94 protein-coding genes, 1 pseudogene and 1 riboswitch are annotated in these 113412 nt (G+C 70.8%); of the genes and pseudogenes, 22 read left to right on the top strand and 73 right to left on the bottom strand.

The features are described from left to right. Nucleotides 1–140 precede the first annotated feature (140 nt). The 7 genes from ACWGJY_RS16845 to ACWGJY_RS16815 form a co-directional block, all read right to left on the bottom strand. Entirely contained in the window at nucleotides 141–986 is an 846-nt protein-coding gene (locus ACWGJY_RS16845) for a fumarylacetoacetate hydrolase family protein (RefSeq protein WP_453261555.1), read from the bottom strand. A 52-nt stretch (nucleotides 987–1038) separates the two neighbouring features. Next, nucleotides 1039–2205 carry an enolase C-terminal domain-like protein gene (locus tag ACWGJY_RS16840; protein ID WP_453261554.1) on the bottom strand — a complete coding sequence of 389 codons (1167 nt, stop codon included), beginning with the start codon at nucleotides 2203–2205 and terminating at the stop codon, nucleotides 1039–1041. Next, nucleotides 2202–3149, bottom strand: coding sequence for an alpha/beta hydrolase (locus ACWGJY_RS16835; RefSeq protein ID WP_453261553.1), 948 nt, complete (start codon nucleotides 3147–3149; stop codon nucleotides 2202–2204). Before ACWGJY_RS16835 ends, ACWGJY_RS16840 begins: the two co-directional genes overlap by 4 nt. 30 nt (nucleotides 3150–3179) lie before the next feature. Beyond that, the gene (locus tag ACWGJY_RS16830; protein WP_453261552.1) at nucleotides 3180–4880 is read right to left on the bottom strand and encodes a GH3 auxin-responsive promoter family protein; all 1701 of its coding nucleotides are present in this window, start codon (nucleotides 4878–4880) and stop codon (nucleotides 3180–3182) included. Between the two features lie 149 nt (nucleotides 4881–5029). Beyond that, complete coding sequence (locus ACWGJY_RS16825) at nucleotides 5030–5974, bottom strand: NAD(P)-dependent oxidoreductase (protein WP_453261551.1); 945 nt, start codon at nucleotides 5972–5974, stop codon at nucleotides 5030–5032. 42 nt (nucleotides 5975–6016) lie between these two features. Further along, nucleotides 6017–6784 (bottom strand): class I SAM-dependent methyltransferase, encoded by a 768-nt coding sequence (locus ACWGJY_RS16820; RefSeq protein WP_453261550.1) that lies wholly within the window; start codon nucleotides 6782–6784, stop codon nucleotides 6017–6019. Nucleotides 6785–7186: 402 nt separating this feature from the next. Continuing rightward, nucleotides 7187–8041, bottom strand: a complete 855-nt coding sequence (locus ACWGJY_RS16815) for a helix-turn-helix transcriptional regulator (protein ID WP_453261549.1) — start codon at nucleotides 8039–8041, stop codon at nucleotides 7187–7189. Nucleotides 8042–8204: 163 nt separating this feature from the next. Between ACWGJY_RS16815 and ACWGJY_RS16810 the strand changes: the two genes are divergently transcribed. Then, nucleotides 8205–9668 carry an MFS transporter gene (locus ACWGJY_RS16810; protein ID WP_453261548.1) on the top strand — a complete coding sequence of 488 codons (1464 nt, stop codon included), beginning with the start codon at nucleotides 8205–8207 and terminating at the stop codon, nucleotides 9666–9668. A gap of 228 nt (nucleotides 9669–9896) precedes the next feature. On the opposite strand, the gene ACWGJY_RS16805 is transcribed toward ACWGJY_RS16810, so the two are convergent. The 3 genes and pseudogenes from ACWGJY_RS16805 to ACWGJY_RS16795 form a co-directional block, all read right to left on the bottom strand. Next, on the bottom strand, nucleotides 9897–9974 hold the full coding sequence (locus ACWGJY_RS16805) for a hypothetical protein (RefSeq protein ID WP_453261561.1): 78 nt from the start codon (nucleotides 9972–9974) through the stop codon (nucleotides 9897–9899). Nucleotides 9975–10101: 127 nt separating this feature from the next. Continuing rightward, nucleotides 10102–10146: pseudogene (locus ACWGJY_RS16800) on the bottom strand (hypothetical protein); the annotation flags it as partial. Nucleotides 10147–10366: 220 nt separating this feature from the next. Continuing rightward, a complete protein-coding gene (locus ACWGJY_RS16795; protein WP_453261547.1) occupies nucleotides 10367–10510 on the bottom strand; it encodes a hypothetical protein in 144 nt (47 codons plus the stop codon). Between the two features lie 581 nt (nucleotides 10511–11091). Between ACWGJY_RS16795 and ACWGJY_RS16790 the strand changes: the two genes are divergently transcribed. Then, complete coding sequence (locus ACWGJY_RS16790) at nucleotides 11092–12771, top strand: ISAzo13 family transposase (RefSeq protein ID WP_453261546.1); 1680 nt, start codon at nucleotides 11092–11094, stop codon at nucleotides 12769–12771. Nucleotides 12772–13183: 412 nt separating this feature from the next. After that, nucleotides 13184–13726 carry a restriction endonuclease gene (locus tag ACWGJY_RS16785; RefSeq protein ID WP_453261545.1) on the top strand — a complete coding sequence of 181 codons (543 nt, stop codon included), beginning with the start codon at nucleotides 13184–13186 and terminating at the stop codon, nucleotides 13724–13726. A gap of 335 nt (nucleotides 13727–14061) precedes the next feature. On the opposite strand, the gene ACWGJY_RS16780 is transcribed toward ACWGJY_RS16785, so the two are convergent. The 4 genes from ACWGJY_RS16780 to ACWGJY_RS16765 are packed head-to-tail and all read right to left on the bottom strand — an operon-like array spanning nucleotide 14062 to nucleotide 23773. Continuing rightward, nucleotides 14062–17172 carry a pPIWI_RE module domain-containing protein gene (locus ACWGJY_RS16780; protein WP_453261544.1) on the bottom strand — a complete coding sequence of 1037 codons (3111 nt, stop codon included), beginning with the start codon at nucleotides 17170–17172 and terminating at the stop codon, nucleotides 14062–14064. Nucleotides 17173–17203: 31 nt separating this feature from the next. After that, complete coding sequence (locus ACWGJY_RS16775; RefSeq protein ID WP_453261543.1) at nucleotides 17204–20872, bottom strand: pPIWI_RE_Z domain-containing protein; 3669 nt, start codon at nucleotides 20870–20872, stop codon at nucleotides 17204–17206. Further along, nucleotides 20865–22055, bottom strand: a complete 1191-nt coding sequence (locus ACWGJY_RS16770; protein WP_453261542.1) for a pPIWI_RE_Y domain-containing protein — start codon at nucleotides 22053–22055, stop codon at nucleotides 20865–20867. The genes ACWGJY_RS16775 and ACWGJY_RS16770 overlap by 8 nt, the downstream gene beginning before the upstream one ends. Next, the gene (locus tag ACWGJY_RS16765) at nucleotides 22052–23773 is read right to left on the bottom strand and encodes a PD-(D/E)XK nuclease family protein (protein WP_453261541.1); all 1722 of its coding nucleotides are present in this window, start codon (nucleotides 23771–23773) and stop codon (nucleotides 22052–22054) included. The genes ACWGJY_RS16770 and ACWGJY_RS16765 overlap by 4 nt, the downstream gene beginning before the upstream one ends. Before the next feature lie 241 nt (nucleotides 23774–24014). Here ACWGJY_RS16765 and ACWGJY_RS16760 point away from each other — a divergent pair, with 241 nt between their 5' ends. Next, entirely contained in the window at nucleotides 24015–25460 is a 1446-nt protein-coding gene (locus tag ACWGJY_RS16760) for a serine/threonine protein kinase (protein ID WP_453261540.1), read from the top strand. A gap of 60 nt (nucleotides 25461–25520) precedes the next feature. Here the strand turns inward: ACWGJY_RS16760 and ACWGJY_RS16755 are convergent, their stop codons facing one another. Beyond that, nucleotides 25521–27611, bottom strand: a complete 2091-nt coding sequence (locus ACWGJY_RS16755; protein WP_453261539.1) for an N-6 DNA methylase — start codon at nucleotides 27609–27611, stop codon at nucleotides 25521–25523. Between the two features lie 343 nt (nucleotides 27612–27954). On the opposite strand from ACWGJY_RS16755, the gene ACWGJY_RS16750 reads away from it, so the two are divergent. Both ACWGJY_RS16750 and ACWGJY_RS16745 read left to right on the top strand, forming a co-directional pair. Then, the gene (locus ACWGJY_RS16750) at nucleotides 27955–28236 is read left to right on the top strand and encodes a hypothetical protein (protein WP_453261538.1); all 282 of its coding nucleotides are present in this window, start codon (nucleotides 27955–27957) and stop codon (nucleotides 28234–28236) included. Nucleotides 28237–28762: 526 nt separating this feature from the next. Next, nucleotides 28763–29749, top strand: a complete 987-nt coding sequence (locus tag ACWGJY_RS16745) for a tyrosine-type recombinase/integrase (RefSeq protein ID WP_453261537.1) — start codon at nucleotides 28763–28765, stop codon at nucleotides 29747–29749. A 4-nt stretch (nucleotides 29750–29753) separates the two neighbouring features. Here ACWGJY_RS16745 and ACWGJY_RS16740 read toward each other — a convergent pair whose 3' ends face one another. Beyond that, nucleotides 29754–31151, bottom strand: coding sequence for a peptidase C39 family protein (locus ACWGJY_RS16740; protein WP_453261536.1), 1398 nt, complete (start codon nucleotides 31149–31151; stop codon nucleotides 29754–29756). Between the two features lie 204 nt (nucleotides 31152–31355). Between ACWGJY_RS16740 and ACWGJY_RS16735 the strand changes: the two genes are divergently transcribed. Together ACWGJY_RS16735 and ACWGJY_RS16730 are read left to right on the top strand one after the other, a co-directional pair. After that, a complete protein-coding gene (locus tag ACWGJY_RS16735; protein ID WP_453261535.1) occupies nucleotides 31356–31940 on the top strand; it encodes a uridine kinase family protein in 585 nt (194 codons plus the stop codon). 477 nt (nucleotides 31941–32417) lie between these two features. Then, nucleotides 32418–34313, top strand: coding sequence for an AAA family ATPase (locus ACWGJY_RS16730; protein WP_453261534.1), 1896 nt, complete (start codon nucleotides 32418–32420; stop codon nucleotides 34311–34313). A gap of 519 nt (nucleotides 34314–34832) precedes the next feature. Here the strand turns inward: ACWGJY_RS16730 and ACWGJY_RS16725 are convergent. The 10 genes from ACWGJY_RS16725 to ribD all read right to left on the bottom strand — a co-directional run bounded on the left by ACWGJY_RS16725 (nucleotide 34833) and on the right by ribD (nucleotide 43647). After that, on the bottom strand, nucleotides 34833–35960 hold the full coding sequence (locus ACWGJY_RS16725) for a hemolysin family protein (RefSeq protein ID WP_453261533.1): 1128 nt from the start codon (nucleotides 35958–35960) through the stop codon (nucleotides 34833–34835). Then, nucleotides 35957–37330 carry a hemolysin family protein gene (locus ACWGJY_RS16720; protein ID WP_453261532.1) on the bottom strand — a complete coding sequence of 458 codons (1374 nt, stop codon included), beginning with the start codon at nucleotides 37328–37330 and terminating at the stop codon, nucleotides 35957–35959. The genes ACWGJY_RS16725 and ACWGJY_RS16720 overlap by 4 nt, the downstream gene beginning before the upstream one ends. Nucleotides 37331–37504: 174 nt before the next feature. Continuing rightward, nucleotides 37505–37957, bottom strand: coding sequence for a PH domain-containing protein (locus ACWGJY_RS16715; RefSeq protein ID WP_453261531.1), 453 nt, complete (start codon nucleotides 37955–37957; stop codon nucleotides 37505–37507). 57 nt (nucleotides 37958–38014) lie between these two features. Next, complete coding sequence (gene hisG / locus ACWGJY_RS16710) at nucleotides 38015–38863, bottom strand: ATP phosphoribosyltransferase (RefSeq protein ID WP_453261530.1); 849 nt, start codon at nucleotides 38861–38863, stop codon at nucleotides 38015–38017. A gap of 53 nt (nucleotides 38864–38916) precedes the next feature. After that, a complete protein-coding gene (locus ACWGJY_RS16705) occupies nucleotides 38917–39189 on the bottom strand; it encodes a phosphoribosyl-ATP diphosphatase (RefSeq protein ID WP_086720687.1) in 273 nt (90 codons plus the stop codon). A gap of 82 nt (nucleotides 39190–39271) precedes the next feature. Then, complete coding sequence (gene ribH, locus ACWGJY_RS16700; RefSeq protein ID WP_086720683.1) at nucleotides 39272–39757, bottom strand: 6,7-dimethyl-8-ribityllumazine synthase; 486 nt, start codon at nucleotides 39755–39757, stop codon at nucleotides 39272–39274. Between the two features lie 54 nt (nucleotides 39758–39811). After that, nucleotides 39812–41233 carry a bifunctional 3,4-dihydroxy-2-butanone-4-phosphate synthase/GTP cyclohydrolase II gene (locus ACWGJY_RS16695; RefSeq protein WP_453261529.1) on the bottom strand — a complete coding sequence of 474 codons (1422 nt, stop codon included), beginning with the start codon at nucleotides 41231–41233 and terminating at the stop codon, nucleotides 39812–39814. Beyond that, nucleotides 41230–41883 carry a nicotinamide mononucleotide transporter family protein gene (locus tag ACWGJY_RS16690; protein WP_453261528.1) on the bottom strand — a complete coding sequence of 218 codons (654 nt, stop codon included), beginning with the start codon at nucleotides 41881–41883 and terminating at the stop codon, nucleotides 41230–41232. The genes ACWGJY_RS16695 and ACWGJY_RS16690 overlap by 4 nt, the downstream gene beginning before the upstream one ends. After that, a complete protein-coding gene (locus ACWGJY_RS16685; protein ID WP_453261527.1) occupies nucleotides 41880–42551 on the bottom strand; it encodes a riboflavin synthase in 672 nt (223 codons plus the stop codon). The genes ACWGJY_RS16690 and ACWGJY_RS16685 overlap by 4 nt, the downstream gene beginning before the upstream one ends. A gap of 1 nt (nucleotide 42552) precedes the next feature. Then, nucleotides 42553–43647: a bifunctional diaminohydroxyphosphoribosylaminopyrimidine deaminase/5-amino-6-(5-phosphoribosylamino)uracil reductase RibD gene (ribD, locus tag ACWGJY_RS16680; protein ID WP_453261560.1), complete on the bottom strand. Its 1095-nt coding sequence runs from the start codon at nucleotides 43645–43647 to the stop codon at nucleotides 42553–42555. A 183-nt stretch (nucleotides 43648–43830) separates the two neighbouring features. After that, nucleotides 43831–43961, bottom strand: a riboswitch (FMN riboswitch). A gap of 175 nt (nucleotides 43962–44136) precedes the next feature. On the opposite strand from ribD, the gene ACWGJY_RS16675 reads away from it, so the two are divergent. Further along, nucleotides 44137–44916 (top strand): SDR family oxidoreductase, encoded by a 780-nt coding sequence (locus ACWGJY_RS16675; RefSeq protein ID WP_453261526.1) that lies wholly within the window; start codon nucleotides 44137–44139, stop codon nucleotides 44914–44916. 64 nt (nucleotides 44917–44980) lie between these two features. Here the strand turns inward: ACWGJY_RS16675 and ACWGJY_RS16670 are convergent, their stop codons facing one another. Beyond that, the gene (locus ACWGJY_RS16670) at nucleotides 44981–46243 is read right to left on the bottom strand and encodes an ROK family transcriptional regulator (RefSeq protein WP_453261525.1); all 1263 of its coding nucleotides are present in this window, start codon (nucleotides 46241–46243) and stop codon (nucleotides 44981–44983) included. A 69-nt stretch (nucleotides 46244–46312) separates the two neighbouring features. Here ACWGJY_RS16670 and ACWGJY_RS16665 point away from each other — a divergent pair, with 69 nt between their 5' ends. Beyond that, nucleotides 46313–47542, top strand: a complete 1230-nt coding sequence (locus ACWGJY_RS16665) for an MFS transporter (RefSeq protein WP_453261524.1) — start codon at nucleotides 46313–46315, stop codon at nucleotides 47540–47542. Between the two features lie 27 nt (nucleotides 47543–47569). Here the strand turns inward: ACWGJY_RS16665 and ACWGJY_RS16660 are convergent, their stop codons facing one another. After that, nucleotides 47570–48058 carry an acyl-CoA thioesterase gene (locus ACWGJY_RS16660; RefSeq protein WP_453261523.1) on the bottom strand — a complete coding sequence of 163 codons (489 nt, stop codon included), beginning with the start codon at nucleotides 48056–48058 and terminating at the stop codon, nucleotides 47570–47572. Between the two features lie 412 nt (nucleotides 48059–48470). Here ACWGJY_RS16660 and ACWGJY_RS16655 point away from each other — a divergent pair, with 412 nt between their 5' ends. From ACWGJY_RS16655 to ACWGJY_RS16640, 4 genes are all read left to right on the top strand, one after another. After that, nucleotides 48471–49040: a 2Fe-2S iron-sulfur cluster-binding protein gene (locus ACWGJY_RS16655; protein ID WP_453261522.1), complete on the top strand. Its 570-nt coding sequence runs from the start codon at nucleotides 48471–48473 to the stop codon at nucleotides 49038–49040. Beyond that, complete coding sequence (locus ACWGJY_RS16650) at nucleotides 49037–50020, top strand: FAD binding domain-containing protein (RefSeq protein ID WP_453261521.1); 984 nt, start codon at nucleotides 49037–49039, stop codon at nucleotides 50018–50020. Before ACWGJY_RS16655 ends, ACWGJY_RS16650 begins: the two co-directional genes overlap by 4 nt. 9 nt (nucleotides 50021–50029) lie before the next feature. Next, nucleotides 50030–52258 carry a molybdopterin cofactor-binding domain-containing protein gene (locus ACWGJY_RS16645; RefSeq protein WP_453261520.1) on the top strand — a complete coding sequence of 743 codons (2229 nt, stop codon included), beginning with the start codon at nucleotides 50030–50032 and terminating at the stop codon, nucleotides 52256–52258. Between the two features lie 267 nt (nucleotides 52259–52525). Then, nucleotides 52526–53596 carry an alpha/beta fold hydrolase gene (locus ACWGJY_RS16640; RefSeq protein ID WP_453261519.1) on the top strand — a complete coding sequence of 357 codons (1071 nt, stop codon included), beginning with the start codon at nucleotides 52526–52528 and terminating at the stop codon, nucleotides 53594–53596. A gap of 77 nt (nucleotides 53597–53673) precedes the next feature. Here the strand turns inward: ACWGJY_RS16640 and ACWGJY_RS16635 are convergent, their stop codons facing one another. Then, on the bottom strand, nucleotides 53674–55086 hold the full coding sequence (locus tag ACWGJY_RS16635) for a uracil-xanthine permease family protein (RefSeq protein ID WP_453261518.1): 1413 nt from the start codon (nucleotides 55084–55086) through the stop codon (nucleotides 53674–53676). Between the two features lie 375 nt (nucleotides 55087–55461). Here ACWGJY_RS16635 and ACWGJY_RS16630 point away from each other — a divergent pair, with 375 nt between their 5' ends. After that, nucleotides 55462–56220: a DUF5995 family protein gene (locus ACWGJY_RS16630; RefSeq protein WP_453261517.1), complete on the top strand. Its 759-nt coding sequence runs from the start codon at nucleotides 55462–55464 to the stop codon at nucleotides 56218–56220. Nucleotides 56221–56317: 97 nt separating this feature from the next. Beyond that, nucleotides 56318–57247 (top strand): TIGR03619 family F420-dependent LLM class oxidoreductase, encoded by a 930-nt coding sequence (locus ACWGJY_RS16625; RefSeq protein ID WP_453261516.1) that lies wholly within the window; start codon nucleotides 56318–56320, stop codon nucleotides 57245–57247. A gap of 165 nt (nucleotides 57248–57412) precedes the next feature. Here the strand turns inward: ACWGJY_RS16625 and ACWGJY_RS16620 are convergent, their stop codons facing one another. The 11 genes from ACWGJY_RS16620 to fmt form a co-directional block, all read right to left on the bottom strand. After that, nucleotides 57413–59113 carry a flavin monoamine oxidase family protein gene (locus ACWGJY_RS16620; protein ID WP_453261515.1) on the bottom strand — a complete coding sequence of 567 codons (1701 nt, stop codon included), beginning with the start codon at nucleotides 59111–59113 and terminating at the stop codon, nucleotides 57413–57415. 111 nt (nucleotides 59114–59224) lie between these two features. Continuing rightward, nucleotides 59225–60040 carry a carbon-nitrogen hydrolase family protein gene (locus ACWGJY_RS16615; RefSeq protein WP_453261514.1) on the bottom strand — a complete coding sequence of 272 codons (816 nt, stop codon included), beginning with the start codon at nucleotides 60038–60040 and terminating at the stop codon, nucleotides 59225–59227. A gap of 240 nt (nucleotides 60041–60280) precedes the next feature. Continuing rightward, nucleotides 60281–60736 carry an Lrp/AsnC family transcriptional regulator gene (locus ACWGJY_RS16610; protein WP_129297390.1) on the bottom strand — a complete coding sequence of 152 codons (456 nt, stop codon included), beginning with the start codon at nucleotides 60734–60736 and terminating at the stop codon, nucleotides 60281–60283. Between the two features lie 10 nt (nucleotides 60737–60746). Then, complete coding sequence (locus ACWGJY_RS16605) at nucleotides 60747–62210, bottom strand: amino acid permease (protein WP_453261513.1); 1464 nt, start codon at nucleotides 62208–62210, stop codon at nucleotides 60747–60749. Between the two features lie 379 nt (nucleotides 62211–62589). Beyond that, entirely contained in the window at nucleotides 62590–64053 is a 1464-nt protein-coding gene (locus ACWGJY_RS16600) for a GuaB1 family IMP dehydrogenase-related protein (protein WP_453261512.1), read from the bottom strand. A 177-nt stretch (nucleotides 64054–64230) separates the two neighbouring features. Further along, entirely contained in the window at nucleotides 64231–64674 is a 444-nt protein-coding gene (locus ACWGJY_RS16595) for a barstar family protein (protein WP_453261511.1), read from the bottom strand. Next, the gene (locus tag ACWGJY_RS16590) at nucleotides 64671–65138 is read right to left on the bottom strand and encodes a ribonuclease domain-containing protein (RefSeq protein WP_453261510.1); all 468 of its coding nucleotides are present in this window, start codon (nucleotides 65136–65138) and stop codon (nucleotides 64671–64673) included. The genes ACWGJY_RS16595 and ACWGJY_RS16590 overlap by 4 nt, the downstream gene beginning before the upstream one ends. A 121-nt stretch (nucleotides 65139–65259) precedes the next feature. Next, nucleotides 65260–66276, bottom strand: a complete 1017-nt coding sequence (locus ACWGJY_RS16585) for a sugar-binding transcriptional regulator (protein WP_453261559.1) — start codon at nucleotides 66274–66276, stop codon at nucleotides 65260–65262. 219 nt (nucleotides 66277–66495) lie between these two features. After that, nucleotides 66496–67179: a ribulose-phosphate 3-epimerase gene (gene rpe / locus ACWGJY_RS16580; protein ID WP_453261509.1), complete on the bottom strand. Its 684-nt coding sequence runs from the start codon at nucleotides 67177–67179 to the stop codon at nucleotides 66496–66498. A 236-nt stretch (nucleotides 67180–67415) separates the two neighbouring features. After that, nucleotides 67416–68849 carry an RsmB/NOP family class I SAM-dependent RNA methyltransferase gene (locus tag ACWGJY_RS16575; RefSeq protein ID WP_453261508.1) on the bottom strand — a complete coding sequence of 478 codons (1434 nt, stop codon included), beginning with the start codon at nucleotides 68847–68849 and terminating at the stop codon, nucleotides 67416–67418. 153 nt (nucleotides 68850–69002) lie between these two features. Next, complete coding sequence (gene fmt, locus ACWGJY_RS16570) at nucleotides 69003–69941, bottom strand: methionyl-tRNA formyltransferase (RefSeq protein ID WP_453261507.1); 939 nt, start codon at nucleotides 69939–69941, stop codon at nucleotides 69003–69005. 250 nt (nucleotides 69942–70191) lie between these two features. Between fmt and ACWGJY_RS16565 the strand changes: the two genes are divergently transcribed. Next, nucleotides 70192–70746, top strand: a complete 555-nt coding sequence (locus ACWGJY_RS16565) for a hypothetical protein (protein WP_453261506.1) — start codon at nucleotides 70192–70194, stop codon at nucleotides 70744–70746. A gap of 477 nt (nucleotides 70747–71223) precedes the next feature. On the opposite strand, the gene ACWGJY_RS16560 is transcribed toward ACWGJY_RS16565, so the two are convergent. From ACWGJY_RS16560 to pyrR, 14 genes are all read right to left on the bottom strand, one after another. Continuing rightward, nucleotides 71224–73362, bottom strand: coding sequence for a primosomal protein N' (locus ACWGJY_RS16560; protein ID WP_453261505.1), 2139 nt, complete (start codon nucleotides 73360–73362; stop codon nucleotides 71224–71226). A gap of 130 nt (nucleotides 73363–73492) precedes the next feature. Continuing rightward, nucleotides 73493–74701, bottom strand: coding sequence for a methionine adenosyltransferase (gene metK, locus ACWGJY_RS16555; RefSeq protein WP_453261504.1), 1209 nt, complete (start codon nucleotides 74699–74701; stop codon nucleotides 73493–73495). 253 nt (nucleotides 74702–74954) lie between these two features. Continuing rightward, nucleotides 74955–76190 (bottom strand): bifunctional phosphopantothenoylcysteine decarboxylase/phosphopantothenate--cysteine ligase CoaBC, encoded by a 1236-nt coding sequence (coaBC, locus tag ACWGJY_RS16550; protein ID WP_453261503.1) that lies wholly within the window; start codon nucleotides 76188–76190, stop codon nucleotides 74955–74957. A gap of 101 nt (nucleotides 76191–76291) precedes the next feature. Beyond that, on the bottom strand, nucleotides 76292–76564 hold the full coding sequence (rpoZ, locus tag ACWGJY_RS16545) for a DNA-directed RNA polymerase subunit omega (protein WP_005319902.1): 273 nt from the start codon (nucleotides 76562–76564) through the stop codon (nucleotides 76292–76294). Between the two features lie 71 nt (nucleotides 76565–76635). After that, entirely contained in the window at nucleotides 76636–77256 is a 621-nt protein-coding gene (gene gmk / locus ACWGJY_RS16540; protein ID WP_453261502.1) for a guanylate kinase, read from the bottom strand. A gap of 38 nt (nucleotides 77257–77294) precedes the next feature. Continuing rightward, nucleotides 77295–77618: an integration host factor gene (locus tag ACWGJY_RS16535; protein ID WP_003977346.1), complete on the bottom strand. Its 324-nt coding sequence runs from the start codon at nucleotides 77616–77618 to the stop codon at nucleotides 77295–77297. 215 nt (nucleotides 77619–77833) lie between these two features. Continuing rightward, nucleotides 77834–78745, bottom strand: a complete 912-nt coding sequence (pyrF, locus tag ACWGJY_RS16530; RefSeq protein WP_453261501.1) for an orotidine-5'-phosphate decarboxylase — start codon at nucleotides 78743–78745, stop codon at nucleotides 77834–77836. Next, nucleotides 78742–79851: a quinone-dependent dihydroorotate dehydrogenase gene (locus ACWGJY_RS16525; protein WP_453261500.1), complete on the bottom strand. Its 1110-nt coding sequence runs from the start codon at nucleotides 79849–79851 to the stop codon at nucleotides 78742–78744. The genes pyrF and ACWGJY_RS16525 overlap by 4 nt, the downstream gene beginning before the upstream one ends. Nucleotides 79852–79951: 100 nt before the next feature. Beyond that, nucleotides 79952–83263: a carbamoyl-phosphate synthase large subunit gene (gene carB / locus ACWGJY_RS16520; protein WP_453261499.1), complete on the bottom strand. Its 3312-nt coding sequence runs from the start codon at nucleotides 83261–83263 to the stop codon at nucleotides 79952–79954. After that, entirely contained in the window at nucleotides 83256–84410 is a 1155-nt protein-coding gene (carA, locus tag ACWGJY_RS16515; protein ID WP_453261498.1) for a glutamine-hydrolyzing carbamoyl-phosphate synthase small subunit, read from the bottom strand. Before carA ends, carB begins: the two co-directional genes overlap by 8 nt. Beyond that, on the bottom strand, nucleotides 84407–85042 hold the full coding sequence (locus tag ACWGJY_RS16510) for a PH-like domain-containing protein (RefSeq protein ID WP_453261558.1): 636 nt from the start codon (nucleotides 85040–85042) through the stop codon (nucleotides 84407–84409). Before ACWGJY_RS16510 ends, carA begins: the two co-directional genes overlap by 4 nt. 11 nt (nucleotides 85043–85053) lie before the next feature. After that, entirely contained in the window at nucleotides 85054–86340 is a 1287-nt protein-coding gene (locus ACWGJY_RS16505) for a dihydroorotase (protein WP_453261497.1), read from the bottom strand. Between the two features lie 2 nt (nucleotides 86341–86342). Further along, nucleotides 86343–87344 (bottom strand): aspartate carbamoyltransferase catalytic subunit, encoded by a 1002-nt coding sequence (locus tag ACWGJY_RS16500; RefSeq protein ID WP_453261496.1) that lies wholly within the window; start codon nucleotides 87342–87344, stop codon nucleotides 86343–86345. Between the two features lie 93 nt (nucleotides 87345–87437). Beyond that, complete coding sequence (gene pyrR, locus ACWGJY_RS16495; protein ID WP_453261495.1) at nucleotides 87438–88028, bottom strand: bifunctional pyr operon transcriptional regulator/uracil phosphoribosyltransferase PyrR; 591 nt, start codon at nucleotides 88026–88028, stop codon at nucleotides 87438–87440. 221 nt (nucleotides 88029–88249) lie between these two features. Here pyrR and bldD point away from each other — a divergent pair, with 221 nt between their 5' ends. After that, nucleotides 88250–88750: a transcriptional regulator BldD gene (bldD, locus tag ACWGJY_RS16490; protein WP_453261494.1), complete on the top strand. Its 501-nt coding sequence runs from the start codon at nucleotides 88250–88252 to the stop codon at nucleotides 88748–88750. Between the two features lie 195 nt (nucleotides 88751–88945). On the opposite strand, the gene nusB is transcribed toward bldD, so the two are convergent. From nusB to ACWGJY_RS16420, 14 genes are all read right to left on the bottom strand, one after another. Further along, the gene (gene nusB / locus ACWGJY_RS16485; protein ID WP_453261493.1) at nucleotides 88946–89380 is read right to left on the bottom strand and encodes a transcription antitermination factor NusB; all 435 of its coding nucleotides are present in this window, start codon (nucleotides 89378–89380) and stop codon (nucleotides 88946–88948) included. Between the two features lie 2 nt (nucleotides 89381–89382). Continuing rightward, nucleotides 89383–89949 carry an elongation factor P gene (gene efp / locus ACWGJY_RS16480; protein ID WP_159479686.1) on the bottom strand — a complete coding sequence of 189 codons (567 nt, stop codon included), beginning with the start codon at nucleotides 89947–89949 and terminating at the stop codon, nucleotides 89383–89385. 66 nt (nucleotides 89950–90015) lie between these two features. Then, on the bottom strand, nucleotides 90016–91122 hold the full coding sequence (locus tag ACWGJY_RS16475; protein ID WP_453261492.1) for an aminopeptidase P family protein: 1107 nt from the start codon (nucleotides 91120–91122) through the stop codon (nucleotides 90016–90018). A gap of 75 nt (nucleotides 91123–91197) precedes the next feature. Continuing rightward, a complete protein-coding gene (locus ACWGJY_RS16470; protein WP_453261491.1) occupies nucleotides 91198–92055 on the bottom strand; it encodes a Pro-rich N-terminal domain-containing protein in 858 nt (285 codons plus the stop codon). Between the two features lie 273 nt (nucleotides 92056–92328). After that, a complete protein-coding gene (gene aroQ / locus ACWGJY_RS16465) occupies nucleotides 92329–92769 on the bottom strand; it encodes a type II 3-dehydroquinate dehydratase (protein WP_453261490.1) in 441 nt (146 codons plus the stop codon). After that, the gene (aroB, locus tag ACWGJY_RS16460; RefSeq protein ID WP_453261489.1) at nucleotides 92766–93905 is read right to left on the bottom strand and encodes a 3-dehydroquinate synthase; all 1140 of its coding nucleotides are present in this window, start codon (nucleotides 93903–93905) and stop codon (nucleotides 92766–92768) included. Before aroB ends, aroQ begins: the two co-directional genes overlap by 4 nt. Next, nucleotides 93902–94459, bottom strand: a complete 558-nt coding sequence (locus ACWGJY_RS16455; RefSeq protein ID WP_453261488.1) for a shikimate kinase — start codon at nucleotides 94457–94459, stop codon at nucleotides 93902–93904. Before ACWGJY_RS16455 ends, aroB begins: the two co-directional genes overlap by 4 nt. Beyond that, nucleotides 94456–95640: a chorismate synthase gene (aroC, locus tag ACWGJY_RS16450; RefSeq protein ID WP_453261487.1), complete on the bottom strand. Its 1185-nt coding sequence runs from the start codon at nucleotides 95638–95640 to the stop codon at nucleotides 94456–94458. The genes ACWGJY_RS16455 and aroC overlap by 4 nt, the downstream gene beginning before the upstream one ends. Before the next feature lie 139 nt (nucleotides 95641–95779). Further along, nucleotides 95780–96607 (bottom strand): shikimate dehydrogenase, encoded by an 828-nt coding sequence (locus ACWGJY_RS16445; RefSeq protein ID WP_453261486.1) that lies wholly within the window; start codon nucleotides 96605–96607, stop codon nucleotides 95780–95782. A 9-nt stretch (nucleotides 96608–96616) separates the two neighbouring features. Continuing rightward, nucleotides 96617–98326 (bottom strand): endolytic transglycosylase MltG, encoded by a 1710-nt coding sequence (gene mltG, locus ACWGJY_RS16440; RefSeq protein ID WP_453261485.1) that lies wholly within the window; start codon nucleotides 98324–98326, stop codon nucleotides 96617–96619. A gap of 127 nt (nucleotides 98327–98453) precedes the next feature. Beyond that, nucleotides 98454–98918, bottom strand: coding sequence for a Holliday junction resolvase RuvX (gene ruvX, locus ACWGJY_RS16435; RefSeq protein ID WP_453261557.1), 465 nt, complete (start codon nucleotides 98916–98918; stop codon nucleotides 98454–98456). Nucleotides 98919–98932: 14 nt separating this feature from the next. Next, nucleotides 98933–101602 (bottom strand): alanine--tRNA ligase, encoded by a 2670-nt coding sequence (gene alaS, locus ACWGJY_RS16430; RefSeq protein ID WP_453261484.1) that lies wholly within the window; start codon nucleotides 101600–101602, stop codon nucleotides 98933–98935. Continuing rightward, a complete protein-coding gene (locus tag ACWGJY_RS16425) occupies nucleotides 101602–101946 on the bottom strand; it encodes a DUF6167 family protein (RefSeq protein ID WP_453261483.1) in 345 nt (114 codons plus the stop codon). The genes alaS and ACWGJY_RS16425 overlap by 1 nt, the downstream gene beginning before the upstream one ends. Nucleotides 101947–101954: 8 nt before the next feature. After that, complete coding sequence (locus ACWGJY_RS16420; protein ID WP_453261482.1) at nucleotides 101955–102389, bottom strand: DUF948 domain-containing protein; 435 nt, start codon at nucleotides 102387–102389, stop codon at nucleotides 101955–101957. Between the two features lie 192 nt (nucleotides 102390–102581). On the opposite strand from ACWGJY_RS16420, the gene ACWGJY_RS16415 reads away from it, so the two are divergent. Next, nucleotides 102582–104858, top strand: coding sequence for an ATP-binding protein (locus ACWGJY_RS16415; protein ID WP_453261481.1), 2277 nt, complete (start codon nucleotides 102582–102584; stop codon nucleotides 104856–104858). A gap of 26 nt (nucleotides 104859–104884) precedes the next feature. Here ACWGJY_RS16415 and rpsD read toward each other — a convergent pair whose 3' ends face one another. Further along, the gene (rpsD, locus tag ACWGJY_RS16410; protein WP_030987289.1) at nucleotides 104885–105496 is read right to left on the bottom strand and encodes a 30S ribosomal protein S4; all 612 of its coding nucleotides are present in this window, start codon (nucleotides 105494–105496) and stop codon (nucleotides 104885–104887) included. Nucleotides 105497–105678: 182 nt separating this feature from the next. Here rpsD and ACWGJY_RS16405 point away from each other — a divergent pair, with 182 nt between their 5' ends. Continuing rightward, nucleotides 105679–106431 carry a DUF2470 domain-containing protein gene (locus ACWGJY_RS16405; protein ID WP_453261556.1) on the top strand — a complete coding sequence of 251 codons (753 nt, stop codon included), beginning with the start codon at nucleotides 105679–105681 and terminating at the stop codon, nucleotides 106429–106431. A 57-nt stretch (nucleotides 106432–106488) separates the two neighbouring features. Here ACWGJY_RS16405 and ACWGJY_RS16400 read toward each other — a convergent pair whose 3' ends face one another. The 4 genes from ACWGJY_RS16400 to ACWGJY_RS16385 all read right to left on the bottom strand — a co-directional run bounded on the left by ACWGJY_RS16400 (nucleotide 106489) and on the right by ACWGJY_RS16385 (nucleotide 110890). Next, nucleotides 106489–107859, bottom strand: a complete 1371-nt coding sequence (locus ACWGJY_RS16400) for a replication-associated recombination protein A (RefSeq protein ID WP_453261480.1) — start codon at nucleotides 107857–107859, stop codon at nucleotides 106489–106491. A gap of 80 nt (nucleotides 107860–107939) precedes the next feature. After that, complete coding sequence (locus ACWGJY_RS16395) at nucleotides 107940–108581, bottom strand: vitamin K epoxide reductase family protein (RefSeq protein ID WP_453261479.1); 642 nt, start codon at nucleotides 108579–108581, stop codon at nucleotides 107940–107942. Between the two features lie 303 nt (nucleotides 108582–108884). Then, the gene (gene hisS, locus ACWGJY_RS16390; protein ID WP_453261478.1) at nucleotides 108885–110147 is read right to left on the bottom strand and encodes a histidine--tRNA ligase; all 1263 of its coding nucleotides are present in this window, start codon (nucleotides 110145–110147) and stop codon (nucleotides 108885–108887) included. Nucleotides 110148–110158: 11 nt separating this feature from the next. Next, entirely contained in the window at nucleotides 110159–110890 is a 732-nt protein-coding gene (locus tag ACWGJY_RS16385) for an MBL fold metallo-hydrolase (RefSeq protein WP_453261477.1), read from the bottom strand. 163 nt (nucleotides 110891–111053) lie between these two features. On the opposite strand from ACWGJY_RS16385, the gene ACWGJY_RS16380 reads away from it, so the two are divergent. Then, complete coding sequence (locus tag ACWGJY_RS16380) at nucleotides 111054–111887, top strand: peptidylprolyl isomerase (RefSeq protein WP_453261476.1); 834 nt, start codon at nucleotides 111054–111056, stop codon at nucleotides 111885–111887. Nucleotides 111888–112138: 251 nt separating this feature from the next. Next, nucleotides 112139–113368 (top strand): DUF349 domain-containing protein, encoded by a 1230-nt coding sequence (locus tag ACWGJY_RS16375; RefSeq protein ID WP_453261475.1) that lies wholly within the window; start codon nucleotides 112139–112141, stop codon nucleotides 113366–113368. Nucleotides 113369–113412: the final 44 nt, after the last annotated feature.

Here is a 113412-nt window from a genome sequence, read left to right as displayed (position 1 = left end):
GGGCGAGGCTTCTTCTTCCCCATGCTCTCCATGATGGACATCCTCCCGGGGCAGAACCCCTGATCTCTGATGTCCGTCAAAGCGGATCAAGCCCACTTGAGGATGTACCGATCGTCGGCGGTACGGCGGGCGTGCCAGCCTCAGCCGTGGCCGGCGGTGCGGGGGGTAGTGGCAGTGACAGGGCTGTGGAGGGCGCCGATGCCGTCGATGTCAACGGTGACAGTGTCGCCGGCGGTGAGGGCGCAGCTGCCCTCGGGGGTGCCGGTCAGCAGGACGTCACCAGGGAGCAGTGTCATCAGATGGCTCACCTCGGAGACCAACGCGGCCACGCTGCGGGTGAGATGAGCGGTGCTTCCCTTCTGACGTACCTCGCCGTTGACGCGCGTGGTGATGCGGGCCGCTGCGGGGTCGAGGCTCGTGCTGACCCAGGGACCGAGGGGGCAGAACGTGTCCATGCCCTTGGCCTTCGTCCACTGACCGCCGTCGACCCCGATGTCCCAGGCGGTCACGTCATTGGCGCAGGTGTAGCCGAGAACGTGGTGCGCAACACTCTCGGGAGCCACCGAGCGACAGGTACGGCCGATAATGACGGCGAGTTCCCCTTCGTACCGCACATCGTGCGAGAGCTCGGGGAGCACGACCGGCTCGCCCGGGCCAACGACGGACGTGGCGGGCTTGAGGTGGATGATCAAGTTTCCGGCGGCGTCAGGTCGGCCGCCGTAGTTGCGGCCGACGACGACGATCTTGCCCGGAACAACCGGCGCCAGCAGCCTGGCCTCCCCTAAAGGAATGCTCTCGTCCACGGGCGCCACGGACCGGCCGGAGGGGTGGGCGCCGACCTCCGAACTATCCAGCCTCGCCAGGTCCGCCAGGTCGGCGAGGCTGTCCGGGCCCGACAGGCCCATCAGGAGCCTGACGGTGCTGCGGTCCTGGTCCACCATTCCGTGCCGTGGGCCTTGGGCCGTCATGAGTCGTGCAAGGTCCATGGAACTCTCCTTATCGCTGTGCTGTCATCTCGGGCCGGGTGTCACAGGCGGTTCAGCCGGTCACGTGGGCGGTCAGAGCGGCGGAGGGCCTCAGGCCGTGGCCGGGACCGGGTGGTGGAGGAGCGATGTGGTGCTCCCGGTCGACGGCGTAGGGCGGGTCGGTGAGCGGAGCGAGGAACCATTCGTCCTGGCGGCCGCATTCGACCGCCACGACATCGGCCAGGCGCGCCGCCAGCGTGCGGCCGATCGACCACAGCGGGCCGATCTCGCCGACCTGGACGCCTACTTGAACGCGCAGGCCGAGTTCGCGGGCGCGTGCAGCCGTCCGCAGCGAGGGCAGCAGCCCGCCGCACTTCGAAATCCGGATGTTGACGAGTGAGGCGGCGCCGGTGGCGGCCGCCCATTCCACGTCCACGGTGTCCATGGCCGACTCGTCGAGCATCACAGGCATGCCGCCTTCCTCGATGCGGCGCAGGGTGGGCCAGTCCCGTGGAACGGTGGGTTCCTCGATCCAGTCGACAGCGGCACGCTCACGCAGCAGCCGTGCGCCCCGCTCGGCGACGTCCGGATCCCACCCGCCGTTGGCGTCCACTGACAGCCACACCGAGGGGCCCAGCACACCGCGCACCTCAACCGCGCGCTCGGCGGTCTCCTCGGGGCTGTGCAGCGCCTTGAGTTTCACGTGCTTGAGGCGTGCGCGTGCGGCGGGCGACAGTGCCTCCAGCTGCGTGGTGGGGGCACGGCTGAGGTCCACCACCTCGCTCACCGCACGGAGACTGCTGTCTGTAGTGAGCACATCCGCCGCCCAGGGGCAGGCGTCCAAGACGGCGGACATGGGCAAGTCATGCCGTCGGCAGAGCGCGTCGAGGAGCGCGGTCTCCAGCGCCGCCGCGGCGGCTGGCATCGGCCTCAGCCCGCCCAGCAGGCGGGGGAGATCGAGCGAGGAAAGGACTTCCACCACTCGGTGGAAGTTCGCTGCCGCGAGGAGCGGGCGGAGCACGGAAAGGTCGAGGGCACGCAGGGCCTTCACGGCGCCGGGGACCGTTTCGCCGGTCACATACGGGCGGGGAGCTCCCTCGCCCCAGCCGGTGACGCCGTCCAGCCGCAAAGTGACCAGCACGGAGCTGGTACGGGCGTGGGCGTGCCGGGCGTGGGCGAATGGCCGGTGCATGGGGACCTGCGCCGTCTGGATAACGACGATGCCGAGCGCATCTTTCACCGCGGGCCTCCCGGGCCGACGACGACCTGTGTGCCGTGGCAGACAGGTGCCGTGGGGTCCGTGGGCGCCACCGCACCTGTACGCGCCGCGACACCAGCGAGCCAGTCCCAGAACTGGCCCCGTACGGGGGAGAACTCCAGGTAATGGCGGTCGGCGTCGAAGTGGGCATCGACGGCGTCCGGACACATCCGCGCGAGCGTCGACCGTGCGGCGTCCAGGTCGATGATGGGGTCCCGTTCGGGCCGTGCGAAGTGCACCGGGACGGGCGCACTGCCGAAGTCCCACCAGGCTCCCTCGGTGTAGAGCAGCTCCAGTTCGGCCATGACGGCACGGAAGCCGTCCGTGACCTGGCGAAGCATGGCGTGGTCGTTCGCCATGAAGGTGAGGTAGCGCTGCTCCCCGGTGTAGTCCTCGTCCTTGAGGGTGACGGGGGAGCCGCGGTGACCGTGCAGTGTGCGCAGATGGCGTACCCCCTCCCGCCCGTGCCGGGCCTGCTGCTGGCCGAGCGCCGGGGCGCACAGGACCACGCCGTTGGGGGCAATGCGGCCGGTGGCGAGCAGGGCGGCCAACAGACTGCCGCCGAAGCTCTGGCCGACCGCGGTGACCGGGAGCCCCGCGGGATGCCTGGCCCGGACGGTCTCGAAGTGCGCCGTGTAGTCGTCCAGCGCTGCGGTGGCGGAGGTCAGGTGGCCGCGCGGGCCGCCGCTGGCTCCGGAGCCTCGCCTGTCCGGTGCGTACACGGCGATCTGACGGCGGGCCAGTTCCGGTCCCGTCTCGAAGAGCCAGCCGGCGTGGCTCTGCAGGCCGTGCACGTAGAACACAGCAGCCTTGGGGTTCTCGGGTATCCACTGGTGCAGGGCGAGCGGAATGCCGTCGGCCGCGGTGACCGTCTCGGCGTAGTACAGCCCTGCCGGGCGTTCTTCGGTGATCACGGTGGCTGTCATCTTTCGGAAGTGACGAAGGAGGAGGGGAGTTCAGGCGGACAACGGCAGGCCAAGGTCGTCGATCACGGTCAGCAGGGTGTCGTCGTTCTGAATCCAGTGGTGCTTGATCTGCATCGCGGCCGCGCCATTGCGGCGCTGCGCCTCGGCAATGGCAAGGAAGCTCTTCGGGGCCAGCCGGAGCAGCCGCAGCGGACACAACCGGTCGCTGCGTCGCTTCTCGGCATACTCCGGATTGCAGCTCTGGAGCGCGGCCTCGGCAGCGGCGGTGAAGCCCTCACGCTCGGCCGTACCCAGCTGCGGGTCCCACTCCATGGCCAGTACGTAGCCGGGCGGGGTGCCCCATGAGGGGATGCAGGTGAACATGGGGAGGGCACCCCAGGTATCGGCGTAGGCAGTCCGCACGGCCTCGTAGACGTGGGCCTCGGTGAGTTTCTCGCCGGTGAAGGAGCTGCCGAAGCCGGCACGCCCCGCGAACTCCAGTCGCGGCAGCGCGCCGACCCGGCCCAGGACGGTGTAGACGTCGCCCACGTCGTAGCGGTACAGCCCGTTGGCCTGGCTCATGACGAGCCGGTAGGAGCGGCCGGTCTCCAGCTCGTGCGGGTCCAGGGTCGCGGCGGCCGGATCCAGTGGCCCACCGTCGTCGTCCTTGCGGCACGGTACGAACTCGAAGACGCCCTGGTCGGCGGCGAGCGGACCGGCGGAGGGGTGCTCGTCCACCGGGATGGTGACGATGCCCTCGGTACCGGTCGTGCTGAATGGGAGCTTGCGGATGCCGGGCGTGACATCGTCCAGCCAGTCGCGGTAGAGGCCGGCAGAGGCGGAGTTCCAGCAGACGATGACGGACAGCCGGGGCCACAGGTCGGTCAGACGCAGCCCGGCAGGGCGGCGCGCGAGCCTGCAGTCCAGCTCCCGGGCGAGGCCGGGAGCAGCGATGGCACCGCCGGACGGGCGCCCGGAGACGGTGCCGCGGCCCACCTCGTCCACCAGCTCGGGACCGCGCAGCGCGAGCTGCTCGGCGAGGCTCACGATTTTCGAGGGGTTGAGGGTGACGATCAGCCGGACATCGGCCCCGGCGAGCAGGCGCAGCTTGCGGTAGAGGCTGTCCGCGTACTCCTCCCTGTCGTCCCCGCGCAGCCAGGGAGCGTCGTACCAGGGCGGCACCCAGTCCTCAGGGCCGACCGCGGCGGGCCGGCGGGAGATGCTGTAGACGGGGAAGCCATACAGGCTCCGGGAGGCGGGGGTCCGCTCCCAGGAGAGATCGAGAATGTGCTCTGCCGTGAGGTGCTCGGTGCCGATCTGCTCGCAGTACAGGCCCCATTGGGCGTACAGGCCCCGGCCCCTGTACCGCTCCCGCCAGTGCCGGGTGGTGGGAACGTACTTGGGGTGCCCGCTGGAGCCCGACGTCTTCAGGAACGCGTACGGCGCGCTACGGGTGAGGACCTGGGGCTCACCCGCCAACTGCCGCTCAATGTACGGCCGTAACTCCTCGTACGAACGGATCGGGACTGCGCGCTTCCATGCGGCGAGCGTGGCGACGGAGCTCAGACCGTGCTCACGCCCGAACGAGGTACTGCGGGCCTGGTCGAGAAGGTCCTGCAGCACCAGGTCGCTCGTCGGGCCGGGGTCGTGGCACAGCTCCCGTTGGCGGGCGAGGGCGCTCAGGGTGCGGCTTGCGAAGTCCCCTCTACGGGCGTTCTGCGGCGATGTGGTCGCGCTGATGGGCAGGATCATCCAGTAAACCCCCTCTTTGTCCGGTGCGGCCGGCCGATCGACCTCCGGCCGCAGCGCAGTAACGGGCGTGTGGTTGAGATGACGTGCGATCGAGCTGCGGCGTGGCGCGTGCCTCGGCTCGTACTCGAGGCTCGCGCGCTGCCGGGACGTCAGACGACTTGTCGGACCGAGACGGTGCCTACATCGCCCGATGTGGCAAAAGCGATGGCCGCGGCGAGGAAGCGCCCGACGGCGTCATCGGTCATCCATGCCATGTGCGGCGTGGCCAGGACGCTCGGGTGGCTGCGCAGCAGGTCCCCCGGGGGCAGCGGCTCGAGGTCGAAGACGTCGAGCGCCACCCCGCCCAGAACGCCGGCTGCCAGGCGCCGGCGCAGCTCGTCCATGTCGATCAGCGACGCGCGGGCGGTGTTGACCAATAGGGTCCTGGAGCCGAGCAGGGCGAGGCGGCGGGCATCGACAATCTCCCTGTACGGCGGTGTGGCCCGCAGGTGCAGGCTCACCGCGTCCGCGCTGCTCAGTAGGGTGTCAATGTCCATGAGGGCGACCCCAGCCGAGCGGGCGGTGTCCTCGTCCAGGGACGGAGACCAGGCCGCAACCTGCATCCCGATGCCCTGCGCCAGGCGGGCCACCCGGGAGCCGATGCGCCCCCATCCGACGATTCCCAGCAGCCGTCCGGACAGCTCACGCCCGGCGGAGGGGTGCCAGCCCGGCGCACTGCCCACGGCCGTCGGCACCCGACGGGCCAGCATCAGCAGCAGGGTCAGGGTGAACTCTGCCACGGAATCGGCCGCCAGGCCGGGTGTGTGGTAGACCGCGATCCCAGCGGTCCGGGCGGCATCGGTGTCGATCACTTGGCCGGCCGGACCGGCCACCACGACCGCCTCTGGCCGTTCCCTCAGCAGGACGCCGGTGTCGAGCGGCCGGCCGTGGAAGAAGTGCAGCACGGTGCGGGCACCGCGGATCCGCTCGGCGAGCTGGGACGGAGTGGTGCACGGGCCTTTGAAGACCTCGATCGCGTCGCCGCCGGGGCAGCGGCGCACGAGCTCCGCCAGGTGCGGATACCCATAGCACTCGGGCATGACGAGGCGTCCCACGTTTGTTCTCCTCCCCCGTACGAGCCGATGTGGTGGGGCCGGTCAGCGCGTGGCGAGGCGGACCCGGCAGGTCCACCACCACGTCGATCGATCGGTCATCCGGCGCTCCGCGACCTCCCGCAGCCGGGTCAGGCCGAGCACGTCCTCGCTGACGCCCTCCTCGAGCAGCGCGATTACCCCGCCCTGGCTCATCGCGAAGTCGACGAAGCGGGTTGCGCCGCAAGTCTCCTTCATGTGCAGGCACACCTCGTTGACGTGCCGGAACAGGCCGCTTCCCCGCAGCCGCTCAAGGTGCTCGCTCTTGGGGGCGAAGCTGGGGCGCAGGCCACGCTCGGCCTCCAGCGCGGTGTGAGCTGTTTCGAACTCCCGGTAGGCGGCGTCGACTTCGGGGTCAACGGCGGGAGGCCAGTCGAAATCGAAGGCGGCCAGCACTGCGCCGGGCCGCATGATGCGGGCGATTTCGGGGAAGGCACGGCCGGCGTCGAACCAGTGCAGAGCGTGGCTCACGGTCACGATATCCGCGCTACCGTCCGGCAGCCCGGTCTCCTCGGCCGTACCGTCGATGACGTGGATGCCGCGCCCGGCCGCGATGGCCCGCATCTCCGCCGAGGGCTCCACCCCGGTCACCTGGGGCCAGATCGTGGACGAGAGGCCGGTGCCACAGCCGATGTCGACCACGGTCGGGTCCGGGGCCCCGGACCACTGCCGCAGCAGGTCCGCCAGTTCCCTGGGAGGCCGGGGGCGAACGCGGTCATAAAATTCTGCAAACTTGCTGAACCGTTCCACGGAGCCAGGAATTAGATTCACCATGACAACGAAGGTAACACAAGTCCCAGGCGCCACTCGAGTGACAAACGACATAGTTAAAACTCCGTCAACTCATAAGCAACACCAGTACATCGATCCGTTTCCGGTTTAAGTAAATTTCTCACAGGTCAGAGGCATGCGAGCCACGGAAAGGGGGTACCTGAAGAGGCATCAAAACATCCCAGCGGGCTCTTTTCAGTGAAGTGTAAGAATTCCAGCACTGCATGCGAGGAGTCACCCCCATGCAGGTAAGTGAATCGCAAAGGAAAATATCCCGGACCGATAATTGAAGAGATGCGGCATTCCGTCAGGCTAAGGGCTTGCAGGGAATTAACTTGTGGTTTTTGGGACTTGACACCCCACGTCCGGGCAACATGAGTGCGCATGTTGTTGTTCTGCGAGCCCTTAGGCGGACAAACGCAGCAGTGCCTCATAGTCGGATGTATCCGGCGGAGCCTGGTAGACGACCAGTCGCTGGCCGTCGCTGCGGGCCACGTCGAAGGCTTCGTACGTCAGCGCCATCCGGCCCGCCGTCGGATGGCGGTACACCTTGCGCCCGTTGGTCCGCACCCGGACGTCATAGCGCTGCCACAGGGCCGCGAACGCCTCGCTCCGCTCCGTGAGTTCGTCGACGACCTCGCAGATGTCCGGCGCGCCCGGGTGCACGACGACCGCGGCGCGCAGGTGGGCCACGACACCGTGGGCCACGTCGTCCCAATTGGCATACAGCTCCCGGGCGCCGGGGTGGATGAAGGCGTAGCGCGCAGTGTTGCGCTCCCGCTCGGACCAGTCCTCAATACCAGGAAAGAGAAGCAGCGCGGCCCGGTTGGCGGCCAGCAGGTCACTGGACCGACTCAACACACAGGCTGGATAGGGGCGCGTGATGTCGAGCATGCGGCGGACCTCGTTCCGCACGGTGCGCGAGGCCCTGCCCGGCCGCCGCCCCTCAGCGGCCGACACAAGTGCCCGGCCTCGCCCCAGCTCCGCGAGATAGCGGTGCTCGTCGTCGGTCAGCTTGAGCACTCTCGCGATCGCCTCCAGGACCGGGGGGCTCGGCCGCTGCTGCTTGCCCTGCTCCAAACGCCGGTAGTACTCGATGCTGACACCGGCAAGGATCGCGACCTCCTCCCGCCGCAGTCCGGCGGTACGCCGACGCCCGGCCGACGGAGGCAGACCCGCCTCGTGCGGTGTGACGCGACTCCGTCGGCTCCGCAGGAAGTCCCCCAGCTCCGTCCTGTTCCCCACCAGTGCATTGGCCACATATGCAGTATGCATCGAACAGGTCGCGTAAGGGGGGCCCTGCCAGGGCCCCCCTTACCCGGGTCTCCCCGTCACCGTGTTCCGCAGGCAGGCTGAGCGCACCGCAGCGATCTGCGCGCCGCGGCCTCAGAATGTGACGGGCGCGGAGGCCCACGTGGAGAGGATGGTGGGCCCAGCTGTGTCCACTCAGGATGAACTCAGCAGCCGGAAGCGTCATCTCGTTCTGGCGGTCTGTTGCACGAGCGTGTTCCTCGGCAACCTAAACAACACGGTGCTCAATGTGGCGCTGCCCGCGATGCAGCGCGATCTGCACAGTGGGCTGTCCGGGCTGCAGTGGACCACCGACGCCTACCTCATCGTGCTGGCCGCCCTGCTGATGCTCGCCGGCTCCGCCGGGGACCGGCTCGGTCGCCGCCGCGTCTTCCAGACCGGCCTGGCCCTCTTCACCTTCGGATCGCTGCTGTGCGGACTGGCGCCCGGTCTGGGCTGGCTCATCGCCTTCCGCATCGTCCAGGCGATCGGCGCCTCGATGCTCAACCCGGTGGCCATGTCGATCATCACCAACACCTTCTCCGCGCCGCGCGAGCGCGCCCGGGCGATCGGCGTATGGGGGGCGGTCATGGGCGTAGCGATGGCGGTGGGCCCGATGGTGGGCGGGATGCTCGTCCAGGGCATCGGCTGGCGGTCGATCTTCTGGCTCAACCTGCCGATCGGGCTGGCCGCCCTCGTCTGCGCCGCGCGCTTCGTACCCGAGTCCCGCGCGCCCCGCCCCCGCCGGCTGGACCCCGTCGGGCAGCTCCTGGTCATCGTGCTGATGGGCTGTCTGACATATGCCATCATCGAGGGCCCCAGCACCGGCTGGACCGCCCCGCGCACCCTTGGCTGCGCGCTGGCTGCGCCCGCTGCGCTCCTCGCCCTGCTCCACTACGAGAGCCGGCGCCCCGAACCTCTCGTGGACCTGCGGGTCTTCCGCAGTGCCGGGTTCAGCGGAGCCGGCGTCATGGCAGTGTGCTCGTTCTTCGTACTCGGCGGCTTCCTCTTCCTCAATACGCTCTACCTGCAGAACGTGCGAGGCCTGTCGGCCCTGACCGCCGGCCTGTACCTGCTGCCCATGGCCGTCATGAACATCCTCACCTCACCGCTCTCCGGGCGGCTGACCGCCACCCGCGGCCCCCGGCTGCCGCTGCTGCTGGCCGGTGCGGCCACCACCGCGGGCGGCGCGCTACTCGCCACCGGTGACGCCCTCGTGACCGATGCACTGCTCTTCACCGCGTACGTCCTGATCGGCATCGGCGTGGGACTGGCCAACACACCCGTCACCAACGCCGCCATGGCCGGCATGCCCAAGGAGCAAGCGGGGGTGGCCGCGGCGATCGTCTCCACCAGCCGCCAGTTCGGCCAGGCACTGGGCGTCGCCGTGCTCGGCGCGGTGCTCACCACCGGGCTGCACTCCGGTACGGGCTTCGCGCAGGCGGTGTACCCAGCGTACTGGATCGTCACCGCCTGTGGTGTGGCCATCGTCCTCCTCACCCTGGCCACCACGCGCAGTCCAACACCGCCCTCCGATATTCCCCTTCCCCCGCAGCAACAGCCGCAAGCCCCCGGCGTACCCGAACCACGGCCTTGACACGGGTCCTGAAACGGCGGCGCGCGCCGCGCCTTGAGGTAGAGGAATTCCATAGCGAGTCCGGCTGGAAGTCTCCTGGAACGGGAGGAACGCGAGGAGGGGCGCGCGCACGGGGGGACGCCGGGTCAGTGCTCGGGCTTGGGAGGCCGCTGCATCAGCGTGACGGCGGCCTCGGCGAGAGTGGCCTTCGAGTACAGCAGATCCGCGATCACCTGTGTGATGGGCATCTCAACCTCGTGGGCGCAGGCGACAGAGACGAGTGCCGAAGGTGCAGTTGCGGGAGAGCGGGAAAGAGCAGGTCGACACCAGGTCGCCCAGGCCCGCCAGGCCCGAGAGTGTGGCTGGGTGCGTGCCCACAGGGCGGTAGCCAGCCGAGTGGTCTCTGCTCCAAGCCCCAGGTAATGAGCATGGCCGCCGTGTTGTGTCCCAGGCCCATACCTGTGGCGATGCCGACCGCGAGAGCTATGACGTACTTCACCGCATCGCCCGCTCTCAGCCGATGACGTCAGTACTGGTGTACGACCGGAAGTGGGAGGTGTGACACGCCACTTGGAAGCGCAGGGCGGCGTCTTGGTCAGGACAGGCGATGGTGGCCGCGGGCTGCCGGCGGCGATCTCGGCGGCCAGGTCGAGCCGGAGAGCACCGCGACCCGGGCTCGGCGGCACGCCGTTCACCTCGGTGATGACGGCGATCGTCCGCTATCCGCTGCCCAGTTCGAGATGCCCTTCATCAGCGACGCGATCACCGGGTCGCTGCCGGTGGTGCGTCACCCACACCGCGAGGTTGGCCTGCAGGGACTGTGCGGGGATGGACACCACGAGGTTGTCCGCGCCGTCTAGCACGGGCGACGTCGTCGGTCGTCGCCGTCAGGGTCGTGGGTAACTCGAAGTCCGTGAGGTAGCCGGGGCGGCGATGGTGCGTGGTGATCGCACCGGCGATCTCGGCTCGTGGGAGTCGCGATGGCGTCGCCGCAGCAGAGATCGCGCTGCCTCCGAGCTGCAAGGCCGCGGACTTCCAGGGTTGCCACCTAATCGCCAGCATCTACAAAGGCGTCAGCTAACGGTTCAACCTGGTCCCCATGCACCAGACGATCAACCTCGGCATCTACCTCAAGCGGGCGGGAACTTCACCGTCGCCAAGTCACGGGTGAGCATCTATCGTCGGATACGCATCCGTCAGTGCCGATTGGAAATCCTTAAGCGACACGTCAAGCAGATTCTGCGCTGCGCTAATATCCCCGATAGTAAAGTACTCCCAGATCCCTTTATTTTGCGTAAGGGCTTGCAGGGAATTAACTTGTGGTTTTTGGGACTTGACACCCCACGTCCGGGCAACATGAGTGCGCATGTTGTTGTTCTGCGAGCCCTTAGGGCTCGTAAAGAATCAACGTGTTGCTTCACGGTCTCTCTTTCGTTGGTCTGGTATGCGCATACCAAGCGAGGTTCGTGGTCAACTTGCCTTGAGATTCGGGGTGTTGTTCCCTCATCTCAATGAGCGGCAGCAGCGGCTGGCGCTGGCTGCCGAGGCCAGGCTGTTGGGGCACGGCGGGGTGAGGGCCGTCGCGCGTGCCGCAGGGGTGAGCGAGACAACGGTGCGCAAGGGCGTCTTCGAGCTGGAGGGCGGCCAGGACCCACTGCCCGATGGCCGGGTCCGCCGGGACGGCGGCGGCCGCAAGAGCGCCGAGGAGCTTGACCCGCTGCTCGTTCCGGCGCTGCTGACCCTGGTCGAGCCGGATGAGCGGGGCGATCCGATGTCGCCGCTGCGGTGGACGACCAAGTCACTGCGGTCTCTGGCCGGGGAGCTGGCACGGCAGGGCCATGCTGCTTCGGCGCCAACCGTGGGCCGGCTGCTGCGGGAGAACGGCTTCAGTCTGCAAGCCAATGCCAAGACCCTCGAGGGTGCTCAACACCCTGACCGCGACGCCCAGTTCTGGTACATCAATGACCAGGCCAAAGGCCATCAGGCGGACGGCGAGCCGGTGGTCAGTGTGGACACGAAAAAGAAGGAGGTCGTCGGGGAGTTCAAGAACGCGGGACGGCAATGGCGGCCGGCCGGCGAACCCGTGCGGGTCGACGTCCATGACTTCCCCGGTGATGCGCTGGGCAAGGCCCTGCCCTACGGCATCTACGACCTGGCGGCGGGCACCGGCTGGGTGAACGTCGGTACGGATCACGACACCGCGGCCTTCGCGGTCGAATCGATCCGCCGCTGGTGGAACGGGCAGGGACGTCTCGACTACCCTGGCGCCACCCGACTGCTGATCACCGCCGACGCGGGCGGCTCCAACGGCTACCGCAGCCGCGCCTGGAAAACTCAACTGGCCGCCTTCGCCGCCGAGACGGGACTGGCCGTCACGGTCTGTCATATGCCTCCGGGTACATCGAAATGGAATCGGATCGAGCACCGGCTGTTCTCCGCGATCACGATGAACTGGCGCGGCCGCCCGCTGACCAGCTACGAGGTCATCGTGCAGAGCATCGCCGCGACCACCACCCGCACCGGGCTCACCGTCCACGCCGAGCTGGACCCCGGCAGCTACCCCACCGGGGTGAAGGTCAGCGATGCCGAGCTGAACGCAGTCCCGCTGACCGGCCATGCCTTCCACGGGGAATGGAACTACACCGTGCACTCCCGACCCGTCGAGCCGGCACACCCGGGGACACCGGCCGCCCGCCTCGACCGCGAGGCCCTGGCGCACCCCGCCCTGACCGGGCTGACCAGCGCTGAACTGACCGGGCTGACCACGGCCCTGGCCGCCCCCTGGCAAGCACTGCACACACCGGACCACACCACCCGACGCGACGGCGGCACCCGACGACGGGCCCCGGGCGGCGGCCGCAAAGCCAAACTCGACCTGACCGACCGCGTCCTGGCCACCGTGCTGCACCAGCGCCTTGGCCTGCCGCCCGCCGTGCTCGCCCGCCTGTTCACCGTCAGCAAGGACACCATCCGCCAGGCCACCGGCGAGATCCGGCAGTTGATGGACCAGCACGGGCACACCCCCGGGCGCGCGGCGGCACACCTGACCACCTTCACCGGTCTGCTCGTCTACGCCACCGCACGCGGCGCCGCACCCACACCACCGGCGAAACCCACACCTTGATTCTTTACGAGCCCTTAGCCGCCATAGCCAGCACCTCAATCCAATCGTCCGGGGCACCCACCGAGTTCATCGCACACGCCTTGATCGGAATCGAGGATTGGATGAAACGAGATGTCCCAGACCCTGCCGAAGGACACCCCCACCGTGCCCGCGAGGACTGCGGCTCGCGTTGAATCCACGGAACCTCCAAGGACGTCAGTATGGGGCGCCGGTATCAAGCCGTACGTCAAGGTGTTCCTCACGACGTCGCGCACGACCACTCACCAGGGGAAGCATGACCGCACCGGCACGACGACGCCGACCCACCCGTACCCGCCGCCCCGCCACGAGGCCACAGCGCCGCACTGTCCGGCGACGTAGGCGTGAGGCCGCAACCAGCCGCCTCGTCGCCGCCGCTATCGTCCTGGCAACTGTGATCGCAGCGATCCGCGAATATCCCGTCACCACCAGCATCCTGGCCGCCCTCGCCCTGGCCGCAGTCGTTCTCCTTCTCCTCGTCCGCACCAGTCGCATCCAGCTGCCCACGCTGCCTACCGCTGCCCGGGCGGACTTCACCCACAGCATCGCCGCCTACCAACACATGACCGGCACCCAGTTCGAGCACGCCATCGCCGACCTCGCCCGCCGCGCCCCCTCCGTCCGCACCGCCACCGTCTCCGGTGGTGCCAACGACCGTGCCCTCGACGTCCTCCTCCAACTCACCGACGGCCGCCGCATCGCCATCCAGTGCAAGCGCTACGCACCATCGAACCGCGTCGGAGCCCCCGTCATCTACGCCGTGAACGGCACTTACCGCGCCTACCACCGCTGCGACCAAGCCCTCATCATCACCACCAGCACCTTCACCCCAGACGCTCAACGCGCCAACGCTGAACTCGACCACCCCCTCCGCCTCATCGACGGCCGTGCCCTCGGCCGCTGGGTCTCCGGCGGCCGTCCACCCTGGGGTCCCTGACCCCCAGCTCCAACTACGCCAACCGCTCATGCAGCCTCGGCCTGGATCAAGGTCTCCACCAAGGTCGGATTCCTGCTCGCCGAGGCCGTCAAAGCCACCATCTTCGACGGGACCATCACCGCCGATGATGCACTGCCGGAAAGGATGAAGACGTGCTGCTCCTTCGGGTTGCACGCAGCACTCCATCGCACCGATCGACGCGAACGCGAGCGGACGGTCCATCGCCGATCGGCGGGAGCACCGGCACGGGCGGCACCCAAAGCTTGTCGGAAGCATTCTGAATCGATGTCGCTGGGCGGAGCGCGGTCCCTCCCGTTCCGGCTCCGCCCGTCTCCTCAGGAGAACAGGGTGAGCTGCTCGTCCTCCGGCGCTTGTGCGAGGCCGGGTTCCTCCGCGCATTCCGGGTCCACGTCTGCCGGTTCGGTGTCCGCGGCCTCCGCGATCACGCCCAGCGCCGCCACTACTCTCTGCCCCTTGGCGCTGCCCTCCACCTCGGCAGTGGCCGACTCCTCCGGGGAGGATTCCTCGGCCTCGCCCGCTCCCTCGGCGACCGTCGGCAGTACGTAGTGCTGGGCAAGGCTCGCCAGGTGCAGGGGCAGCGGCAGCGAGAGTGCGTCCAGGTAGTCAGGGGCCTGGCGAAGCTGGTGCACCGCGAGAGCCAAGGCTTCGGGCGAGTCGCCAGCATCCGGGTGACAGCCCAGGACTGCGATTTCCACCAGCCCGGGGTTCCAGGCGGGGATGTGCGTGTCGATGGTGGGTTTGCCCTTGTTGGGGCCCTGCCGGAGAGGGCGGGGAGCGATCTTGTCGGCCTCGACGGCGGAGTCCCGGAAGGTGCCTGCCTTGGGAGTGGTGCTGTAGAAGATCCGCCCTGAGGTCCGGACTGCACCTTCGTCTTCCACCCACAGCCCCTGGGGCAGGCCGTTGACCTCGCCGGGAGCGGCATTGCCCCACCACTGGGGGGTCTCCCGACCCGCTGCGGTACGTACGCGGATCAACCGGAGATCGGGGTCGAGTCCCACCGGCTGCGCGTGCCCGGTCTTGATCAGGTCTCGTTCGGTTCGGCCGTCCTGGAGCCAGGGCCAGTGCAACCGGCTGTTCTGAGAATGGGACAGCAGGGCGGTGGGCCGGCCGCGGAGAGAGCGGACCATCTTCTGGAGGTAGCGGGCGGTGGCTCTGCGCTGCTCGTCCATGTTCTGTTGCCAGACACGATACTTCGAGCGTTGCCGGGGTACGACAGCGGCGGCTTCGGTGTCCATGACCGTTCCGGTCTCGGTCTCCGTGGGTTCGCTCACCTCCGGAATTTCGGCTGTCTTGACCAGGCCGAGCAGGAATTGGGGGTAGGGGATCCAGCGTCCCGTCCGCTCGTCCCAGCCGGTGACCGCCGCCAGGCCGCTTCCCGGTGCTAGCGGCGTGACCATGACGGCCACTGGGGTGTGGCGGGGAAGCCGTGTGGGGCCGTCTTTGCGTCGCTTGACCATGTACGTGGCGACGTAGCGCAGGTCCTCGGGGATCTCCTCGCCGAGCGTGTGCTCGGGCAGGACGCGAACGCCGTACTGGCGCAGGGCGTCCTCCCATCCCGAACGGACCCGGTGCGAGAGGTTCTTCTCGGTGTTGTGTCCCTTGGCCTTCTTGGGGACGAGCGCGAACTGTGTGAGCACGCCCGAGTCCGCGCAACCCAGCCGGAGCGCGTACTTGGGGTCGTCCAGACGGTGGGCGAAGTCCTGTTGGCGGTCGATCTCCACGAGGGCGAAGCCGGGGTGTAGCGGGTCGGCTCCATCGTCGGCGAGGAATGTCTCAGCTGCCTTCCGGCGGGTGTTGATGCCGGCTTCCAGGGCTTTGCCCCTTGGCCGCGCTTTGGGGTCGATGCCCAGGGTGTCGGTGATTCCGCTGGTGGTGCGCAGGCAGCGTAGGCGGAGGGTGAGTTCCGGGGACTTCCATTCGAGGATGACCGGGCTTCCTGGGGCGGCCAGCTCGTACGCCTCCTCAGCGGTGGCGGGCTCTGGACAGCCGCCGTCGCCGTCCAACCCGAGGACATCGGCGAGGGCCTCGATGGCCGCCTCCCGGAACGAAGGGCTCTGCCATAGCAGTCGCGCTTCGACGAGGCACGCGTCTCCCGTCCCCTCGATCGCCTCGGCGGGGTCCTGTCCCTCGTTGATCCTGGCTGCCACCGCGAGTGCGGTTCGGCGGGCGAGGGCCTCGCGTTCCGCCTCGGCGGCCTTCTCCGCTGCCTTGGGCTTGGGCCGGACGTTGGCGGGGGCACTGCTGCCGACGCTCGCTCGGCTGAGGGAGGGGACCCTGCGCATCTGCTCGGGAAGCGCCTGTTCGGCCCATTCGACGATCTGTGAGCGTTGGTGCGACATGAGGCCGGTACCGATGCCATGAGCACCCATGTGTGTGCTGTGCACGACCGAGGCGCGGGTGCCCTCCCCGTCGCCGATCCACTCCTCGGGTTCAGTGAGCAGGCTGACCGGGTCGGGGAAGGGGCGATTGAGCGTCAGCCTGCCGAGGATCTGGGCGGGTCCGTTGTTCTTCCAGGCGTAGCCCTGAGTGCCGCGGTCCCAGGTCAGGCGCGCCACCGCGTACCGGTTGCTGGTGGGCGTTCCGGGCAGCCAGGGGATGCCGGGCAGTAGATAGACAGAGGTGTCGCGGCCGTACGGGAGCCGCAGCCGCTGCTTTTTCGCGTCGAGGCGAGTCGCCCAGCGGCGTACTCCGGTGTGCAGGTGGAGACGGGGTCGGGGGTCGAAGGGGACTGTGTGCAGCGAAATATTGATCACGATGGAGAACCACCACTCACGCCCCTTGACCACGTGCGAGAGAGGCTGTGAGAGAAGCTCCGCTCCTTGCTGGCGCGGGCCTCGCGGCACGGCGCGGAAGTGCAGGCTGCCGGCGCTGTGTTCGTAGGGGCCGAGAGCGAGGATGCGCCGGGCCAGGGCATCGGTTGCGAGTTGGTACTGCCGGTCGCGCGGGGCCGCAGTTCCGCCGTCGGTGATGGGGCAGCCTAGGAGGTCGACGGTGACGTCCTGCCACTGCGGTGGGCAGGCGCGCAGCTTCGTGTACGTGTCCAGGACTGCGCGGTGATGGTCGGGTTCGGGGCGGAGGTCCTGGAGCCAGGCACCATTGAGCCGGTCAAGGGTGTCACCAGGAAGTGGGTGGGGAACGTCGTACGGGGCGTAGAGCCAGAAGTCCTCGGCCAGCTGCTGCGTGTCGCGGGGGCGGCCTCGGACGATCAGATCGGGAGCGAGGGTCTGCAGGACTCCGTTGAAGCGGGCGACGGGCGCGGTACGGTACGGCTCGGCCTTGGGGGCACGGCCGAGATTGCAGAGTTCCAGGACGCTCTCGTGCCACTGCTCAGGAGAGGGCAGCGCACGGTAACGGGCGGTCCAGGGAGCAGCGTCGGGCTTGAGGAGGTAGGCAGCCCGGCTGGTGTCGCGGTATTTGGCGGCCATGGTCTTCACAGTCTCCTTGCTGTCTCAGCGGTCAGTTTCCGGCGCTCAGGCCGCACAGGGCGTCGTAGAGCGGGTGGTAGAGCGTGCGTACCAGGGCGGGGTCTGCGGGGTCGGGAAACGATTCGGGGGCGGTCTCGTCGTCGAAGTAGGGCGCGAGGACGTCACGAAGCTTGATGAGCAGACCGTCGTCGTTGCGCCGGCGTCCGCTCCGGGTCGCCGCCGCGGGCGGGGCCCCGGCTTCGGCGAGGGCGGGGGCGAAGGCCGCGTCGACGAACACCACACGCGCGGGCACTCCGCCTCGTACGAGACGGCCGATGACCTGCCAGATGGTGACGAGCTGGTCCCAGGCGAAGGACGTCTTCTCCGCGTCGCTGAGCCGCGAGTAGATGTAGCGCCGGGACAGCAGGCGGCGCCATTCCTTCCGGGCTGCGAGGCGGAAGCCGAGCCCGGCGGCGTCCAGGTTGGCCGCGTCGGCCACAAGCTTGCCGAAGGTTCCCGCTTCGGGGTCCGGCTGGTCGCGGACGAACCTGGTGACCCAGTCGTTGACGGCGAAGACGGCAAGCGAGAGGTCGTCGGGACGCGGGTGGGGACGGGCGAGGAAGAGCACGGTCCCGAAGGCTGCCTTGTGGCTCTGGTTGAGGATGTTGTGACCGCGCTCGATCGCCATCAGGGGGGCAACCAGGACTTCAGCGTCCTCGTCCTTGGCGAAGGCAGCCAGGTCACCACGGCGTACGGCGGAGGCGCCGGTGAAGTCGCCGGTGGCCGTGTCGCCAGGCCCGGTGTGGTCGAGCTCTGCCTTGTCAGAGGCCAGAACGCGGACCTTTCCACGCCAGCGCGGCATCCGTTCAAGGAGGTCGGCGGCGAGCCTGGCGTCCTGGTAGCTGCCGACCAGGAGCAGTGCCCGTCGTCGTTCACCGTCCTCGATCCGCCGCAGTTCCCTGTCGAGGAGCGATGTGCTACCCGGCGCCGACTTCCCGAGCTGAGTGACCATTTGAGCCAAGACCCTTTCACGGGTGTCGAGTTTGGCTCCGGAGAGGGTGAGCGGGGCCCCTTCGCCGTCGTAGAGGAACAGCGTGGTGAAGCGGGTCCGCCGGATGGAGTCGACGGCGGCCTGATGGGGTTTGAGAATCGCTTTGACCGGAGCCATGACGTGTGCACGGCTCGAGGTACCAGCCCAGCTGGTGCCAGACATCAGCAGCATGTGCGGTCCGGGCCGGCCCGCAGCGGAGTCGGCTCCCAATGCAGGAAGGTTGAGCAGAAGTTCCCGGCCTACGCCGGCGCACCGGAAGAAGCGGAGGGTGCCGCTGCGCTGTTCGTCGCCGTCCGGGCCTCGCTCCGAGTCTTCGGGAAGATACTGGAACCCGAGGACATTACCCATCGGGGCTTCCGGCACTACCGGTGCGTAGTCCAGGGGAGGTCTGCGGGACAATTCATTATCGGCGGTGTCCAGGTGGAGAGCCGCCTCAGCCTGCGGCCACAGGAAAGTGACGCGTTCCAGGCGCTGATGCAGTGCGGCCAGTACCAGGGTGAACTCAAGGCGTCGTACTTGCCGCTCCAGCCAGGGTTCAGTCCCCCAAGTGTCTACGGGGTCCCGAGCGGGCTTCCCCGGCCCAGGTGCCTCTTGGCGCAGTGAACCGTCCAACAGGGGCGACCCGGTGAGCAGGGTGTCGAGAACGGAGCGGACCCGTTGGCTGGTCGCAGTCTGGTCGAGGTTGTGCAGGAGATCTCCGGCCCTGCGGATCAGAGTGTCGGTGAGGTCGCTGTGCGGGCCGCGATCACCGAGCGGGTCGTCGCGGAAGGCGTCGAGGGCCTCGGTCACTGCGTTGCGGCGGGTATCCCACGGCTCTGTACCCGGGGTGCGCGGCATGGATGCGGGACCGTCGGATTCGTCGTCGGAGTCGTACACCTCGGTGTCGGAGGAGATGCCGTCGGGGAGGGATCCGTCGGCACGCGGCCGGGGGTACCACTGGTTGACGAGCTTCTCCTGGAGCGTCCAGGCGCTGAAGTACTCGATGTCCGCCCACTTACGGAGGTCATCGTCGGTGATCAGCCTGCGATAAAGGCGATTGGCAGCGATGTGGACGATGTCCAGGGAGGCTGACCATCGTTCGACATCGCGGGCCGAGAGGGGCAGGCGGCCCTGCCGGGCCAGTTCATCGATCTTGTGGATGCCGAGTCGGTCGAGCCAGGATTCCGGACCACGCACGATCAGCGTCGCTGACGGGGCGAAGGCGGTGTCGAGCTGCATCTGTACGCGGTCTGCTTCGTCGACGATGACGATGTCGCTGCGTAGGCAGGCGAGTTCGAGGTGCCTGAGACGTTCGGCGTTGAGGTGGTTCGGGACGGCGCTCTGCAACAGGCTGGCGGGGTTGGCCACCCAGATCAGGGCGTCGACCAGCTCTCGGTCGATGGCGTGCCGGGGGCAGACGCTCCACACCGGACAGCCGTGGTCGGACCGGGAAGTCTCAGGCTCCACTCCCCTTGTGACTTCCTCCGTGTGCCCTTCTGACACGTCGTGCCGGTACACGGGCAGCTGGATTTCCCCGACGGCAGTCGGACCGGGCTTCTTGACCGGGCGTAGTTCCGTGCAGGGTGCGTCAACATAGCGCAGGGGTTCGGCCGCTTCCAGTCCGCGCTGCGCGTCGAGGACGCACACCGTGCTCAGGTCGTCGAAGGCCGGATCGTCGTGCTGAAGCAGGGATGCTCGGCCGCGTGCGGCGAGTCGGCGGTGCAGCCGGGATGCGTGCTGCTCGCGGGTGGTGCCGCCGATGACAGGAGCGGCCTTCAGCCCCAGGTCCCGGAACTGGCTGACCAGGGTGAGCTGTTCGGCGACATCGCCGACGACCAGAGTGGTACGCAACCCCTTACGTGCACCCCAGACGGCAATGAGATTCATCAGGGTGCTCTTGCCCGCGCCCACCATGCCGACCAGGTGGAGCAGCTGGTCCAGGCGCAGCACCGTCGTCTTCTCGAAGCGCAGCCCATCGGCGGCCAGGACATCGAGTTGCAGGTCCTCCAGGCGTCGCACCCATTTCCCGGAGGGGAGGCCGGCAGCGGTCTCGGCCTCCTCCATCCAGCGTGCAGTTTCGGCGAGTTCGGCCAGGGGGATGTCCAGGGGCCGGCCCGCGGTTCCCGGGACCCGGCCAAGGTCGTGGCCGGTCGCCGGCGGAAAGCACAACTGCTCGGGGATGGTCACGGAGGCCGGCCGGTGCCGCTCGGTGAACCGGGCCTGGCCCGCCGGGGCAGGCGGCAGCACGCGCTGATCGAAGTCCGGAAGTCGGGACAACGCGCGCTCGAACCTGTCGAAGCGGTCCCCCGCGACGGTCGGCTCGACCCGCCGCGCCGGCCCACCTCCCTCGGGCAGCCGGTATCCGCAGAGCCGTTCGGGCAGCTGGGCATACGTCTCCAGGCACTGGTGCCACATGCGGCGACGACGCAGCTTCCACAGCAGGTGGCGTGCCGCGTCCAGCTGGGCGCTCTGTGCCGGTGTGGTCGCGATGCCCGCGGCCACGGCGAAGGGGTAGCCGCCCAGGAGGGTGTAGACACCATGGGCGTCGCGGGAGGGGTCGAGCTTCTCGATCAGGTAGAGGCCGAGTTCCACCTGGCAGAGCAGGGAGGGGTTTACGTCGTGGTGATCCTGGGGCCAGAACGGTTCCAGGGCTTTGGCCAGTGGCTGGTACCACTCGCTGCTGTTACGCACGGGGGGATCCGTTCGTCGGTGCGGAGTCCGTCAAGTGGGGCCCGCTTGCCCCGCGGAGCCGGGCGGTGGCGAGTGCGACGAGCCGGTCGTCGGTGAGCAGGGGCAGGCCCTCGGCGGAGCCGGGGCGGTTGCGCCGGTACGTGCCGAGGTAGTCGCGGTGAGCTTCGGCCTGTTCACGGGGGACCACCCAGCACGACTCGTCGTAGGGCGGTTCCGGACGGACGGGTTTCGCGGACCGGCCGAGTAGGCCGGGATGCTTCCAGTCCTTGACGTCGATGGCCCAGACGTGTCCGTCGGGGAAGGTCACGCGCAAGTCGTAGGCGTCGAAGCCGGGCCAGAGTTGAACCTCAAGCCCCAGCGCGCTCAGCCGGGCCTCCAGTTCGACCTCGGCGCGTCCCGGGCTGGTGACGAACTGCCTCAGTGGTCGCATCAGTTGCAGCAGTCCGGCCGCGTCAGCCCCGGCCAGGGTCCGTCCGTGCGGCGGCGCTCCCCGGCGCCGGCACCGGTCTCGCTCGCACCACCATGCGCCGCCAGCAACCGGCGTGAGCAAGGTCAGGCAGCGACCGCAGGTGACGTAGGCGCCCTCGAATTCGTAGGAGGCCGGGACCGCCGCGTAGCACTGGTCCAGGAGTTCTTGTACGGGGGCGAGGAACAGGTCGGTATCGGTCTCGAACCGTTCCACTCCGGTGAGCACCGGGCGTTCGACCAGGAGCCTGCGGAAGCCTACGTAGGACTCGGGCGACGACGCCTTGCGGCACAGACGCATCGCCGTGTGGATGACCTCCCGGTCGAATTGCGCGGCGCCGGCGTCCTTGCCTCTGATCCACCACTCGTGGCACAGCTGGGTGGGGACCAGCGCCTCGGGGTCCACCAGGTAGTCATCCGGTCCAAAGGCATCCGGCGGCAGGTCGAGGGGCCAGTCCTCCAAGGGGCGGCTGTGGCACCAGAAGAGCAGTTCCGGCAGGCTGCGGGGGATCTCCTCAACGCCCCTGAGGAGGCAGGCGAGGACGGTCCGATCGAGAGCGCGCTGAGCTTCGGCCGGATAGGGCAGCCTGAAGGAGGAGAGCGACCCGAGGTCGGCGAGCTGGATCACCGCGCCAGCCAGCGTACGGAGCAAGCGTACGTCAGGGAAGTCGAGCCAGTCGCCGCGCTGGGCAGCGTGGGCATCAGAGGCGGTGGTCATCGGTGCTCCTGCTCCGTCGTGGCGAGATGTTCGATGCCCGGCTGGCACCATTCGAGGGCTTCGCAGCTGCCGCAGTGCCGGCCTGGATCGGCCGGGTAGTCCTGATCCCGGGCCCAGGGCTGGGCGAGTTGCGCGATCACTTCTCTCGCTTCGTCGACGGTCCCCGGGCGCGAGGGGTCCAGCTCCTCAAAGGTCACGTCGTCGGTGTGCAGCAGTTCGAGCTCCACCCTCGAGCGCGCCACGGCACCACCCAGGACGCCGGCGGCCAGCATCAGTACGCCGAGCGCCAGCTGAGGGTAGTGCTTCAACAGCGACTCCCCTTCATAGAGGTACCTGCTCGCGGTCTTGGTCTCCCGCCAGATCCAGCCCCCACGACGGGTGTGGAGCAGATCGGGGGTGGCTATCAGGACGAGATCGAGTTCGGGGTCGTAGCAGACCGCCTGGTACTGGACACGCACCTCTTCCTCCGGGGCGAGACCGTCCAACGGGCAGTAGAAGGCGTGCTGTTCGAGCATGGCGGCGCCGTCGAGCGCTTCCTTACCGCTCAGGTGCAGGCCGCCCGCGCCCCAGGACGCAGGGTCCGCCGGGCCCGGGATCTCCTCACAGCTCCGGTAGGGCGTGCTGCCGTGCCGCTGGTTCAGGACATCGTCGACCACACGGCCGCGTCGCACCTCCGGGCTCTCCGGCTTCGAGGAGCGCAGTTTGAGCTGCCGCGTCGCGTGGTATTTCGCGGGGCAGTCCCGGTAGGCGCGCAGATCAGTGGCCGAGACGCTGCGCCGGGGCCGCCGGCGCTCCGGCGGCGTGATCCTCAGCAGTTCCGGGCTGCGCGGAAGGGCCTCGCAGCCAGCCAGCGCCTTGCAGTCGACGCAGCCGGTTCCGGGACGGGTCCCGGTGCCATCGATGGCCTGGCGTAACGCGGGCCACCCCTCCGCCGTGAAATGCTGCCGCGCCTCCTGCCTGTTCCAGTCGAGCAGCTCGCTGTGCTTGCCGTCTCCGCAGCCGAATTCGATGACCCGGACTTGCTCGGGCAGGGCGGTGCGGTACTGCGGGATTTCGTCGAAGGGGATCGGAGTGTGCCGCTTCCGCCACCCTCTGCCCGCTGGCCGCCCTCTTGCCGCGACGTACGCGGCTGCGGCCTTTTCCCCTTCGGGGCGGTCTTCCTTGGCGGCGCCGAAGGTGAGCAGCCACAGTTCCCTGGTGGAGCCGTCGAGGGCCGCGTAGCGGCGTCCCCAGGCGGTCATCTCGTAGGTGTCCGCGCCCCGGGCGTCGACCAGCCCGGGATCCTTGCCGACCACCCATGTGTCACGGACCGGGACGGTGAGCGGGAGGCCGGCGGCCTGGCGGGCGTGCTGGTCCGCCACCCGGGCCGCCAGATAGCGCCGGACCGCCTCGGCCGACCAGGACAGCAGTATGGGGTGCGCTTCACGACGGCGGTAGAGCCCGAAAGTCCCCTCTGTGCGCCTGAGTTCTCCGATCACCCACTCCGGCTCGTTGCGCTCGTGTTCAATGAGGTCGAGCGCGTCCATGAAGACCTTGAGCGTGAAGTCCTGGAATTTTTCGCTGAGTTCCGGAGGTTCGGGATCGGCAATCAGCATCGGGCGGGCGTCGCTGGCGCGTTTCGTGGGGCAGTCCCGGGGGTCGAGTCGCGCCGCACCGAGGTTCGTGCGCACCAGCTTGATGTCACCCCTTGTCCCGGCGGGGCGCGGCCAACTGCTCATAGTTCCTCCAAGCGGTATGGCAAGACCGCCCGTTGCGACACGGCAGAGGACGGCGCACCGGGTGGCGGGCGTCTCCAGCATGACACACGAGAGCTGTGAACTAAGTCCATGCACAAAGCTTCCGTCGATCGCTTTACACTGGACGCCTCCGCCACGCAACGGTCCGGCGGAACCGGAAACCCGCCAGCGTCGCGCCTCTCCTGCGCGTCGGACGCGGGACGCTTCAGAGGCAAGGGGCGGCATGAAGAAGGACGATGTGCTGGGCGGCCGGTACAAACTGCTCAAGCATCTGGGCAGCGGCGGCATGGCCGTGGTCTGGCAGGCGAAAGACCTGCGGGGCGAGAAGCTGGTGGCCGTCAAGTGCCTGCGCACAAAAAGCGATCTCCTGGACTCACTCGACGAAGACGAGGCACACGACGAACTGCGGCGCATGCGTGGCCGCTTCCGGCGTGAGGGCGCGCTTCTCGGACGGCTGTGCAACAGGAGCATTCCCGAGCTGTACGACCAGGGCACCCACGGCTCCGAGCCCTACCTCGTGATGCGCTTCGTCGCCGGCAAGCCCCTCCACCTCTTCCTGGACCAGTACACCCCCACCATCGAGGTCGGCGCGGCCATCGGGGTCCAGATCGCCGAGGCGCTGGCCTGCGCCCACGACCTGCCAGTGGTGCACCGCGACCTCAAGCCGTACAACTTGATCATCGACGAAAACGGCGTGGTCGTCCTCATCGACTTCGGCATCGCCAAGCCACTCTGGCCCGGCGTCACGGACTACACCCAGCACGGTTCCACCGTAGGCAGCAGGGGGTACGAGGCCCCGGAGCAGATCCTGGAACGCCAGATCACCCCGAAGACCGACTTGTACGCACTGGGCTGCGTCCTCTACCACCTACTGACCGGCCACCCGCCGTTCTCCGGGGACGGCCTGAAGGACCAGCATGTGCACGCCGCGCCGATCCCGCCCACCTGTCACATCGGGCACATCCCGGCAGAGCTGGAGGAGCTGGTCCTGAAGTTGCTGGCGAAAGAGCCGGAGGGCCGGCCGGAGGACGCTCGCGCGGTCGCGGAGGTACTGCGGAAGTACGCACCCCGCCCAGGTGACGCCGCCCCGTCCCCTCGGCTGGAGCCGGACCCTACGCGTCCGTTGCGCTTGCCAGACGAGTACGACCTGCCCGCCGCGCCCGCGACACCGGCGGCCGTGGCCAGTCCGAGCAGGAGGCACCGCGGTTCCAGGTTCCTCAGTCGCCGGATGTTTCAGGAGGTCGCCGCCGGGGCCGAGACCGAGATCGATTCCGGTGAACCCGCGAGCGCGGCGGACAAGCTGGTGGAGCTGTTGCCCGCCGCCCGCCGGGACTGGGGCGTCTTCGACCCACGGGTCCGGGCGGCCTTGCGCGTGGCCGCGAACGGCATGCGCGTCGCAGGGCGTTGCAAGGAGGCGATCTTACTCTACGAGGCTCTGGCCCTGCGCGCTGAGGACAGTGCGAGCCCGGACGATCTGGCCGACTACCTGGAAGGCACTCTCGGCGCGGCGGAGTGCCGTATCCCCTTCGGTGACCTGCTCCCCGCCGCAGCAGCGCGGACCATGGTGCTCGACGAGCTGCCCCGCGTCACAGGCCCTCGCGCCCAGGTGCTGGCCGAGCGGTGCCACGAGGTCGGCATCGAGCTCGAGGAGCTGAGCTTCGAGGCGTAGGCGGACAGCCTGGCGCAGGTGCCTCCTCCGCGCTCGCCTCGGTGATGCAGGGCGGCCGACTCATCGGCGCGATCGGTGCAGCCTCCCCGCCGCGAGCCCGTCCCCGAGGCCCCGGACGAGATCCTCACCCACCGCCGCGACCGAGCGGAGTGACTCCTCAAGTGCCAGCAGTTCCCTGAAGGCCGCCGCGTACGGCCGCTGTTCGGCGAGGGAGAGCTGAAGCACCCGCAGTTTGCGTACGTCGATACGGGCCGAGCTGGAGGTGTGCGAACCGGCCTGCCGCGCATTCGCCGGAGCGCGCAGGCAGCCCGCGAGGAACCAGGGGTCGAGGAGTTCGCGGTCCGGGCGCAGCGCGTAGAGCTGAGGTCCGAGCACCAGGGGCCTGTCCTCTTGGACCCAAACGCGATACGCCCGCTCGACACCCGCCACGATGACATCCCCGGGCTCGGCCACGGTGAACGAACCGGTGCTGGCGCCCTTCTCCACCTCGGCCCCGGCGAGCCAGCCCCCCGGCCCCCCTCCCTGGACCAGGTCGGGAACGCTCAGGACCGGTACCCCACCATCCGGAAGTGCGTCAGCGTGCAGCAGCTCGCCGGGAAGCGTCTGCCCCTGCCGCAGCTTGAGCGCGTGGGCACGGTCCAGGTCCGAGACCGTGACCGTGGACGCGGCATCGCCGCTCGCCGACAGGTCGATCGCCGCGAGGGATCGGGAATGGCCGCGTACCTCGTCGAGCAGGCCGTCCAGGCGCCCCCAGGATTCATGTCGCTTGGCCTGGGCCTCCACAGCCGTCTCCGGTACGTGGCGGGCGGGCGTGAGATCCGTCTGTTCATTGAGCAGATCCATCACGGGGACGATGACGCACCCCTCTGGCAGCTTCTTCCTTGCTCTCGTCTTCCGTGCCCCGGACCAGGAATGAGCGTGTACCGCGTCGAGTACGCGGCCACTCAGCCGCACCCAATCGATGCTCTGAGCCCCCCGGGCCGCCCCCTGCGAGGTGGCCGCGTCGAGCAGGAACAGGCGTTCGCCGGGAGCTCCGATGTCGGACGCGGGCATCCGGAGAATCCACAACTGGAGCGAGACGCTGTGCGGTTGCGCGGCCCCGGCCGGCAGTGCGACGACTCCCCGCAGCGCGCCCGCGCGCAGTAGCGCCCCGCGGATGCGCCTGCCCGCACGCCGGGAGGCCACCGCCGGCGGTAGCAGGAGTACGGCCACACCGTCGGGCACCAATCGCGCCAGCGCGTGCTCGATCCAGGCGAGTTCGGGCTCGGTCCTCGGTGGCAGGCCGTAGACCCAGCGGGGATCGGTGGCCAGTTCCTCGTGGCCCCAGTCGCGCGCGTTGAACGGGGGGTTGCAAAGGACGATGTCGGCCCGAACGGCACCGTGCGGGTCTGCGCGGAGCGAGTCTCCTGCCCTGATCTCCGCGTCCACCCCTCCACCGCCTGCGCGGGCGAAGCCCACCCGGGCCGCCGCCAGCGCGGCAAGCGCCGGGTCAAGGTCGGTCCCGAGGAGCGCCGGAGCCGTGGAGTTGGCCTCAGTCCCCCACTCCCCCATGCCCTCACCCGCGGCCAGGAGCAGCCCACCGACGCCACATGCGGGGTCGAGGACGGTCGTCCGTGCATCGCCGCCCCCGGTCCCTCCGGCCCGGACGGCTAGAGCGATGTCCGCCATCAGCCGGGCCAGTGGGGCCGGAGTGGTACTGACCTGCCGTACATGGGCGTCGAGCCAGCGCGAAAGCAGGAAGTCGAAGGTCTCACGGCCTCCTTCATGGCGTGCGGCGTCGACCGTCTCGTCCACCACCTGGGCAGCCTCTTCCGGAAGGAAGGACTGCTCCGGCACGGCCTGGTCCGCGTCTTCCGCAGCGAGAAGGCGGCGGCCGGCTTCCGCAAGCGCCGCGCCCATGACCGCACGCTCTCCCAGCGCCTCGTAGTGCGGCCACAGCCGCTCGCGCAACCCAATCCGCTCAATCTTCCCGTGGGCGTGGAGCCATCGTTCGATGTCGGTGAGGGAGAACTGCGGGCTGGTGTCCGTTCCGCCGACCGGTGTCGGGAACGAGTCGTGGCGGCGCCGCCAGTTGCTTACTGCCGCTCGACCAACACCCGCGATGCGTGCGATTCCCGCCAGGGTGACGGGCACATCGATGGAGTCTGACATGTGATTCTCCGAGCGGGGGATGACTTTCGGACGAGCCTGACACAGACGCCATCAACGTAGCTCAGCCACCTTACACAAACCAATCATTGACTGAGTTCACAGACAGTTGGTCGATCGCGCTCTTCCACCCCTACACGGACGAGCCAGGAGGGCGATCAAGGCAGGCATCGGGCGCGACCCCCGGGCATCGGCGGGCGATATCACCTTGAGGACGCGCTGGATCACGGCCCTCCGCAACGCGATCAGCGGCAAGGTGCTCGACAACCCCGCCGCCGAGACTATGGCGTCCGCCAGTGGGACGCCGCCGCCGGCGAGAAGGGCCAGCAGTGGCACATCATCCCCGTTGGGGGCGAAGCGGGCCTCGTACTTCATCGAGGGCGCCGCCGACGGCGCCGTTCTCGACCTCGCCAACCCCGGCGAGGACGACACCCGGATCTTCCTGGGCGAGCACGACGACAGGGCGACAAGCGGTGCAACTCCGCAGCAGCGCGAGCAGCTCTCCGCGTACGCGGAGCGGGCGTCGACGAGGCCCACCGGTACAAGGGCGTCGGCGCAGCATCTCCGCGCAGGCGGAGATCGCGCCAACAGACCTACCCACCCCGCTCCCAGCGGGGCAGCACCTTGAGCGGCACGCAACTACACATCAGCATGGGTACCCCCATGGAGCGGCTGCTCAGACGCCTCCGATGCCCGCCCACCTCTGGGATTTTTCAGAGACTTTTTCAGCTCTACCCGAGGGGCTTCCGAGGGACTTTCGGCTACCCAAAACGGCAAGCGCGTGAAAGGTCGAAAAGGGCCTCCAACACAGGCCAGAGGCCCTTTCCGAGGCAATGTCCCAGGTAGCGGCGGACGAGTCGACCCGTACGTCGGGTTCTGTGCCCCCGATGCGGAGGGTTGCGCCCCCGATGAGCGGGCTCGTAGCAAAATCTCCCCCGCAGCCCACATTTGGCACGGCCGGAATTTCGAGCTACAACAACACCCTCTGACGGGAAGACCCGCCAGGGACTCTCCGACAGATTGGTGTGGATGTGGCTACGGTCCTAGACAAGGGCGCTGGTGCACCTGGAAAGCGCTGGGCTGTCCGCTACCGGGAGCCCGGCGGGCGCAGCGCCCGGCAGCGCCAGAAGGCATTCGACCGCAAGAAGGACGCGGTGGACTTCGCCACCAAGGTGGAGAACGACAAGCGTGAGAACACGTATATCGACCCGAACGCCGGCAAGGTTTCCCTGCGTCGCTATAGCGAGGACTGGCTCAAGGGAGTGCTCCTGTCGGGCGGCACCTGGGAGTCGTACGAGCGCATCATGCGGCTTCACGTTCTGCCGTACCTGGGGTGCAAGACGATCGCTCAGGTGACGGCAGCCGATGTGGAGGAGCTGTACGCGCGGTGGGCGAAGGACGGGGCCAAGCCGAACACGATCGACGCGCGCAACATTGCACTGTCGTCGCTCTTCTCCCACGCAGTGCGCCACAGGCGTATATCCAGCAACCCGGTCAAGGAAGCGGAGAAGCCTGATAATCCGGTGGTTCCGGTCGATGAGCGGAGCCTTCCGAGGCTCGATGAGATCAAGGCCATCGCGCAGGCTATCGGACCGCGCTTGGAGCCTGCGGTGTGGCTGATGGCTTGCGGCGGGCTGCGTATCGGCGAATCGCTTGGGGTCTTTTCCGAGGATTTTCAGGACGGACTGTTGCGCCTGCGGCGCCAAGTCGTCCGGTATCGCGATGAGGACGGACTCTATGTGGCGCGATACGCGCCTTTGAAACACCGGAAAGAGGGCGAATGGCGCGACGTTCCGGTGCCAGAATACTTCGCTGCCTTCGCCGATCGCTTCCCCATTCTCAACCAGCAGGGCGGGATGACATACCCCGGACTCGTCCGCGCTTCCTGGGATCGGGCCATCAAACGGCTGGGGCTTCGGCAATACACACCCCATGACCTGAGGCACAAATGGGCGACCGTGACCTTGACGAACGGAGTGTCCATTCACGAGGTGTCCCGGTGGCTGGGGCACCGGTCCATCAAGGTCACGGTCGACCGCTACGGGCACCTCACCCAGGACGGGCGTGAGCGCTGCCGTCAGGTGGTGGCGACCTTCCAGGGCTACCTGCCCGACGAGCTGTCGGTGGGCCCGGCGGCGTGAACCCCTACCGGATTCCGAGCTCGCGCAGGACTCGGTGCTGACTTGGTGCTGACTTCACCGGGAAGTAGAGGTAGCAGACACCCCCAGAACCGCTCTTGACCTGGCCTTTTTCGTCGTAACGCTTCGTCCTCAGCCAGATGTTTTCGAACTGGCGGCGTTTGTAGACGTGCCGGACCGCGGCGTCGTCGGGTGAGGCCGGGTCGTTGGTGATGACGTCGCCGTCCTTGGTGAAGCCGACGACGGTCATCAGATGGCCGGCGGTGCCGTAGCCCGCGCCGTCGAGTTCGGCCTTCAGGAAGGACTGGGAGGTGATGACCGGGATGCCTGCATGGACGAGGCGTTCGGCGTCCGTGAGGGAGGAAAGGCGGGTGACGACGCCCTGCAGGCCCGGGTACGTGGCGGCATAGGCGGCGTTGAAGGGCCAGTTGCCGCAGCCGTCGTACTGGTAGTCGAAGGTGTAGCGGGCGGCGTGGCAGACCTGAGGGTCGGCGTAGTCGGGGTTGACCCAGGACAGCTGCTGCTGGGTGGGCCTGCGGCCCCAGTATTCGACGATCATCTGGGAGGAGGTGGGGCTGCACCATGCCTCGCCCCCGTTGTCGTACTCCGGGTACTGGCCCTTGTGGATCTCCTGCGAGTAGCGCGGGACGACCAGCTCGCGGCCGACCGCTCCGGGCTCCGACGCCGGCACCTCGAAGCGGTCGGGGAGGTCCGAGCCCATGGCGCCCAGCCGCCAGACGGTGGGGGTGAGGGTGCCGCCGGGCTTGCGGTAGAGGGTGACCCGGAGTTCATAGGAGGTCAGACGGAGGCCGCTCGCCGGGGTGTCGATGGCAAAAGTGTCGGTCGAGATGCTGCTCTTGCCGTCTTTCTGGCCGTCGACGGAGGTGCGCCGGATGTCGGCGTCGGTGTCGCCGGCGGTCCAGCGGCCCATGACGTACCAGGGGGTGCGGCCACCGTCGGTGTAGGTGCCGCGCAGTTCGACGGCGATCCATGTGCCGGGCGGGGTGTGTGCGTTCCAGGAGGCGACGACCTCGGTGGCCGGGACCCGGAGGCGGTGGACCGGGGACGTCCAGGTGGCGTACTCCCAGGCGGCGGTCCGGCCGGTGTGCGGATCCTTGTAGTCGGCGGTGCCGGCCGGGTGCGCCAGGCGGATGCCGGGCCGGGCGCCGTGCGCGAGGGCGGTGCCCTTGGCGTGGCCCTGGGCCCAGTCGGCTGTAGTGGTCCAGGCGTGATAGTCCACGAGGCTCTTCGATCGGCGCGCGGGGGCGTCCGGAGTGGTGGCGGTGGCCGGGGCGATGGCAGGTCCGCGGGATGCGGCGGCGGCCTGCGCCGAGGGGGCGGCGACACCCGCCGCGGCGGCGAGCGCGGCGGCCAGGACGGTGCGCCGGGGCGCGGAGCTGGTCATGGTGGGGTCCCCCAGTCGGATGCGTACGAGCGGGTGGGAAGGGTCGGGCCGGGACCGCGGGCGGGCACGGGCGGATCAGCAGTGGCTCAACTATTCCCGTTCCGGGCCTGCTTCGGAAGGCGCTGCGGCGCGCGTCGCCGCACGAATATGGGTGTGGACCACTGGCACGGGCTGCGGTGCGGACCCCGCGCGTACGCTGGCGCAATGGATCGTGATCTGGCGTTGCTCGCCGCGCGGCTGCGTACCGTGCCGCCGTCCTGCGGGCCGGTGCGGCTGATCGCGGTGGACGGGCACGCCGGGTCGGGCAAGAGCACCTTCGCCGGGCGGCTGGCCGATGCGCTCGGCGGTGCGCCGGTGGTACACACCGACGATCTCGCCACCCACGAGGAGCTGTTCGCCTGGAGCGGGCGGTTTGCCGACCAGGTCCTGGGTCCGCTGTCGCGGGGCGAGAAGGCGCGGTACGGCGTCTACGACTGGGTGCGTGGGGAGTTCACCGAGGAGCGCGAGCTGGCACCCGCGCCGCTGGTGCTGGTCGAAGGCGTGGGCACGGGCCGGCGGGCACTGCGGCCCCATCTGGCGTGCCTGCTGTGGATGGAACTGGCGAGCGAACACTCCTGGGAAAGGGGGCGACTCCGGGACGGACCGGGGCTCTCCGCGTTCTGGAGTGGCTGGATTCCGGCGGAGCGCGCGCACTTCGCAGCGGACCCCTCGCGTCCACATGCCGATTTCCTGGTGCACCAGAAGAAGGTGGGGTACGAGGTGCTCGTGGGGCCTTCCGCGAGGCCATGACCGGTCCCGTATTTCACGCTCCGTAACGGACCGCGGCCGATGGGCCGGACGGCGCCGACAGGGACCCGCCGAGTGCCCCAACTCGGCTTGACCTGGGGGGCGTACAGGACTTACGTTCTCAATGTGCGGTTCTACGGACCGCCCGCAGATGCGAAGCCCCCGGTTGTTCCCCCGTGATCGGGGGCTTCGTTCTGCGTAAAATCACCTCTTTCCGCGGCTCGGTGCCGCCCTTCCCTCACCCTGGGTCACCGTGTCCTTCCCGCCGCCGCGTCGCGTCGCGTCACCTGCTCTTGCCCCGTGCCGCCCTCTACGGCCTGCACCGATCCCGCAGGTACGATGCGAGTCTGTGCCACCGCAGGCCGGCACCGCTGTGCGCGCGGAGGGGATCAACTCCCGCCCGCCGTACGCCGGTTCGAAAGGCCGCGGCCATGGCACTGGCCCGGCGGTACTCGGGGGGACATTTTGTGGGGGGACGGGATGGATGTCGGCGCTCAGGGTTCGCCCGCCCCGGCCGAGCTCGCCTGGCTGCGCGCGGTGGACGCTTACACCGTGGGCGCCTATCCGCAGGCGGAGGAGGAATTCCGGGCCGCGGTACGACTCGATCCGTCGATGGCCGATGCCTGGCTCGGTCTGCACGCATTGCGCGCCGACACCTCCATCGCACTGCTGCGGATGCACCGGCACCGCGACCGCTTCGGTGAGATGCGCACCCGCCACCGACGCACCCTCAACTCCTGGTACTGGCTGGGCTGGTGGGTGCAGCCGGTGCTGGAGAGCGGGCGCGATCTGCTGCTCGCGCACGCCTCCCACTGGCTCGACGGGCGTCATGTCGCCGAGCTGGACCAGGCGCTGGCCGGCTGCCCGCCGGTCGACACCGACCCCCAGGTGCGCTTTCTGCACGCCTGCCGCGCCTATCTCGTCAAGGACTGGGACCAGCTCGTACGGCACACCGAGCCGCTGCTCGGCGATCCGGTGCTGGGTATCGAGGCCGGGCTGTTCGGCGGGATGGCGCGGGTGCGGCTGGAGATGTACAGGCAGGCCGAGCCGCTGCTGTCGTCCGCGTTGATGCGCTGCCGCAGCGAGCAGCCGCAGCGCAAGGAGCTGCGCTACTGGCTCGCCCGCGCCCATGAGGGCACCGGCCGCAGCGCCGCGGCGCTCCCCCTCTACCGCGCGGTGCACCGCGTCGACCCGGCCTTCATGGACACCGCGGCACGGCTCGCCGCCATCGCGGAGGGGGACGGCCTGGACGAGGGCGCCGATCTCGCGACGGTCTCCGCGTCCGGCCTCGGCCAGGAGGCCGGCGGCGATCCGGCCCCGCTCGATCCGGTCGACGGCCGTGAGCTGCTGGTGACCGGCGAGGCGGACGGGCCGGGCGGGGACCTGGGTGGCGCTCCGGCCGGGAGCGATGCCGCGGCCCGGGTCAAGGCGGCGGCGCCGGTGCCGCGCGGCGCCGAGCGGCTGCCCGCCGGGCCCGCCGATCCGGTGCTGCTGGAGAAGGCCCTGGCGGAGCTGGAGCGGATGGTCGGCATGGAGCCGGTCAAACGGCAGGTGCGCGCGCTGTCGGCCCAGCTGCGGATGGCCCGGCTGCGCGCGAGCCAGGGCCTGCCGGTCCAGCCGCCGAAACGACACTTCGTCTTCTCCGGGCCGTCCGGCACCGGCAAGACCACCGTGGCCCGGATACTCGGGCGGGTCTTCTACGCCCTGGGGCTCCTCGGCGGCGACCATCTCGTGGAGGCCCAACGGTCCGATCTCGTCGGCGAATTCCTCGGCCAGACCGCGGTCAAGGCCAATGAGCTGATCGACTCGGCGCTGGGCGGGGTGCTGTTCGTCGACGAGGCGTACAGCCTGTCCAACTCCGGCTACAGCAAGGGCGACGCCTATGGCGACGAGGCACTTCAGGTGCTGCTCAAGCGTGCCGAGGACAACCGCGACCGGCTCGTCGTCATCCTGGCGGGTTACCCAGAGGGCATGGACCGGCTGCTGGCCGCCAACCCGGGCCTGTCCTCCCGCTTCACCAGCCGCGTCGACTTCCCCAGCTACCGGCCGCTGGAGCTGACCGCGATCGGCGAGGTCCTGGCCGCCGAGAACGGCGACCGCTGGGACGACGAGTCCCGCGACGAGCTGTGCAGCATCAGCGGCCATGTCGTCGACCAGGGCTGGATCGACGAGCTGGGCAACGGGCGCTTTCTGCGCACGTTGTACGAGAAGAGCTGTGCCTACCGCGATCTGCGGCTCTCCACCTGGCGCGGCACCCCCACCCGCGACGATCTCGCCACCCTCCGGCTGCCCGACCTGATGCAGGCCTACGGCGAGGTCCTCTCGGGCCGGGGCCCGGACATCCAGGGCCCGCCGCAGAAGGGGCGGGATCTCTGACCCGGGCGGTGGCTCCCCTCGTCCGGGCAGGCGTGCGACGGGGGTGGCGGCTCCGAGGGTGCCGCTGACCGGTAACACCGCGGCGGTCGCCATGGGCCTGCGACGCCAACGGGATGTGCTCCGTGATGGGTTCATGTCTGCGAGCTTGCCGCACCGTGATCAACCACGGCATCCGGGAAAGCCCCCGGACGGCCCCGTCAACGGATCAGGGATCCCCCCGAGGACGGCCCCCGAAGATCACTCCCCGGTGCCGCCCGGCGCTCGCGGCGGCAGGCGGACCGGTCCGAACCGCCGCCAGGTACCGGCCCCCGGACATCCGCGATCCGGACACCGGCACCGGCACCCGCACCCGCACCGGCACCGGCACCGGCACCGGGCAGGACGATTCATCACCGCACCTCACCGCCCCAGCCCGCCCCAGTCCGCCCCGCCCCGTCCGACACGGAAAGGAAAGCCCAGCTCGGAGCGGAACGTCCGGCCCGAGGCGGCACGTCCGGCCCGGACGTGCCCCACCCCCGCTCAGCGCGCCAGGGCCCGGTCCTCCGCCGGCAGCGGTGCCTCCTCCCGGGGCTCGCTGACCCGGTCCCCCGCGCCCCTGCGGCCGCGGGCGGCGGGTGCCCGGCGGTGGGCCGGGTCGCGGACCTCGCCCACCAGCATCTCCAGGACGTCCTCCAGCGCGACCAGGCCGAGCACCCGGCCGGTCGCATCGGCGACCGCTGCCAGATGGGAGGCGGCCCGGCGCATCGCCGTCAGAGCATCGTCCAAGGGCAGCTCGGCGCGCAGCGTCGTCATCGGATGCCAGATGCGCTGAGGCACCGCGCGGTCGCGTTCCTCCAGGTCAAGGACGTCCTTGACATGCAGATAGCCCATATATGCACCACCGGGCGCACACACCGGGAAGCGGGAGTAGCCGGTCCGTACGGTCAGCTCCTCCACCTGGCGGGGCGTCACGGTCGGCTCGACGGTGACCAGTCCGGCCCGGTCGAGGAGCACGTCCGTGACCGGCCGGCTGCCCAGTTCCAGCACGTCGGAGAGCTGCTCCTGTTCAGCCGGTTCGAGCAGGCCCGCCTGGCCCGAGTCCTCGACGAGATGGGTCAGCTGCTCACTCGTGAAGACCGCCTCGACCTCGTCCTTCGGTTCCACTCGGAAGATCCGCAGCACCCCGTGGGCACAGGCGCCGAGCAGCGCGGTGACCGGTCGGCACAGCCGCGCGAAGGCGACGAGGCCGGGGCTGAACCACAGGGCGGTCTTCTCGGGCGCCGCCATCGCCAGGTTCTTGGGGACCATCTCGCCGATGACGAGGTGGAGGAAGACCACCAGCACCAGGGCGAGGACATAGCCCAGCGGGTGGACCAGCGCCGCGGGGAGCCGGACGGCCGCGAAGACCGGCTCCAGGAGGTGGGCGACGGTCGGCTCGGCGACCGCACCGAGCGTCAGGGAGCAGACGGTGATGCCGAACTGGGCGGCGGCCATCATCTGCGGGAGGTTCTCCAGGCCGTGCAGCACCTGCCGGGCGCGGGTGGAGCCTTCGGTCGCCAGGGGTTCGATCTGACTGCGACGTACGGAGACCAGGGCGAACTCGGCGCCGACGAAGAACCCGTTGGCAAGGACGAGCAGCACCGCGAAGAGCAGCTGGGCCAGCGTCATCGGGCCACCTCCGCGCCCACCACGACGGGCTCACGGGGTGCCTCGGGGGCGGCGGGCGCCGTGACGGTGGCGGTCCGGACGATCCTTATCCGCTCGGCGCGGTGGTGCGAGACCAGCCGCACCCGCAGCCGCCAGCCGTCGAGCTCCGCGATATCGCCGGGGGCCGGGATCCGGCCGAGTATGTGTGCCACCAGTCCTGCCACCGTCTCGTACGGCCCTTCCGGCGCCTCCAGGCCGATCCGCCGCAGGGTGTCCACCCGGCAGCCGCCGTCGGCGTCCCAGGCGGGGCGGCCCTCCTCGGGCGGAGCCTGGCCCAGTTCGGGCAGATCCACCCCGTCGTGCTCGTCGCGGACCTCGCCGACGAGTTCCTCGATGATGTCCTCCAGGGTGACCACACCGGCCGTGCCGCCGTACTCGTCGACGACCACCGCTATCGGCTGTTCGCTGCGCAGCCGCTCCAGCAGCGGCTGCACCGGCAGGGTCTCGGGCACCAGCAGCGGCGGCACCGCGATCCGTCCCGCGGGGATGCGCAGGCGGTCGTGCGCCGGGACGGCCAGTGCGTCCTTGAGGTGCACCATGCCGACGACCTCGTCGAGGCGGGTGTGGTAGACGGGGAAGCGGGAGAGCCCGGTGGCGCGGGTCAGGTTGACCACGTCCTCGGCGGTCGCCGACGCCTGCAGGGCGCTCACCCGGACGCGCGGCGTCATGACGTTCTCCGCGGTCAGGTCGCCCAGCGAGAGAGTGCGGACGAACAGATCCGCGGTGTCCTGCTCCAGGGCTCCGGCGAGGGCGGAGTGCCGGGCGAGCGAGACCAGTTCGCCGGGGGTGCGGGCGGAGGCCAGCTCATCGGTCGGCTCCACGCCCAGGGCGCGCACCAGGCGGTTGGCGACGGTGTTCAGCAGGGTGATCACCGGGCGGAAGAAGCGGGAGAAGGCCCGCTGGGGGCCGGCGACGACCCGGGCGACGGGCAGCGGCTTGGAAACCGCCCAGTTCTTGGGCACCAGCTCTCCGACGACCATCTGGACCGCGGAGGCCAGCAGCATGCCGAGCACGACGGCGGTGCCGGGGACCGCGCCCGCGGGCAGGCCCGTGGCGGCCAGCGGGCCGGACAGCAGCTCGGCCAGCGCGGGTTCGGCGAGCATACCGACCACCAAAGAGGTGATCGTGATGCCCAGTTGGGTGCCGGACAGCTGGAAGGAGAGTTCCCGCAGGGCGGAGACGACGGTGGGGGCGCGGCGGTCGCCGTCGGCGGCGGCCCGTTCGGCATCCGCCTTCTCGACGGTGACGAGTCCGAACTCGGCAGCGACGAAGAAACCGTTGGCCAGGATCAGGACGAGAGCCGCGGCGAGCAGCAGCAGGGGGTCGGTCATGCCGCCGCCTCCGTGGTATGCGGGGGTTGGGGAGGGGCGGCGCAGGTACTACAGGACGATCCGTCCATTGCCGGAGGGAGTCACTCCTCGGGTCGTGGTGAGCCCACTGTGGGGCAGGGCGCACGGTGCGCCCCGGAGAACAGAGTAAACAGCGGGAGCCTGATTAGGGCAGGCTCAACCGGCCGTGTGGTCGAGCGCACCGTGCTTCTCGGTGAGGTCGCGCAGCGCACGGGCGTCCCGGATGGCCTGCTCCTTGGCGATACCGGGCTGGATGCCCATGGCGGGCAGGCTGGTGCCGTCGGCGAGATCGAGATGGACCCAGGCGTCGCCTTCGCGGAGGTTGACGCGCACGACCTGGGCCCAGGCCAGTTCGCGCCGGGTGGTGAGGTTGATCACCGTGATGCCCTCCTGCCGCGCCACCACCCTGGGGCGGCTGAGCAGCAGGAGGACGCCGAGCACCAGCAGTCCGGTGATGACGAAGCTGAGCCGCTCGCCGCCGGTCAGCTTCGGCAGCAGCAGCGCGATCACCGTGAGGGCGGCGAGCTGGGCGATGCCGACGGCGTACAGGACGACCCGGGTGCGGGTCGGCCGGAACGTCACCGGGAGGCTGGGCAGGGGCGCGGACACGTCGTCGGTCTTCCGTCGGGGGTGCGGCGGTGGGTATGGCTGGTCGGTGGCCGCCGGTTACAGCCGGCAGGCGTGGATGCCGGTGGTCAGGATCGCGCGGGCGCCGAGGTCGTAGAGCTCGTCCATGATGCGCTGGGCGTCGCTGGACGGGACCATCGAGCGGACCGCGACCCAGCCCTCGTGGTGCAGCGGGGAGACGGTCGGCGACTCCAGGCCCGGAGTGAGGCCGACGGCCTTCTCGACGTGCTCGACCCGGATGTCGTAATCCATCATCACGTACCGCCGGGCGACCAGGACGCCCTGCATACGGCGCAGGAACTGGCGCACCTTCGGGTCGTCGTCCGGCGCACCGGTGCCGCGGATGACCACGGCCTCGGACTTCAGGATCGGCTCGCCGATGATCTCCAGGCCGGCGTTGCGCAGGGTGGTGCCGGTCTCCACGACGTCCGCGATGATCTCGGCGACGCCGAGCTGGATGGCGGTCTCCACGGCGCCGTCGAGGTGGACGACGGAGGCGTCCACGCCGTTGTCGGCGAGGTGCTGCCGGACCAGGCCGGAGAACGAGGTGGCGATGGTCATGCCGCCGAACTCGGTGACGTCCTTGGCGGTACCCGGGCGGGTGGCGTAGCGGAACGTCGAGCCGGCGAAGCCGAGCTGGAGGATCTCCTCGGCCGGCGAGCCGGAGTCCAGCAGCAGGTCACGGCCGGTGATGCCGATGTCGAGCTTTCCGGAGCCGACGTAGACCGCGATGTCGCGCGGGCGCAGGAAGAAGAACTCGACCTCGTTCTCGGCGTCGACCAGGACCAGTTCCCTGCGGTCCTTGCGCTGGCGGTAGCCGGCCTCATGGAGCATCGCCGACGCAGGCTCGGACAGTGAACCCTTGTTGGGGACAGCGATGCGCAGCATGAGAGCGAGTTCCTTTGCGGGTGAGGGGTGTTGCGACGGGTGCAGGGGGTGGATCAGAGGTGGGCGTAGACGTCGTCGAGGGAGATGCCCTTGGCGACCATCATGACCTGGAGGTGGTAGAGGAGCTGGGAGATCTCCTCGGCGGCGGCCTCGTCGGATTCGTACTCGGCGGCCATCCACACCTCGGCGGCCTCCTCGACGACCTTCTTGCCGATCGTATGGACACCGGCCTGCACCAGCTCGGCGGTACGGGAGGTGGCGGGGTCGCCCGTGGCGGCCTTCTGCTGGAGCTCGGAGAAGAGCTCCTCGAACGTCTTCTTGGACATGATGGTGACCACCCTACGCGGAGATGCGGCTGCGGCGCGCAGCGCCTCGGCCGAAGGCCGGTGGCGGGTGCGGGGCGGGCTGTCAGCGCCAGGGCTCGGACACGGTGCGCAGGGTCGCGGCGGTGGCGACGGCGGCGGTGACCGCTTCGTGGCCCTTGTCCTCGGTGGAGCCTTCGAGGCCGGCCCGGTCGAGTGCCTGCTGCTCGGTGTCGCAGGTCAGCACGCCGAAGCCGACCGGAACGCCGGTGTCCACCGACACCTGGGTCAGGCCCTGGGTGACGCCCTGGCAGACGTAGTCGAAGTGCGGGGTGCCGCCCTTGATGACCACGCCGAGAGCGACCACCGCGTCGTAGCCGCGGCCGGCCAGCACCTTGGCGACGACCGGCAGCTCGAAGGCGCCGGGCACCCGCAGCAGGGTGGGCTCGTCGATGCCGAGCTCGGTGAGGGCGCGCAGCGCTCCGTCCACGAGGCCGTTCATCACCTGCTCGTGCCATTGCGCCGCGATGACGGCCACCCGCAGGTCGCCACAGTTCTTCACGGTCAGTTCGGGTGCGCCCTTGCCGCTCACGGTTCTCCTCTTACGGGTGATGGTGCTGGTGGGTGATGACGTGGTGCCGGGTGGCTACTGGTTGTCGCAGGTGGCCGCGACAGCGGAGGAGGCGGCACCGGCCGCTCCGGTGCCGGGGGCCGCTCCGGTGCCCCGGGGTCCCCCCTGCGCGGGCGGAGCCGAGGGGCCAACGGAGGATTCGACAGCTCGGGGAACGGTGCCGGCACCGGGGTCCAGCCAGGGCAGGTCGTGCCCCATCCGGTCCCGCTTGGTGCGCAGATACCGCAGGTTGTGTTCACCGGCCTTGACGGGCATCGGCTCACGGCCGGTGACCGTGAGGCCGTGCCGCACCAGGGCGGCGGTCTTGTCGGGGTTGTTGGTCATCAGGCGCAGTGAGCGCACGCCGAGGTCCTGGAGCATCTGCGCACCGGCGGCGTAGTCGCGGGAATCGGCGGGCAGGCCCAGTTCGAGGTTGGCGTCGAGGGTGTCGCGGCCGCGCTCCTGGAGTTCGTAGGCGCGCAGCTTGGACAGCAGCCCGATGCCGCGCCCCTCGTGGCCACGGAGGTAGATCACCACGCCGCGGCCGGCCTCGGCGACCTGCTGCAGCGAGGCCTGAAGCTGGGGCCCGCAGTCGCAGCGCAACGAGTGGAAGATATCGCCGGTCAGGCACTCGGAGTGGACCCTGACCAGGACGTCCTCGCCGTCGCCGAGCTCGCCGGCGACCAGCGCGATGTGCTCGACGCCGTCGACGGCGGAGCGGTAGCCGTACGCGGTGAACTCGCCGTGTGCGGTGGGCAGCCGGGTCTCGGCCTCACGGCGGACGGTGGGCCCGGAGGACTGCCGGTAGGCGATCAGATCCTCGATGGAGATGATCGACAGTCCGTGCTTGCGGGCGAACGGCACCAGCTCGGGCAGCCGCAGCATCGTGCCGTCCTCACCGGCGATCTCCACGATGGCGGCGGCCGGGCGCAGTCCGGCCAGCCGGGCGAGGTCGACACCGGCCTCGGTGTGGCCGTTGCGGACCAGCACCCCGCCGGGCCGGGCGCGCAGCGGGAAGATGTGGCCGGGCCGGACGAAGTCGTCGGCGACGGACTCGCCGGAGGCGAGCAGCCGCAAGGTGGTGGCGCGGTCGGCGGCGGAGATGCCGGTGGTCACGCCGTGCGCGGCGGTGGCGTCGACGGAGACGGTGAAGGCGGTCCGCATCGACTCGGTGTTGTGCTCGACCATCTGCGGGAGTTCCAGCCGGTCCAGCTCCGGGCCCTCCATGGGGGCGCAGATCAGCCCGCGGCACTCGCTCATCATGAAGGCGACGATCTCGGGGGTGGCCTTCTCCGCCGCGACGACGAGGTCGCCCTCGTTCTCGCGGTTCTCGTCGTCCACGACGACGACGGGGCGGCCGGCGGCGATATCGGCGATGGCCTGCTCGACCGGGTCGAGCGCCAGGGAAGCCTCTTCGCCGGCGTTCTCGGTGGCGTACCAGCTCTTGAGTGCGGTCATGCCACTGCTCCTTCCAGGACGGTGCGGCCGGCGGCGCGCGAGCGCAGCCACCAGTCGCGCATGCCCCACACGACGAGGGCGAGATAGACGACGTAGACGAGGCCGGAGAAGGCGAGCCCGCTGCTGAAGGCGAGCGGGACGCCGACGACGTCGACCAGCAGCCAGGCGAACCAGAACTCGACCAGGCCGCGGGCCTGGGCGACCATCGCGGCGAGGGTGCCGACGAAGATGTAGGCGTCCGGCCAGGGGTTCCAGGACAGCTGCGGGAGCAGGGTGAACAGGGTGCCGACGGCCGCGGTGCCCACGGCGGTGCCACCCAGCAGCAGACCGCGCTCGCGCCAGCCGGCGAAGCGGACGGCGATGGAGCCGTCCTGGGCCTGCTGCCGGCCGCGCTGCCACTGCCGCCAGCCCCACAACGCCACGCCGATGACGAGGAGTTGCTTGCCGACGCCGCCGCTGAGGTGGGCGGAGGCATAGGCGGCGACCAGGATCACACCGGAGAGGAACTGGGCGGGCCAGGTCCATATCGAGCGCCGCCAGCCGAGTGCCAGGGCAGTCAGACCGATGCTGTTGCCGATCATGTCCGACCAGATGACGTGCTGTCCGAAGGCCGTGAAGGCCTGGCCGTTCAGCGTTTCGAGGACGCTCACCGGTCCATCTCCTTGAGCTCGTCGAGATCCTTGAGGTCGCCGGTGCCCCGGGCGAGCAGCCGCTCGACGTACTTGGCGAGGACGTCGACCTCGAGGTTGACGGGGTCGCCGGCCTTCTTGATGCCCAGGGTGGTCAGGGCGAGGGTGGTGGGGATGAGGCTGATGGTGAAGTAGTCGTCGGCGGCGTCGACGACGGTGAGGCTGACACCGTCGACGGTGATGGAGCCCTTCTCGACGACGTAGCGGGACAGCGCGGCCGGCAGCGCGATCTTGACGATCTCCCAGTGTTCGCCGGGGATGCGCTCGACGAGGGTGCCGGTGCCGTCGACATGTCCCTGGACGAGGTGTCCGCCCAGCCGCCCGCCGAGCGCCATGGGGCGCTCCAGATTGACCCGCGAGCCGGCGACCAGCGCGCCGAGGCTGGAGCGGTTGAGCGTTTCGGCCATCACATCGGCGGTGAACTCACCGTCGGCGGTGTCCACGACGGTCAGACAGACGCCGTTGACGGCGATCGAGTCGCCGTGCTTGGCGTCCTCGGTGACGACGGGGCCGCGCAGCCGGAAGCGGGCGGAGCGGCCGGGGACTCCCCCAGTGGTGGCCGGGGGAGCGTCACCGAGGTTCTCGACGGCGACGACCTCACCCAGTTCTTCGACGATTCCGGTGAACACTTCAGTTCTCCTCGTGGAGGGCGTGGCGAAGGGGAGTGGCGGTGATGCGCAGGTCGGGTCCGAGCCGTTCGGTGCCGGTCACGTCGAGCCGCACCGCCTGGGCGATGGTGGTGATTTTGGCGTCGCCGACCGCCGCCGGTCCGGCGCCGAGCAGCACCGGGGCGAGGTAGCCGACGACCTTGTCGACGGCCTGGGCGGCGAGGAAGGCCCCGGCGAGCGTGGGGCCGCCTTCGAGCAGGACGGAGCGCACCTCGCGCGCGTACAGGGCCTGGAGCAGTGCGGGGATGTGCAGCCCGGGTCCGTCGGCGGCGCGCGGCAGCCGGACGATCGGGGCCAGGCCTTCGAGGTGGCCGGTGTCGGCGTCCTCGGCGACCGCGATCAGGGTGGGCGCGGAGCCGTCCAGCACGCGGGCGCCCGCCTTGACGGCGGTGGCGCCGGAGTCGACGACGACCCGCAGCGGCTGGCTGATCTCGTCGTCGGACAGCCCGCTGATCCGCGCTCCGAGCTGCGGGTCGTCGGCGCGGGCGGTACCGGAGCCGACGATGACGGCGTCCGCGGCGGCCCGCAGCCGGTGCACATCGGCGCGCGACTGCGGGGAGGAGATCCAGCGGCTGGTGCCGTCGGCGGCGGCGATCCGGCCGTCGAGGGTGGCGGCGTACTTCCACAGCACGAATGGGCGGCCGCGCAGGACGGAGGTCAGCCAGGCCTCGTTGCCGGCGGCGGCCTCGTCGGCGAGCAGTCCGCCCTCGACGTCGATCCCGGCGTCGGCCAGGGTGACGGCGCCGCCGGTGGCGGTCGGGTCGGGGTCGGAGACGGCGTAGACGACGCGGACGATCCCGGCGTCGATCAGCGCCTGGGCGCAGGGGCCGGTGCGGCCGGTGTGGTTGCAGGGTTCGAGGGTGACCAGTGCGGTGCCGCCCCGGGCCCGCTCGCCCGCGGCGCGCAGTGCGTGGATCTCGGCGTGCGGCCCGCCGGCCCGCTGATGCCAGCCCTCGCCCACCGCGCGGCCCGCGGAGTCCAGGACGACACAGCCGACCACGGGGTTGGGGCTGGTGTGCCCGAGACCGCGCGCGGCGAGCTCGATGGCTCGGCGCATCGCCGCGGTCTCGACGGGGGCTGCGGTGGCCACCGGGTCCTCCTGCCTCTCAGGGCACGGACTCCGGGGCTGTCTGGACGACAGAAAGCGGAACAACGCCACGGGGACACCGCGACCGGAAAGGAGAGCCCGCCCGGAAAAAACCGGACGCGCCGCCGACGGCGGTGTACCGAAGCTGGCCCGCCGCGCACTGCCTCCCATCCGGACTTTCACCGTCGGTGCAGGAATTTCACCTGCTCAACCGGCCACTGGCGGTGGACGGGTCGCGGACTGTTACCGCCGGTTCGGAATTACACCGACCCCGGAGTGCGCTGCTGCTTTTATGTCAGTACAGCTTCAGTCTGCCACGCCCGGTAGTCGCCCATGCGGGCGAAGCGCTGTGGGCTGCCTCACAGCACCCCCGGCGCGCCGCCTGTCACAGACGGCACGCGTGATCCGTCATAGCGGGAACGTACCCCGCTCCTTCTCCTCTTCAAGGACTGATCCGCGATGGCGACAATTCTGGTGACCGGCGGCACGGGCACACTCGGGCGGCCCCTCGTCGGCCGGCTGCTCGACGACGGCCATGACGTCCGGTCGCTGAGCCGGCGGCCGCACACCGGCACGGCCCGACCGCGGCCGCGGTCGTATGCGGTCGATCTGCGCGACGGCACGGGCCTGGCCGAAGCGGTGGCGGGTGTGGACGCGATCGTGCACTGTGCCTCGTCGCCGGCCGGCGGTGACGTCGAGGCGGCCGGGCGGCTCGTCGAGGCGGCCAAGGCGGCGGGCGTCCCGCATCTGGTGTACATCTCGATCGTCGGCGTGGACCGGGTCCCGATCGGCTACTACCGCACCAAGCTCACGGTGGAGCGTCTGATCGAGGGCTCCGGTATCGGCTGGACGGTGCTGCGGGCCACGCAGTTCCACCCTCTGGTACTCGACGTGATCAAGGCGGGTGCCCGGTCGCCGGTGCTCCCGGTGCCGACGGGCGTACGGGTGCAGCCGGTCGAGGTACGCGAAGTGGCGGACCGGCTGGCCGAGTTGGCCGCCGGTGCGCCGGCCGGGCGGGTCACGGACCTGGGCGGCCCCGAGGTGCTGGACGCCCGGGATCTCGTACGGGCCACGCTCGAAGCGGGCGGGCGGCGCCGGCTGCTGATGCCGCTGCGGCTGCCGGGGGCCGCCGCCGCGGCTCTGCGCCGCGGCGGCAACCTCACCCCGGAACACGCCGACGGCCGGCGCACCTACGCCGAGTTCCTCGCGGAGCGGGCGGGCGACGGGGCACGGCGATGACGGGCCACCGGGAGCGCCCGAGCGACCCGGAGCGCCCGGACTGACCGGCGGGGCGCGCCGGTGCTCAGCCCGCGGGTGCGCACAGTGCGTGCTGTGCGGCGTCCCGCGCGGCGAGGACGGCGCCGCGCAGCACCGCCCGCCCGCCGACCGTCCCTGCCCGTACCTCGGTGCGCAGCGGGGAGAGCCGGGCCAGGTGGCCGGCGACCCGGCCGGCGAGTTCCTCGCCGCCGCCGCGGCCGACCTCCCCGCCGAGGACGACACACCCGGGGTCGAGCACCGCGCACACCGCCGCCACGCCGAGGGCGATCCGCGCGGCCAGCGCGTCGAGGAAGGCCGCGCCGGCGTCGCCGGCGGCCACCGCGGCCCGTACGACGGCTTCGGCGGGCGGGGCGTCGGTGCCGGCAGCGGCGTCGGTGCCGGGCGAGGGCGCGTCCGGCGCCTCGGGACCGGCGCCGGCCCCGGCGGACAGGCCGTGTTCCGCGGCGAGTGCGCAGATCGCGGCGGAGCCGGCCAGGGAGTGGAAGCCGCCGTCGCAGCCGCTTGCGGAGGGCAGCGCGGCGGTGCCGGGGACCGGCAGAAAGCCGATCTCGCCGGTGCCGCCCGAGGCGCCGCGCCGCAGCGTGCCGTCCAGGACCACCGCCGCGCCGGTGCCGTGGCCGAGCCAGAGCAGGACGAAGGTGTCGCGGTCGCGGGCCGCGCCGTCGCGCTGCTCGGCGACGGCGGCGAGATTGACCTCGTTCTCCAGCAGGACCGGTACGGCCCGCCGTGCGCGCAGCTCGCCGACCAGCGCGATGTGCCAGGACGGAATCCAGTCGGTGCCGCCCGGCCGCCCGGTGGCGGGGTCGACCAGTCCCGGGGCGCCGACGGCGATGGTGTGCGGTGGAGGGGCGCCCGCCGCGGCGAGGGCCTTGTCCACGACGTCGAGGGCGGTGGCGACGGCCGCGCCGGGGGCGTCGTCAGGGCCGATGGTGGCGGTGCGCTCGGCGCGTACCTCGCCGAGGAGGTCGGCGACCGCGGCGGTGACACTGTGCGTGCGCAGATCGAGACCGACGAGATGGGCCCGGTCGGCGACGATTCCGTAGAGCCGGGCATTGGGTCCGCGCCGCCGGCTGCCACTCTCGCCGACCACGGCGATCAGCCCGGCCTTCTGGAGTCGTTCGACGAGGTCCGCCACGGTCGGCCGGGACAGTCCGGTCAGCGCCTTGAGCTGACCTGCCGTCAAAACTCCTTCCGATCGCAGGAGTTGCAGAGCGAGACGGTCGTTGATCAGCCGTGCGGTGGTCGGGGAGGCGGTGCGGCCGGCGGCCACCGCGCGCGGTGCGTCCATGGCGGGATTCTGCCATCCTGGCGGGTCAATTCCCTTATTATCAGGCAGGGTTCCTGATAATTTCCGCCCATGGCTGGCAACGGTGTCCCCCACGACGTGACTCCACCCCCCGGCAACGAGCTGCGCCGCGCACGACGGGCCGTCGCCCTGGTGTTCCTCGTCCACGGCTCGGTCACCGGAAACCTCGCGACCCGTATCCCCTGGATCCAGGACCACACCGGTATCTCACCGGGCCGGCTCGGCCTGGCCCTCGCCTTCCCCGCGATCGGCGCCTCCCTGGCGATGCCGCTGGCCGGACGGATCAGCCACCGCTTCGGCTCCCGCACCGCGCTGCGCGGTCTGCTCGCCCTGTGGACCCTGTCGCTGGCCCTGCCCGCCCTCTCCCCGGGCCTGTATGCGCTGTGCCCGGCCCTGCTGGTGTACGGCGCGGCCTCGGGGATGGCGGACGTCGCGATGAACGCGCTGGGCGTGGAGACCGAGGACCGGCTCGGCAAGCCGATCATGTCGGGGCTGCACGGTATGTGGAGTGCCGGCGCGTTGGCCGGCTCGGCGGCCGGCACCGTCGCCGCGCACGCCGGGTGGGACGCCCGGCTCCATCTGGCCGGTGCCGCACTGGTGCTGACCCTGCTCGGCGCGCTCGCCTGCCGGGACGTACTGGACCTGCGCAGCGCCCCCGAGGAGCATCCGCCGCCCCGCTTCGCGCTGCCGCCGAGGTCGGCGCTGGTCATCGGGGCCATCGGGTTCTGCGCGGTCTTCGCGGAGGGCGCCGGCCTGGACTGGTCGGCGGTCTACCTCCGCGACGAGCTGGGCACCGATGCGGGCCTGGCCGCCGCGTCGACCACCGCCTTCGCCTGCACGATGGCGCTCGCACGGCTGGCCGGGGACACGGTGGTGGCCCGCTTCGGCGCGGTGCGCACGGTGCGGGCCGGCGGGGTGCTGGCAGCGGCGGGTGGCGTACTGATCATCGCGGCGCGTCATCCGGCCATGGCGATGGGCGGGTTCGGCCTGATGGGCCTCGGGATCGCGGTCGTGGTCCCGCTGGCCTTCGCGGCCGCCGGGCGCAGCGGTCCCGCGCCCAGCCAGGCGATCGCGGGTGTCGCCACGATCACCTACACCTCCGGGCTGATCGCACCGTCCGCGATCGGCGGTATCGCCCAGGCGACGTCGCTGACGATGTCGTTCGCGCTGGTGACGACGCTGGCGTGCGGGCTGGTGGTGGGTGCGCGGGTGCTGAGGGCGCCGCGCCGTACGGCCTCCGGCGGCGCCCCCGCGGTGACCGGCGATCCGGAACGGTCGTGATCCCGGCCGCGCCGGATCGCCGGTGGCTCAGGCCACGTCCGCCTCGGCACCCTCGTCCGAGGCCGCCGGCCGGAGCAGCTGCCCGGCGATGCTCCGGACCCGGTCGGACCACGGGGTGGGGCGCAGCGTCTGCGCATCGACGCGGACCAGCACCCGGTGGCCGTGGGCGTAGGTCTCGGTGCCGTCGGCCGAGCAGAGCCGGAAGCCGTAGGTGAGGCCGGTGCGGCCGAGGCGGGCGACCCACAGGTGCGCCGCGTAGTAGCCGGGGCGGGTGAGAGGACGCTCGTAGGAGACGTGCATCTCCTTGATGACGTTGCACATGTCACCCGCGGCGGCCCAGTCGCCGTCGAAGCCGAAGCCGTGTCCGTGCCAGTACTCCGCCCAGGCGCGCTCGGCCAGCAGCGGGTAGCGGGAGTTGTGGAGCATGCCGAGGGCGTCCAGGTCATCGAAGTGGACGGTGACGGGGACCAGTTCGCCGTACGGGACGGTGGCGGTCTGCAGGGTTTCGACGCTCACGGGTGGTGCTCCTGGGGTCCGGTCGCGCCGGTCGGCGCTGTCGATGCGGAGAGTGCTGAGGGCGCGGAGGGTATTGAGGGCGCGGAGGGTGCTGAGGCCGCGGAGGGTGCTGAGGGCGCCGGTGATTCTTGTATGACGAGCCGGAGACATCGTAGGCGGCCGCTCAGCCTGTTGTGCCCGCCAGGCTTCCCGGGCGGCCGGACTGCCGGACGTACCGGCGTACGGCCCCCGGACCGCCGGGCATACGGTCCCCCGGGCCACCGGCCGTAGCGGCCGGGTGGAAGACCGGGCGCCGGGAACCCTCGCGGTGCGACGGTCATGTTTTTACGAGACCCTGAGGACCAGGGAGCGCACCCGACAGTGGCGACGCATAGCCGGCGTGACACCCACCCAGCGAGGAGGGCGGGCGGTGATGAGCGATTCGGATACGGGCGCCGCGGGGCGGAGCCGGGACGAGAAGACCCGGCTGTCGGCGATCACCTTGAGCGTCAACGATCAAGTGCGGCAGCTCGCGGTGGATCCGCGGACCACGCTGCTTGACGCGCTGCGCGAACATCTGCGCCTGAGCGGGACCAAGAAGGGGTGCGACCACGGGCAGTGCGGCGCCTGCACGGTGCTGATCAACGGCCGGCGCGTCAACTCCTGTTTGACGCTCGCCGTCATGCACGAGGACGACGACGTGGTGACGATCGAAGGCCTGGGCGATCCCGCTGCCCTGCATCCCATGCAGCGCGCCTTCGTCGAGTGTGACGGCTTCCAGTGCGGCTACTGCACCCCCGGCCAGATCTGTTCGGCGGTCGGCATGCTCGCCGAGGTGGAGGCGGGCTGGCCCAGCCACGCCACCGCCGAGGTGGCCTCGCGGCAGATCGCGCTGACCGATGACGAGATCCGCGAGCGGATGAGCGGCAACATCTGCCGGTGCGCCGCGTATCCGAACATCGTCGCGGCCATCCGCGGCATCGCGGAGGGAGGCCTGTCATGAGGTCCTTCACCTACGAGCGCGCGACGGACGCACAGGCCGCTGTCGCCGCGGTGTCCAGACCCGGCGCGAAGTTCATCAGCGGCGGCACCAATCTGCTCGACCTGATGAAGCTCGACATCGAGCATCCCAGCCATCTGGTCGACATCAGCCGGCTTCCGCTGCGGGACATCGAGGAGCTGCCGGACGGCGGACTGCGCATCGGCGCCCAGGCGGTGAATTCCGAGGTGGCCGCCGACGCCCGGGTGCGCACCCGTTATCCGGTGCTGTCGCAGGCGCTGGTGTCCGGCGCCTCGGGCCAGTTGCGCAACAAGGCATCCACCGGGGGAAATCTGTTGCAGCGCACCCGCTGCCCCTACTTCTACGACACGGCTGCGGGCTGCAACAAGCGCCATCCCGGCTCCGGTTGCTCCGCGATCGGCGGGTTCAACCGGATACACGCGGTCCTCGGCGCCGGCGACTCCTGCATCGCCACCCACCCCTCGGACATGGCCGTCGCGATGACCGCACTGGAGGCGCAGATCGAGCTGCTCGACGCCGACGCGTCGGTGCGCCGCGTCGCCCTCACGGACTTCTACCGGCTGCCGGGCGATACGCCGCACCTGGAGACCGTACTGCGGCCCGGCGAAATGATCACGGGCGTGCTCCTGCCCCCGCCCCTGCCGGGCCGGCAGCTCTACCGCAAGGTGCGCGACCGGGCGTCGTACGAATTCGCGCTGGTCTCCGTGGCGGCCGTCGTCTCGGCCGGTCAGGGAACGATCGGTACGGCGCGGGTGGCGCTCGGCGGTGTGGCGCACAAGCCGTGGCGGTCCTTCGAGGCGGAGGCCGCGTTGACCGGCCGCCCCGCCACGATGGCGACCTGTCGCACCGCCGCCGAGGCCGCGATGCGCGACGCCGTGGGGCAGGGTGACAACGACTTCAAGATCGAGCTGGCCCGGCGCACGCTCTGCCGCACGCTGGCACAAGCAGCCCGGGTGGGCTGAGGAGGCGAGATGATCGGGCAAGCCGTGAACCGCGTTGACGGCGCGTTGAAGGTCACCGGCCGGGCCACCTACGCCTACGAGTACGGGGCGGCCGGCCGGCCGCTGTACGGATGCATCACCGGCGCGACGATCGGCAAGGGCCGCATCACCCGGATCGACGCCGAGGACGCCGAACGCGCCCCCGGTGTCCGCATGGTGATGACCCATCGCAATGCCCCTGTACAAGGTGTCCGTGATGAGTCCATTGCATTGGAGTACTGGCGCGCCCAGCCGGTGCTGACCGGCCCGGACATTCACCATCACGGCGAGCCGGTGGCGTTCGTCGTCGCCACGACCTTCGAGGAGGCCCGAGCAGCGGCCGGGCTCATCGACGTGGAATACGCCGACGGGCAGGGGCATTTCGACTTCGCCGCGTACGAACACGAGGCGTACACCCCGAAAGTGGTCAATGCCGGCCTCCCCACCGACACCGCGGTGGGCGATTTCGACGCCGGGTTCAGCAGCGCCGTCGTGAGGGTCGATCAGCTCTACACGACGCCGTACGAGCTCTCGATGCCGATGGAACCGCACGCATGCCTGGTGGAACCGCGTGGCGAGGACCTGATCGTCCACGTCAGCTGCCAGATCGTCGATGCGGCACGGGCCGCGATCGCCGGCACCCTGCGGACCGACCCCGCGCGGATTCATATCGTCACCCCCTTCGTGGGCGGTGGATTCGGCTCCAAGCTGGGCATCCATGCCGAGACGATCCTGGCAGCGCTCGCCGCCCGTGCGTTGGGCGAACCGGTCAAGGTCGCGCTGACCCGGCAGCAGATCTTCCAGCTCGTCGGCGTACGCCCCACATCGAGCCAGCGGGTGCGGCTGGGCGCGGGGCATGACGGACGGCTGGCCGCGCTCGCCCATGACGTCACCATGCACACCAACCCCGACCTGGAGTACGCCGAGCAGACCGCCGCCACGACCCGCAGCCTCTACGCCGCGCCCCACCGGCTGACCAGCCACCGGCTCACGCCGCTCGATCTGCCGCGCGGGTCGGACGTCCGTGCGCCGGGCGAGGCGCCGGGCCTGCTGGCGGTGGAGTCGGCGATGGACGAGCTGGCCGATGCGCTCGGGATGGACCCGGTCGAGCTGCGGATCCGCAACGAGCCCACCGTCGATCCCGAGCGGGACGTGCCGTACAGCGACCGGCACCTGGTCGACTGCCTGCGCGAGGGCGCGCGCCGGTTCGGCTGGGAGCACCGCCCCGCTACCCCGGCGAGTGTGCGCGACGGACGGTGGTGGGTCGGCTACGGCATGGCCGCCGCCATCCGCGGGCATTTCCAGGGGCCGACCTCGGTGCGGGTGCGGTGCGAGGCGGACGGCACCGCCGTCGTCCAGACGGACATGACCGACCTCGGCACGGGCACCTACACCATCCTGACCCAGGTCGCGGCCGACGGGCTCGGACTGCCGCCCGACCGGGTGCGGGTTGAGCTCGGGCGGTCCGAGTTTCCCGCCAGCTGGGGGTCCGGTGGCTCGTGGGGCGCCACCAACTCCAGTACCGCGGTGCACCGGGCGTGCGCGGCGCTGCGAGAGAAACTGCTGGTCGCGGCGCGCGGCGACATGCACTCTCCGCTCTACGGCCTGGACCCGGAAGGCGCCGTGTTCTCCGGCGGCACTGTGCGCATCGGTGGCGCGTCCGAGGCGCTGAGCGAGATCGTCGCACGCCACCATCCCGACGGGGTGGAGGCGGCGGGCGAGACCCGCTTCATGGGCGATGAGCCGAACTACACGGCCTACTCGATCCACACCTACGGCGCCCACTTCGCTGAAGTGGGGGTCGACGCGGACACCGCCGAGATCCGTCTGCGGCGCATGCTGGGCGTGTTCTCGGTGGGCCGCGTGCTCAACCCGAAGACGGCCCGCTCGCAGCTGATCGGCGGCATGATCTGGGGTGTCGGCGCGGCCCTGGACGAGGAGGCCGTCGTCGACCCGCGATCCGGCGCCTTCGTCAACCGTGATCTCGCGCAATACCTGGTTCCGGTCCACGCCGACGTCCCCGGGGTCGACGCCGTCATTCTCGACGGGTACGACGACAAGGCCAACGTCCTCGGTGCGAAGGGCGTGGGTGAGCTGGGCGTCTGCGGGTCCGGCGGGGCGGTCGCCAATGCGGTGTTCAACGCCACCGGGGTGCGGGTGCGCGACTTCCCCCTCACGATCGAAAAGGTGCTGCCGGGGCTGCCCCCCGTGGATGTCTGACGCCGTATCGGCCCGGGACGGGGGTGACCGGCTGCCGTGGGGCACCGGGTCCGTGCCCGGGTGGCGCGCGGGCCGGAAGACATCCGGTCGGGGCCACAGCCAGATCGCGAAGCCCCACGGGAGCAGCGGCCGCGCAGCATTCGCCCGATGGCCTGGCATTCGTGTGGCCGGCGAGGTGGCGGATCCCGGACCGGGTAGGGGAACTCCTGCAAGCGGCAGCTTCTTCCACCCAGTGCCTGGCGGCCGCGGCTTCACGGGAAGTTCCAGATGATCAGCAGGCGAACCTTCGGAAAGGCCCTCGGTACCGGAGCGGCTGTGGCTTCAGCGGCCGGTCTTTCCTCGGCATGCTCGAAGGCCGTGCCCCACGACAACGATCAGCCTCCGCCGACGACCGGCCAGGGAAGGGGCGAGCCGGGGAGGGAATCGTCTTTCGGCTCATTGCAGCAGGTGCGGGCCGGCGTCCTGAATGTGGGATACGCCGAAGCAGGCCCGGCCCATGGTCCCGTGGTCATTCTGCTGCACGGCTGGCCCTACGACATTCACAGCTATGCCGCTGTCGCACCTTTGCTGGCGGCGAAGGGCTATCGCGTCATCGTCCCGTATCTGCGTGGCCATGGCACCACGCGTTTCCTTTCGGGCAAGACGTTCCGGAACGCACAGCAGTCGGTATTTGCTCTCGACATCATCGCCGTGATGGACGCATTGCGGATCGACAAGGCGATCCTCGCCGGGTACGACTGGGGAGCACGGACGGCGGATATCATCGCGGCGCTCTGGCCGGAGCGGGTCAAGGGCTTGGTCTCCGTGACCGGCTATCTGATCACGAACCGTGCGGCCAACAAGGAGCCGTTGCCGCCGGAGGCCGAGTGGGCGTGGTGGTATCAGTTCTACTTCGCCACGGAAAGAGGCCGGCTCGGTCTTGAGCGGAACCGGCATGATCTGGCGAAGTTGATCTGGAAGTTCAATTCCCCGACCTGGAATTTTGATGCCGCCACGTTCGATCGCACCGCGGCAGCATTCAGCAATCCCGATTACGTCAGCATCGTGATCCACAACTACCGCTGGCGGCTGAGCCTGGCCAAGGGCGACCCACAGTACGACGGGCTCGAAAAGCGACTGGCCCGGGGCCCTGTCATCACCGTGCCCACGATGACCCTTGACGGCGAGGCCGATCCCTTCACGCCTGCGGGCGACGGCTCGGCCTATCGCGACAAGTTCACCGGCCGGTACGCGCACCGCACGCTGAAGGGCATCGGCCACAACGTCCCCCAGGAAGCCCCCCACGCCTTCGCGCAGGCCGTCATGGACGTCGACGGCGGCCCGAGCGCAGGGCGCTGAGCAGGCGAGGGGCGAAGCCGGCGGGCGGCGCGAGACCGTTGCCTGGAACCGCATCAGTGACGGCTTTGTCGCGGGCCTCAGTCATCACCGTCATCCCCGTGATCCCGCTCATCCCCGTCAGCAGGCTCTTTGTACCCGCTGGTCCCGGCGTCGAGGAGTGGTGTGCGTGGCCGGTCTGCCGCCCTGGAGAGCCACCGCAGGCAGTGGTAGCCGGTGAGCACGGTGAGCGTTCCCAGTGCGATGCCGCTCAGCTGGAAGTTCTCGGTGAACTTCAGCGAGACGCCGCCAATGGCAATGATGATCCCGGTCGCTGCCGGGATGAGGTTCAGAGGGACCGAGAAGTCCACCTTGTTCCGCACCCAGATCTGGGCTCCGAGCAGGCCGATCATGCCGTACAGGATGACGGTGATACCGCCCAGCACCCCGCCGGGGATCGCCGCCACCACCGCGCCGAACTTCGGGCACAGGCCGAAGAGCAGGGCGAAGCCGGCCGCCGCCCAGTAGGCCGCGGTGGAGTAGACCCTGGTGGCCGCCATGACGCCGATGTTCTCGGCGTAGGTCGTGGTGGCGGGGCCGCCCACCGCGGTCGACAGGACCGTTGCGGTGCCATCGGCGATGATGGCCATGCCCATCTTGTCTTCCAGGGGATCACCGGTCATTGCGCCGACAGCCTTGATGTGTCCGGCATTCTCCGCGATCAGCGCAACGAGGACCGGCAGCGCGACGAGGATCGCGGAGGCGGAGAAGTTCGGCGCGTGGAAGGTGGGAACGCCGATCCAGTCAGCCTTTTCGACGCCGGAAAAATCGATGCGCCAGTGGTCCGTGAGCTTGCCCGCACCATTGACCGAATGAATCTTTCCTGCGGTGCGGTCGAGCACCCAGGACAGCACATAGCCGAAGACCAGGCCCAAGAAGATGGCGATCCGCGACCAGAAGCCTCGGAGCACGACGAGGGCGAGTCCGGTGAACAGCATCGTCGCCAGGGCCGTCCACTGGTCCTGGGGCCAGTACGTGGACGCCGTGACGGGGGCGAGATTGAAGCCGATCAGCATCACGACCGCGCCCGTCACCGTCGGCGGGAGCACGGCGTGGATCACCCGGGCCCCGACGACATGGATGACGATGCCGCAGCCGGCCAGGCAGGCGCCCACCACGAGCATCGCGCCCGTCAGGGTGCCGATGTCACCCCCCTGGCCTGCGATCACGGCAGAGACGCCGACGAAAGACAGCGAGGAGCCCAAGTAGCTGGGGATACGTCCGCGGGTCATCAGCAAGAACAGTGCGGTGGCGACACCCGACGCCATGAGGGCGAGACCGGGGTCCAGACCCATGAGCACGGGGGCGACGAAACATGCCCCGATCATCGACACCACGTGCTGGGCACCGAGCGCGATCGTCCGTCCCCACGTCAGGCGCTCCCCGGGCCTGACCACCTCACCGGGCTTCAGATGTCGCCCGTCGCCATGAAGTTTCCACCCGAAGCCGGCCATGATCACTCTCCACTCTGCGACGCCCTGTACGTCACAGAGCCGAGGTGATTCATAGTCGAACGACTGCGTCTGGACAAACTGAGCCGAGAGGTGGTCCGGCGGCCCCGGGGGATGCAGGTTTCCCAGCCGCTCTCCGCACCAGGATTCCGCTCCGCCCCCAACGGGATCGGGCGGGGAGCGGAGCTCGGGGATCTCGGGGAGCGCGGGGTGCGGGGTGCGGGGTGCGGGTGCGGGGAGCGGGGAGCGGGGTGCGGGTGCGGGTGCGGGTGCGGGTGCGGGTGCGGGCCGCAACCGGGCGCGCCGTTCGTTACCCCGTTCCGGTCAACGGCCACCGGCGCATCGCGATATCCACCACGAGGCTGTCACGCTGAGTGGATGACGACGACTCAGCGTGACGACTCCCCCGCCCGGTCCGCCCCTGCCGGAGGGCCCGCCGCCCGGCCGCCCGCCGGTCCGGGATCCCGGACCGCCACGGGCGTGGCGGACGTACTGTCCCGGATGCGGGCACTGGCCTCGACGCTGCCCGCCGAGGACGGGGTGGCCGTTTTCAACGGGGTCTATCTGGCCGTCACCGAAGCCGTGGCCCGGCGCATCGCGGACGGCGCGTTCCAGGACCCGGCGGCCGCGGGCGAGCTGGACAGCCATTTCGCCCAGCGGTACTTCGACGCGGTGGACGCCACGTCCACGGGGCTGCGGCCACCGGCCTGCTGGCGGCCGCTCTTCCAGCTGCGCCGCCATCCGGGAGTGCGTCCGCTGCAGTTCGCGCTGGCGGGGATCAATGCACACATCGGCCACGACCTGGCGCTGGCGGTACTGGACACCTGCCGGGCGCTGGAGTGCGAACCGGCCGCGCTGGAGACCGACTTCGACCGGGTCGGCGGGGTGCTGACGAGCGTGGAGGAGCACATCCGCGAGCGGCTGATGCCCGGTCCCGACGTGCTGGACGTCGCCGATCCGCTGACGCATCTGATCGGATCGTGGAGCCTGGACAAGGCCAGGGACGGCGCCTGGGTGGCGGCCAGGGCGCTGTGGAGCGTACGCCGGCTGCCGGAGGTGGCCGAGGAGCTCGCCGAGCGGCTGGATGCCGGGGTGGGCCTGGTCGGGCGGATGCTGCTGACTCCGCTGCCCGGCTGATCCTGTCGGACGTCCCGGCCGCCGGCCGCGGCGCTCCCCACAACTCCCTTGCCCCGGCGGTACGTTGACTGAGGGGCTGATACGAAGGAGTGCAGCTGTGGCCATTCGGCTCGGTCTGGGCCTTCCGCAGATGCGGCAGTACGACATCGGACGCGACGTTCCCGATGTGGCGCGGGCCGCGGAGGAGACCGGTTACGAGAGTCTCTGGGTCTTCGAGCGGATCCTGTTCCCCGAGCCCGCCGCCCAGGGGCTGTACGGCATCCCGGGCCTCCCCTGGCCCGACGCGTACCGCTCGGTGGCCGACCCGCTGGTGACGCTGACCCTGGCCGCGGCCGCCACACGGCGGGCGCGGCTCGGCACGAGTGTGCTGGTCGCCCCGCTGCACATCCCCTTCCAGCTGGCCCGCGCCCTCGCCTCGCTGGACGCGGCGAGCGGCGGCCGGGTGGTGGCGGGATTCGGCACCGGCTGGTCGCTGGACGAGTACGCGGCCGCTTCCGTCGCCCCGTTCGAGCGGCGCGGCCAGGTCCTCGACGAGCTGATCGACGTGTGCCACGCGGTGTGGGGCCCGGACCCGGTGGCGTACGAAGGGGAGCTGACGACCCTCGCACCGTCCGTCGTCGGTCCCAAACCGAAGCGGCCGATCCCGATCCTGCTGCCCGCCAACAGCCCGCGCGCGCTGCGCCGTCTGGTCGACCGGGCGGACGGCTGGATGCCGGTCGGCATGGGCGCCGAGGCCCTCGCGGCCCAGTGGCGGCGGCTGCGGGACCTGGCCGCCGAGCGGGGGCGCAAGGAGCCGGTGGAGAGTGTGCTGCGGGTCAACGCCCGGCACACTTCCCGGCCGTACGAAGGCCGGGACCGCAGCCCCTTCCAGGGCAGCGTCGGGCAGATCGTGGCGGATCTGGCCGCGCATGCCTCGGTGGGCCTGCCGGAGATCCTCATCGATCTGCAGGGCGCGGCCCGGGACGCCGAGGAGCTGAAGGACGTTGCCGCGGAGGTGTACACGGCGGCGCGGGCGGCCGGCGTGTAACGGACGGCGATCGAGGCCGGCGGACCGCGAGTGGCGTGCAGCGGACGGCGATCGAGGCCGGCGGGGGGGCGCAGGCGACGGATCGCGGGCGGCCGGCTCCGGCGAAGGGGCCCGGCGGTGCCGGGCCCCGTACCCCCTGGGCCGCCCCGTGGCCGGCTCTGGTCCTCAGTCCTCGGGCAGTTCGACCGGTGCGATCTGGTCGTAGACGTCGCCCGGACCCGGGTTCGTGGCATCCGTGGCGCCACCGAAGTGGTGCATCACGCCCCACACGGCGTTGAGCGCAGTCTGCACGGCGCCCTCGGCCCAGCCCGCGGTCCAGGAGATGTCGTCGCCCGCGAGGAAGAGACCCCGCTTGTCCTCGGGGAGCCGGTCCTGCATGAAGTGGGTGAACAGACGCCGCTGGTAGCGGTAGTGGCCGGGCAGGTTCGCCTTGAAGGCACCCATGAAGTAGGGCTCGTTCTCCCAGGACACGGTGACCGGGTTGCCGATGATGTGCTTGCGGATGTCGACCTTCGGATAGATCTCCGACAGCGACTTCAGCATGACCTCCATCCGCTCGTTGGCGTTCAGCGGCAGCCACTTGAGGCTGTCGTCGCACCAGGTGTAGGAGAGGCAGATGACGGCGGGCTCGTCCGGTCCGTTGTCGAGCAGATAGGTGCCGCGGGTCATCCGGTCCGTGAGCGTCATCGACATGACGTCGCGGCCGGTGTCCTCGTCCTTGTCGAGCCAGAACGGCCGGTCGACGGGCACGAAGAGCTTGCTGGACTCCATGTAGTGGGTGCGCTCCATCGCCGTCCAGTGGTCGATGGGGAACAGCGAGTCAGCACAGTCGATCTTGCTCAGCAGCATCCAGGACTGCGCGGTGAAGACGGCGGCCTCATAGGTGCGGATGTCGCCGTCGGCGTCGGTCACCGTGATGCGGTTGCCGGCGGTGCGGTGCAGGCGGGTCACCGCGGGCCGGGGGGTGCCGTCGTGCAGCGACGACAGCGAGGTGCCCGGCGCCCAGTGCACGGTCTTCGCCGGCTCCCGCTCCCACAGGCGCAGCGGCAGCTGCTGGCTGCCGCCGACGATGCCGCGGTGGTGGTCGTCGGCCTCGGTGTAGACGACCCGCAGGATCTCCAGGATGGAGTTGGGGAAGTCGGTGTCCCAGCCGCCGGTGCCGAAGCCGACCTGGCCGAAGATCTCCCGGTGCCGGAAGGACTTGAAGGCCGTCGAGTCGCAGAGGTAGCCGTAGAAGGTCTGGTTGTCGAGCTTCTCGACGAGCCGGGACCAGATCTCGCGGATGCGCGGGACATCGCGCTCGCGGATCGCCCGGTTCATGTCGGAGAAGTCCGCGCCCTCCTCCAGGCAGGCGTTCCAGGCGTCCATGACCTGGTGGTAGACCTCGGGGAGGTCGTCCACCGTACGCGCGTAGTGCGACTCGCCCTTGAGGTCGACGACGGTCGACGGGGTGTCTGCCGCCAGCGGGTTGGGGAACGGCGTGGTCGCCAGACCCACCAGGTCGATGTAGTGCGCCAGCGCCGTGGAGGACGGCGGGAAGCGCATGGCGCCCATCTCGGCGGTCAGGCCCGCGGCTTCGGACGGGGTGCCCTCGAAGCCGGCGGTGCGCAGCCGGCCGCCTATCTGATCCGCCTCGTAGACGACGGGCTTGAGGCCCATCTTCATCAGCTCGTAGGCGGTGATGATGCCCGAGAGGCCGCCGCCGATGACCGCGACCTCCTTGCCGTGCTCGAATGCGGGGATCTGGCCGAGGCCCGCCGGGTGGGCGAGGAAGTCGTCGTAGGCGTAGGGGAAGTCCGGGCCGAACATGGTGATCGGCGGCTGGGCATCCGCGTGGTGGGCGGCGGTGGGCACCGTGGACGTCATGGGGGACGGACTCCTTGCAGACAGGGCACAGCAGGCAGGGCACAGCAGGCAGGGCAGCGCAGGCCGGGTGGGCGGCCTGTGGCGGACCGGAGGGGGGCGGGCGGGGTCAGTTCACGTCAGCGGGCCGTACAGCTCCGGCCGGCGGTCGTGCAGATAGGGGTTGTCCGCCCGGGATTCCTTCAGGAAGGCGGGGTCGACATCGGCCCGCACCAGCTGCTCGCTGCGGCCGGCGCGGGTGCGTACGACACCGTCCGGGCCGGCCAGGCAGCTGAGGCCGACGAACTCGAACTCGCCCTCCGTGCCGGCCCGGTTGACGTACGCGACATACATCTGGTTCTCGAAGGCACGGACCGGGATGACGGATTCGGCGACGAACTGGAAGGGGTGCATCTGCGCGGTGGGCACCAGGAGCAGATCGGTGCCGGCCAGCGCATGGGCCCGGACGTTCTCCGGGAACTCCACGTCGTAGCAGATCAGCAGGCCGATCCGGAGACCGGCCAGCTCGGCCTGGACGACGGCCCGCTCCCCCGGGGTGAACCATTCGTGCTCGAAGGAGCCGAAGAGATGGGTCTTGCGGTAGTTCGCGAGCCGCTCGCCGGCCGGGCCGATGAGCTGCGCCGAGTTGTACACCGCGGCGCTGTCGCGCTCGTCGTGCCCGGCGCGCTCGGGGTAGCCGTAGAGCACCGCGATGCCGTGCTCGGCGGCGGTCTTCCCGATGGCCTGTGCGCTGTCGCCGTCGGCGGTCTCGGCGAGACGGTGCACCTCGCCGCCGATGGCGTAGCCGGTCAGGAACAGCTCGGGGCAGGCGAGCAGCCCGGCGCCGGACGCCGCCGCGGCACGGGCCGCGTCGTCGAGGACCCGCAGATTGTGCGCGACGTCGCCGGGCCGGCCCGAACTCTGGAGCAGGGCGGTGTGCAGCGACGTCATGGGACCCCTCGGCGAGGACGGTACGGGTGGACGCCTTGACGGTACGGGCCTGCGACGATTGCGGACAAGGCACCACCGTTGCGCGCCGAGGGACGATTCGTTGCGCGTTCAAGGGCCTGTTCGGTGATTCGTTGCGCGACCGTGCCGCAGCGCGGGGAACCGCTGCAGGGACGATGCCGGCGCGGCGGGCGGGCCGCCCAGGGGCTGCTGCCCGCGGCACCCCCACGGCGGCCACGGCGGTCAGCCCGGCGCCCCCGAGCTGTACCGCCGCAGCAGCGGCGAGAGCACCAGGACGGACTTCGTCCGCTCCACGAAGGGCTCGCCCGCGATCCGCTCCAGCACCCGCTCGAAGTGCCGCATGTCGGAGGCGAAGACCTGGACGACGGCGTCCGCCTCACCGGTGACGGTGGAGGCGGACGCCACTTCCGGGTAGCGCGACAGGCCGCGGTGGATCGCCTCCGGCGAGGTGTTGCGGCGGCAGTAGATCTCGATGAACCCCTCGGTCTCCCAGCCGAGCGCGGCCGGGTCGACCCGTACGGTGAAGCCGGTGATCGCGCCGTCGGCCCGCAGCCGGTCCACCCGGCGTTTGACGGCCGGCGCGGACAGCCCGACCTCCTGGCCGATATCGGCATAGCTGCGGCGGGCGTCCTCGGCGAGGGCGTGGACGATGCGTTCGTCGAGTTCGTTCAGTCGCACTGCGGGTGGATCACTTCTCTGCGGTGGCCAATCGGGAGCGGCGCAAGCCGTATCCGAAGTAGACCACAAGGCCCACGGCCATCCAGACCCCGAAGACCACCCAGGTCACGGCGCCGAGGCTGCCCATCATGTAGAGACACAGCAGAAAGCCGATCGCCGGGAAGAGCGGCGAGAGCGGGGTGCGGAAGCTGCGCGGCATGTCGGGCCGGGTGCGGCGCAGCACGATCACCGCGATATTGACCAGTGCGAAGGCGAACAGTGTGCCGATGCTGGTGGCGTCGGCCAGCTGGCCCAGCGGCACCGCCGCGGCGAGCACCCCGCAGAACAGCGAGACGATCACGGTGTTCACACGCGGCGCCCCGCTCTTGGGGTGCACCTTGGAGAACACCTTGGGCACCAGCCCGTCCCGGGACATCGCGAAGAGGATGCGGGTCTGGCCGTAGAGCACGGTCAGCACGACACTGGCGATGGCGATGACCGCACCGAAGGCGAGCAGCACGGCCCAGAAGCTCTGGCCGGTGACATCCTTCATGATCCCGGCCAGCGCGGCCTCCGAGCCCTTGAACCTCTGCCAGGGCATCGCGCCCACGGCGATGGCCGCGACCAGGCAGTACAGCGCGGTGACGATCACCAGCGAGAGCATGATCGCGCGCGGCAGGTCGCGCTGCGGGTTCTTGGCCTCCTCGCCCGCGGTGGAGGCGGCGTCGAAGCCGATGTACGAGAAGAACAGGGTGGCGCCGGCGGCGCTGACGCCCGCCATGCCCATCGGCATGAAGTTCGCGTAGTTGCCGGACCGCACACCCTGCACGGCGACGCCGCAGAACAGCAGCAGAGCGACGATCTTGACGACGACCATGATCGTGTTGGCGCGGGCGCTCTCCTTGGCCCCGCCCAGCAGGAACACCATGGCGAGCAGCACGACCAGCAGGGCCGGCAGATTGAAGACGCCACCGTCACCGGGCGGCTGGGACAGCGCGTCCGGGATGGTGAACCCCAGCGTGCCGTCGAGCAGCTCGTTCAGATACTGCCCCCAGCCCACGGCAACCGCCGCGACCGAGACGCCGTACTCCAGGATCAGACACCAGCCGCAGACCCAGGCGACCAGCTCGCCGAGGGTGGCGTAGGCGTAGGAGTACGACGATCCGGAGACCGGGATGGTGCCGGCCAGCTCCGCGTAGGACAGCGCGGAGAACAGGGCGGTGATACCGGCGATCACGAAGGAGAGGATGACCGCGGGCCCGGCGTCCGGGACGGCCTCGCCGAGGACCACGAAGATGCCGGTGCCGAGCGTGGCACCGATGCTGATCATGGTCAGCTGCCACATGCCCATCGAGCGGCGGAGCTCTCCCCCCTCGCCCTTGCCGCCCTCGGCGACCAGCCGCTCGACGGGCTTGCGCCGCATCAACCGGAGGCCGAGACCTCCGGAGGAGGGCGGTGAGGGCCCTACGGGTGGGGCTGCGCCGTGCTCCAACACTGGGGTGGCTCCTTTATCGCTGCCGATCGGATGACGTACGGAGGACGGCGACCGGCAGCGGTCGGTACAAGGGCATGCCGAAGCAACCCGCAGCAGGAGACCGCCGAGCAGGCGGTCCCCGCCACTCCACGTACAGCGCTTGACCTTACGGCCCGCCGTTGACCTGCCGTAATGCAGGTTCCTTGCGCAACTGCAGATGATCGTTGCGCACCGGCTCGACACGCGGTGGTTCATTGCGCGCCGCGGTCCGATCGTACGGGCTCCGGCACCGCCTTCGAGGACCGGGCCCGGGGCCCGGCCGAACGCGAGCGACCCCGCACCGAGTCGGTGCGGGGCCGGTGAGCGGCGGTGCCGGGACGGGGTGTACGTCCCGTGCGGGTCAGTTCCAGCTGTCGTGCAGCGGCTTGCCCTCGGCGTAGCCGGCGGCGCTCTGCACACCGACCACGGCCTTCTCGGCGAACTCCGCCAGCGAGGCGGCGCCCGCGTAGGTGCAGGAGCTGCGGACCCCCGCGATGATCGAGTCGATCAGGTCCTCGACGCCGGGGCGCGCCTGGTCGACGAACATCCGCGAGGTGGAGATGCCCTCCTCGAAGAGGCCCTTGCGGGCGCGGTCGTAGGCCGACTCGTCGCTCGTACGGTTGCGCACCGCACGCGCGGAGGCCATGCCGAAGCTCTCCTTGTACGGCCGGCCGTCGGCGGTGTGCTGGAGGTCGCCGGGCGATTCGAGGGTGCCGGCGAACCAGGAGCCGATCATGACGTTGGAGGCGCCCGCGGCCAGTGCCATGGCGACATCGCGGGGGTGGCGCACTCCGCCGTCGGCCCAGACGTGCTTGCCGTACTTCCTGGCTTCGGCGGCACACTCCAGGACGGCGGAGAACTGCGGCCGGCCGACGCCGGTCATCATCCGGGTGGTGCACATCGCACCCGGTCCGACACCGACCTTGATGATGTCCGCGCCGGCCTCGATCAGATCGCGCACGCCCTCGGCGGCGACGATGTTGCCCGCCACGACCGGGACCTGCGGGTCCAGCCCCCGGACCGCCTTGACCGCGCTGATCATGGACTCCTGGTGGCCGTGCGCGGTGTCCACGACGAGGGTGTCGACGCCGGCTTCCAGCAGTGCCTTGGCCCGGCCGGCCACATCGCCGTTGATGCCGACGGCGGCCGCGATCCGCAGCTTGCCGTCGGCGTCCGTGGCGGGGGTGTACAGGGTGGCGCGGAGCGCGCCCTTGCGGGTGAGGATGCCGATCAGCATGCCGTCCGCGTCGACCGCGGGGGCGAGCTTGCGGTTGGCGGCGTCGAGGCGGTTGAAGGCCTCCCGGGGATCGATGTCCGCATCCAGGACGAGCAGGTCCTTGGACATGACCTCGGACACCTGGGTGAAGCGGTCCACTCCGGCCAGGTCGTGCTCGGTGACGACACCGACCGGGCGGCCGCCCTCGACGACGATGCCCGCGCCGTGCGACCGCTTGGGCAGCAGCGCCAGGGCGTCGGCGACGGTCGCGACCGGGGACAGCACGATCGGCGTGTCCAGGACCAGATGGCGGCGCTTGACCCAGGTCACCACCTCGGTGACGACATCGAGCGGGATGTCCTGCGGAATGACGACCAGGCCACCACGGCGGGCAACGGTCTCGGCCATCCGGCGGCCGGCGATCGCCGTCATGTTGGCGACCACGAGAGGGATGGTGGTACCGGTCCCGTCGTGGGAGGACAGGTCCACTCCCTGACGGGAGCCCACGGCGGAGCGGCCGGGCACCATGAACACATCGTCGTAGGTCAGGTCGTAGGGCACCGAAGAACTCTCTTCGAGCGCGCCGTTCTTCGGATTCAGGAATCGCATACGGCCAGGATACGGGCCCTGACCAGGGCTCATGTGATAATCCGAGCCGCGCCGCGGCCATGTGTGCGATCCGCCGAACGGCACCACGGCGACCGGGGTGCCGGCGTCCGGACGGGGCATTTCGTGCCTGCCGCGGACCGCACGGCATCGCCGCCGGTCAGGCGGGGTACGGCGGCGCTACACGCCCTGCCGGGCCCGCCCCCTGACCATGATCACGGCCAGGCCGGTGCCGGTGTCCCGCCAGTGGCCCACCGCATCCGCCAGCACGCCCTCGACGATGCTCCACTCCTCCGGTGCCGCGGCCGCATAGCCCTGCCAGCCCGTCACGACGAGCAGCCGGCCGCGGTCGGCGGGGCACCAGGACAGATCGGTGAGGCAGTCGGCGAGCGCGTCCCAGTTGCGGCCGAACCAGTCCGGCAGCCGCAGTGCGCGGACGCACCGGTCCATGAAGGCGGCCTTGTCCCCGACCCCGTCCAGGTCCAGCGAGGTGCCGGTCCAGCCGGCGGCCCGCGCGGCGGCCAGCGCCTGGGCCACCGAGCGCTCCGCGGGCCAGGGCAGCACCCCCGGGGGCGTACTGCCGTCGAGCACCGCCGCGAGGGGCCGGGGCACAGAACCCGTCATCGGAGCACCGCCTTGAAGGTCCGGTAGTGGTCGTCGGTGTAGTACGTCTCATGGCTCCGGCCGGTGACGAGGCGGCGGGCGCCGCGGTCCGGCGAGCCGGGCGTGGGCACCGTGTACTCGTGGTAGTGGCCGCGCGGCTGACGGGGCAGCAGCCGCTCGCGGTTGCCGAAGACGGTCCCGTCCTGCGGGTACGGGAAGGGTCCGCCGGCGTCGATGAGCCGGAGGGTGTCCCGCGCCTGGGAGGGCAGCGCGCCGGCCGGGACGACCGGCATGCCCCGCGCCCGGCCCGGTACGCGGGAGCGGCTCGGCGCCTCGGCGACGGCCGTGGCGGTGGACCGCGGCGATCCGGGTGAACTCCCCTTGTCACCACCGCCCGTGGCGCACCCGGTCAGTACGAGGAGCAGCCCGGCGAGCGCCGCGCACAGAGCGGCGGTGGCACGGCGCGGGGTGGAGCGGATCACCATGCGCCGATGCTGTCACAGGCCCGCCGAGGCTGCCCGTCGATGTCTGCGTCAGGGGTGCCCGGGGCGGTGCACAGGAGCGGGCGCCCGCGGCCGTCCGCGCCGCGTCCCGCTCCGGCAGAGGTCACGCCCCGTCAGGATCCGCCCGGTCCAGTGCGGGGCGCGGCCCGGGGCCGGTCTCCAGCAGCAGATGGTCGGCGGCGGCGGTGTCCGTGACCAGGCTCGTCACCAGCCCGGAGCGCAGTACCGCGCCGATCGCGTCGGCCTTGCGCCGGCCGCCGGCGATGGCGACGACCTCCGGGATGCGGCGGAGCCGGTCCGCCTCGACGGTGATGCACCGCTCGCCGAGGTCCCGGCCGATCCGCCGCCCCTCGGCGTCGAAGAGGTGCGCCGACATCTCGGCGGCCGCCCCCAGCGAGGCGTAGTGCTCCCGCTCCTGCTCCGACAGCATGTCGTAGACGGTCGAGACGCCCGGCTCCCAGGAACCGATGGAGACACAGGCGACGGTGACCTTGTCGAAGTAGTCGAACGCACGGGCGATGCCGGTCTGGCGGCGCAGCGCCTCGGCGGTCGCCGAGTCGGGCAGCAGCATCGGTGCGTAGATCGGGTGCGCTTCGCCCCCGGCGACATCGGCGGCGCGGCGCACCGCCTCGACCGAGCCGCGGTCGGCGGTGCCCGCGTCGTACACACCGGTCAACTGCACGACGGTGCACGGCGGGAGGCGGTGCAGTGCGGCCGCCATGTGAATGGTCGACCGGCCCCAGGCCAGTCCCAGCACATCGCCCTCGGTGACCAGCTCGCCGAGGAGATCGGCCGCGACCTCGCCGAGGTTCTCCGGGTCGGCGGCGTCCTCGGGCGGGGTCTGGCCGCCGAAGGCGGGGGGCGCGTCGGCGGGGGACTCGACGACGACCGCGTGCCGCAGGCCGTAGCGGGCCCGCAGGGCGTCGGAGCGCTCGGCGTCCAGCTCGGAGGGCACCCGGATCTCGATCCGTACAAGATCACGCTCCAGGGCGGTCTCCAGTACCCGCGCGACCTTGAACCGGCTGACGCCGAACTCCTCGGCGATCTGGATCTTCGACTTGCCCTCAAGATAGAAACGGCGGGCCATGGCAGCGGCCTGCACCAGCTCGGCAGGGCCCATTCCGGACTGTGGGCGGCTGGCTACCACGAAATTCTCCCCTTTTGCGCATCTGATCGAGTCTTTGCTCATCCTTTCAGAAACCCGGCGGCAACGGGGACCATCACCTCCCCGACCCTCGTGAACGCTCGGTAGCGCCACGTATAACGGGCGTCACGGTCCACGCCACGGGCGCATTCCCGTGGCGTGGACCGGACGGGCCGCCCGTCCCGTCGGCCGCTGTCAGTGGGCGCAGCCCCAGCCCGCGGCTGCGGTCGCCGTCTCGGCCTTCTCCCGCAGGTCCCGGACGGCCTTGGCCGGGTCGTCCGCGCCGTACACCGCGGAGCCCGCCACGAACACATCGGCGCCCGCCTCCGCGCACCGTTCGATGGTCTCCGCCGAGACCCCGCCGTCCACCTGGAGCCACAGCTCCAGACCGTGCCGGGAGATCAGCTCACGGGTACGGCGGATCTTCGGAAGCATGATGTCCAGGAACGCCTGGCCGCCGAAGCCGGGCTCCACGGTCATGATCAGCAGCATGTCGAGCTCGGGGAGCAGGTCCTCGTACGGCTCGATCGGTGTGGCGGGCTTCAGCGCCATCGACGCCCGCGCGCCCTGGGCCCGGATCTCCCGCGCCAGCCGCACCGGTGCGGCCGCCGCCTCCACGTGGAACGTCACGGACCCGGCCCCGGCCTCGATGTAGCGCGGCGCCCAGCGGTCCGGGTCCTCGATCATCAGATGCAGGTCGAGGGGGGTGTCCGTCGCTTTGCTCAGCGACTCGACAACCGGCACACCAAGGGTGAGATTCGGGACGAAGTGGTTGTCCATGACGTCGACGTGCAGCCAGTCGGCGCCCTCGACGGCCTGTGCCTCCTCGGCGAGGCGGGCGAAGTCGGCGGACAGGATGCTGGGGTTGATCAAGGCCATGTCCCCAGTATGGCGTGCGGGCCGGCCACGGGCGGAGGCGGGACGGAACGGGGACGGGAGGGCACGGCACGGGAGGGCACGGGACGGGAACCGAGGGGCCGACCGGGGTGAAGCCCTCGTCCGTCACAGGCACGGGCCGCTCCTTGCGGGAACCGGCCGTGCCGCGCTCTGTTGCGGAACCGGCCGTGCCGCGCCCAGCCGGTCCCGCTCAGCCGGTCCCGCTCAGCCGGTCCCGCTCAGCCGGTCCGTCGCAGCAGCGCCAGATACATCGCGTCCGTCCCGTGCAGATGCGGCCACAGCTGCACGTCCGGCCCGTCGCCGAGCGCCGGTACGCCGGGCATCAGGGGCCGCGCGTCGATCCACTCCACCTGCACCGGCTCGCCGCCCCGTCCCTTGAGGACGTCCTCCACCACGGCCCGGGTCTCGGCCGGATGCGGCGAGCACGTCGCATAGCCGACGACCCCGCCGACCCGCGCTGCCGCGAGTGCCTGCCGCAGCAGTTCACGCTGCAGCGGGGCGAAGCCGTCCAGATCCTCCGGACGGCGCCGCCAGCGCGCCTCCGGCCGCCGCCGCAGCGCGCCCAGACCGGTGCACGGCACGTCCACCAGGACCCGGTCGAAGGCGCCCGGCTGCCAGGCGGGGCGGGTGCCGTCGGCGGCAATGACCGCGTACGGGCCGGGGTTGCCCTCCAGCGCCCGCGCCACCAGACGGGCGCGGTGCGGCTGCTTCTCCGACGCCAGCAGCGCGGCACCGCGCTGCGCCGCGAGCGCCGCCAGCAGCGCCGCCTTGCCGCCGGGACCCGCGCAGCCGTCGAGCCAGGCGCGGTCGGGGCCCTCGACCGGCGCGTTCGCCAGCGCGAGGGCGACGAGCTGACTGCCCTCGTCCTGCACCCCGGCGCGCCCTTCGCGGACCGGGTCCAAAGCGCCCGGCTCACCGCCTTCCGCGAGCCGCACCGCGTACGGGGACCAGCGCCCGGGAAGTGCGCTCTCCTCGCCCGCCGCCACCAGCAGCTCTTCGGCGGTGGACCGGCCGGGCCGGGCCACCAGGGTCACCTCGGGGCGTTCGTTGTCCGCCTCCAGCAGGTCCTCGATGCCGGCCCGGCCGCCGCCGAGCGCGTCCCACAGCGCCGAGACGATCCAGCGGGGGTGCGCATGCACGATGCCGAGGTGGTCCTCGGGGTCCTCGTCGTACTCCGGGGCGACCCGCTCCAGCCAGCCGTCCAGGTCATGGGCCGCGACCTTGCGCAGCACCGCATTGACGAACTTCGCCCGCCCGTCGCCCAGCACCACCCGCGCCAGCTCGACGCTGGCGCTCACCGCGGCATGCGTCGGGATCCGGGTGCCGAGCAACTGGTGCGCCCCGAGGGTCAGCACATCCAGCACCGGCGGGTCCACCTCCCGCAGCGGCCGGTCCACGCACTGCGCGATGATCGCGTCATACGTCCCCTGCCGCCGCAGCGACCCGTAGACCAACTCCGTGGCCAGCGCCGCGTCCCGGGCGTCGAAGTCGCCGCCCTCGCGCGCCTTGCGCAGCAGCGGCGGCAGCACCAGGTTCGCGTATGCGTCCCGCTCGTCGACGGCCCGCAACGCCTCGAACGCGAGGATCCTGACCGGGTCCTTCTGCGGGCGGCGATGGGGCTTGCTGGGGCGGCGACGCGGCTGCTGACTCACAGAAAAGGTGCTCCGGGTACGAGATGAGGGGTCCGTCCCAGCCTACGCGGGCGCACGGCCGAAGCGTGCGGGAGGACGGACGCGGGGCCGGGGCCCGGAGGCGTCGGGCCCCGGGACAGGGGCGGCTCCGGCGGGTGCCGGGCGGCCGGAGGCTCAGTCCCCCAGCCGCTCCCCGCTCTCGATACGCACCCCGCGCGCCCAGTCCGCCGCCTTCATCGGCTTCTTGCCCTGCGGCTGGACCCAGACGAGTTCGACCGGGTGGCTGCCGGTACCGACGTACACCGCCTTCTTCGTGACGGCGAGCTCGCCCGGCGCCAGGGCGGATTCGGTGTGGCCCGCCGCGGAGGCGGCCGACATCAGCTTGAGCCGCTCCCCGCGGAAGACCGTCCAGGCCCCGGGTGCGGGCGCACAGCCGCGGATCACCCGGTCGACCCGCAGCGCGGGCGCCGTCCAGTCCACCTTGGCGTCCTCGACCTCGATCTTCGGTGCGAGCGTGACCCCCTCGGCCGGCTGCGGCACCGCCTGCAACGTGCCGTCCTCGATGCCGTCCATCGTCGCCACGAGCAGCCCGGAACCGGCGAACGCCAGCCGGGTGAGCAGATCGCCGCTGGTGTCCGTCGGCCGGACCTCCTCGGTCAGCACCCCGAAAACCGGGCCGGAGTCAAGTCCGGTCTCGATCTGGAACGTCGAGGCGCCGGTCACCTCGTCCCCCGCCAGCACCGCATGCTGCACGGGCGCCGCACCCCGCCACGCGGGCAGCAGCGAGAAGTGCAGATTGACCCACCCCTTCGCGGGAATGCCGAGCGCGGCCTTCGGCAGCAGCGCACCGTAGGCGACCACCGGGCAGCAGTCCGGCGCGATCTCTTGCAGCCTGGTCAGAAAGTCCTCGTCGCGCGGCTTGACGGGCTTGAGCACCTCGATGCCCGCCTCCTCCGCCCGCTCCGCCACGGGGCTGGCGACCAGCTTCCGGCCCCGTCCGGCGGGCGCATCGGGCCGGGTGACGACGGCCACGACCTCGTGCCGGTCCGAGGCGATCAGGGCATCGAGGGCGGGTACGGCGACCTCGGGGGTGCCGGCGAAGACAAGCCTCATGGGTGGCGATCTACCTCTCACACGCAGCGGAACGACGCACCAGTCTATGGGTCCCGTTCCTGGCCATGAGCGGTGGATCCAGGGGGCGTACAAGATTTCCCGCGCCTCGTACGGAAGCCCGTACGCCCCCATACCGTGACCAGAGCCGCTGCTGTCGCGTTGGTCAAACAGCATTGACCCGGACCGGGCCGCTTTGGCGGCCCGCTCGCCTTCACCCTTCCTTTTCCACGCCGGTTCGAGAGGCTTGCTCATGGCCGACCACGCAACCCACGACGCCCAGGCGCGCGCCAGCCTGCATCTCCTGGTGCGGGACATCGAGCGGGTGCGCCGGCAGGTGGACGCACTGCGCACGCTGACCGCTCAGCTCGGCAACGTCTACCGGCCGCGGCGCACGGGCCCTTCCGCGGGCTTCGTCGTCTACGGACGCGCCCCCGCCCCGACGGTCCGCCTCGCCCAGGAGCTGCGGGACAGCGTCGAAACACTCGTCACGGCCGCGGTCGACTTCGACCGTTCGCTGGGGTTCTCCTGGGACGCGGTGGGCTCGGCGCTCGGTGTCACCAAGCAGGCGGTGCACCGCCGTTACGGTGCCCGCAGAGCCGCTGCCCAGCCCGCCGCGGAGACCAACGGCGGTGAGCCGACCGTGCGTTCACCCGACCCCGCGGCGACCCGCGCGGTGACCATGGCCGCGGGCCTGCCCGGCTCCCCGTCCGTGCCGGCCGCCCGTTCCATGCCCGCCCAGCCCTCCGCGGTCTCCCGCGACGAGCCGGCCCGCCCGGGTGCCTTCCCCGGCCCCCGCAACGGCTGAAACACCCCGACACCGGGCGTCCTTCGCTCCCTCGTCGCTCGCCAACGCCCCGGGACCACCGCCGACAGCGGTCCCGGGGCGGCGCCATGTCCGGGGGTCACGCGGGGAGATGGCCCGGGGAGACGGTCTCGGGTAACACGCCCTCGCGACCTCACCGGCTCACGGCTCACGGCTCACGGCTCACGGCTCACGGCTCACGGCGTCATGGCATCGGCATGAACATCGGCGTCGGCACCGGAACCGGCACCGGCACCGGCACCGGCGACGCAGCCGGAACGCCTCTCCCCATCAGGATGCGGCGGACTCCCCCGATCGGACTCCTGTCCGGCTCCCGCGATCGGCCTCCGATCCGGCGCCGTCGAGCGGACTCCCTCGGTCGGTCCCACCCGAAGGCTTCGGCCCCGCCCGCAGGCTCCCCTCCCGCTCCCCCGCTCCCCCGCTCCCCCCGCTTCGCCCTCCGCCCCGTCCGCTGGACCCTCACCCCAGATCGGGCGGATCGATCCGCACCCGTACGGCCTCCCCCTCCCGCTTGACCAGCCGGGCCGCACGGGCGGCCTTGAGCGCCGCGGCGAGGGCGGCGCCCTGGCCGGGGCGGACCCGTACCAACGCACGCTCCCACTGCTCGCCCGGCGGAGGATCGCCCGGCCGGCGCGGGCGCGCGGGGTCCGGCACCGGCAGCGGCACCGGCCCCAACACCTCGGCCCCCGGCGGCAGTCCGGCGTCCCTCAGCAGCTCGGCGACATCCTCGGCGCGGCCGGCCACGGAGGCCATCCGCGACACCGGAGGGAATCCCAGCTCGGCCCGCTCGGCCAGTTCGCGGACCGCATGGCCGACCGGGTCCCAGCGCACCAGCGCCTGCACCGGCCGCAGCGTCGGCTCCGCGATCACGGCGACGGTGCCGCCCTCCGCCTGGCCGCGGACCAGCGCGGCGGCGCCCAGCCAGCGGCGCAGCGCCTCCTCCCCCGCCCGCAGATCCGGCCGGCCCAGCAGTGCCCAGCCGTCCAGCAGCAGCGCCGCCGCATATCCGCCGTCCTCGGCCACCGGCTCGGCACCCGGTGTGCTCACCACGAGCGCGGGGGCACCCGGAACCGTGGTCAGCACATGATCGCGCCCCGAGGTACGCACCGGGACCGAAGGGAACACCCGGCCCAGCTCCTCCGCCGTCCGCCGCGCCCCCACGATCTGGGCCCGCAGCCGCGCGCCGCCGCACTCGGCGCAGTGCCAGTCCGGCTCCGGCCGGCCGCACCATGCGCAGACCAGCTCCCCCGCGTCCTGCGACTCCAGCGGGCCCGCGCAGGCCCGGCAGCGCGCGGGGGTACGGCACCGTTCACAGGCCAGCCGGGGCGCATATCCCCGCCGCGGGACCTGGACGAGCACCGGCCCCTGGGTGAGGCCCTCGCGCACCACCTGCCAGGCCATGGTCGGCAGCCGGGCGGCGCGCGCAGCGGCGTCCCGCGCCTCGTCCCCGTCGCCGACCGTACGCACCAGGGGCGCGGCGGTCCGCACCTGCTCGCGCTCGGCGGTCAGCGGGCGGGCCCAGCCCGTCTCGACCAGCTGCGCCGCCTCGACCGTGCAGCTCAGCCCGCCCAGCAGAAATCCGGCGCGCTCATTGACCGACCGCTGGATGAGGACCTCGCGGGCATGCGGCTGGGGTGCATGCGGATCGCTGTGGCTGGCGTCCCCGTCGTCCCACAGGGCGACCAGTCCCAGGCCGGCGACCGGCGCGAACATCGCCGCGCGGGTCCCGACCACGGCGCGCACCGCGCCACGGCTGACCGCCAGCCAGCGGCGGTAGCGCTCCTCCGGCCCGGCATCCGCGGTCAGCAGCACATGCCGGCCCTCCCCGACCAGCTCGCCGAGGGCCGCGTCGACCCGCGCCGCGGCGCGTCCGTCCGGCACCACCGCCAGTGCGCCGCGCCCGCCCGCCAGCGCCGCGGCCACCGCCCGCGCCAGCTCCTGCGGCCAGGTCGGCCCGGGAAGCGCCGTCCACACCGCGCGCGGCGCATCCCCGCGCGTCAGCGCCGCAAGGAACCCGGGACCCGCCCCGTAGCGCTCCCAGCTTCCCGGCTCCGGCGGCGGGTTGGGCGGCAGTGCCGCAGGCGACGGCTTGGCCTCCGCCCGCGCCCGGCGCGGCGGCACGGCCAGCTGCACCACATCGGCGAGCGTCCCGGCATAGCGGTCCGCCACTGCCCGGCACAGCCCCAGCAGCTCGGGCGTCAGCACCCGCTCGGACGACAGCACCTGGGCGATCGGAGCCAGCACCCCGCGGTAGTCGCTCTCCGCGACCCGCTCCACGATGTACCCGCTGACCAGCTTGCCGCCCTCACGGCGGCCGCCCTTCTCCCCCGCCCCGAAGCGCACCCGCACCCGCACCCCGGGCTGCGCCTCGGCATCCATCGCCGCGGGCACCGCATAGTCGAAATACCGGTCGAGGTGCACCAGCCCCTTGTCGACCAGCACCCGCGCCACCGGCAGCCCGGCGGCCAGCTCGGCCCCCCGCCACGTCCGCGGTTTCGCCCGCTCCGCCTTGGTCTCCCGCACGGCCTCCCGGATGAGGGCCAACTGCTCGCCCGCACCCGACGCCCCCGCCTCCGGTCGCCCGTTCTCCCTGCTCACAGCATCAGTCTTAGCAGATGGCACGGACAGCGAGCGGTGGCCTGTGGACAGCCGACGGCCCCGGACCGCCGAGCGGTCCGGGGCCGTGGGTCACCTCACGGGTCGTACGGGGAACGGCAGGCTCTCCGCCTTACAGCCCCGCAGCCTTCTTCAGCGCCTCCACCCGGTCCGTGCGCTCCCAGGTGAAGTCCTCCAGCTCACGGCCGAAGTGGCCGTAGGCGGCGGTCTGGGCGTAGATCGGACGGAGCAGATCGAGGTCACGGATGATGGCGGCCGGACGGAGGTCGAAGACCTCGCCGATGGCCTGCTCGATCTTGTCGGTGTCGACCGTGGCGGTGCCGAAGGTCTCGACGAAGAGACCGACCGGCTCGGCCTTGCCGATGGCGTAGGCCACCTGGACCTCGCAGCGGGCCGCGAGGCCGGCGGCGACGACGTTCTTGGCGACCCAGCGCATGGCGTAGGCGGCCGAGCGGTCGACCTTGGACGGGTCCTTGCCGGAGAAGGCACCGCCGCCGTGACGGGCCATACCGCCGTAGGTGTCGATGATGATCTTGCGGCCGGTGAGGCCGGCGTCGCCCATCGGGCCGCCGATCTCGAAGCGTCCGGTCGGGTTGACCAGCAGCCGGTAGCCGTCGGTGTCCAGCTTGATGCCGTCCTCGACGAGCTGGCTCAGGACGTGCTCGACGACGAACTCGCGGATGTCGGGGGCGAGCAGCGAGTCCAGGTCGATGTCGCTGGCGTGCTGCGAGGAGACCACGACGGTGTCGAGACGGACGGCCTTGTGGCCGTCGTACTCGATGGTGACCTGGGTCTTGCCGTCGGGGCGGAGGTAGGGGATGGTGCCGTTCTTGCGGACCTCGGACAGGCGGCGGGAGAGCCGGTGCGCGAGGTTGATCGGGAGCGGCATCAGCTCCGGGGTCTCGTCGCAGGCGTAGCCGAACATCAGGCCCTGGTCGCCGGCGCCCTGCCTGTCCAGCTCGTCGTCATCGCCCTCGACACGGTTCTCGTACGCGGTGTCGACACCCTGGGCGATGTCCGGGGACTGCGCACCGATGGACACCGAGACGCCGCAGGAAGCGCCGTCGAAGCCCTTCTTGGACGAGTCGTAACCGATGTCCAGGATCTTGTTGCGGACGAGGTTGGGGATGTCGGCGTACGCCTTCGTCGTCACCTCGCCGGCCACATGCACCAGGCCGGTGGTGATCAACGTCTCCACGGCGACCCGGGACGTCGGGTCTTCCTTGAGGAGAGCGTCGAGGATGGTGTCGCTGATCTGGTCAGCGATCTTGTCGGGGTGGCCCTCGGTGACGGACTCCGAGGTGAACAGGCGGCGGGACACATCGCTCCCTGGGGTTGCAGCGGCTGCTGGCTGATCATTGGCGGAAGGGCCGAGAGCTGCGCTCGGCCCGATCCACTCGCCAGTTTATCGGTCGTGTGCGGCGTTCGGGCACGCGGTCTCGATTTATGGACCCCCCGTGACCTGGGACACCGCGGCCCAAGGTAGGACGATCACCTCGAGCATGGGCCGGGTCAAGGGGACGCGCTGGATTTTATGGGGCCGGTGGGGTGATTCCGGGGGCCCTATGGGCACATCAGGGGCGAGTCTCGGCCAGGCGGGGGGCGACCAGGTCCCAGACCGTGTCGGCCAGGCCTTCCTTGGGGCCGTACGGGACCGGGGTCTCGGTTCCGTCGGCCGCCAGGATCACTGCTTCGTTCCCGTCCGAGCCGAAGGCCTTGCGCTCCCCGACCTCATTGACGACCAGCAGGTCACAGCCCTTGCGGGCGAGCTTGGCACGACCATTGGCGAGCACGTCGTCGGTCTCCGCGGCGAAGCCGACCACGAGCCGGCCGGGGCGGGCCCGCTCGGCGGAGAGCTCGGCGAGGATGTCCGGATTTCGTACCAGAATGACTGGTTCCGGCTCCTGGCCGTCGACCTTCTTGATCTTGCCGGTGGTGTAGACGGCGGGCCGGAAATCGGCAACGGCAGCGGCCATGACCACGGCGTCGGCGTCCGCGGCGGCTTTCAGCACGGCCTCGTGGAGCTGACGTGCCGTGCCGATGCGGATCACGTCCACCCCGGCCGGATCGGGCAGCTCGGTGTTGCCGGCGACGAGCGTGACCCGGGCGCCGCGGGCGACCGCCGTGCGGGCAAGGGCGTAGCCCTGCTTGCCGGAGGAGCGGTTGCCCAGGTAGCGGACGGGGTCCAGCGGCTCGCGGGTGCCGCCCGCGCTGATCACGACATGGCGGCCGGCGAGATCCTGCTCCGTCGCCCGTGCGCCACGGGCCAGCACCCGGCGGCAGAATTCGAAGATCTCGGCCGGGTCGGGGAAACGGCCCTTGCCGGTGTCGGCGCCGGTCAGCCGGCCGACCGCCGGGTCGATGACGAGCGCCCCGCGGCGGCGCAGGGTGGCGACGTTCTCCTGGGTCGCGGGGTTCTCCCACATCTCGGTGTGCATCGCCGGGGCGAAGACCACCGGGCAGCGCGCGGTCAGCAGGGTGTTGGTCAGCAGGTCGTCGGCGAGGCCGTGGGCAGCCTTGGCCAGCAGGTCTGCGGTGGCCGGGGCGACCACGACGAGATCGGCGGCCTGGCCGATGCGGACGTGCGGAACCTCGTGGACGGACTCCCAGACCTCGGTGGTGGCAGGGTTGCCGGACAACGCCGACCAGGTGGCCTCGCCGACGAAGTGCAGCGCCGAGGCGGTCGGCACGACCCGCACGTCGTGCCCGGACTCGGTCAGCCGCCGCAGCAGCTCGCACGCCTTGTACGCGGCGATCCCGCCGCTGACCCCCAGGACGACCCTGGGCCGCTCCCGCTCCCGCTTGTCCATCGCTCCGCCGCTCCCCGAGCCTCGGTCCGTGTGTATGCCCCTATGACACACCAAGGGCCCGGCGGTCGCGCCGCCAGGCCCTTGCTGAAGTGTTCTGCTGCTTACTGGGCGGGGCCCTCGATGGCCTCGGAGGTCAGCAGACCCGCGTTGATCTCGCGGAGCGCGATCGACAGGGGCTTCTCGTGGACGTGGGTGTCCACGAGCGGGCCGACGTACTCAAGCAGGCCCTCGCCGAGCTGGGAGTAGTACGCGTTGATCTGACGCGCGCGCTTGGCGGCGTAGATCACCAGGCTGTACTTCGAATCGGTGGCCTCGAGAAGCTCATCAATGGGCGGGTTGATGATGCCCTCGGGTGCAGTGATGGAAGAGGACACTCTCTACCTTCCGAAGGGGGATGAAGCGGGGGTGTTACGCAAAGTCCTGGACGATCCGGGGAGCTGCGCGGTCAGTCGCCGGCGTTCCGGTCTCCGGATCGATTCAGCATCAAGGCTAGCAGCTCACGGCTGACATCCTCGACGGAGGTGTTGACAAGCGTCACATCGAACTCTTTCTCCGCCGCCAGCTCGACCCTGGCGGCGGCCAGCCGGCGCTCGATGACCTCCGGGGCCTCCGTGCCCCGGCCGGTGAGCCGGCGGACCAGCTCGTCCCAGCTCGGCGGGGCCAGGAAGACCAGGTTCGCCTCCGGCATGGACTCGCGGACCTGACGGGCGCCCTGCAGGTCGATCTCCAGCAGGACCGGCTCCCCGGCCTCCAGGCGGTCCAGCACCGCCTGGCGGGGGGTGCCGTAGCGGTTGCCCGCGAATTCGGCCCATTCGAGCAGCTCGCCGTTGGCGATGAGCTTGTCGAATTCCCCGTCGTCGACGAAGAAGTAGTGGACGCCGTGCCGCTCCCCGGGCCGCGGCTTGCGGGTGGTGGCCGAAACCGAGAGCCAGACCTCGGGGTGGACCTTGCGCATATGCGCGACGACCGTGCTCTTGCCGACCCCGGAGGGGCCGGAGAGCACGGTCAGTCGCGGTTGTCTGGCCGGGGGCGCGGGGGTCGTCCCCCCGGAGACTGCAGAACTCATGCAGCGATTATTCCAGCTTCCCGGTGATGCCGGAAAATTCAGGAACCAGTGCTGCCGAACTCGCGCTCCAGCGACGCGATCTGGTTGGAGCCAAGACCCCGGACTCGGCGGCTCTCGGAGATCCCGAGCCGCTCCATGATCTGCTTGGCGCGGACCTTGCCGACGCCCGGCAGGGACTCGAGGAGGGCGGAGACCTTCATCTTGCCGATGACGTCGTTCTCCTGGCCCTGCTTGATGACCTCATGGAGGGAAGCACCGGAGTGCTTGAGCCGATTCTTGACCTCGGCGCGCTCCCGGCGAGCCGCGGCGGCCTTCTCGAGCGCGGCTGCGCGCTGTTCAGGGGTAAGGGGCGGAAGAGCCACGCCTACGTCACCTCGGATGTCGAACTGTCGGATACGGACCGGTGTGGAACCTAGTCGCCCCGCATCTGCGGAGCAACGAGCAACGCGCTTACGTGCAGTGCTCTCGTCGGAGACTAGCGCCAGAGGGCGCCGGAGTCAGCGAGAACAAGCGAAAAGTCCTGGTCAGACTCTGCCGACCAGGACAATTCGGGACCAAAGTCCCCGCTGGAAGGCTCTCAGGCGAGCGCGGTGCGCACTTCGTCGGTGAATCGGTCCGCCGCGGCGCGCAGAGCTGCGGTGTCCGGTCCGTGCCGCAGCACCCCCCGGCTGACGCTCGGTACGACGTGGTGCACCGCGTCCCCGAAGACCGTCGGGAGGTCAGCGGGGGTGGCACCCTGGGCGCCGATGCCGGGGGCGAGCAGCGGGCCGTTGATCGCCAGATCGAACGAGGAGAGATCGCCGAGGGTGGCGCCGACGACCGCGCCGAAGGAGCCCAGCGGCTCGGCGCCGGTGTTCTCGGCGGCGAGGTGGCCGAGCATGGTCGCGGCGAGCGTGCGGCCGTCCTCGCGCACCGCCCGCTGGACCTCGGCCCCCTCCGGGTTGGAGGTGAGGGCGAGGACGAAGAGCCCGGCGCCGTTGTCCCGCGCCATCTCGACGGCCGGCGCGAGCGAGCCGTAGCCGAGGTACGGGGAGACGGTCAGCGCGTCGGAGAACAACGGCGAGTCCTTGCGCAGGTAGGTCTCCGCGTAGGCGGCCATGGTCGAGCCGATGTCGCCGCGCTTGGCGTCCATCAGGATCAGGGCGCCGCGCTCGCGCGCCTCCTCGACGGCGGTCTCCAGCACGGCGAGGCCGCGCGAGCCGAAGCGCTCGAAGAACGCGGACTGTGGCTTGAAGAGGGCGACCGTCTCGCCCAGGGCCTCCACGACGGTCCGGGTGAACCGCGCCAGGCCCGCGACATCGTCGTTCAGGCCCCAGTCGGCCAGCAGTGAGGCGTGCGGGTCGATGCCGACGCAGAGCGGACCACGCTCGTCCATGGCACGGCGCAGGCGGGCCCCGAAGGGGGTCGCAGACGAATCCTGCGGCCCGGAGGGCCTCGGTGAGGGGTGGTGGTCGGGCGACGGGCGGGACCCGAACGCTTCCCGGGTCATGCGGACACCTTCTTGTGCTCGGCGCCGACGGCGTCGGCGAGGGTGGCGTACGGGCTGTTGCGCAGCCGGGCGGCGAGGCCCTTGTGGATCGCCCGGCACCAGAACGGCCCCTGGTAGATGAAGGCGCTGTAGCCCTGGACGAGGGTGGCACCGGCGAGGATCCGCTGCCAGGCGTCCTCGGCGTTCTCGATGCCGCCCACGCCGATGAGGGTGATCCGGTCGCCGACGCGGGCGTAGAGGCGGCGCAGGACCTCCAGGGAACGTTCCTTGACGGGCGCGCCGGACAGCCCGCCGGTCTCGGCGACCAGCCGGGGGTCGGAGGTCAGGCCGAGGCCCTCGCGGGCAATGGTGGTGTTGGTGGCGATGATCCCGTCCAGACCCAGCTCGACGGCCAGGTCGGCGACCGCGTCCACGTCCGCGTCGGCGAGGTCCGGGGCGATCTTGACCAGCAGCGGGACCCGGCGGTCGGTGACCGTGCGGTCGGCGGCCTCGCGTACGGCCGTCAGCAGCGGGCGCAGGTGGTCGACGGCCTGGAGGTTGCGCAGCCCCGGGGTGTTCGGGGAGGAGACGTTGACGACCAGGTAGTCGGCGTGCCGGGCGAGCCGCTCGGTGGAGGTGACGTAGTCGGCGGTCGCCTCGGCCTCCGGCACGACCTTGGTCTTGCCGATGTTGACGCCGACGGTGGCCGGGAAGACGGGGTTGCGGGCGGCCAGACGGGCCGCCACGGACGCCGAGCCGTCGTTGTTGAAGCCCATCCGGTTGATCAGCGCACGGTCCGGTACGAGCCGGAACAGGCGCTTCTTGGGGTTGCCCGGCTGCGGCTGGGCGGTGACCGTGCCGATCTCGACATGGTCGAAGCCGAGCATGGTCATGCCGTCGATCGCGACGGCGTTCTTGTCGAATCCGGCGGCCAGGCCGAAGGGGCCATGCATCCGGCGGCCGAGGGCCTCGGTGCGCAGTTCCCTGTAGCGGGGCGCGAGGGCGGCCGCCACGAAGGTGCGCAGCACGGGGATGCGCACGGCCCACTGGATCCAGCGGAAGGCCAGGTGGTGGGCCTGCTCGGGATCCATGCGCCGGAAGATCAGGTGGAAGAAGAGGCGGTACATCGTCGGGTGGGGCCTTCCGCGCCGAAGAGGGTCTGAGCCGAAGAGGGTCTGCGGGGACTTGTGACGAGGGGGACACCGCTTCGGTGTCCCCCTCCCGGTCCTACTCCGCGCGGGCCGCGGTGAGGTGTTCGGCGTGTTCCTGGAGGGAACGCACGCCGACGTCTCCGCGGGACATGGCCTCGATGCCCTGGACGGCGGCGGCCAGCGCCTGGACCGTGGTCAGGCAGGGAATGCCGCGGGCGACGGAGGCGGTACGGATGTCGTAGCCGTCCAGCCGGCCGCCGGTGCCGTAGGGGGTGTTGACGATCAGGTCGACCTGGCCGTCGTGGATCAGCTGGACGATGGTCTTCTCGCCGTCCGGCCCCTCGCCCTCGGACTGCTTGCGCACCACGGTGGCGCTGATGCCGTTGCGGCGCAGCACCTCGGCGGTGCCGGAGGTGGCGAGCAGTTCGAAGCCGTGCGCGACCAGTTCCCGGGCCGGGAAGATCATCGAGCGCTTGTCGCGGTTGGCGACGGAGACGAAGGCGCGGCCCTTGGTGGGCAGCGCCCCGTAGGCGCCGGTCTGCGACTTGGCGTAGGCGGTGCCGAAGACGGAGTCGATGCCCATGACCTCGCCGGTGGAGCGCATCTCCGGGCCGAGGATGGTGTCCACTCCGCGGCCGTGGATGTCGCGGAACCGCGACCAGGGCATCACGGCTTCCTTGACGGAGATCGGCGCGTCCAGCGGCAGGGTGCCGCCGTCGCCCGTCCTGGGCAGCATGCCCTCGGCGCGCAGCTCGGCGATGGTCGCGCCCAGCGAGATCCGGGCGGCGGCCTTGGCCAGCGGCACCGCGGTGGCCTTCGAGGTGAAGGGCACCGTACGGGAGGCGCGGGGGTTGGCCTCCAGGACGTAGAGGATGTCCCCGGCCATCGCGAACTGGATGTTGATCAGCCCGCGGACGCCGACGCCCTTGGCGATGGCCTCCGTGGAGGCGCGCAGCCGCTTGATGTCGAAGCCGCCGAGGGTGATCGGGGGCAGCGCACAGGCGGAGTCGCCGGAGTGGATACCGGCCTCCTCGATGTGCTCCATGACGCCGCCGAGGTAGAGCTCGTGGCCGTCGTAGAGCGCATCGACGTCGATCTCGATGGCGTCGTCGAGGAACCGGTCGATGAGCACCGGGTGCCGGTCGATCAGGCCGGCGTGGCGGGTGAGGTACTCGCCGAGCGACGGCTCGTCGTAGACGATCTCCATGCCGCGGCCGCCGAGCACGTAGGACGGGCGGACCATGACCGGGTAGCCGATCTCGGTGGCGATCCGCTTGGCCTCGTCGAAGGAGAAGGCGGTGCCGTACTTGGGCGCGGGCAGCCCGGCCTCGGTGAGCACCCGGCCGAAGGCGCCGCGCTCCTCGGCGAGGTCGATGGCCTCGGGCGAGGTGCCGACGATCGGCACTCCGTTGTCCTTGAGCGCCTGCGCCAGGCCCAGCGGGGTCTGGCCGCCGAGCTGGACGATGACACCGGCGACCGGTCCTGCCTGGGTCTCGGCGTGCACGATCTCCAGCACGTCTTCGAGCGTCAGCGGCTCGAAGTACAGGCGGTCGGAGGTGTCGTAGTCCGTCGAGACGGTCTCGGGGTTGCAGTTGACCATCACGGTCTCGTAGCCGGCGTCGCTGAGCGCGAACGAGGCGTGGACGCAGGAGTAGTCGAACTCGATGCCCTGGCCGATCCGGTTGGGGCCGGAGCCGAGGATGATCACGGCCGGCTTCTCGCGGGGCGCGACCTCGTTCTCCTCGTCGTAGGAGGAGTAGAAGTACGGGGTCTTCGCGGCGAATTCGGCGGCGCAGGTGTCGACCGTCTTGTAGACCGGGCGGACACCGAGGGCGTGCCGCACCTCACGGACGACGTCCTCGCGCAGCCCGCGGATGGCCGCGATCTGGGCGTCGGAGAAGCCATGACGCTTTGCGTCCGCAAGGATCTGGGGGTGGAGCTTTTCGGCGGCCGCGATCTCGTCGGCGATCTCCTTGACAAGGAAGAGCTGGTCGACGAACCAGGGGTCGATCTTCGTGGCGTCGAAGACCTCCCGGGGCGTGGCACCGGCCCGGATCGCCGCCATGACGGTGTTGATCCGGCCGTCGGTGGGGACCTGGGACTTCTCCAGCAGCGCAGCCTTCTCGCCCGGCTCGCTGACGAAGTCGAACTGGCTGCCCTTCTTCTCCAGGGAGCGCAGGGCCTTGTTGAGCGCCTCGGGGAAGTTACGGCCGATGGCCATGGCCTCGCCGACCGACTTCATGGTCGTGGTGAGCGTGGCGTCGGCGGCCGGGAACTTCTCGAAGGCGAACCGCGGGACCTTGACGACGACATAGTCGAGGGTCGGCTCGAAGGACGCCGGGGTCTTCTCGGTGATGTCGTTGGGGATCTCGTCGAGGGTGTAGCCGACGGCGAGCCGGGCGGCGATCTTCGCGATCGGGAAGCCGGTGGCCTTGGAGGCCAGCGCCGAGGAGCGGGACACGCGGGGGTTCATCTCGATGACGATGACCCGGCCGTCCTCGGGGTTGACCGCGAACTGGATGTTGCAGCCGCCGGTGTCGACACCGACCTCGCGGATCACGGCGATGCCGATGTCCCGCAGGGTCTGGTACTCGCGGTCGGTCAGCGTCATCGCCGGGGCGACGGTGATCGAGTCGCCGGTGTGCACGCCCATCGGGTCGAAGTTCTCGATGGAGCAGACGACCACGACATTGTCGTTCTTGTCGCGCATCAGCTCCAGCTCGTACTCCTTCCAGCCGAGGATGGACTCCTCCAGGAGCACCTCGGTGGTCGGGGAGAGCGTCAGACCCTGGCCGGCGATCCGGCGCAGCTCCTCCTCGTCATGCGCGAAGCCGGAGCCGGCGCCGCCCATAGTGAAGGAGGGACGGACGACGACGGGGTAGCCGCCGAGCTCGTCGACGCCCGCCAGGACGTCGTCCATGGAGTGGCAGATGACCGAGCGAGCGGACTCGCCGTGGCCGATCTTGGCGTGGACGGCCCGGACGACCTCCTTGAACAGGTCGCGGTCCTCACCCTTGTTGATCGCCTCGACGTTGGCGCCGATCAGCTCGACGCCGTACTTGTCGAGGGTGCCGGCCTCGTGCAGCGAGATCGCGGCGTTCAGGGCCGTCTGGCCGCCCAGGGTGGGCAGGAGCGCGTCCGGGCGCTCCTTGGCGATGATCTTCTCGACGAACTCCGGGGTGATCGGCTCGACATAGGTGGCGTCGGCGATCTCCGGGTCGGTCATGATCGTCGCCGGGTTGGAGTTCACCAGGATGACGCGCAGGCCCTCGGCCTTGAGGACCCGGCAGGCCTGGGTGCCGGAGTAGTCGAACTCGGCGGCCTGGCCGATGACGATCGGGCCGGAGCCGATGACCAGGACGGACTGGATATCGGTGCGCTTAGGCACGCTGGCCCTCCATCAGGGATACGAAGCGGTCGAAGAGGTACGCGGCGTCATGCGGACCCGCGGCGGCTTCGGGGTGGTACTGGACGCTGAAGGCCGGCTGGTCGAGGAGGTGCAGACCCTCCACCACGTTGTCGTTGAGGCAGACGTGGGAGACCTCGGCGCGGCCGAAGGGGGTGTCGGAGACCGTGTCGAGCGGGGCGTCGACGGCGAAGCCGTGGTTGTGCGCGGTGACCTCGACCTTGCCGGTGGTACGGTCCTGCACCGGCTGGTTGATGCCGCGGTGCCCGTACTTGAGCTTGTAGGTGCCGAAGCCCAGCGCGCGGCCCAGGATCTGGTTGCCGAAGCAGATGCCGAACAGCGGCGTCTTCCGCTCCAGGACCCCGCGCATGACGGAGACCGGGTGGTCGGCGGTGGCCGGGTCGCCCGGACCGTTGGAGAAGAACACGCCGTCCGGATGCACCGCGTAGACGTCCTCGACGGTGGCGGTGGCGGGCAGGACGTGCACCTCGATGCCGCGCTCGGCCATCCGGTGCGGGGTCATGCCCTTGATGCCCAGGTCGATCGCGGCGACGGTGAACTTCTTCGTACCGATCGCCGGGACGACGTAGGACTCCTTGGTGGCGACCTGTGCGGACAGGTCGGCGCCCTGCATCTCGGGGGCCTGGCGCACCTTGGCCAGCATCGTGCCCTCGTCGGGCAGCGCCTCGCCGGAGAAGATGCCGACCCGCATGGCACCGCGCTCGCGCAGATGGCGGGTCAGGGCGCGGGTGTCGACCCCGCTGATGCCGACGACGCCCTGGGCGGTCAGTTCGTCGTCCAGGGAGCGCACCGCGCGCCAGTTGGACGGGATGCGGGCGGGGTCGCGGACGACATAGCCGGCCACCCAGATCCGGTGCGACTCGGGGTCCTCGTCGTTCACACCGGTGTTGCCGATGTGCGGGGCGGTCATGACGACGACCTGGCGGTGGTACGAGGGGTCGGTCAGCGTCTCCTGGTAGCCGGTCATGCCGGTGGAGAACACCGCTTCGCCGAAGGTCTCCCCCACGGCCCCGTAGGCACGGCCGCGGAAGCTGCGGCCGTCCTCCAGGACGAGTACGGCGGGGAGCCCCCTTGTGCCGTGGGCGGTACCCCTGGTGGAGGTCGTCATCGTGCGCCTTCCGTTTCGGTGTGCTCGGTGGTGCTGGTGGTGTGCTCGGTGGTGCTCAGCCGGTTGACGGCCTCGACCCAGGCCGGGTGCTCGTCCGCCCGGTCGGAGCGGAAGCCGGAGTCGATCTGCCGGCCGCCGTGCTCCCAGGTGACGATCAGCAGGCCGCCCTCGGTCAGGACCTTGCCGGCGATGCCCTTGTCGAGGCGGGCGCCGCGCAGTGCCGCGGCCGGCACGAAGAAGTCCGCCGCGCCCGGCCGTACGACGTCCAGCCCCTGGTCGGTGAGGGTCAGCTCGACGCGGCTACGGGTGCCCAGACCGCGCGCCACGATCCGGTCGAGCCACTGCCCGGCGGTGGTGGAGCCGTGATAGCGGCCGGACATGGTCAGCGGCGGCCTGCCGCCTCCACTCGGGGTGGTGGCGGGCGAGGGGCCGGCCGTCAGCAGCGCGCTACCGGGGTCGTCGGGGGCAGTGGGCAGCTCGGGCAGATCGCCCTGGAGCGTGCCGCGCCACTTCCAGCCCTGGCGCATCAACCAGTAGACGAAGACGACGAAGACCAGCAGGCCGGCGACCCAGCCGATCCGTCCGGCCCAGTCGGTGACCGGCGCGGAATGCTGCGCGGCGGCCAGTTGCATCAGTGGAGGAGTCACGCCAGCTTCCCGTCGACGACCGTTGCCCGGCCCCGCAGGAAGGTGTGGGTGACACGTCCCGGCAGCTCACGGCCCTCGTAGGGGGTGTTGCGGCTGCGGGAGGCGAAGCCCGCGGGGTCCACCTCTCCACGGTAAGCGGAATCGAGCAGTGTGAGGTTGGCGGGTTCACCGGCCGAGACGGGGCGGCCGTGGCCCTCCAGGCGGCCGATGTGCGCGGGGCGGAAGGACATCCGGTCGGCGACCCCGGCCCAGTCCAGGAGCCCGCTGTCGACCATCGTGTGCTGGACGACGGACAGCGCGGTCTCCAGGCCCACCATGCCCATGGCCGCCGCGCCCCACTCGCAGTCCTTGTCCTCGTGCGGGTGCGGGGCGTGGTCGGTGGCGACGCAGTCGATGGTGCCGTCGGCGAGCGCCTCGCGCAGCGCGAGGACATCGGCCTCGGTGCGCAGCGGCGGGTTCACCTTGTAGACGGGGTTGTACGAGCGGACCAGCTCGTCGGTGAGCAGCAGGTGGTGCGGGGTGACCTCGGCGGTGACGTGCCAGCCCTTGGACTTGGCCCAGCGGACGATCTCGACCGAACCCGCCGTCGACAGATGGCAGATGTGCACCCGGGAGCCGACGTGCGCGGCGAGCAGCACATCGCGGGCGATGATCGACTCCTCGGCGACCGCGGGCCAGCCGCCGAGGCCCAGCTCGGCGGAGACGATCCCCTCGTTCATCTGGGCGCCCTCGGTGAGCCGGGGCTCCTGGGCGTGCTGGGCGACGACGCCGTCGAAGGCCTTCACGTACTCCAGGGCACGGCGCATGATCACAGCGTCGTCCACGCACTTGCCGTCGTCGGAGAAGACCCGGACGCCGGCCGCGGAGTCGTGCATCGCGCCCAGCTCGGCGAGCTTCTTGCCCTCCAGGCCGACGGTGACCGCACCGACCGGCTGGACATCGCAGTAGCCGGACTCCTTGCCCAGCCGCCAGACCTGCTCGACGACACCGGCGGTGTCCGCGACGGGGAAGGTGTTGGCCATCGCGTGGACGGCGGTGAAGCCGCCGACGGCGGCCGCCTTGGTGCCGGTCAGCACGGTCTCGGAGTCCTCGCGGCCCGGCTCGCGCAGGTGGGTGTGCAGATCGACCAGGCCCGGCAGCAGGATCTTGCCGTCCGCCTCGATGACCTGCGCGCCCTCGGCGCTCAGCCCGGTGCCGACCGCCGCGACGGTCTCGCCGTCGATCAGCACGTCCTGCGGCTCGCCACCGAGGACCTTCGCGCCGCGAATAAGGATCTTGCTCATGGTTACTTGCTCTCCTCGGTGCGAGTGCCGGTGCCGGTGCCGGTGCCGGCGGTGAGGGCGGGCTCGTTGCCGCCCAGAAGCAGATAGAGGACGGCCATCCGGATGCTGACGCCGTTGGTGACCTGTTCGACGGCGGTGCAGCGGGGCGAGTCGGCGACCTGGGCGGTGATCTCCATGCCGCGGTTCATCGGGCCGGGGTGCATCACGATCGCGTGCTCGGGCATCCGGGCCATCCGGTCGCCGTCGAGACCGTAGCGCCGGGCGTACTCCCGCTCCGTCGGGAAGAACGCCGCGTTCATCCGCTCGCGCTGGACGCGCAGCATCATCACCGCGTCGGACTTGGCGAGCACGGCATCGAGGTCGTAGGAGACCTCACAGGGCCACTGCTCGACGCCGATCGGCACCAGCGTCGGCGGGGCGACCAGGGTCACCTCGGCGCCGAGGGTGGTCAGCAGATGGACGTTGGAGCGGGCGACCCGGCTGTGCAGGATGTCGCCCACGACGGTGATGCGGCGGCCGGCGAGGTCCTGGCCCACGCCCGCGTCGGCGCCGACCAGACGGCGGCGCATCGTGAAGGCGTCGAGCAGTGCCTGAGTCGGGTGTTCGTGGGTGCCGTCACCGGCGTTGACCACGGAGCCGCCGATCCAGCCCGAGGTCGCCAGGCGGTGCGGGGCGCCGGAGTCGTGGTGCCGGATGACGACCGCGTCCGCGCCCATCGCCTCCAGGGTGAGGGCGGTGTCCTTGAGCGACTCGCCCTTGGAGACCGACGAGCCCTTGGCGGAGAAGTTGATGACGTCGGCGGACAGGCGCTTCGCCGCGGCCTCGAACGAGATACGGGTGCGGGTCGAGTCCTCGAAGAAGAGGTTGACGACGGTGCGGCCGCGCAGGGTCGGGAGCTTCTTGATCGGCCGGTCGGCGACCCGGGCCATCTCCTCGGCGGTGTCGAGGATCAGGACGGCGTCGTCGCGCGTGAGGTCGGCGGCCGAGATGAGGTGACGCTTCATCCGGTTTTCTCCGTGAGTGAAGGAGGTGTACGGGAATGTCCGTTGAGCAGGCATGCCTGCGGGCCCGGGGTCACCGGGTCCCTGCGCGATGCGCTATCGCTCGCCGGCCGGGGCGGGGTGCTTCACACCGAGCAGCACGGCGTCGCGGCCGTCCTCCTCGGTGAGCTGGACCTTGACCGTCTCCCGCAGCGACGTCGGGAGGTTCTTGCCCACGTAGTCGGCGCGGATCGGCAGTTCGCGGTGGCCGCGGTCGACGAGGACCGCCAGCTGTACGGCGCGCGGCCGGCCGATGTCGCCCAGCGCATCGAGCGCGGCGCGGATGGTGCGTCCGGAGAAGAGGACGTCGTCGACGAGCAGGACGACGCGGCCCTCGATACCGTCGGCGGGGATGTCCGTGCGGGCGAGCGTGCGGGCCGGGCCCAGGCGCAGGTCGTCGCGGTACATCGTGATGTCGAGCGAGCCGACCGGGACCGGGCGGCCGGTGATCTCTTCGAGCTTGGCAGCGAGCCGCCGGGCGAGGAAGACGCCGCGGGTCGGGATCCCCAGGAGCACCACATCGTCCGCGCCCTTGGCGCGCTCGACGATTTCATGGGCGATACGGGTGAGCATCCGCGCGATGTCCGGGCCTTCGAGCACCGGCCGTGCGGGGAGCTGAGCTGTCGTGTCGGAACTGCTTGCGTCCATATGAAACGGACCTCCTTCTCCGCCTCACGGGACGGATCTTAAAGGACGTCGGAATTACGCAGCCCAGGCTACCAGGAGCCCTCTCCGGAGCCGTCCGCCCCCCTGACGGGCGAGGGTCCACCCCGTTCCGCTTGACGAAGTCAGATTACGCTGCGTAACCTCACAGTGAGTTACCAGCCCGCGGCGGAGCCGCATGTCGATACAGCCGTCTGGGGAGTTTTATGTCCAGCGAATACGCCAAACAGCTCGGGGCCAAACTCCGCGCCATCCGTACCCAGCAGGGCCTCTCCCTCCACGGCGTCGAGGAGAAGTCCCAAGGCCGTTGGAAGGCCGTGGTGGTGGGTTCGTACGAGCGCGGCGACCGTGCCGTGACCGTGCAGCGCCTTGCCGAGCTGGCGGACTTCTACGGCGTCCCGGTCCAGGAACTGCTGCCGGGCACGACACCGGGCGGAGCGGCCGAGCCGCCGCCGAAGCTGGTGCTCGACCTGGAGCGCCTCGCCCATGTCCCGCAGGAGAAGGCCGGCCCGCTGCAGCGCTATGCCGCCACCATCCAGAGCCAGCGCGGCGACTACAACGGCAAGGTGCTGTCGATCCGCCAGGACGACCTGCGCACCCTTGCGGTCATCTACGACCAGTCGCCTTCGGTGCTGACCGAGCAGCTGATCAGCTGGGGCGTGCTCGACGCCGAAGCACGCCGCGCCGTGCAGCACGAGGAGATCTGAACCCCTCACCACCTGCAGAAACGTACCGCCGTTCCGGGCTTCCGGGGCGGCGGTTCGTGCGTACCGGCGCATCTGGGGCGCACACAGGGAGCGCACAGCGCGCCGGGAGAGCCCCCGTACGGCGTTCTGCGGGCATGCGAAGGGCCCGGAGCATCCAGCGTCACCCCGGGCCCGTTCACACGCTCTGCCGACCGCCTACTGCGCCTCGCGCCGCAGGCTCGGCTTCAGCTCCTTGAGCCGGCCGAGGAGGCCGTTGACGAAGGCCGGGGAGTCGTCCGTGGAGAACTCCTTGGCGAGCTGCACGGCTTCGTCGATGGCCACCGCATCCGGCGTGTCGTCCACCCAGAGCAGTTCATGGGCGCCGAGCCGCAGAATGCTGCGGTCGGCCGCCGGCATCCGGTCCAGGTCCCAGTCGACCGCGTAGGTGGAGATCAGCTCATCGATCCGGGCGGCATGGTCCGCATACCCCTCGACCAACTGCAGGGTGTATTCGTTCACCGGCGGCTGCCGGGGGTCGGTCCGGGCGTGCCGCATCCAGTCCGCGAGCACGGACTGCACATCGGCACCGCGCTGGTCGGCCTCGAAGAGAATCTGGAAGGCGCGCTTACGGGCCTTGGTGCGGGCAGCCACGGTTAGCTGTTCACCCGGCCGAGGTAGTCGCCCGTGCGGGTGTCGACCTTGATCTTCTCGCCGGTCGTGATGAAGAGCGGCACCTGGATCTCGTAGCCGGTCTCCAGGGTGGCGGGCTTGGAGCCACCGGTGGAGCGGTCGCCCTGGACGCCGGGCTCGGTGTGCTGGATGACAAGCTCGACGGCGGCCGGGAGCTCGACGTAGAGCACCTCGCCCTCGTGCTGCGCCACGACGGCCTCGAAGCCCTCGAGGAGGAAGTTCGCGGCGTCGCCGACGGCCTTGCGGTCAACCATCAGCTGGTCGTAGGTGTCCATGTCCATGAAGACGAAGTACTCGCCGTCCATGTACGAGAACTGCATGCCGCGCTTGTCGACAGTGGCCGTCTCGACCTTCACACCGGCGTTGAAGGTCTTGTCCACCACCTTGCCGGAGAGCACATTCTTCAGCTTGGTGCGGACGAAGGCCGGGCCCTTACCGGGCTTGACGTGCTGGAACTCGACGACGGACCAGAGCTGGCCCCCTTCGAGCTTGAGCACCAGGCCGTTCTTGAGGTCGTTCGTGGAAGCCACGGTTGCGGAATCTCCTGGACTGCAGGTGGTGGGTACCTCGAAGCCGTACGCCGCAAGCCGTGAGGCTCACAGCGCGAGCAGCTCCTTGGTCGTGATCGTGAGTAGCTCGGGCCCGCCGTCCGCCTCGGGGCGGACGACGAGTGTGTCGTCGATCCGGACACCCCCACGGCCCGGGATGTGAACCCCCGGCTCGACGGTGACCGGCACGCAAGCGTCCAGTTTACCCATGGCGGCAGGCGACAATTGAGGGTCCTCGTCGATTTCGAGTCCCACGCCGTGCCCGGTCCACGCTCCGAGCCTCTCACCGTACCCCGCGGCATCCAGCACATGGCGGGTCACCCGGTCCACCTCACGGCACTCCACACCGGGCGCAAGCGCCTCGCGCCCCGCCCGCTGGGCTGCGAAAACGAGATCGTACAGCTCGATCTGCCAGTCCGAGGGCGTGGTGCCGATGACGAAGGTCCGGCCGATCTCGCACCGGTAGCCGCGGTAGTTGGCGCCCAGGCAGACACTGAGGAAGTCGCCCTCCTCGACCCGCCGGTCGGTGGGCAGATGGCCGGGGCGGCCGGCATTCGGGCCGGTCGCGACGGACGTGGGAAAGGCCGGGCCGTCCGCACCGTGATCGACCAGCCGGCGCTCCAGTTCCAGTGCGAGATGCCGCTCGGTGCGGCCGACCAGGATCGATTCGAGGAGCTCCCCCAGGGCCTGGTCGGCGATCTCGGCGGCAATGCGCAGACAGGCGATCTCGTCGTCGTCCTTCACCAGCCGCTGGCCCTCGACCGCGCAGGCCAGGTCGGTCAGCCGCAGCCGGGGCGCGACCTGGGAGAGCGCGCGGTGCCGGGTGACGGTGAGGTGGTGCTCCTCGACGGCCAGGGTGTCCGCGCCGGCCGTCGCGGCGAGGTCGGCGCCGGCCACGACCGGGTCGCCGCCGCGGGTCGGCAGCACCGTCACCCGTACGTCGTCGGCCGGCCGGCCCTCGGCGGGATCACCGCTCAGCGGTCTGCCGCACAGCAGCACGTCATCGGCCGGGCCCAGCAGCAGCGCGGCGCCGGGCGGCGCACAGCCCGTGAGGTAGCGGACGTTCGCGGGGCGCGAAATCAGTGCGGCGGCACTTCCGGTTGCGGCGCAGCGGTCGCGCAGCCGCGTGCGCCGGGCCGCGTACAACTCGGACATATCACGAGCGTACGGCGGCTCCTGCGAGGCGGCTGGTCGAGCGGGGCCGCCCGGGGGACCGGCCGCTGCCGGGTGCTACCAGCTCGGCGGGCTGGCGATGCTGCGGGCGACGACGTCGTCCAGCACCCGCACCGTCGTGGCGACGTCGTGCTGGGAGTTGTCGATGATCGGCAGGCCGGAGCCGTACCAGCCGGCCATCCGCCCGTGGATCCTGGCCACCTCTTCGTCGGACAGCCGGCGGTTGCCGCTGCGCCGGGCGTTGCGCTCCAGGACGATCTCCAGGCCGGGCAGCAGCACGACCGGCAGCAGACCGGGGCCCACATGACGCTTCCAGCCGCCGAGGCCGACGACCGGCCGGTCGGGGAAGACGGCATCGTCGAGGATGCACGAGATGCCGTTGGCGAGGAAGTTGCGGGCGGCGAAGCCGCAGGTGCGGCGGGCGAGGCGGTACTGCGCCTCGGAGTGCTCGTTCCAGCCGGACTGCGGGTCGGCGAAGCCGGACCGGACCCATTCGCGGACGTCGTCGAGGCTGATGTGCGCGGTCGGCACCCGCCGGGTGTCGGCCCAGTGGCGCGCCACGCTGGTCTTGCCGGCCCCGGCCGGACCGATCAGCAGCACGGCGACGGCGGCGTACGCGGCGTCCGGCGCGGCGGTGTCGGTGGGCGGGCTGGGCAGCGGCACCGGGGCGCCCGGGGGCAGCTGCACATGGCCGGTGGGGTCCGTGCTGTGCGGGGCGGGCGGGGCCTGCTGGGGCGCGGGCCCGTGCCGGCCCTGGCCGGGGGCGGGCTGCTGTGTGGGCAGAGGCGGGGCCGCGGGGGCCGGCGGCGAAGCGGGCGGGGGGTGCTGGCCCGGGTTGGGCGTCCAGTTCATGGCGGCACCGGGTGATGCCTGCCCGTGGGGCGGTGGCAGCGGAGCCCCCACTGCGTTGTGCATCCGGTGGCTCTCCGTCTCGTGCGGTCGATGTGGTGCGGTGCTCCGCCGGACAACGCCGGGCGGTGCTCCCGGGCGGTGCTCCCGGGCAGCCGGGCCCGGCTGCCCGGTGCGTCATGCGGTAACCCACCGGCCCGAAGAGGCCGTTGCGCCCCACGGCGGCCGGCATGGTGGTACTGCTGCGAACGGTACCCTCCCGCGCGCGGCCGGAGCGCTCTCCGCCCCCGGCGCTCGGTGGAGGAACGCCGGGGGCGGAAAGACGTGCCTGTGGGGGCGTCAGCCGTCCAGTTCCCCGGCCAGCGCACGGAGCGCGAGACGGTACGAGCCGATACCGAAGCCGGCGACCGTACCGCTGGCGACGGCCGCGATGACCGAGGTGTGGCGGAACTCCTCGCGCGCGTACGGGTTCGAGATGTGCACCTCGATCAACGGGGCGGTGCGCTGGGCGGCCGCGTCCCGCATGCTGTACGAATAGTGCGTGAAGGCACCGGGGTTGATGACGACCGGAACCGATCCGTCGGCGGCCTCGTGCAGCCAGCGGATCATCTCCCCCTCGTCGTTGGTCTCCCGGACCTCGGCCTCGAAGCCCAGCTCCTTGCCCAGCCGGGAGCACTCCTCGACCAGCCCGGCGTAGGAGGTGGCGCCGTAGACATCGGGCTCACGGGAGCCCAGCCGGCCGAGGTTGGGGCCGTTGAGGACGAGCACCCGCCGGGTCACGAGGCGATCTCCGCATGCGCGGCGAGCAGCATCGCCGGGTCCGGGCCCTCCAGGACGGTCGGCTTGGCCAGGCCGTCCAGGACGATGAAGCGCAGCCGGTCGCCGCGGGACTTCTTGTCGACCTTCATCGTCTCCAGCAGCTTGGGCCACTGGTCGCCCCGGTAGGTCAGCGGCAGCCCGACGGACTCCAGGACCGAGCGGTGCCGGTCGGCGGTGACGTCGTCCAGGCGGCCGGCGATCCGGCCGAGTTCGGCGGCGAAGACCATGCCGACGGAGACGGCCGCGCCGTGCCGCCAGTTGTAGCGCTCGTTCTTCTCGATGGCATGCGCCAGCGTGTGGCCGTAGTTGAGGATCTCGCGCAGCCCGGACTCCTTGAGGTCCGCGGAGACCACCTCGGCCTTGACCCGGATCGCCCGCTCGATCAGCTCGGCGGTGTGCGGGCCGTCGGGGCGCTTGGCGGCCTCCGGGTCCGACTCGATCAGTTCGAGGATCGCCGGGTCGGCGATGAAGCCGGCCTTGATGACCTCGGCCAGACCGGAGACGTAGTCGTTGACCGGCAGCGAGTCGAGCGCGGCCAGATCGCAGAGCACTCCGGCCGGCGGATGGAAGGCGCCGACGAGGTTCTTGCCCTCGGCGGTGTTGATGCCGGTCTTGCCCCCGACCGCCGCGTCCACCATGCCCAGGACCGTGGTCGGCACCGCGATCCAGCGCACCCCGCGCAGCCAGGTCGCGGCGACGAAGCCGGCCAGGTCGGTGGTGGCGCCGCCGCCGACCCCGACGAGCACATCGCTGCGGGTGAAGCCGGACTGGCCGAGCGCCTTCCAGCAGTACGCCGCGACCTCGGCGGTCTTGGACTCCTCGGCATTCGGCAGCTGGATGGCGATCGCCTCGTAGCCCTGGACGGCCAGGTCCTCGCGCAGCGCCTCGCCGGTGGCGGCCAGCGCCTCCGGGTGCAGCACCGCGACCCGCCCGCCCGTCGCCCGCCGCCGCCCCGAGTCGACACGCTCCGCGGCGCTGTGGCTCCCGCCGCCGATCAGGCCCGGGAGTTCGCCGAGCAGCTGCCGCCCGACGAGCACCTCGTACGGGTCGGTGCCCGCCGTGCCGCCGACCTGGATACGGGTGGCCTGCTCCGTCATGCCTGTTCCTCCCTGTGGGCGGCCTGCGGGCTCTGCCCCGCGGCCTGCCGTAGCTCCAACGCGTCCAGGACCGCCTCGGCGACCTGCTCGGGCGTGCGCTCCTCCGTGGCGAGCACGGCGCGCGCGACCTCGGTGTACAGCGGGCGGCGCCGCTCCATCAGCTCGCGCCACTGCTTGCGCGGGTTGACGGCCAGCAGCGGGCGGGGCGCGTCGAGGCCCACCCGCTTGACGGCGTCGGCGAGTGCGACGTCCAGGAAGACCACCGGCAGGCCGGCCAGCAGCTTGCGGGTGCCGTCGTCCAGGATCGCGCCGCCGCCGAGCGAGAGCACCCCGGGGTGGCTCGCCAGCGCGTCACGCACCGCCGTCCGCTCCAGCTCGCGGAAGTGCGGCTCGCCCTCGTCGATGAAGATCTCGGCGATCGGCCGGCCGGCCGTGGCGACGACATCGGCGTCGGTGTCCCGGTAGCCGACGCCCAGCCGCCCGGCCAGCAGCGCGCCCACCGTCGACTTGCCGGCCCCGGGCGGGCCGACCAGCACGACGAGCGGCGACGTCATCGGATCGCCAGGTTGTCGAGGAAGGTCTGCACATTGCGGCGGGTCTCCGGCACGCTGTCGCCGCCGAACTTCTCCAGCACCGCGTCCGCCAGCACGAGGGCCACCATCGCCTCGGCGACGATGCCCGCGGCCGGCACGGCGCAGACGTCCGAGCGCTGGTGGTGCGCCTTGGCCGCCTCGCCCGTGCTCACATCGATGGTCGCCAGCGCCCGCGGCACCGTCGCGATCGGCTTCATCGCGGCCCGCACCCGCAGCAGCTCGCCGGTCGTCAGCCCGCCCTCGGTGCCGCCGGAGCGGCCCGAGCTGCGCTTGATCCCGTCGTCGGTCGAGAGGATCTCGTCATGGGCCTTCGAGCCCGGCGCCCGCGCCAGGTCGAAACCGTCGCCGACCTCGACGCCCTTGATCGCCTGGATGCCCATGAGGGCGGCGGCCAGCCGGGCGTCCAGACGCCGGTCCCAGTGGACGTGCGAGCCGAGACCCACCGGCACGCCGTACGCCAGCACCTCGACCACACCGCCGAGGGTGTCGCCGTCCTTGTGGGCCTGGTCGATCTCGGCGACCATCGCCTTGCTCGCGTCCGCGTCCAGGCAGCGCACCGGGTCGGCGTCCAGCTTCGCCACATCGGAGGGCTTCGGGTAGACCCCGTACGGGGCCTTGGCCGCGGCCAGCTCGACGACGTGCGAGACGATCTCGATACCGGCCGTCTCCTTCAGGAAGGAGCGGGTGACCGCGCCCAGGGCGACCCGGGCGGCGGTCTCGCGGGCGGAGGCGCGCTCCAGGATCGGGCGGGCCTCGTCGAAGCCGTACTTCTGCATCCCGGCGAGGTCGGCGTGGCCGGGACGGGGACGGGTCAGCGGTGCGTTACGGGCCAGCGCGGCCAGCTCCTCCGGGTCCACCGGATCGGCCGCCATCACCTGCTCCCACTTGGGCCACTCGGTGTTGCCGACCATCACGGCCACCGGCGAGCCCAGCGACAGCCCGTGCCGCACCCCGCCCAGGAACGTGACCTCGTCCTGCTCGAACTTCATCCGGGCACCGCGGCCATAGCCGAGCCGGCGCCGGGCCAGGGCGTCCGCCACCATCTCGGTGGTGATCGGGACTCCGGCCGGAAGGCCCTCCAGCGTCGCCACGAGTGCGGGGCCGTGCGACTCCCCCGCCGTCAGCCAGCGCAACCTGCTCAACGGTGCTCCTCATGTACTGCTCATCCGCGTACGGTCTCCCCCCGATCCTCCCACGTCGCCCGCCACGGGCGGCGCCCAGTCCAGGGGGCGGACCGGACGCGCAGGGGCAGCGTGGGCGGTCCTGGCCGAACCGGTCGGGTCAGCGGGCGGCGAGCGCCGCCTCGCCGGCCGCGCGCATCGCGGCCAGCGGCGCCGGGGACCGGCCCGTCATCTGCTCCACCTGCAGTACGGCCTGGTGGACCAGCAGGTCGAGGCCGCCGACCACGGCGCCGCCGCGGCCGGCCCAGGCGGCGGCCAGCGCCGTCGGCCAGGGCTCGTAGAGGACGTCGAAGAGCGTGCCGGGCCGCTCGGGAACGGCGGCGGCGAGCGCGTCGGTGGTGCCCGCCGGGGTGGTGGCAATCGTCAGCGGCGCCTCGAAGGCCGCGGCGGCGTCCTCCCAGGCGGCGGTGCGGACCGTCACCCCCAGCCGCTCGCCCCAGCCCCGCATCTCGTCGGCGCGCGCCCGGCTGCGGACGTACGCGGTGACCTCACCGGTACAGATACGGGAGAGCGCAGCGAGCGCCGAGGAGGCGGTGGCGCCGGCGCCCAGCACCGACGCCCGCGCGACCTGCCGCACCCCGCGTTCACGCAGGGCGGCGAGCATGCCGGGGATGTCGGTGTTGTCGCCGAGGCGGCGCCCGTCGGCGGTGAGGACGACGGTGTTCACCGCTTCGACCGAGGACGCGGTGGCGCTGATCTCGTCGAGCAGCGGGATCACCGCGCGCTTGAGCGGCATGGTCAGCGACAGGCCCGCCCAGGTGGCGTCCAGGCGCTCCATGAACGCGGGCAGCGCCGCCTCGCCGACCTCGTGACGGTCGTATGTCCAGTCACTCAGCCCCAGCTCCCGGTAGGCGACGCGGTGCAGCACCGGCGAGAGGGAGTGGGCGATCGGGGAGCCGAGGACCGCGGCTCTCTTGTTGTCGGACACGCTCCGGCCTCAGTTCTGCTTCTGTGCTTGCTGCCGCCTGTTGAATTCCTTGACGAGCTTCATATGATCGGTGAGATTCGTGGTGAATTCCGTCTTCCGCCCGTCGATCGAGATGAAGTAGAGCCACCTCTTGGTATTGTCCGGGTTGACCGCCGCCTTCAGCGCGTCGTCCCCGGGGTTTCCGATCGGGCCGGGCGGCAGGCCACGATAGAAATAGGTGTTGTACGGGTCGTCGTAGTGGCGGATCTCGTTCGTACTGATATCGATTTTGCTCTGGTTCTTCAGGTAGTTGAAGGCCGAGTCGAATTCGATCTTCTGGTTGGTGTCCGTATTGCTCGGGTCGAGCCGGTTGTAGACAACCGCGGCCATTTTCCGGAAGTCATCGTGCGTCCTGCCCTCGGCCTGGGTGAGGCTGGCGACGGTGATCAGCTGCAGCGGAGACTTCAGATGGAACTTCTGGGCGTTCGCCTCCAGGTCGTAATTCGCGTACACCTGGTTCGCCCGCGCCACCATCTGCTTCAGGACCGCGGCCGGCTTCGCCTTTTCTCCGACGCTGTAGGTCGACGGATAGAGGAAGCCCTCCAGCGGGTCCTTTATCTTCGGGGAATCGTTGGCCCACGACGGCAGCCCGAGGTTCTTGGTCTCGGACTTGGCGACGTCCTTGGTCGTGCCCTCCTTGAGGCGGAGCTTTTTGTCGATGAGTTTGTAGACGTCGCCGGAGCGCAGTCCCTCACGGATCGTGAGCTTGTTTCGGCTCTTGGGGTCCAGCATCAGCTCGATGGCCGAGGCCCCCGACATCCGCTTGCGCAGCGAGTATGTGCCGGGCTGGAGGTTTTTCGCGTTCTTGTTCTCGCCGGCCGCCTCGGTGAATGCGCCGGCGCTCTTGATGACGCCCTCGCGCTGGAGGATCTGGCCCATCTCCGAGAGCAGCGAACCGTCCGGGATGTCGACCTGGACGGCACCGGAGCCCCCACCCGTGTAGTCGGGAGCCGATCCGAAGTGAGCCTTGAAGAAGTCGTAGCCGAAATAGCCGACCGCGCCCACGGCTCCGGCGAAGACCAGCGCGACGACCAGGCAGGCGGTACCGCTGCGCCGTTTGTTCTTCTTGCCCCGGCGCTCGCGGCCGGACCGGCCCCGGTCGCGCGGGTCGTCGTCGGGGCCGTCGTCCTCGCTGTCGGCGAAGAACGCATGCTCCGGCTCCGGTTCACGAGGCCCCGGTTCGGCCCGCCAGTCGTCGCCGGCGCCGTCGCCCTCGTCGTAGTACGGCTCCGTGTGCTGCGGATACTGCGGGCTCTGCTGCTGCGGATGCGGCGGCTGCTGGTACTGCTGCTGCATGTGCTGCTGTTGCTGCAGCTGCTCTTGCTGTAGCTGTAGCTGTTCTTGCTGCAGCTGCTGCCGCAGATGCTGCGGCTGTGGCGGCGGGTAGGCGTCCGGGGCCGCGTAGTAGTCGGGGCTCGCCCCGCTGTACGGGTCGACCGGCGGCTGCTGACCGTAGGGGTCGTACGGGTCGTACGGCAGCTGCCCGCCCTGCGAGGTGTCCCAGCCGCCGTTGTAGTGCTGCTGGGCGTAGGGGTCGGCCTGCTGCTGGGGGTACCGGTGGGCCTGCGGTCCGTCCCACTGAGGCTGCTGCGCATGGCCTCCCGAGGGACCCGGCTCTCCGTAGAGCGGGTCCTCGGGGTACCACGGTTCGGAGCCGTAGCCCCGGCCATACTCGGTCATCGATCCCCTAGAGCCGAGAGGCGGTGCGCTCCGGACCGGCAGCGCGCTTGCGGTACCCGACCCGCCTCTACTTGCACGCGCGGCTGTTCGAACGCCGCACATCGCGCGGAACGTTACCGTACCGCCATCAGATGACCACTTCGACGCTCTCGCCGGGAGGTTCCCCACAGACGCGTTCGGCCTCCAGTGCGCTCTGCAGGATGACCACCGCGGCCGCCTGGTCGACCACCGAGCGGCCCTTCTTGCTCCGCACGCCCGAGGCCCGCAGACCCTGGGTCGCGGTGACCGTCGACATCCGCTCGTCGACCAGCCGGACCCCTACGGGTGCGATGTTCCGGGCCATCTCCTGGGCGAAGGCCCGGACCTTGGCCGCGGCCGGCCCCTCTCCCCCGTTGAGGGAGCGGGGCAGGCCGACCACGACTTCGAGAGGTTCGTACTCCTCGACGATCGCCTTGAGACGGCGGTGTGCTGACGGGACGTCACGTCCCGGCACGGTCTCGACGGGGGTGGCGAGGACCCCGTCGGGGTCGCACGAGGCGACCCCGATACGGGCGTCCCCGACATCCACGGCGATGCGCCGGCCGCGTCGCATCTCACTCACGCGCGTCAGGCCGCCTCGGCGACGAGGCGCTCGACGGCCTCGATGGCCTCGGGCACCGCGGCGGCGTTCTGGCCGCCACCCTGGGCGACGTCCGGCTTGCCGCCGCCACCGCCACCGAGCGTCTTGGCGGCCGTACGGACCAGGTCACCGGCCTTGATGCCGCGCTCGCGGGCGGCCTCGTTGGTGGCGATGACCGTCACCGGGCGGCCGTTGGCCACGGTGAAAAGGGCCACAACGACGGCACGGTCGCCCTGGATCCGGCCGCGTACGTCGAGCACCAGCTTGCGCAGGTCGTCGGCGGAGGTACCGTCCGGTACCTGGCCGGCGGCCAGCGCCACCCCACGGACGTCCTTGGCACCCTCGGCCAGCCCGGCGGCGGCCTGCAGCACCTTCTCGGCGCGGAACCTCTCGATCTCCTTCTCGGCATCCTTCAGCTTGGTCAGGACGCCGGAGATCTTCTCGGGCAGCTCCTCCGGGCGTCCCTTGACCAGCTCGGTGAGCTGGGAGACCACGGTGTGCTCACGGGCCAGGAACTTGTAGGCGTCCACGCCGACCAGCGCCTCGACGCGGCGTACGCCGGAGCCGATGGAGGACTCGCCGAGCAGCTTCACCAGGCCCAGCTGAGCGGTGTTGTGGACGTGGGTGCCGCCGCACAGCTCCTTGGAGAAGTCACCGATGGTGACCACCCGGACGCGGTCGCCGTACTTCTCGCCGAATTCGGCGATGGCGCCCTGCTTCTTGGCGTCCTCCATGCTCATGACCTCGGCATGGACGTCGAGCTCACGGGCCAGCACCTCGTTGATCTTCTGCTCGACGTCCGTGAGGACCCCGCCGGGCACGGCGGCCGGCGAGCCGAAGTCGAAGCGGAAGCGGCCCGGGGAGTTCTCCGAGCCGGCCTGGGCGGCCGTCGGGCCGAGGGCGTCGCGCAGCGCCTGGTGGGTGAGGTGGGTGGCGCTGTGGGCACGGGCGATGGCGCGCCGGCGGGTGACGTCGATGGTGGCGTACGCGGCGGAGCCGAGCAGCACCTCGCCGACCTGGACGACGCCCTTGTGGACCGTGACACCGGGGACCGGCTGCTGGACGTCGCGGACCTCGACGACGGCGCCGGAGTCGAGCTTGATCCGGCCGGTGTCGGCGAGCTGGCCGCCGCCCTCGGCGTAGAAGGGGGTGCGGTCCAGGACGACCTCGACCTCGTCGCCCTCGTGGGCGGCGGGCGCCGAGCCGCCGTTGACCAGCAGACCGACGACGGTGGACTCGCCCTCGGTGGCGCTGTAGCCGGTGAACTCCGTGGCACCGGAGGTGTCGGCGACCTCACGGTAGGCGGACAGGTCGGCGTGGCCGTGCTTCTTGGCACGGGCGTCGGCCTTGGCGCGGTCCCGCTGTTCCGTCATCAGGCGGCGGAAGCCGTCCTCGTCCACCGAAAGGCCCTGCTCCGCGGCCATTTCGAGGGTGAGGTCGATCGGGAAGCCCCAGGTGTCGTGGAGCAGGAAGGCCTTGTCGCCGGGCAGGATCGTGCCGCCCGAGGCCTTGGTGTCGGTGACGGCGGTGTCGAGGATGTTGGTGCCGGCCTTCAGCGTCTTGACGAAGGCGGCCTCCTCGGCGAGGGCGACGGTCTCGATGCGGCGGCGGTCCTCGATCAGCTCCGGGTACTGCTGGCCCATGGTCTTGATGACCACGTCCAGCAGCTCGCCGATGACCAGGCCGGTGGCACCGAGCAGCCGCATGTTACGGATGGCGCGGCGCATGATGCGGCGCAGGACGTAGCCGCGGCCCTCGTTGCCGGGGGTGACGCCGTCGCCGATGAGCATCGTGGACGTACGGATGTGGTCGGCGACGACGCGCAGCGAGACATCGGTGGCGTCCGAGGCGCCGTAGCGCACGCCGGAGAGCTCGGTGGCCTGGTCGATGACGACGCGCAGGGTGTCCGTCTCGTACATGTTCGGGACGTCCTGCAGGATCATCGCCAGGCGTTCGAGGCCGAGGCCGGTGTCAATGTTCTTGCTGGGCAGCTCGCCGAGGATCTCGAAGTCCTCCTTGCCGGTGCCCGCGCCCCGCTCGTACTGCATGAAGACGAGGTTCCAGATCTCCACATACCGCTCGTCGTTGACGGCCGGGCCGCCCTCGACGCCGAATTCCGGGCCGCGGTCGTAGTTGATCTCGGAGCACGGGCCGCAGGGGCCCGGGACGCCCATGGACCAGTAGTTCTCCTTCTTGCCCAGCCGCTGGATGCGCTCGGCGGGGACGCCGATGACGTCACGCCAGATGCGCTCGGCCTCGTCGTCCTCCAGGTAGACCGTGATCCACAGACGCTCCGGGTCGAGGCCGTAGCCACCGTCGGCCTGCGAGCCGGTCAGCAGCTCCCAGGCGTACTTGACGGCGCCTTCCTTGAAGTAGTCGCCGAAGGAGAAGTTGCCGCACATCTGGAAGAACGTGCCGTGCCGGGTGGTCTTGCCGACCTCTTCGATGTCCGGCGTGCGCACGCACTTCTGGACGCTGGTGGCACGCGGGGCGGGCGGCTTGACCTCACCGAGGAAGTACGGCTTGAAGGGGACCATGCCCGCGTTGACGAGCAGCAGCGTCGGGTCGTCCGCGATGAGCGACGCCGACGGCACGACGGTGTGCCCGCGCTCCTCGAAGAAGCGCAGCCAGCGGCGGCGGATTTCAGCCGACTCCATCAGTGGTCCTCTTTTCCAGTCGGTCCGGTCAGACCGGTAGGTCCGGTTGTTCTCGTGGTGCGGTACTGCGGTTCGAGCACCGCGCGGCGCGGCGCGGGCAGCTCGCGCACCTCACCCGTCCCGCCGAGGCCCAGGGCCTCGTGCAGCTGTTCTTCACGGTCCGCCATTCCGGTCCGTACGTCCAATGCAAATTGGCGCAGCCGGTGTCCGGTCTCGACGGCCTTGTCCGCGGCCTGTGCGGCGAGGCTGTCGGGCTGCAGCTTGCGCAGCTTGCGGTGGACCTTGCTGGTGGCCCAGACCCCGGCGGCGGCGCCGGTGGTGAACCAGAATGCGCGGCGGAACATCGCTGTGATCAGTCCTTGGAGCGGCGGTTGCGGCGCCCGCCGCGGCGGGCGCCGGGCAGGGTACGGCCGAGGACGACGGTGCGCTCGGGCTCCGGCTCGCCCTTCTTGCCGATCGCACGGCGCACGCCGTAACCGAACGCCGCCACCTTGACCAGCGGACCGCCGAAGGCGGAGGAGACGGTCGAGGAGAGCGCGGAGGCGTTGGCGGTGACCTCTTGGACGTCGGCGGCGATGGCGTCGACGCGGGCCAGCTGGGTGTGCGCGGAGCGGACGGTCGCGGAGGCGTCGGCGAGGAGCGGAACGGCCTGCTCGGACACGTCGGCCACCATCTTGGTGGTCGCCTTGAGCGTCTGCGCGAGCCTCACCAGCACGAGGGCGAGGAACGACACGAGGATCGCCCAGAAGACGGCCACGAGGATCCCGGCCACCTCTCCACCGGACACGTTGGCACCACTCTCCGACTGATTTGGTCTGGGCTCGTTCCCGCTCGGCTCTCCCGCTCGAACGGCAACCTTGACCTTATCGCGCCGTGACTGTCCGTCCGTACCCCGTTCCCCGTGGCGCGGAGTGGACGCCCGGGGAAACGGGAGGCGTGATTGTACGGTCCGCAACCTGCCGAGTACGCTCCGTGTGCCATGCGACGCCTCACGCGCCCCGGCCCTGCTCCCCGCCCCTCCCCAGCGCTTCCGGGGGCGCCCCGAAAGCCGGGGAACCTGCCCGTGGAGCTCAACCGTTTTCTCGGCCGCCAGGACGAACTGGCCACGCTGGCACGGGAGCTGGAGTCCTCCCGGCTGGTGACGCTCACCGGCCTCGGCGGCATCGGCACCTCACGGCTTGCCCGCCATGGTGCAGCGATCTTGCAGGATCGCTTCTGCGATGGAGTGTGGCTGGTCGAACTGGCTTCCCTGCGCGAGCCTCACCTCCTTGACCACACCGTCGCCGAGGTGTTGGGGGCCGCCGACCACAGCGGGCGCCCGGTGCGCGCCGCACTGTGCGACCTCCTCGCCGACCGGGACCTGCTGCTCGTCCTGGACGGCTACGAGCACCTGGTCGACGCCTGTGCCGAGCTGACCGGGCAGTTACTGCGCCGCGCCCCCGGGCTGCGGGTGCTGGCCGCGGGCCGGCGGCCGCTCGGGCTCGACGGCGAACGGAATGTGCCACTGGGGCCGCTGAACACCGCCGATGCGACCGCCCTGTTCGCCGACCGGGCCGCGGCCGTCGTCGCCGGATTCACCGTCGGGCCGTCCAACGAGATGGCGGTCACCCAGCTCTGCGACCGGCTCGACGGCATTCCGCTCGCGCTGGAGCTGGCCGCCGGGCGGCTGCGGGCGCTGTCCGTGGACCAGGTGCTGCACCGGCTCGACGACCGTTTCCGGCTGCTGACCGGCACCCGCCCGCGGCGCTCCCTTGGGCTCTCGGCTCCGCTCGGGCAGGGTGGCCCCCCATCCCTGGCCCCGGCTCCCCTCGCCCAGGGCAACCCCCCGCCCCGCCACCGGACGCTGCGTACCGCGATCGGCTGGAGCCATGAGCTGTGCACGTCCGGGGAACGGCTGCTGTGGGCGCGGCTGTCGGTCTTCGCCGGGCAGTTCGACCTGGAGGCGGCCGAGTACGTCTGCTCGGGGCCGGAGCTGCCGGCCGATGAACTCCTCGACGTCCTTGCGGAGTTGGTCGCCCAGTCGGTGCTCGTACGCGAGGAGACCGCGGCCGGGGTGCGCTACCGGATGCTGGAGACCGTACGGGCCTACGGCGAGGACTGGCTGGCGGCGACACCCGACGCGGGGCGGCTGCGACGCCGGCACCGGGACTGGTATCTGGGGCTGGCCACCTTCTGCGAACTGGACTGGTTCAGCTCCCGGCAGGCCGAGATCGCGGTCCGGATCGAGGCCGAGCTGCCCAATTTGCGGGTGGCGCTGGAACAGAGCCTTCAGAGCCCGGCCGATACCCACCTGGGCCAGTATCTGGCGGGCACCCTGTGGTTCTACTGGGTGGGCTGCGGCCGGCTCGCGGAGGGCCGGCACTGGCTGGACCGGGCCCTGGAGCTGGAGGGCAACCATGACGAGGCCCGGATGAAGGCGCTGTGGGTGGCCGGTTATGTCGCGGTGGTCCAGGGGGACACCGTCGGCGCGCTGGGGGCCCTGCAGGAGTGCCGCGAGGAGGCCGAGCGGACCGGCAACGCCACCGCGGCGGCGTATGCCCTGCACCGCACCGGCTGTCTGGCACTGGTCTGTGACGACATGCCGCGCGCCGAGAAGCTGCTGCGCGCGGCGCTGCTGCGCTACCGGGAGATCGGCGAGCTGAACAGCAATGTGCTGCTGGCGCAGGTCGAGCTGGCGATGGCGGTCGCCTTCCGGGGCGAGCTGGCGGACGCGGTGCGTCTGTGCGAGGACGTCGTGGAGGTGTGCGAGGAGCACGGCGAGCGCTGGACGCTGGCCTACGCCCAGTACGTGCTGGCGTACGCGGCATGGTCCCGCGGCGACGGCGGGCGGGCCCGTGCGCTGCTGGAGGAGTGCCTGGCCATCGACCACACCTTCCACGATCTGCTGGGGGCGGTGCTGGCGATCGAGCTGCTGGCCCTGGTGACGCTCGGCGAGGGCGACGCGGAGGAGGCGGCGGTGCTGCAGGGCGCCGCGGGGCGGATCTGGCCGTCGGTGGGGCTGCCGCTGTTCGGCTCGCGCCACTTCCACCACCCGCATGCGCGTTGCGAGGAGCAGGCGCGCGAGCGGCTGGGAGCCGCGCGCTACGAGTACTGCCGGCGCGCGGGCGAGCGGCTCGACCTGGACGCGGCGGTGGCCCGGGTCCTGCGGCCCGCCGGCCGGCTGCCCGCACGGCTGCCTGCGGTGCGGATCACGGCGCCCGGCACGAACGAGCCCGCCGCCTCCCCCTCCGCGAGCGGCGGGGAGACGGCGGGCTGAGCGTGGTGCTGCGCCTGCAGTGGTGCTTAGCGGGCGTAGTACTCGACGACGAGCTGCTCGTCGCAGATCACCGGGATCTCCTTGCGGTTCGGGTCCCGGTCGAGGCGGAACGCCAGAGCCGGCAGGTTGACCTCGAGGTAGCGCGGGGTCTCACCGTCGGTGTCGTAGCCACCCTCGCGGGCGACCTGGAAGGGGTGCTTCTCGCGGCTGCGCTCGCGGACCATCACGACGTCGCCGGGGCGGACGCGGAAGGACGGCTTGTCGACCTTGCGGTCGTTCACCGAGATGTGGCCGTGGACGACCATCTGACGAGCCTGGTAGATGGTGCGGGCGATGCCCGACCGCAGGACGAGCGCGTCCAGACGGCGCTCAAGCTCGATGATCAGCGCTTCGCCGGTCTTGCCTTCGACCTTCCGAGCGCGGTCGTAGGCACGCGCCATCTGGCGCTCGCTGATGTCGTACTGCGCACGCAGGCGCTGCTTCTCGAGCAGACGGACCTTGTAGTCACTGCTCTGCTTGCGGCCACGGCCGTGCTCGCCGGGCGGGTAGGGACGGGCCTCGAAGTACTTGACGGCCTTCGGCGTCAGGGCGATGCCGAGCGCGCGGGACTTCTTGACCTTGGGACGCGACTGGTTCACGTGGAACGGACCTCCGTGTAAGTTAGGTGAGGCTTACCTTAGCGCGAGGAGAACGCATGTTTCGACCTGGGATCCCCCTGCCCCGTGCACACCGCACCGAGGCGGGTCAGCCGCGTCCCGTGGAAGACGCCCAGCAGCCCACTGCCGCCGAGCGCGTACGGACCCTCGTCGAGTCCAATGGTATGGCGTCTGTGAGCATCCCCGGCGTCGAGGACTCCGACGAATCCGGTCTCTCGGCTCCCGTATGCCGCACCGTGACACCCGACGGAGACGTGCTGTTGCTGGTTCCCGGCGACTCCGCGGCGGCTCGGTCGGCCGCACACGCCCAGGACGACGATCTGGCGGCCGTGATGGAGATCACGGACGTCGCACCCGTTTCGGTGCCTCATCGCATCCGCGGACGGGCCTGGGTGGCCGGCTGGCTGACCCCCGTACGCAATGGTCAGCGCGCCGAGGCCGCGATGCTGCTCGCAAAGCGGCACCCGGTGGGCGAACTGCTCGGCATCGGTGAGGCGCTGCAGCCCGACCCGGCACCGGGCATGTACGGGCGCACCGCCTGGATGATGCTGCGCCTGGAGGTCGGCGAGGGCGCGGTGGACGACCTGTGGGGCGCCGAGCCCGTCGAACCCGACGCGTTCGCCGCCGCGGCCCCCGATCCGCTGGCCGCCCATGAGGCGGATCTGCTGCAGCATCTGCACGCGGCGCACAGCGAGCAGGTGCGCGGGCTGTGTGCCCTGCTGGGCGACCGCGGCGAGCTGTGCGGACTGCGCGACCAGGCCGTGCCGGTGGGCCTGGACCGCTTCGGGCTGCGGGTGCGCTTCACGGACCCCGAGCAGCGGTCCTTCGACGCGCGGTTCGACTTCCCCGAGCCCGTACGGGACGTGGCGGAGCTGCGGCGGGCGATGCATGTGCTCTTCGAGGCGGCGGCCGGGTAGGCGGGGGCTGCCGGGGCCTGCGCCCCGGCCCCGGCCCCGGCCCCGGCCCCGGCGGGATTATTCGGCGGCACCCGCGCCGGAGTCCGAACGCAGGCGGACCCGGACGCGCTCGACCACATCGGCATAGCGCGCCTCCGCACCATGGCGGGTGGGCTCGTAATACCGCTTGCCGTGCACCTCGTCCGGCGCGTACTGCTGGGCCGCGATGCCGCCCGGGAGGTCGTGGGGGTACTGATACCCCTGGCCGTGGCCGAGCTTCTGAGCGCCCTTGTAGTGGCTGTCGCGCAGATGCGGCGGTACCGCACCCGCCTGACCGGCGCGGACGTCCGCCAAGGCGGCATCGATCGCCATATACGCGGCGTTCGACTTCGGTGCCAGGGCGAGTGCGATGGTGGCCTGGCTCAGCGTGATCCGCGCCTCCGGGAAGCCGATCAGCGCGACGGCCTGGGCGGCGGCGACCGCGGTCTGCAGGGCCGTCGGATCGGCCAGGCCGATGTCCTCGCTCGCCGAGATCATCAGCCGGCGGGCGATGAACCGCGGATCCTCCCCCGCCTCGATCATGCGCGCGAGGTAGTGCAGCGCGGCATCGACGTCCGAGCCCCGGATGGACTTGATCAGCGCACTGGCGACGTCGTAGTGCTGGTCGCCGTCACGGTCATACTTCACCGCCGCCCGGTCGACCGACTCCTCCAGCGCCCGGAGGGTGATCTCCTTCTCACCCTGGGCCAGCGCGGAGCCGGCGCCGGCCTCCAGCGCCGTCAGCGCCCGCCGGGCATCGCCGCCCGCGATCCGCAGCAAATGCCCCTCGGTGTCCTCGGGGAGGGTGACCGAGCCTGCCAGCCCGCGCGCATCGGTCAGCGCGCGCCGCAGCAGCCTGCGCAGATCGTCGTCCGTGAGGGGTTCGAGGGTCAGCAGCAGCGAGCGGGACAGCAGTGGCGAGATCACCGAGAAATACGGGTTCTCGGTCGTCGCGGCGATCAGGGTGACCCAGCGGTTCTCCACGGCCGGCAGCAGGGAATCCTGCTGGGCCTTGCTGAAGCGGTGGATCTCGTCGAGGAAGAGGACGGTCTCCTTGCCGTAGCCGCCCGAGGCGCGGCGGGCACCGTCGATGACCGCGCGGACCTCCTTGACACCCGCCGTGATCGCGGAGAGCTCCACGAAGCGCTTGTTCGTCGCCTGGCTGACGACATGGGCGAGAGTCGTCTTGCCGATGCCCGGCGGCCCCCACAGGAAGACCGAGGACGGCCCCGCGGGGCCCCCGCTGCCCTCGCCGACCAGCCGGCGCAGCGGCGAGCCCGGCTTGAGCAGATGCTGCTGGCCCACGACTTCGTCGAGGGTGCGCGGACGCATCCGCACGGCGAGCGGGGACCCCGCGGGGTCCTTCTCCTGACGGTCTTCGGCAGCGGCGGTGAACAGGTCGGGCTCCACGATCACGAGCCTATGCCACCCCACTGACAACGCCCCGGCCGCCGTCATCGACGGCGGCCGGGGCGTGGAGCTACGAAGCCCTAGATCAGGCTGTTCCAGTACGACCACCACTTGGTGAGGATCAGCAGGGCGATCACGCCGTACCAGAGCACCGGTACGACCCAGTGGAACTCCAGTACCGTCCGGCGCAGCCCCTCGGGGGCCGGGATGATGCCGTGCCTGAGGTTGTGCGCGGTGGTGTACCAGAACATCAGGATGGTCACGCACCAGGTCAGCGTGCACCACAGGCACAGGGAGTTGATGCTGTACAGCGACTGGGACATCAGCCACATGCAGAAGACCGCAGCGAGACCGGTGCCGGTGTTCAGCCCGATCCAGTACCAGCGGCGGAAGCGGGCACCCGCCAGCAGGGCCATCCCGATCGCGACGACCACGCCGAAGCCGACCAGCCCGGCCATCGGGTTCGGGAAGCCGAAGACCTCCGCCTGCTTGCTCTGCATCACACTGCCGCAGGAGATGATCGGGCTGAGGCTGCAGGCCGGCTTGAAGTTCGGGTCCTTCAGCAGCTCGAACTTGTCCAGGGTGATGACCCAGGCCGCGAGGATGCCCAGCGCGCCGGTGATCACCAGGAGCAGGGCGAAGCCGCGACCCGAGCCGATGGCGCCCGAGCCGCTCGCGCGGTCGTCGTCGGTGGACACGTCGTCAAGCGCTGTCGTCGTCATATCGCCGTTCCGTCGATCCCTCGGGAGATGGGGCTGAGCAAGCGGGCGCGCCCTCGCGGCACCGTCGTTCATTCTGCCCCAACTCCACCACGACCCGGTGTGCGATGAGCATAAAGACGAGGCGGCGGAACACAGGGTTCTCTCAGCATCCGCTCCGCCGCGGCCTGCCCTGTTGCCCGTCCGGGGGCGGGCCACCGCCGGTGCGGGAGCGCCGGAATCCCTCCGCCGGGATGAATACGCTGCCGGGCATTGACACCCGCCCGGCAGCCCGAGGGGCCCGCGTGGTCCGCCTGCCGTGCGGCCTCAACCCAGCGTGCGCCGGACCTCCTCGGCCACGCCGTCCAGCGCGACCGCGGTCTGCTCGCCGCTCTCCAGATCCTTGAGCTGGACGACGCCCTCGGCGAGGTCCCGCTCACCCGCGACGAGCGCCAGCCGCGCGCCGGAGCGGTTGGCGGACTTCATGGCGTTCTTCAGCCCCTTGCCGCCGAACGCGAAGTCGGTGGCGACGCCGGCCCGGCGCAGCTCGGTCACCACACCGAACAGCACCCGGCGGGCCTCCTCGCCGAGCGGCACCGCGTACACGGCGGTGGCGGCGGGGATGTCGAGCGTGATGCCCTCGGCCTCCAGCGCCAGCACCGTTCGGTCCACGCCCAGCGCCCAGCCGACGGACGGCAGCGCGGGGCCGCCGATCATCTCCGACAGGCCGTCGTAGCGGCCGCCGCCGCCCACCGCTGACTGCGCGCCGAGGCCGTCGTGGACGAACTCGAAGGTGGTGCGGGTGTAGTAGTCCAGGCCGCGCACCAGCTTCTCGTCGTCCTCGAAGGCCACGCCCGCCGCGGTCAGCAGCTCGCGCACCTGCTCGTGGTACGCCTTGCAGGCCTCGCAGAGGTGGTCGCGGAGCCTGGGCGCCCCGTCGAGCTGCTTCTGCACCGCCTCGCGCTTGTCGTCCAGGACGCGCAGCGGGTTGATGTCCACCCGGCGCCGGGTGTCCTCGTCCAGGTCGAGCCCGCGCAGGAAGTCCTGCAGCGCGGCGCGGTAGAGGGGGCGGCACTCCTTGTCGCCCAGGGAGTTCAGCAGGATGCGGAACTCCCGCAGCCCCAGCGCCCGGTAGGCCTGGTCTGCCAGGATGATCAACTCGGCGTCCAGCGCCGGGTCTTCGGCACCGATGGCCTCGGCGCCGACCTGGGAGAAGTGGCGGTAACGGCCCTTCTGCGGACGCTCGTAGCGGTAGTACGAGCCGGAGTACCAGAGCTTGACGGGGAGGTTGCCCGCCTTGTGGAGGCCGGCCTCCAGCGCGGCGCGCAGCACGGACGCGGTGCCCTCGGGGCGCAGCGCCAGCTGGTCACCGCCCTTGGTCTCGAAGGCGTACATCTCCTTGGTCACGATGTCGGTGGACTCGCCGACACCGCGCGCGAACAGCTCGACGTTCTCGAAGCCCGGCGTCTCGATGTAGCCGTATCCGGAGTTCTTCAGCGGCGCGGCGATCGCCTCGCGCACCGCAAGATAGGTGGCGGACTGCGGCGGAATAAGGTCGTACGTGCCCTTGGGGGCCTTGAAGGTGCTCACGGAAGCTCTCGTCACATTCCTCGTCGTGGAGCGGCGCTGAGGCCGTCTCCGAGGCCGGCGGCCACCTCCCGCAGGAAGGGGTTGGTGGCGCGCTCGCGGCCGATGGTGGTCTGGGGGCCGTGGCCGGACAGGACGACGGTCGAGTCCTCCAGCGGCAGGCACACACGCGCCAGCGACTGCAGGATCTCGGCGTGATCGCCGCCCGGCAGGTCGGTGCGTCCGATGGAGCCGGCGAACAGCAGGTCGCCCGAGAAGAAGACCGGCGGGCACCCCTGATGCGCTGGGGTGGCCGCCTGCTCAGGCATCCGGAAGGTCACCGACCCCTTGGTATGGCCCGGGGCGTGCGCGACGGAGAATTCCATCCCGGCGAGTTCCAGGGCGGCACCGTCGCTCAGCTCCTTGACGTCGTCCGGCTCCCCCACGGTGAGTTCGCCCATGAGCTGCTGACCGATGGAGCGGCCGATGGCCTTCTCCGGGTCGCTCATCATGTAGCGGTCGGCGGGGTGGATCCAGGCCGGGACATCGTGCGCGCCGCACACCGGGACCACGGAGGCGACATGGTCGATGTGGCCATGGGTGAGGACGACCGCGACGGGCTTGAGCCGATGCTTTGCGACCGCGTCCTCGACACCTTGAGCGGCCTGGTGGCCCGGGTCGATGATGACGCACTCCTCGCCGGCGGCGGGGGCGACCAAGTAGCAGTTGGTGCCCCAGGCCCCGGCAGGGAACCCGGCAATCAGCACGTTCGTCCTTAAGGGTCGGTGTGGAGGTCGGTCCGCGGGACCGCTTCTCCCTCGGATCTCGGCAGCTCCAGAGCCTACCGGCGGGACTCCCGGCAGGGCGAACCCGTATACCGTACGGCCACGGCGCACGAGCGCGATCAATGATCGGACAAGGAGACGACCGGTGGTCAGCAAAGATCAGCGGCGGCGGCAGCTCGCCCGGGAGAAGTACGAGCGTCAGCGGCAACGGCGGTCCGCGGACCAGCGGAAGACCAAACGCCGCAAGGTGATCCTCGCCTCCGTCGTGGCCGTCGCGCTGGCCGCCGGCGCCGCGGTCTACGCCTCCGCCGGCCTCGCGGGCGGAGGCGACCAGAAGTCCCGCCGGGCCGCGGCGGATCCGGCACCGTCCAAGGCACCGGATCCCTGCAACAAGCCCGCGAAGGGCACGCCGTCGACGAAGACCTGGCCGAAGGAGCCGTCGATGTCCCTCGACACCTCGGCCTCCTACTCCGCGAAGCTGGCGACGACCTGCGGCACGATCGCGCTGAAGCTGGACGCCGGCAAGGCGCCGCACACGGTCAACTCCTTCGCCTTCCTGGCCGCCCAGGGCTACTTCGACCACAGCAGGTGCCATCGCCTGGTGGACCAGGGGATCCACGTCCTGCAGTGCGGCGACCCGAAGGGCACCGGCCAGGGCACCCCCGGCTACACCATCCCGGACGAGAACCTCAAGGACCCGCGGCTCAAGGGCGGCGTCTATCCGGCGGGCACGGTCGCGATGGCCAACCGCTATGACGGCACGAGCGACAAGACCCGCAACTCCGGCGGCAGCCAGTTCTTCCTCGTCTACCAGGACAGCAAGCTGCCCCCTGACTACACACCGTTCGGCACCGTCACGGGCGGTATGGACGTGCTGCAAAAGATCGCCAAGGCCGGTTCGACGACCGACCCGCAGACCCGCAACTCCGCGCCCAACGCCACCGTGGTGATCGACAAGGCATCGGTGCGGAAGTCCTGACCTGCCGGGCCGCCGCGGGGCGGTGCCGCGGCACCGCCCCGTGCGAACCACGGAATTTCGTCGTGCTGGATGCGGACAGCTGACCGCCGGTCGCCTAGATTGGCGTTGGGTAGGGTGCCTGCTCCGACGGCTGCCACCCTCACCCGCAACTCAGCCCGTCGGACCGGCCAGGGCGTGGCTCTGCCGGACAGAAACTGTGGACGATGCCGGGGGGCCGCACGCCCCCGTCGGCATCATGTGGAGGAGGCGCTGTGAGCAGCGACCCATGGGGCCGCGTCGACGAGACGGGGACCGTGTACGTGCGTACCACCGAGGGCGAGCAGGTCGTCGGATCGTGGCAGGCGGGAACTCCCGAGGAGGCTCTCGCCTACTTCGAGCGCAAGTATGAGGGCCTGGTCGTCGAGATCGGCCTCCTCGAGCGCCGGGTCAAGACCACCGACCTGTCGGCGAAGGACGCAACGACCGCGATCGACCATCTGCGCACCCAGGTCGACGAACACCATGCGGTGGGCGATCTGGCGGCGCTGCGCAAGCGGCTGGACAGCCTCGTCGAGGCTGTCGAGTCGCGCCGCGAGGAGCGCAAGGCGCAAAAGGCCCGGCAGAGCGACGAGGCCCGGCACGCCAAGGAGAAGCTGGTCGCCGAGGCCGAGGAGCTGGCGGCCAGCGAGCAGTGGCGGGCGGCCGGCGAGCGGCTGCGTGCGCTGGTCGACGCCTGGAAGGGCCTGCCACGGCTCGACCGCAAGGCGGACGACGAGCTGTGGCACCGCTTCTCGCACGCCCGCTCGGCGTTCTCCAAGCGGCGCAAGGCGCACTTCGCGTCGCTGGACGCGCAGCGTGAGGAGTCCCGTAAGGCGAAAGAGAAGCTGGTCGCCGAGGCCGAGTCGCTGTCGAACTCGACGGACTGGGGGGCCACCGCGGCCCGCTACCGCGAGCTGATGGCGGACTGGAAGGCCGCGGGCCGGGCCCAGCGCGAGCACGAGGACGACCTGTGGAACCGCTTCCGCGGCGCCCAGGACGTCTTCTTCCAGGCCCGCGGCGAGATCTTCGCGGAGCGCGACGCCGAGGAGCGGGAGAACCTGACCCGCAAGGAGGAGCTGGCCGTCGAGGCCGAGAAGCTGCTCCCCGTCTCGGACCTGAAGGCCGCACGGTCGGCGTTCCGCGCGATCAACGAGCGGTGGGAGGCCATCGGCCATGTGCCGCGGGACGCCCGCCCCAAGATCGAGGGCCGGATGCACGCCGTCGAGCGCGCCCTCCAGGAGGCCGAGGAGACCGAGTGGCGCCGGACGAACCCTGAGGCGCGGGCCCGCGCCGCGGGGCTGACCGGCCAGCTGCAGGACGCGGTCGACAAGCTGGAGAAGCAGATCGACACCGCTCGGGCGGCGGGCAACAACGCCAAGGCCGACAAGCTCGGCCGGGAGCTGGCGGGCCGCAAGGAGCTGCTGGACCAGGCGCTCAAGGGCCTGGAGGAGTTCGGCGGCTGAGAAGCCCGGTGCACATGCGGCGGCCCCGGTACGGAGATCCGTAC

It is taken from the genome of Streptomyces sp. NPDC054765 (genome assembly GCF_053612065.1).
The sequence above is the reverse complement of the archived record's forward strand: the minus strand, read 5'-3'. Positions and strand labels throughout refer to the sequence as shown.

Bases quoted from the DNA above. Each gene is read 5' to 3' on its own strand.
- ACWGJY_RS16415 (WP_453261481.1), top strand. From the start codon at position 102,582: ATGCGACGCCTCACGCGCCCCGGCCCTGCTCCCCGCCCCTCCCCAGCG.
- ACWGJY_RS16455 (WP_453261488.1), bottom strand. From the start codon at position 94,459: ATGACGTCGCCGCTCGTCGTGCTGGTCGGCCCGCCCGGGGCCGGCAAG.
- ACWGJY_RS16760 (WP_453261540.1), top strand. From the start codon at position 24,015: ATGAAGAAGGACGATGTGCTGGGCGGCCGGTACAAACTGCTCAAGCAT.
- ACWGJY_RS16725 (WP_453261533.1), bottom strand. From the start codon at position 35,960: ATGACGCTGGCCCAGCTGCTCTTCGCGGTGCTGCTCGTCCTTGCCAAC.
- ACWGJY_RS16770 (WP_453261542.1), bottom strand. From the start codon at position 22,055: ATGACCACCGCCTCTGATGCCCACGCTGCCCAGCGCGGCGACTGGCTC.
- ACWGJY_RS16820 (WP_453261550.1), bottom strand. From the start codon at position 6,784: ATGGTGAATCTAATTCCTGGCTCCGTGGAACGGTTCAGCAAGTTTGCA.
- ACWGJY_RS16630 (WP_453261517.1), top strand. From the start codon at position 55,462: ATGACGACGACTCAGCGTGACGACTCCCCCGCCCGGTCCGCCCCTGCC.
- ACWGJY_RS16525 (WP_453261500.1), bottom strand. From the start codon at position 79,851: ATGTACCGCCTCTTCTTCCACCTGATCTTCCGGCGCATGGATCCCGAG.
- ACWGJY_RS16790 (WP_453261546.1), top strand. From the start codon at position 11,092: ATGCGCATACCAAGCGAGGTTCGTGGTCAACTTGCCTTGAGATTCGGG.
- hisG (WP_453261530.1), bottom strand. From the start codon at position 38,863: ATGCTGCGCATCGCTGTCCCCAACAAGGGTTCACTGTCCGAGCCTGCG.
- ACWGJY_RS16395 (WP_453261479.1), bottom strand. From the start codon at position 108,581: ATGACGACGACAGCGCTTGACGACGTGTCCACCGACGACGACCGCGCG.
- bldD (WP_453261494.1), top strand. From the start codon at position 88,250: ATGTCCAGCGAATACGCCAAACAGCTCGGGGCCAAACTCCGCGCCATC.
- ACWGJY_RS16835 (WP_453261553.1), bottom strand. From the start codon at position 3,149: ATGACAGCCACCGTGATCACCGAAGAACGCCCGGCAGGGCTGTACTAC.
- ACWGJY_RS16655 (WP_453261522.1), top strand. From the start codon at position 48,471: ATGAGCGATTCGGATACGGGCGCCGCGGGGCGGAGCCGGGACGAGAAG.
- carA (WP_453261498.1), bottom strand. From the start codon at position 84,410: ATGACGACCTCCACCAGGGGTACCGCCCACGGCACAAGGGGGCTCCCC.
- ACWGJY_RS16425 (WP_453261483.1), bottom strand. From the start codon at position 101,946: ATGTTCCGCCGCGCATTCTGGTTCACCACCGGCGCCGCCGCCGGGGTC.
- ACWGJY_RS16705 (WP_086720687.1), bottom strand. From the start codon at position 39,189: ATGTCCAAGAAGACGTTCGAGGAGCTCTTCTCCGAGCTCCAGCAGAAG.
- ACWGJY_RS16620 (WP_453261515.1), bottom strand. From the start codon at position 59,113: ATGACGTCCACGGTGCCCACCGCCGCCCACCACGCGGATGCCCAGCCG.
- ACWGJY_RS16720 (WP_453261532.1), bottom strand. From the start codon at position 37,330: ATGACCGACCCCCTGCTGCTGCTCGCCGCGGCTCTCGTCCTGATCCTG.
- ACWGJY_RS16740 (WP_453261536.1), bottom strand. From the start codon at position 31,151: ATGACCAGCTCCGCGCCCCGGCGCACCGTCCTGGCCGCCGCGCTCGCC.
- ACWGJY_RS16650 (WP_453261521.1), top strand. From the start codon at position 49,037: ATGAGGTCCTTCACCTACGAGCGCGCGACGGACGCACAGGCCGCTGTC.
- ruvX (WP_453261557.1), bottom strand. From the start codon at position 98,918: ATGCGACGCGGCCGGCGCATCGCCGTGGATGTCGGGGACGCCCGTATC.
- ACWGJY_RS16765 (WP_453261541.1), bottom strand. From the start codon at position 23,773: ATGAGCAGTTGGCCGCGCCCCGCCGGGACAAGGGGTGACATCAAGCTG.
- pyrF (WP_453261501.1), bottom strand. From the start codon at position 78,745: ATGACCCGGGAAGCGTTCGGGTCCCGCCCGTCGCCCGACCACCACCCC.
- ACWGJY_RS16810 (WP_453261548.1), top strand. From the start codon at position 8,205: ATGGTGGGCCCAGCTGTGTCCACTCAGGATGAACTCAGCAGCCGGAAG.
- ACWGJY_RS16755 (WP_453261539.1), bottom strand. From the start codon at position 27,611: ATGTCAGACTCCATCGATGTGCCCGTCACCCTGGCGGGAATCGCACGC.
- ACWGJY_RS16470 (WP_453261491.1), bottom strand. From the start codon at position 92,055: ATGCACAACGCAGTGGGGGCTCCGCTGCCACCGCCCCACGGGCAGGCA.
- ACWGJY_RS16510 (WP_453261558.1), bottom strand. From the start codon at position 85,042: ATGCAACTGGCCGCCGCGCAGCATTCCGCGCCGGTCACCGACTGGGCC.
- ACWGJY_RS16405 (WP_453261556.1), top strand. From the start codon at position 105,679: ATGGCGTCTGTGAGCATCCCCGGCGTCGAGGACTCCGACGAATCCGGT.
- ACWGJY_RS16695 (WP_453261529.1), bottom strand. From the start codon at position 41,233: ATGACCGCACTCAAGAGCTGGTACGCCACCGAGAACGCCGGCGAAGAG.
- ACWGJY_RS16830 (WP_453261552.1), bottom strand. From the start codon at position 4,880: ATGATCCTGCCCATCAGCGCGACCACATCGCCGCAGAACGCCCGTAGA.
- ACWGJY_RS16780 (WP_453261544.1), bottom strand. From the start codon at position 17,172: ATGGCCGCCAAATACCGCGACACCAGCCGGGCTGCCTACCTCCTCAAG.
- ACWGJY_RS16505 (WP_453261497.1), bottom strand. From the start codon at position 86,340: ATGAGCAAGATCCTTATTCGCGGCGCGAAGGTCCTCGGTGGCGAGCCG.
- ACWGJY_RS16665 (WP_453261524.1), top strand. From the start codon at position 46,313: ATGGCTGGCAACGGTGTCCCCCACGACGTGACTCCACCCCCCGGCAAC.
- alaS (WP_453261484.1), bottom strand. From the start codon at position 101,602: ATGGAGTCGGCTGAAATCCGCCGCCGCTGGCTGCGCTTCTTCGAGGAG.
- ACWGJY_RS16615 (WP_453261514.1), bottom strand. From the start codon at position 60,040: ATGACGTCGCTGCACACCGCCCTGCTCCAGAGTTCGGGCCGGCCCGGC.
- rpe (WP_453261509.1), bottom strand. From the start codon at position 67,179: ATGGCCTTGATCAACCCCAGCATCCTGTCCGCCGACTTCGCCCGCCTC.
- ACWGJY_RS16565 (WP_453261506.1), top strand. From the start codon at position 70,192: ATGGCCGACCACGCAACCCACGACGCCCAGGCGCGCGCCAGCCTGCAT.
- gmk (WP_453261502.1), bottom strand. From the start codon at position 77,256: ATGAGTTCTGCAGTCTCCGGGGGGACGACCCCCGCGCCCCCGGCCAGA.
- mltG (WP_453261485.1), bottom strand. From the start codon at position 98,326: ATGACCGAGTATGGCCGGGGCTACGGCTCCGAACCGTGGTACCCCGAG.
- ACWGJY_RS16475 (WP_453261492.1), bottom strand. From the start codon at position 91,122: ATGTCCGAGTTGTACGCGGCCCGGCGCACGCGGCTGCGCGACCGCTGC.
- ACWGJY_RS16640 (WP_453261519.1), top strand. From the start codon at position 52,526: ATGATCAGCAGGCGAACCTTCGGAAAGGCCCTCGGTACCGGAGCGGCT.
- ACWGJY_RS16735 (WP_453261535.1), top strand. From the start codon at position 31,356: ATGGATCGTGATCTGGCGTTGCTCGCCGCGCGGCTGCGTACCGTGCCG.
- fmt (WP_453261507.1), bottom strand. From the start codon at position 69,941: ATGAGGCTTGTCTTCGCCGGCACCCCCGAGGTCGCCGTACCCGCCCTC.
- ACWGJY_RS16590 (WP_453261510.1), bottom strand. From the start codon at position 65,138: ATGGTGATCCGCTCCACCCCGCGCCGTGCCACCGCCGCTCTGTGCGCG.
- coaBC (WP_453261503.1), bottom strand. From the start codon at position 76,190: ATGGACAAGCGGGAGCGGGAGCGGCCCAGGGTCGTCCTGGGGGTCAGC.
- ACWGJY_RS16585 (WP_453261559.1), bottom strand. From the start codon at position 66,276: ATGGGCCCTGCCGAGCTGGTGCAGGCCGCTGCCATGGCCCGCCGTTTC.
- ACWGJY_RS16675 (WP_453261526.1), top strand. From the start codon at position 44,137: ATGGCGACAATTCTGGTGACCGGCGGCACGGGCACACTCGGGCGGCCC.
- aroB (WP_453261489.1), bottom strand. From the start codon at position 93,905: ATGACGGAGCAGGCCACCCGTATCCAGGTCGGCGGCACGGCGGGCACC.
- ACWGJY_RS16595 (WP_453261511.1), bottom strand. From the start codon at position 64,674: ATGACGGGTTCTGTGCCCCGGCCCCTCGCGGCGGTGCTCGACGGCAGT.
- ACWGJY_RS16730 (WP_453261534.1), top strand. From the start codon at position 32,418: ATGGATGTCGGCGCTCAGGGTTCGCCCGCCCCGGCCGAGCTCGCCTGG.
- ACWGJY_RS16670 (WP_453261525.1), bottom strand. From the start codon at position 46,243: ATGGACGCACCGCGCGCGGTGGCCGCCGGCCGCACCGCCTCCCCGACC.
- pyrR (WP_453261495.1), bottom strand. From the start codon at position 88,028: ATGGACGCAAGCAGTTCCGACACGACAGCTCAGCTCCCCGCACGGCCG.
- ACWGJY_RS16500 (WP_453261496.1), bottom strand. From the start codon at position 87,344: ATGAAGCGTCACCTCATCTCGGCCGCCGACCTCACGCGCGACGACGCC.
- ACWGJY_RS16645 (WP_453261520.1), top strand. From the start codon at position 50,030: ATGATCGGGCAAGCCGTGAACCGCGTTGACGGCGCGTTGAAGGTCACC.
- ACWGJY_RS16845 (WP_453261555.1), bottom strand. From the start codon at position 986: ATGGACCTTGCACGACTCATGACGGCCCAAGGCCCACGGCACGGAATG.
- ACWGJY_RS16635 (WP_453261518.1), bottom strand. From the start codon at position 55,086: ATGGCCGGCTTCGGGTGGAAACTTCATGGCGACGGGCGACATCTGAAG.
- ribD (WP_453261560.1), bottom strand. From the start codon at position 43,647: ATGCGCCGAGCCATCGAGCTCGCCGCGCGCGGTCTCGGGCACACCAGC.
- ACWGJY_RS16600 (WP_453261512.1), bottom strand. From the start codon at position 64,053: ATGCGATTCCTGAATCCGAAGAACGGCGCGCTCGAAGAGAGTTCTTCG.